The sequence below is a fragment of the Sporosarcina sp. P2 genome (assembly GCF_002743255.1).
Classification (GTDB): Bacteria; Bacillota; Bacilli; order Bacillales_A; family Planococcaceae; genus Sporosarcina.
In genome coordinates this window covers 57,672-173,014 of the sequence record NZ_PDYY01000004.1, presented here as the reverse complement: position 1 = coordinate 173,014, position 115,343 = coordinate 57,672, and the positions used below count along the sequence as shown (strand labels likewise).

Here is a 115,343-nt window from a genome sequence, read left to right as displayed (position 1 = left end):
GATTATCGCCAAAGGCACTCCGATTGATTTAAAACAGCAATACTCTGCTGATCGCTTATTCATTACGACAACCGATCACACTGCACTGCGTACTCATTTTCTACATGATCATGTGCTATTTCAAGAAGAAACTGGTGGATACACAATCGACTTACCGAATACAACAGCAGCTATTCCTATGTTACATAAATACCAATCGCTTATTACGTCTTTTGAAGTACGAAAATCTAGTTTGGATGATGTCTTTATCCGTATTCATGATCGAGAGGGTGTGTAGACGATGCTAGTTTTCGCTAAAAGAAATGTACTGCTCTATTTTCGGGATAAGTCTGCAGTGTTTTTCTCATTGCTAGCTGTGTTCATCTTGATTGCACTCTATGTATTCTTTCTTGGTGATCTAATCGCGGATGGAGTGCCAGACTTTCCAGCAAAGCATTGGCTGTTGCTGTCTTGGATTATTGCGGGAGTCGTCACGGTTACGAGTGTGACGACTACATTAGGCGCATTCAGTGTGATGGTAAACGACCAAGCAACCAATGCCTATAAAGATTTCCGTGTCACGCCAATTAAACAATCCGTATTACTCGGTGGCTATATCATTAGCTCACTCTCCATAGGATTCCTGATGTGCATTATGACTCTTCTTGTAGCAAATGCTATGCTTTTTGCCACTGGGGAGCCGGTACTTTCATTTACACAAATCATTCAATCAGTAAGCGTCATATTTCTAGCCGTTTTGACTGCTGGTTCAATGATCTCTCTACTCGTCATTTTCTTTAAAACCTCCCCTGCATTCGCTGCGGCTAGTACAGTAATTGGTACATTGATCGGTTTTCTTACAGGTATCTACATTCCAATCGGCACTTTACCTGCCTACTTACAAAGTATGATACACATCTTCCCCATCTCACATATCGCTACTTTGCTTCGCCAAATTCTCATGGACGCTCCTATGGCTGAAGCATTCGCTCAAGCACCCGTTGAAGTGAAAGAAAGCTTTCAGTTGAATATGGGCGTATTTTTCAAAGTAAATGGATGGCAAATCTCTCCATTCGTCAGTGTCGTGTATCTCCTACTAATCACCATCATTTTCTTTATACTTTCAGTTAGTGTGATGAAGTATAGTAGAAGATAAGTATTAAACCATTAAATGGCATCCAATCCATAAACGATTTAGAATATTTATGCTATGATACGCATAACCAATATCACTCTAGTAAAAGAGGTGAATGAATGGATTTCATTGCTTGGACGATTATTGCTTGTGAAATAGGCTTTTGGGTCGTTATTCTTGCTGGCCTCATTACACGATATGTATTTAATAAAAAACGGCTCGGCTTATTTTTTCTAGCGTTAACACCAGTCATCGATTTACTATTGCTAGTCGTCACGGCGACTGATCTTTATAACGGCGCTATTGCCACTCAAGTTCATGCCATTGCGGCGATTTATCTCGGGGTATCGATCGCATTCGGAAAAAGTATGATTCGCTGGGCGGATGAATGTTTTCTTTACTACGTCAAGAAGCAAGGCACAAAACCTGCGAAGAAAACAGGATATGCGCATGCACGCCATTCCGTGAAAGGTGCGTTGCAACATGTACTAGCGTTTATCATCGGTGGCGGATTCTTGGTTGCAATGATTTACCTAATTGGAAATGCCAACAAAACGGAAGCTTTATCTCAAATGTTGAAGCTTTGGATGCTCATTGTAGGCCTTGATATCGTGATCTCACTCTCCTACTTCATTTGGCCACGGGCTGAAAAACTTCATCGGCATAGGTAACATGCTGTTCTTATGGAGATACGGGTTCGGTACATGGAAGTTTTTTTAAAATGCATGGCATCTAGGGACTCAATTCGTACATGAGTGGGTGTCCCTATTTTTGTTTTTGAATTAACGTTACAGTCAACTATCCATAGTAAATCGCCTTATGATAGGCAGACGAGTTTTCAACAGCGCATAAATTTATGTACTCCTGCTAATTATGTTGTCAAATGCATGTTCATTGATGAATGGAATGGTTTCCTAGAAAAGAGGATGCAAATTATAAAGAATCTTAATTTGAGGATTTTCCAACTAATATACGAGGGGGATGTATATGACAAAGCAAAAAAGTGTTAAAGGATTATTAATTTATCTTTTAGTTAGTATCATTGCAATGTTTTTCCTTTATCTAATTGGACTATCGATATTATTGACAAATCCGACCGAATTAAAGCAATTGAGTGAAATGATGGGGATTTCGGGACCACCTGAAATTTTAGCCTTACTCGCCATAATCCCTAATTTCATCATAATAATAGTAGTTCTTGTAATTGGATTTTTCACAGCTCATAAAGTTGGTTTGAAATCTGTAGTTATTCACCCTAACGCTAGAGTAAAGTCAAAGTCAGATTGGATAAATGGTATTAAACTAGCTATAATACTAGGGTCGATTGTAGCTGTCGTTGTGATTGGATTCGATTATCTTTTTCAACCGTTCTTACCAGATAGCTTAATCGAAACATTACAACCGTATACTGCATTACACTTTATATCGGCTTTACTCTACGGAGGGGTTGTTGAAGAACTAATAATGCGTTTCGGTGTAATGAGCTTGTTGGTTTTTATTTTTTGGAAATTATTTAATCGAAAATCGAAAAAACCTACTAATTGGATCTTTATCCTTGCCATATTCATTAGCGCATTAATATTTGCATTAGGTCACTATAGCGCAACCTCACATATGACAGAAATGACCGCATTCATTTGGTTCCGAATGATTCTACTAAATGGTATAGGTGGCTTATTCTTTGGTTGGATTTATTGGAAGCACAATCTAGAGCTTGCAATGCTTGGACATATGTTTGCACATATTGTTATGAATTTAATAATGTTAGTTATCTCATTTTCATAATAAGACGAGAAATGACACGACATTAAAATAAAAGCCTAATCCTCATTTCTCTATTTAATAAGTAGAGGGTGGAGGGTTAGGCTTTTTACAATCATTTTTGTATTTAGAACGTTTTAGTGCTTACGCTTTACTTCGATTCTATAGCCATCAGGGTCAGTCACAAAGAAGTAAGAAGGTGTTCCACCTGCAAGTCCTTTCAATTCACCTGTTTCATAAGAAGAAGCTTTACAAATTTCATGCATTTTTTCTAGATCATTTACTGTTACGCCTAAATGACTAAAACCATTTCCAATAACATACGGTTCTGCATCATAATTATACGTAAGTTCTATTTGTACGGAAGAACCTGGTGAATTTAGGTAGATTAAATCAAATTTATGCTCAGGGAATTCTCTGCGACTGGCTACTTCAAAATCAAAAAGCTCCGTATAAAAATCTAAAGTAGCATCAATGTCTCTAACACGTAAACAAATTTCAACAAGCACTTGGTTCATTACTATCATCCTCCATCATTTTATTGAACTCATTTTAACATAGATACTATATTACTACACTTGATACGATACATCATTCGGCAAAAAGCAACCCCGTAATGGTTCTAGAAGTCATCACGGGCGTTACGCAATTCGATAAAGTCCTCCAAGGTGTCCACTTGCAGAAAGACGTTAATTTCCTTCTCCTTGCCGATCGTTGACGGGAGCGTTGGCTGTCCTTTCGCACGCAATTCCTGGACTTCTTCCAATGATTTGGAGATTTTTTTATTATCGGGATGCATTTCGTATGCAAAACGTAAATTAGTTTCGGTATACTCGTGACCGGGATAAACATGTACATCATCATCCAAGCGCTTAAATTTCTGCAAAGTTTCATATTGAGCTTCGTAATCGCCGGTGAAAACCCGACCGCATCCTGCTGAAAACAAGGCATCCCCGCAAAAGAGATGATTTCCCATTAAAAAACTGATATGGCCATGCGTATGACCTCCTGATTCGTAGACTTGGAAAGTTTGGCTCAACAAATTAAAGGAGTCCCCTTCCTTTACAACACTATTCACCAAGTCTTTCGTTTCTTTCGGTCCATAAACAACACTTTCCGGATGACTCTCTAGAATCTCCCGTACCCCGCCGGTATGATCATCATGCGTATGAGTTAAAAGAATGGCCGCCAAACGAAGCTGCTTTTCTTCAAGGTAATCAAGGACACCTTTCGCTTCTCCTGGATCCACCACAACTGCCTCAGTTTCTTCTTGAATGCACCATATATAATTATCAGAATAGGCTTTAATTGGATGAATAATCACTTTAGGATTCCTCCCCTTTTTAACTAGTTAATTTGCGGTTTAAAGACTTTTTCCCCTTCCACCGACATGTTTTATTTTATCCCGTTATCATAACATAGAGATTATTAATATACATGAAGGAGACAATCTCCTCTGTCTGTAATTCAATCCTTAATTCTGTAATTTCGAAAAAAAGTTTTGTTAATCATTATGCGAAGAGAGCCAAAACAAACGGCTCTCTTCGCATAATCTACTTCAATTATTTTTCTGATAGTACTGCCGTTGCAACTCTCGCACTTGCTCCGCATACTCTTCTATCGGCCCAACTACTTCTACAGCAGGCACCATTTCTTGAATTGGATAACTGTTCACAGGAGCAGGCGTCGTGATACCCATTTCTTTCTTCCACTGCGTTAACTGTTTCGATGAACTAGCATACACAATCCGTCCCAAACCGACTAACCCATGGGCTGATGCACACATCGGGCAATGTTCACCTGACGTAAACACTGTCGCTTTCGCTCTGTCATCTGCGTCCATATGGTCTGCGGCCCAACGTGCTAAAGCGAATTCCGGATGTTGCGTTGGATCGCCTCCACTTGTACGATTATGATCTTCAGCTAACACTTCACCACTCGCTGAAACCAACACCGAACCAAATGGCTGATCTCCTTTATGTAGCGCAATTTCCGCTAATTCGACAGATCGTTGTAAGTGCTTCATTTCACTTTCTTGTAACATGAATGAATCCCTCCTTATTCTTCACTTCCCTTTATAGCACTTCTCTTAACATACATACACCATTATGTTTCCAATTCTACCATCTACTTCTCTACTAGGTACCAATAATCATATCCTACTTTCTTAGTTTAGATAGAAGGTAGACGGGTACAAATAAGCACAACGCAAAGAGGATGTGATGGTATGAAAGCAGTAACATTTCAAGGAAAGAAGTCCATGGTCACTAAAGAAGTCAAAGCTCCAAGTATCCAAGAAAATAGTGATGTAATCGTACGCATTACGACGAGTGGTATTTGTGGATCAGATTTGCATTTATACCATGGCGGAATTGTGCCTGAGCAAGATTATGTAGTAGGCCATGAGCCAATGGGAATTGTCGAAGAGGTAGGTTCGGAAGTGAAAACATTGAAGAAAGGCGACCGGGTCGTCATTCCGTTTAATATAGGGTGCGGTAGAATGTTTCTTCTGCCAACACGAAATGGAAAGTCAGTGTGATGAATCCAATCCACATAGAGAAGTTGGTGGACTATTCGGATTTGCTGAGCCAAATGGAAACTACCCAGGTGGCCAAGCGGAATATTTACGTGTTCCATACGCAGACTTCACCTCATTTAAAGTTCCAGAAGACAGTGAGCTGGATGACGAGCATCTCGCCTTGCTATCTGATGTTATTCCTACAGCTTATTGGAGTGTCCTTCATAGCGGATTGAAAAAAGGCGATACCGCAATTATTTTAGGCTCCGGTCCTATTGGATTAATGGCGCAAAAATTTGCCTGGATGCAAGGTGCAAAACGAGTCATTTCGGTAGACCATGTCGATTATCGTTTGAAGCATGCGGAAAAGACTAATAAAGTAGAAACCTATAATTTCAAAGATCATGACGATATCGGTAAATTATTGCATGAAGAAACGAAAGGCGGCGCAGACGTCGTCATTGATTACGTAGGTATGGATGGAACGGTGCAACCAGGTGAAACATTTGGATCAAGTGGGGATAACCAATTCGGAACAATTAGCCCGATTATCACGGCTTCACAAGTGGTACGGAAGTTCGGGACAGTGCAATTAACGGGTGTTTATGCGACAGATGCCAACAACTTCCCTTTGGGTGATTTCTTCACACACAACATTTCCTTGAAAATGAGACAAGCACCTGTCATTCACTTAATGCCAGAACTATTTAAAAAAATTGAAGCAAAAGAATTTGATCCGACAGATATTATTACACACAAAGTAAAATTAGAAGACGCAGCAGACGCTTATTCCATTTTTGATAAGAAAGAAGACGGTTGTATTAAAGTACTTATCCAACCGTAAAACATAAAAACGCGATGGTTTGTTCATCGCGTTTTTTGTGCAAACTATGAAATGCTATTCTCACAACACTAGTGAATTATATACTGTACAATGAAAGTATGATGTTCATTACTAGCTTTATCTACTGTTTTACAGAGAATATTTCTTCCTCTCCTGCTCTTTCAGTAAATAACGCTGTATTTTTCCACTTTGAGTTTTGGGTAATTCATCTACAAACTCGATTTCCTTTGGATATTGATGTTTGGATAACTTCTCTTTCACAAAGGAGATGAGTTCTTCTTTAAGTTCGTCAGTAGATGCGAAGCTTTTATTGAGGACAATAAATGCTTTAACAGTTTCGCCTTTCGTTACATCTGGCTTGCCAATTGCCGCCGTCTCCAAAACCGCAGGATGCTCCATTAGACAGGATTCAACTTCAGTGGGCCCTATTCGGTAACCAGCGCTTGAGATAACATCGTCTGCACGACCTTGAAACCAAAGATATCCATCTATATCCTCTGAAGCAAGATCTCCGGATAAAAACCAACTACCACGCATCTTTTCAGCTAATTTTTCATCCGCGTTCCAATAACCTCCAAACGCTGTATTACCATCTGATGTGTCTACAGCAATTTGACCTACTTCTCCTTTAGTTACGGGGTCTCCATATTCATCAATCAAGCCAATAGTATAGCCAGGTAGTGGAAGACCCATTGACCCTGGTTTTACTTTCATGGTCGAAATATGGTAGTTGTTCACAATCATGCCCATTTCTGTTGCGCCATAATGGTCATAGATTGGTCTCCCTAAATTTTTTTCAAAAAACCTCACTACTTCAGTATTCAAAGGTTCTCCTGCACTACTCATTTTCTTTATTTTGAGATCATATTTTTTAATTATTTCTGACCCCAATGCCATCATCATGCGGAATGCTGTCGGTGCATAAGCAAAACTAGTCACTTGATATTCACTTAAAAGCTTATATATCTTTTTAGGATCAAACGGACCTTTGTAGAAAACAATTTTAGCTCCCTGACTTAACGGACCTATAGTTGAAGCGATTAATCCGTACGCCCAACCCAAATCAGCCCCACCGTAAAACACATCTTCTTCTTCCAAATTCAAAGCGAATTTCCAGTATGGATGAAGACTGTATACCACTTTATGTTTTGTAATAGCCCCTTTTGGCATTCCAGTCGTTCCTGAAGTATATTGAATGATTGCAGGGGAATTTCCCAACGTTCGTTCCATTGTGAATTCACTGGAAAAAGAGTTTACAAATTCCCAGAAACTTTTGCCGTCGTTTGTTTGACCATCAGTGAGGAGTAAATCAATTGATAGTTCTTTACCTTCCAGTTTAGTTGACTGTTCACTGTTTGTCAGAAGTAAACGCACACCTGCATCTTTCAACCGATAGACGAGGGCATCTGGACCGAAGGCTGTGAATAGTGGAACAAAAATAGCACCTACTTTAAAAGTTGCTAAAATCGTTACAAGCAATTCCATATCTTTTCCAAGCAACCCTGCTACACGATCACCTCTTGTGACCCCCATTGACTGAAGCGCGTTAGCCATTTTATCGGATTTCTCTTTCAATTGACAATACGTCCATGTTTCTTTATTCCCCAGTTCATCTTCCCAATAAATTGCTACCCTTTTAGGATCTTTTGCCCAGCGATCGCATATTTCATTCGCAATATTCATCACGCCATTTGGATCACCTTCATACTGCGTCTCTGCATCTTCCCATGAAAACATATGCATCATCTCTTCATAATTCATCGCTTATCTCTCCCATTAGGTAACCAGTTATTATTCGTTTTGATTAAATTTCAGGAAACGATTGAATATTATTAATATGAAACAGTTAGTCATATAATTGAAAATGCCACTCTCCTTCATTCAAAGCCCCATATTCTTCGCAATAATCACTTTCATAATTTCATTGGTCCCAGCATAAATCGAGCCGACCGCTACATCCCGGTACCTTCTGGCGATCTCGTATTCTTCCATATACCCGTAGCCGCCATGAAATTGCATACATTGTATCGCCACTTCTTGCGCCAAATCACTAGTCCACCATTTAGCCATCGATACTTCATCCACGACATGTTGTCCTTGCATATGCTCTGTAATTAATCGGTCAACAAATGTTTGGCCAATGGTTGCCTTCGTTTGCATCTCCGCCATTTTAAATTGCGTATTTTGGAAGTCGCCGATCCTCTTACCGAATGCCTGTCGCTCTTTGACATACGCCAAAGTGATATCAATCATTTGTTGCACGGAAGCTAAACTTTGAATGGAGCACATCAAGCGTTCTTGTTGCAATTTCTCCATCAAATAGTAGAATCCTTTGCCTTCCTCGCCAAGAAGATTTTCCGCAGGAACCGATACATCTTCAAAAATCAATTCACTCGTATCATTCGCATGCTGCCCTACTTTATTCAGTTTTTTCCCTTTTGTAAACCCGGGCATTCCTTCTTCCACTATGATCAAGCTAATGCCTTTATGAGCAGGCGATGCAGTAGGATCTGTTTTACAGACGACAATAACAAGATCGGCAGAAAAGCCATTTGTTATGAAGGTCTTTTCCCCATTAATAATATAACGGTCTCCCTTTTTCACTGCAGTTGTCCGAACTGCTGCGAGGTCGGAACCTGTGCCTGGTTCCGTCATAGCAATTGCACTAATCATCTCTCCTGTCACGGCTTTCGTGAGCCAACGTTCTTTCTGTTCGTCCGAACCAAAGGATTGTATATAAGGAATAACGATATCATTATGAAGTCCAATTCCGCCGATTCCGCTTGCCACTTTTTCAAACTCTTCACTAATAACTACAGCATAGCCGAAATCAGCGCCTAAACCGCCATACTTTTCTTCAACTGAAGGTGCAATCAATCCTTGCGCCGCAGCTTTTCTCCAGAATGACCTAGGCACTTGCTTTTCTTTCTCCCACTCATTTATATAAGGAACGGCTTCCTTCTTTAAAAATTTCTGCACCGCTTTTCTGAGCTGTTCATGTTCTTCCGTCATAAATGGTCTCTTCATGCATCCGCCACTCCTTTACTTCCCATTAAGAAAGCATCTATTTTTATACGTGAGGATTAACAGGTCTATTGGAGACCAGTGCTTCACGAATACGATATTTCAACACTTTTCCTGAGGCATTTCTAGGTATTTCTTGCTCTTCGATAAATTCGACTGGTACTTTATAATCCGCTAGATGTTCTTTACAAAATGCTTTCAATTCTGCGTAGTCGAGCTTCTCATCTTTCTTCGCTACAATAATCGCAACTACTTTCTCTCCCCAAACCGGATCCGGCAAGCCGACTACTGTCGCATCTAATAGCTGAGGATGCCTGTACAGCGCTTGTTCAACTTCTGTTGAGTAGACATTCTCTCCTCCAGAAACGATCATATCTTTCTTTCTGTCTACTAATGTAACGAAACCATCTTCGTCAATTGTCGCCAAATCCCCGGTATAGAGCCAACCGTTTCGTATAGCTTTCGCAGTTTCCTCCGGCTTATTATAATAGCCCTTCATGACCATCTCGCTTTGAATAATAAATTCACCCACTTCACCGGGAGAAATATCTTCTCCATGATCATCCACAACGCGAATTTCCGTATTCAGCGAAGCTTTTCCTCCAGTGCCAATTTTATCTTTATGATCTGCTGGCATGAGAAAAGCTCCGCCACCTGGTCCCCCTTCTGTCTGACCACACATATTGTAAAACTGATCTGTACGGAAGAGTTTCATAATCTGTTCTAACAACGCGACAGGCATCGGTGCTGCGCCATACCCGCATCGCGTAACAGAAGAGAGATCATATTGCTGTTTGTCTGGAACTTGCAACAAGAAATTGTACATCGTCGGTACACCAAAGAACAAGCTGATTTTATATTGATCGATAGCCTGTAAGACTTTTTGAGGTTCGAAGTTTTGATGTACGACTTGCGTGCAACCTAAATAAATTCCTGGCACGAGAAATAAATTTAATTGTGCGGAATGAAACAACGGTGCCGCATGGAACAATACGTCTTCGGGATGTATTTTGAGGATTAAGGCGGTGTTAAAAGCTACGTGAAGTACGCGGTGATGATCAAATAACGCGCCTTTCGGATAGCCAGTAGTCCCCGATGTATATAATATTTCAGCATCATCCGCTTCATCGACAGAAATATCGGGATCATCCGTATTATCTTGTAGTAAATCTTCGTAAGTGATTTGGTTGCTTATAGCGGTAGCACCCGTCGTGACTTTTACATCTATTTTGCTATTTTCCGCTGTTGCTTTATCAATCAACGAAGCATACTCTTCGTCAAACAACACGACACTTGTATCACTATCATCCAAAATATACGACACTTCAGTAGCTGTTAAGCGGAAATTTACCGGAACCGTAATGGCTCCTGCTTTCAAAATCGCATAGTAGACGATAATAAAGGTATCTGAGTTTTTCATCATGAGTGCTACTTTGTCACCTTTTTTCACACCATGTTGAATCAGTCCGTGTGATAGTTTATTCACCTCTTGATTCAACTCGCGATACGTAAATGTTCGATCTTCATAAATAATTGCTGTTTTTTCAGGTATTCTACGTGCGTTACGGGAAAGTGATAGGCCGATATCCATTAGAATTGTCCCCTTTCTCTCACTAAACTTATTGAAATACAGTTTCTATTTTCCTGACGCGATACATTCTCTTTCAATACCAGTTGCAACATCATACGGATCGAGTTCTTATTCATACTCACCGAGTACCGCAGCTGTATGCTCACCTAACAAAGGTGCTGCGCTTAGAATTTTGCCTGGTGTTCTCGACAACTTAATAGGCGTTGCGATATGCGTCACTGGCCCAATTTCCGGATGCTCCACTTCCTGAATCATCCCACGGGCCTTGACTTGTGGATCATCTAGTACTTCATCGAACGACAGAACAGGCGTTACACAAGCCGCCACCTGATCGAATATTTCCATCCATTGCGCGCTCGTCTTGTGCAATAAAATCTCTTGAATTTCTTCCTTCATCTGCAATTGAACGTCTACAGGATCATGCAATTTCGCTACAAAATCTTCTTTTCCAATGACTCTGCAAAACTCACTCCAAAACTTTAATTCAAATGCGCCAACAGCCAACCATTTATGGTCTTTCGTTTCGTACACAGCATAAGAAGCACGCTTGCCACTTAAATCTAATTCACCTCTTTGCGGCAGTTGTCCTGTTGCCAGAAAACTAGGAAAGACTGTTGGCATCCAAGAAAGCACGCCATCCATCATCGAAATATCGACCATTTGCCCTTTTCCGGTCTTCTGTCTTTCGAACAAGGCAAGCATAATCCCCATTGCTGCCGGGTAAGCACCCCCCCCAATATCTGCAATTTGCGTAGCAGGGATTTGCGGCGCGCCGTGTCGTTCACCCATCATATCCAGTAGTCCCGTATAACCAATGTAATTTAGATCATGACCGGGCAAGCTAGCGTATGGACCGTCTTGTCCGTAACCTGTGATTGCACAGTAGACAAGCCCTGGATTGATCTTGTTCAAAATTTCATAGTCCAATCCGAGCCGCTTCATTACGCCCGGCCGAAATGATTCAATCACAACATCCGAGTCTTTCACCAGCTGCTTAAACCGTTGCTTGTCTTCCACATCTTTTAAATTTAGACAAATGCTCTTTTTGCCGCGGTTCAACGAATGGAAAAACGCACTATCTTTCCCTATCTTAGGCGATTCTGCCCGCGCATAGTCTCCGGTATGAGGCTCTTCAACTTTGATCACTTCTGCACCAAAATCTGCAAGAAGCATCGAACAGTAAGGACCCGGTAACAAGCGCGATAAATCCAGTACCCGAATAGAATCTAATGGCAATGAAATCTCTCCTCTTCACGTGTCTTCATTCATGATCAGCAATTAATCTAATCGTTCCAAAATCGTCGCATTTGCCATGCCATGACCTTCACACATTGTCTGCAGTCCGTAACGGCCGCCTGTTCTTTCCAGTTCACTCATCATCGTAATCATCAAGCGTCCGCCACTTGCTCCGAGTGGGTGACCAAGAGCAATGGCCCCACCGTTAGGATTCAACTTCTTCGGATCTGCACCTGTTTCTTTCAACCAAGCAATCGTCACAACCGAAAATGCTTCATTGACTTCAAAAATATCTATATCATCAAGGGTTAGTCCTGCTTTCTCCAACGCTTTTTGTGTCGCTGGTATGGGCCCTGTCAGCATGAGAGTCGGATCGGAACCAACCACTACGCGGGTAAGTACTTTAAACCGTGGCTTCAAACCAAGTTCTTCAGCCTTTTCACGTGACATTAGCAAAATGGCATTTGCCCCGTCACTGATTTGACTGGAGTTTCCAGCCGTCACATCGCCATTTTTCCTAAAAGGAGTTTTCAACATACTCAACTTCTCCATCGTGGTATCTTCCCTTGGCCCTTCATCATCCTTCACTGTCATGTTCGTACCGTCAGGAAGTGTTACCTCAATCGGCATGATTTCTTTTTCAAACCTACCTTCCTTTCTAGCAGTTACCGCCTTCTCATTGCTTTCTAGCGAATAGCGATCCATTTCCTCTCTTGATATTTCCCATTGATCCGCAATTCTTTCCGCTGACTCACCTTGGTGGACCATTTCATATTTCGATGTGAGTTCTTCACTAAACATCACGTCTAGTCGGCTGCTCCCCATCGGCACTCGCGACATGCTCTCGACACCTCCTGCAACGACAACGTCCATATCTCCACTAATAATAGCCTGCGCTGCAAAATGCAGGGCTTGCTGGCTAGATCCACATTGTCTATCCACGGTCGTCCCCGGTACTTCGATCGGATATCCTGCCTGCAAAGCTGCGACTCTCGCGATGTCAAAAGATTGTTCCCCTACTTGCGATACGCATCCGAAGATGACATCCTCTACTAGCCCCGCATCAATTCCCGCTCGTTTGATAACTTCCGCCAGCGGCTTGGCTGCTAAATCTTCCGCCCGTATCGCACTCAATACACCATTCCGTTTTCCTACCGGTGTTCTGACCCATTCCACAATTACAGCTTCTCTCATATAAACCCTTCTTTCTTATTTTTATTTGTAAGCCCTTACATTTAATCGATAGTTATTTCCAGCCTTTATTTAGGCTGCATACGGACTGCTCCATCCAGACGTATGACTTCCCCGTTCAGCATCGTATTTTCGCAAATGCTTGTAACCAATTGCGCGTATTCCTCAGGGTAGCCGAGCCGCGAAGGGAAAGGCACCATCGCGCCGAGAGATTCCTTAGCCTTCTCTGGCAATGAAGCAAACATCGGAGTTTCAAACAAGCCCGGTGCGATGGTCATCACGCGAATGCCTTCAGAAGCCAAATCTCTCGCAATCGGCAACGTCATACTCACGATACCGCCTTTTGATGCGGCATACGCCACTTGACCAATCTGTCCGTCAAACGCCGCAACAGATGCCGTATTCACAATGATGCCTTTTTCGCCTTTATCATTCGGTTCATTTTTCGTCATATGCTCGACAGCGAGACGAATCGTATTAAACGTCCCGATCAGATTGATCTGAATGACCTTGCTGAAGTTTTCCAGGTCATGCGCACCTTTTCTGCCGCTGTATGTTTTTTCCGCCACACCAACGCCCGCACAATTAACAACTGTATTGATTTTGCCAAAAGTGCTCACCGCATGATCTAAAGCTATCTGAACACTTTCCGTGCTCGTAACATCTGTCTTGACGAATGATGCAGAATCTCCAAGCTCCTTTACCAATTCATTCCCACGATCTACTTGCAAATCCAAAATCGTTACCCGTCCTCCCGCTGCTATAATCTCTCTTGCCGTAGCTTCTCCGAGTCCTGAAGCGCCTCCTGTAATAACTGCTGATACGTGATTCATTTTCATAATTGCTCCGCTCCCTTTCTTATCAAAATAATATATAGTCCTACAATAGGATTTTTAATAAATAATCCGCAATGGAATTAGCCAACTCTTGTATACTTTTACTACCTTTTGGAGAATACCAAATTACCGCATTGTTCATGGCACCTAGAATAATATAATTCACAATCTTAATATCTACTTGTACAAAACTTCCGTCCTGAATGCCTTGTTGAATCAGTTGATTCATACAATCACTGTATTGATTTCTAAGGTGTAAGATTTCTTGTAAATGCGCCCCTTCAAACACTTGATCTGGTTTAGCACCTAGTAAGAAATCCGTTCTTTCTGTAATGACATATTCCATGTGGACGATCATAGCCTTCCGCAGCTTCGCCACAGATGAGAGTTCTTCCGCCAACACATTTTGGAGTTGCTCCATGCTTTGTTCCAGAAGTATTTTATGACTTTCATACACAAGTGATTCTTTATCTTTAAAATAATAGTAAACAGAACCCTTTGTCATGAGTAACTTCGCTGCAATATCTTCCATCGTAGTGGCATGATATCCCTTCTCCGCAATTACACTCATTGCGGATTCTCGGATCTCTTCCTTTTTCTTTTCAACTTTCTTCTCTCGTAATGACATGGCGTTCTCACTTCCTTCATTCGCAAGCTTCTATTCATATACTTAGTATGAATCTTCAGACTTTGAATGTCAAGTCAAATTTTAACGGTAGGGTATTTTCCTGTGGGTACTAGGTTCCGATGCTATTCTGAATTGTTTCCAAGTTGTATCGGGACCTGGTACCTCATTATTTATCAGAGTAGTCAACTAACGTAGTTTTTCATTGTGATAGTTGTGATAAGATGTCTTTAGATACATCTTTCCCCAATAAAGTGAGCTAGTAGATTGGTATATAACGTAGTGAATTTTTATAAGTAATGAAGGAAGCAGAACATTCAAATGGTGGAATGAGACACGATTTATTAATGGAGTAGGATAGAAAAAAGTGAATGAAAGAGGTGGGCATGATGCAAGGATACATTGCTGTTACAACGATTACCCTATTAATCATATTGGTGATCATTAGGTCAATTCAATTAAAAAAATTTGGTATTAACGTATTAAAATTTGGCAAAATGGATAAAAAAGATTTCATCATACCACCCTTTGCGTTGCTCTTATTCTATGTAATCATTTCAAACGTCTTCCATTTACCAACGCTAGGAACAAAGCTATTTACCAATGAATTCATCGGCTGGATAGGCGTGGTCTTATGCTTCGGCGGGCTTTTGCTATTCGTTTATAGCTTAATTTCATTTGGAAAAAGCTTTAGAGTAGGCATTGATGAAGAAAATCCAGGTTCTTTGATTACTACTGGCGCTTTTTCCATCAGTCGAAATCCAATATATACTGCTTTTGGGATGGTCTTATTGGGTGAGTTCCTCATTTATCCTAATTGGATCGTATTAGTGTATTTGATCTTAGGTTTTTGGTTGTTTAATCGACAAGTACGACTCGAAGAACAATCGTTAGTAAAAATCCACGGAGAAGCGTATACAAAGTATTGCCAAAATGTTCGTCGATACATATAACTAGTACCACGAAAAGGGCGTGCAAAATGAATCATTTTCAAAAACGTACGGTATATATTTCAATTGTCGCAATTGCTTTCTTCTTAGCATTGTCCTTGCTGACACAGCATTGGGGTTTCTTTTTATGGAGTGTATTACCTGTTTTTATCGTATTGATGACTGCATTTTCCAAAAAAAACGACAAAAGAGGTAATGGGAAATGAATGGTATATTCTGTCATCTTATGCACTTTCTAAAAATGCCGTTACTGGCCTGAATTGGAGCTTATTCATATGAAAAATGTCAAACTTATTTTCAAATCAGTTGCCTTAGCAATGGGTGTCAGTACACTAGTTTTAAGTATTTTAGGTGATTTATCTGTAGACAGTGCCATCACACTATTGTCTATCGGTGTTGCTTGCTTAGCAATTGTGCAACTACAAGACAAAGAAAAGTAGGATACCAGGTCCCAATACTAAGTGGTTAACTTACTATTGCAATGTAGATCAGAAAATAAACAATTTTTATTCACACAAAAACACGATGAATAATTCATCGTGTGGATGTGAACTCAAAGTCCCATATTTTTGGCGATACATTTTAATTACCAGGTTCTAATACAATTCTAAATTGTTCTGGAATTGTATGTGGACTTGGTACCTTTACTAAACAGCCGTATCCGTTCCCCTATTTCATCGCGTACACGCTGAAATTCCGCCCAAATTTCTTCTTCCGTTCCAATTGCTTTTGCCGGATCATCAAAACCCCAGTGTTCACGAAGGATCGAAGGTGGAGTAACAGGGCATTTGTCGGCTGCGTCTCCACAAAGCGTTACTACTAGATCAGCTTGGTGAAGAATTTCGGAATCTATTACATCGGACGTTTGCTTAGAGATATCTATCCCTATCTCTTTCATCGCACGTATTGCTTGTGGATTGACCCCATGTGCTTCGATGCCAGCACTTTGGATATTCCATTCCTCGCCGAGAATTTCTCTCCCCCAGCCTTCTGCCATCTGACTGCGGCATGAGTTTCCTGTACAAAGAAAGTATAATGTTTTTTTCATCTTGTATTCTCCTTTTTTATTTCATTTAAATAATCAATAACCACAGGTATAATCCGATCAATGTAATAAACAGTGTAGGAATCGTTAAAATGACCCCTATTTTAAAATAGGTTCCCCAGCTAATTTTGACACCTTTCTGCGAAAGTACATGCAGCCACAGTAAAGTTGCCAATGATCCAATGGGCGTGATTTTAGGTCCAAGATCAGATCCAATGACATTTGCATAGATCAGTGCTTCCCGAATTGTGCCTGTAGTGTTTGTATCTGCAATGGCAAGCGCATCAATCATGACCGTCGGCATATTATTCATAATTGATGATAAAAAAGCAGCTATGAAGCCCATGGAAATAGTAGCAACAAACAATCCCTGATCCGCTGCCATTTGAATAACATCTGCCAATACACTTGTCAAGCCCGCATTCTTTAATCCATACACGACTACATACATACCTATTGAGAAAAATACAATTGCCCAAGGAGCTCCTTTCAACACTTGTTTTGTTTGCACAGCGGTACTTCTATTTGCCATAACTAAGAAAAATATCGCTACGATACCAGCAATGATGGAGACAGGTATATGTAAATACTCACTCGCAAAATAACCGGTCACCAATATGCTCAGTATTATCCATGATAGCCTAAACATTTTGACATCCTTTATCGCTTCTTTAGGCTCTTTTAAATCCAATACATTATAGCGACCGGGAATACTTTTACGGAAGAATATATACAGGACGGTGATACTCGCAACCAAAGCAAACAAGTTAGGGACAATCATCCTAGATGCATATTCAACGAAACCGATCCCAAAAAAGTCTGCTGAAACAATATTGACCAAATTACTCACAACGAAAGGCAATGATGTTGTATCCGCAATGAATCCACTAGCAATAATAAATGGAAAGATCATCTTTTCACTGAACTTCAAGTTTCTCACCATTGCAAGCACGATAGGTGTCAGAATCAACGCTGCTCCATCATTTGCAAATAATGCAGCCACAACAGCGCCAAGTACACTTACATAAATAAACATCCGTATTCCGCTGCCTTTGGCAAAACGCGCCATATGTAAAGCTGCCCATTCAAAAAATCCTATTTCATCCAGTATGAGTGAAATAATGATGATAGCAATGAATGCCAACGTAGCATTCCATACAATACCTGTAACATCTATTACATCTTGAACATCCACAACGCCAAATAATAAAGCGAATAAAGCGCCGATGCAAGCTGTCCATCCAATTGACAGATTTTTCGGTTGCCAAATCACAAAGATTAACGTGATAACGAATATGGCAATCGCAATCATAGTTGTAGCCATTCCTATGTCCTCCCTAGTTGCATGAAATTCGTAAACCTTGTTTCTTCAATTCATGAATGGATTCATCTTGTTCCGGCAATTGGTCGAGTATACTTTTAATCAGCATGTATTCCTCATGTTCACAATTGATTGAGTAAAAAATCCATTGACCTCTTCGTTCCTCTTTTACTAGTTCAATATCTCTCAACTTACGTAAATGTTGGCTAATGGCGGGCTGGCTCATCTTAAAAATTTCTACGAATTCGCACACACAACATTCATGTGATGAAAGTAGTTTCATCATCGTTAATCTCGTTTTATCACTTAATAACTTTAAAATCTGCGAGGCTCGTTGTATGTCAACCGTCTCTTTTACATTCATAATATATGCTCCTTTCCAAAAGTAGTATATAATAATATACTTATATACACAATAGCATTAACCCTATTTTTTTATATATTATCTTCCTGATCATGATTTTACTCACAGATCCTTCCACTTATATAGCAGGAACGATTTCTAGAATTATGCATGTTGAAATAGTTATGGCGCCACGTCCATTTCATTCAACTTCACTGACTGCTTTTTGGACAAGCAAAAAAACATTACAATTTAAATGACTCCAAGATAAAAAACCTAGATGCAAATTCAATCAAAAAACCCGGATAAAAATCCGGGTTATTTTTCATCATCAACGAACCGACCATGATCCGGCACTGCCAATTCTTCAAAGTCAGCCGCCAGCCTATTCAATCCTTCTATAAGTTCCGTACCCGACACCGGGCTGCCATGTCCGGTACCAGCGACTACGGGTCTGAGATTGGCCAACGTTTGTACCGATGCCTTCGACGCTTTCCAATCCGTCGTCAAATAAACGGGAGGACCATGGATTTCTTGCTTCTGTGTCAGCACTTTATAGAGCGAATCTTGCTGCACCGTCACAAACGCATCACCTGCCAGTAGCAAACGGTCTTGCTCTCGGAATAATGAAATATGACCTGGTGCATGTCCCGGTGTATGAATCCACCGCCAGCCCGATAACATCGGTATAGTACCGTCTTCCGGCAGCGAATGAAGATATTCGGAAATATCGATGGCTTCGATAGGAAAAGTACCGGACATTTTCGCAACTGCACCACCTTCTACCGAGCTATCAGGCTTAGGATAGTCTTTCTCTCCACTCAGAAATGGCATTTCTAAAGGATGGGCGTAAACCGGCACGGGCTGCTTCTCCAAGATATCGATAATGCCACCGATATGGTCGAAATGACCGTGCGTCAGAATAATTTCTTTCAACTTACAATCCTTGCCGAACAACTCTTCCGCCTTCTCGAGTATGGTACCACCCGAAGCCGGCATTCCGGCGTCAATCAGAATCCATTCATTCGGATTTGCTTGATTCCGTATGAAAAAAACATTGACGATTTGCACCGTATAGCAGTAAATCCCCTCAGCAATCTCTTTCACATCTCCGCTATTGAACGAGGTAACCGGTAGTATTCTGTCTGTCGACGAACTCCTTTTCATTAGTAAACCCTCCTTGAAATGATGACACTTATCTACTAGCATTCCCAGTTTTGAGAGATGTAATCCTCTTTTGTGGTGCCAGGTCCCAACACAGTTTAGATCAAACTAAAACCCACTAGAACTGGCTAGTGGGTTTTCTATATTTATTGATAACTAGTAAACTTTAATTACTTAAAATTCTCATAAAACGATTCCGGCACTACTTGCAAATCAATTCCCCAGAATAGAGGTAATAGGAAGTAGGCAGCCAATACAATCAGTATGAGTACAAACACATTAATGATAAATCCGACTCGTACCATTTCTCTCAAGCGGAGCTTATTCGTTGCGAAAATGATAGCGTTAGGAGGTGTGCCGACCGGTAACATGAAAGCACAGTTTGCAGCCATTGCAGCGGGTACCATCAAAGCAAATGGATGGATATGCATGGATAGTGCAAGCGCTGCCAATACAGGGAGAATCATGGTTGCTGTTGCCGTATTCGATGTGAACTCCGTCAATGCTAGTACGAGTAAAGAAGAGGCAGCAATTATAGCGAACATATGGAATCCTTCCAAAGCTGTCAATTGCGAACCAATCCATTCAGAAAGTCCCGTTTCTCGAAAACCCGCTGCAATGGCAAGTCCTCCTCCAAATAATAGCAAAACTCCCCATGGAATTTCTTTTGAATCTTCCCATGCTAGAATGCGTTTGCCGATTTTCTTGGAAGTAGGAATAGCAAACAGCAATGCCGCTGCCACTACCGCTATCATGCCGTCTTTTAAACCTGGGAGGATGTTCATCCAAAGAAATTCACGCGTAATCCACATAAACGCTGCAAAAGCGAAGACTGCACTCACCGCTTTTTCTTCGAATGATGTTTTCCCTAAAGCTTTTCGTTCTTCGGTGATCACTTCTTTTCCGCCTGGAAGACCTTTGATATTCATCTTAAACGCAAAGCGTCCAAGATAAATCCACGTAGAAAACAACAGCACTATGACAATTGGTACTGCGACGAGCATCCAGCCCGCAAAGGAAATCTCGACATCGAATAATTCTTTAACTTGTGCCGCTAGAATAATATTGGGCGGTGTCCCTATAAGCGTACCGAGCCCACCAATCGTTCCTGCATAACCAATTCCGAAAATAAGTGCTTTTTCAAACTTCGGCAATTCCTTTTCTTCCGGAGTGCCTTTTAACGCAGCAGCTACCTGGGCTGTAATCGCCAATCCCATAGGAATCATCATCATAACCGCAGCAGTATTTGAAACCCACATAGACAGGAATGCTGTAGCCGTCATGAAGCCGAGCAAGATACGTTGAGTCCCTGTACCGATGAATGCAATAATGGCCAGTGCCAGCCGTTTATGCAAGTTCCATTTCTCCATCGCTGTAGCAATGAAAAACCCGCCTAAAAACAAGTAAATAATATCATTGCCGTAGGAAGATGTAACTACATCGGCTTCCATAGCCCCTGTCACCGGTAATAGAAAAATGGGAAGCAGCGATGTGACTGGAATAGGAATCGCTTCCGTAATCCACCATGTCGCTACCCACAGCGTTACAGCCAGTACCGATTTGGCTTCCGAATTCATCCCTTCAGGAGATAAAAAGAACATCATGATGATAAATAAAAGCGGACCCAGAATTAGACCTACCAATTGGACGGTAGAATAGGAAGAACTTTTACCCGAGTTCTGATTAGGGGGTTGAGGTGAAATCTGTTCCTCTTTTGCAGTTACATGATGATTTGCTGCCGTTAGTTTTTTCTTATAAGAAAAGAAATTAAGTAAATCTTTTGCCTGGTCATGTGAACGCCATAATTTCTGCCAGGTATTTGATGCCATATCCTTCATTGTCATCCCTCCGAAAACGCTTTCTTATTTGTTTAACTATAAGAGGGACTATTCAGATTTTATATATTACGTAATCAAACAAATACTTTTGTAACTAAAATAAGCAACTCAAGCAGTTGCGAATTTCTGTCGCCAAACTGCCTGAATGCTTATTCGTACAACCTGTATATTACTTATTTAGCAACGACTGAAGGATATCTACTTTTTCAGGCAACAGTTGGTAATTTGTTAATGGACGCCCTGTTGACTGATACACTATATCGCTATCGATTAGTTTATGATCAACGAGATAATGTAAATACTTTCGCGTGGATACACTTGACACTCCAACGTCTTCTGCAAGTTCTGCTGTAGAAAATATAGTTCCTTGCCTTTCGATGATCTGCTCAGCAATACGTGTGAATGTCGTTTTCGTCAGACCTTTTGGCAATTCCAATGTGTTACTAGTTTTTCTATCCACGGTATGAAGTAAATGATCAATTTCATCCTGGCTGATTTTTTCATGCTGATTCATCAAATGAAGTTGCTTTTTAAATTGCAATAAAGCATTTTGAAAGCGTTCAAAAGTAAATGGTTTTATAAGGTAATCAACAGCCCCATATCGAAGCGCTTGTTGCACAGACTCTTTATCATTGGCAGCTGTAATTAGAATAACATCTAGCGAGTCGCCCTCTTTTCGAAGCTCCTTTAATAGATCAAGTCCGGTCGGTCCTTTCATATAGACATCGAGTAAAATGAGATCCACTTTTGACAACTCAAGAAATTTCCGAGCTTCAGCTACATTTTTTGCAAAACCGGCAACCGAGAAACCTGGAATACTTTCCAAATAAATTCCATTGAATTTCGCAACCATTGGATCATCTTCAATGATTAATACTTGAATCATAATGCTTCACCTTTGTATGGAACACTTACACTAAATTGTGTCCCTTTTCCTTTCGTAGAAGATACAGACCAAATACCACCCAATTCATCCAATGCGATTTTAGCCAGGTACAGCCCATAACCGCGGCCTTCACCTTTTGAAGACATTCCCTGTTCAAATACTTCTTCGATATTCTCTACAAGGATTCCAGGTCCATTATCGTGTACGCTGAATTCTAATCGAGACTCTTCATAATTAAGTGTCACTTGTAACTCCCCATCGGCTTGATCACTCACTGCATCACAAGCATTATCTAGTAAGTTTCCTAGTATCGTGATGATCTTATCCATATGCTCAACCTTTTTTAAAGGAGGTAGCGGATGATCCCCATTGAATTTAATTTTTATCCCCGATTCGCGTAATTCTCTTAACTTCCCCATTAAATAGCCTGCAATGACGGGATCTTTGACTAGTCTTGAAACAAGGCCTGTTTCTGTTTGGTAAGCATCTGAAATATAGGCGGTATACTCTTTTAACTCATCATAAGATTTCGTGTGAACCATCGCCATGATGATATGCAGTTTATTCATAAACTCATGCGTCTGGTACCTCAGCGTTTCAGCGTATACTCTAGCCCCGGATAGCTGTTCCACTAGCGAAGTTAATTCGGATTTATCGCGGAATATAGCAAGTGCTCCGACTACGTGATGGTTAGAAATGACAGGTACTTGGGTGACGACGACATCCAGTCCATTTAATTTATACTCTTGGTCATACTGAGGTTTCTTATGTTCAAGCATCTGCTGAAGCGGTAGCGAAGGAACAAAAGATTGAATAGGCTTTCCAATAGGATTTCCTTCCATGTCCGCATTCCGAAAAAGCGTGATGGCTGCTTGATTCGCTAAGACAATTTCTGCCTTGTCATTAATGGCAACAATACCATCGCTGACCGCTTCAAGCATCGACTCCCTTTCGCGAAGTTGTTGAGCGATTTCCCTCGGTTCAAGTCCAAATAAAGTACGCTTCACTTTTCTTGCCAATAAAACGGCACCAAATAAGCCAATCAGTAAACCAAAGCCAATCCCGATAAAGCTCGCATTCATACTGGCTAAAACACTAGTACGAACATTATCCATCATAATACCAACAGCAACCACACCAATAATTTGACCTTCAGACGTGATCGGTACAAACGCTCTCATTGACTTACCTAATGTTCCTGTAGCCATGGACGTGTACTGCTCTCCCTTAAATGCCTTGTCTTCGTCACCGCCTACAAAATATTGGCCGATGCGCTCAGTTACTGGATGGGATTGGCGGATACGTTCATTATTGATTACTACGATATATTCAACTTGTGTGTCGTTTTGTACAGATTTAGTGAACGCCTGGATATCTTCAATTGGTCCTTTTCCTGTCAAGCCATCAATCACCGACTGTGCATGACTGATAGTAATGGCTATATTCATCGCTTTTTCCGATTGAGATTTCCTAGCTTGATCGGCTGCATTGCTACCAATTAAATAACCGGCTACTGAAAGAGAAACTAGAACAACCAAACACACCAAAGCCGTCAACCATACTTGCATACTAATGGGTTTTTTATTTTGTTTTTTCATTTTTTCACCTATGTATTATTCAAATTAAGTTCAACTATAGTAATCATATAGCAAAAAGAGAAGCGTGTGTAGCGCTTCTCTTAAGTAATCAATAAAACTATTCTGAATTGTTCTCAAGTTGTGTCGGGACCTGGTACCTCAAAATTCCCGATTCCACAAAGGCAAAAACCATTTAACTCCGCGCCGGTTAACAGGAAGAATCTTCATATCGGCCAGAAGATGGCTAATATAACCGGCAAGCCCTGCAGCGAGTAAGCCGTCAATCGGCCACTGCGCATATAAATGCTTCAATATATACGCATAGAAAACAATGCCAAGTATAGAATGCGTATAGGATCTATGCGGTAAGAACGAGGCAATGAGTATATAGCCGCCAGCAAGTAAAATGCCTAGCGACTGGTCAAGGACAAAACCGAGAAGCATGACAAGAATACCGGTAATGGTGAGCATTCGGCGCTGTGTGATGAGACGCGACACAATCAGCAACAGAAGTCCGATGCCTCCATACACATAAATTTCTTGACTCAGTCCTTCTGTAAATACCTGATAGATGAGAGTCAGCAAAATGACGATGCCAGCAGTTTCCATGAGCCATTTGCTGACTTTCTTACTAAGTGTGATACTGTTGCTCGCGAGCCCGTTCGTGTCCAGATCGGGAACTACTCCAGATATTCCGCCAACCACCGCGCCAATCAAAGCAGTCTGGATATCCGGCTGCACAGCGTATCCCGCAATGGCGCCGACAGCTGTGCCGATAACTAAATGTGAAGTGCCTTTCATATGTAAACCTCTCTAGCTGTATAGTGTACGGTCGAATTCAGAACGTATATTCGTTCCGTCTTTTCTAGTATAATGATTGATAGCTGAAATGGGAAATATTCTGTGACCGCAGACATAACGTAGCACTTGTTAACTGAGTTATGTTACAGCAAGTCTCCCGACGAAAAAAACGACTGGAAACAAGCCCAGTCGTTTCAAATTCAATTAGAAGAAATACAACCCGATACTACTAATAGCTCCATTCAGAACTGTCAATGATTCGTGTGAGGATTAGGTACCTTCATTTGTTTTTCTGTCGCGTTCTAGACTACAGACTCGGAATGGTGTGAACCAAACTCCAAGAATCCGTATCCATCAATTCATCCATTTTCACTTCAACGTCTCCGCCTAAATAAAGCGTATCGCCTTGTATAGCGATAACCATTGCCTGTAGAGGTGGAACACTGTCGTGACATTGGTATATATCGCCTATTTTAGGTATATGCGCTTCAGGTGTCTGGATTTCCAACTGTTGGTTTCCTTGTTCAGTTATATAATTGACATCTGGAATTTCCAGATCAATAATATTCGCGCCCTCTTGTAGCCCCGGGATCATCACCCAATACTCATTATGTTTAATTCCATTGGATTTATTACTGATAACGCCGTTTCGTTCAATAGAAGACACCATTTCAATCGCGTGTAGATAGTGATAATCTAATGAATCGGGCTGTGGATTGATGATTAAAATATAATCGCCTACTTTAGCCTTCTCGTCTTTATGCAATGTATAGCGTTTATGATTCACTACAAAACTGTCCATATGTTTTGGTTTATACAAATTAATTTCTCTAGCAGTTGCCAGCTGTTGTTCAAAATCTTCTAATCGGACTAAGTGAACCGACTGCTTAAAAAAAGCTTTCACTGAGTAGACTTGATGTAGCTTGTTTTGGTAATAAACAAATTGGCCTTTTCTAACATTTAAAAGATTCAATGGAATTCACACCTTATTAAGTATTTTCTGACGGCAACTATCTCTTCCTGCAGAATATAAACACATCATAACAACAATTACAGGTTTACGATATTAAATCGTTTCATTACTAACACATTTTCCCAATGATTGTGTTGGCTGGATACAAAAAACTCCAAGCAATGAATGCTGAGAGTTTTCCATGTATGAATATGAAAATTACGTGCTAGGTGTCAGTACATTTCAACATAGTTCTCGAGCCGTGCTAACACCTAATGTATCTTATTCATCTGTTTGTTTTTGCTTTTTTTCCAAATACGCTGTACGGATTTTTTCAAGTTGCTTCTTTTTATCAAATTGCACTGGCTTGTTCTTCTCATGATACTTTGCCACAGCCGCCTTACCTTTGCTATCCAATTGATACTTCCCCATCTTATTCACCTACTATTCTTGTCGTCTTTAAAGATCATCTATTCAATACCTATACGATACTTTAATTTACCAAAGTAGACCTTCTTGCTTTATTAGTATACCCCAAATCTTACGTATATAACTAAAAAATCATGATTGTATATAAATGAAGAGTATGTGGTCTTGGCACCTACTTTACTACTGGCTCCATCACCGTCAACGTTCGATTCACCGTATCCATTTGAACACTCGCCCCAATAGGAATCGTCGCTTTATAGTAGCTATGTGCGCTGGCCAAGTTCGTCAATAAAGGTTTGCCAAGTGGAACGAAAAATTCATTGATCAAATCTACGTAACTTTTCCCGTATGCCGATTCACAGTTCGTACATTGTCCCATTATAATCCCTGCACAATCATCAAATTTTCCTGCCATTGCTAAGTGGTTTACGTAGCGATACACCGTATTGATCGGTTCATGTGTTTCTTCCAAAAGAAGAATTCTGCCTTCCGTATTGATTTCATAGGAGGTGCCTAACGTACCTACGAACGACGTGAGATTCCCCCCTACAATCGGTCCTGTAACGTTTCCTGGAACTAATCCAATCAGTGGAACTCCAGGTGGATTCATAATTTGCCAAGGTGCCCTGACATTTGATGTCGCTGTAAAGAATTGGTTGAAATTATACGAAGGTGTTCCTGAATTAAAGTCTAACAATAACAAACTTTGAAAACTGATGAGGTCGGCATATTCAAATAAGACATTTAATAAAACCGTGATGTCGCTGTATCCCGAAACAATTTTCGGGTTTTGTTTAATGACGTTAAAATCAAGGAATGGTAAGATACCTGCCACCCCAACACCACCGCGAGTAGGTAAAATCCATTTCACTTCCGGATTTTTAAACATCTTCATTAAATCCGAAGCCCTTTGCCGAGGAGTCGCCGCAAGAAACCCATTAGCGGAATACACATGATCACCCACCACGACTTTATATCCCATACTTTGCAACATCCGGATCCCTTCCGTAATGCGAGTGGCCGCGAGCGGACTTCCAAGCGTAACAATGCCTATCGTGTCGCCTCTTTTTAGTTGTTGCGGTTTTGTAGCCATGAACTAGTAGCTCCTCTCCCCTTATAAGTAGCACAAACTTCTACTTTTGTAATAGCATATGTTTGTGGAGCTTTTTTGGGGACAGAGCGGGTTGCGAACGGTACCAGGTCCCCACACAATTCTAGTTCAATTCTGAATCGTGTGGGGACCTGGTACCGAAACACAAAAACTCCGCCAGTTTGCATAAACCCGCGGAGTCTTTTAACTCAAGCATATGGATAGTTTTGCACACAAATATCTGTGAAATCAGTTACCTGCGATATCTAAACACCATGTGAAATTTTCCCAAGCCGAATACCAGCCCGTGAAAAGCTCGTGTGAATCATCCCAACGAACTTCAAATTTCCTCTGACCGTCTACCTCTACCAAATACAGCGCCAACGTAGGGTCTTCCTTAGCCACCGCTAACCTCATACCGTTTTGCAGTTCTTCTTCAGTGAACGGCACATCTGACACCGATCGCAACTGTGCTTGCTCGAATACTTGCTTGTTACTGATTCTATAATTCATAAAAACCCTCCACGTAAACTTTTATTCATTATGTACACCCGTACTTCTCCAGTAATTTATAAGAGTACAGAAGTATATTTTATACGTATTTACTAGCGAAATCAAAATTGAAGGACAAACGGCAAACAAAAAGTACCAGGTCCGCACACAACTTCAGTTCAATTCAGAATAGTTTTGAGTTGTGTGGGGACCTGGTACCCTATAAATTCATTCCTTCTTGAACATACTTTACTAATATGTTAAGGTAATTCGGTGAGCGATTTTCTGAATTCGTTAAGAGGCACCGGTCAGTGCTTAACTATCAATTTTGGAATCGTTTAAAAATAAGATTTTTCTTTCATTACATACAGGAGGTACTTATGCTGAAGTTTGAAAATGTTTCAAAAATGTACGATGGTGGATTTCAAGCTGTGAAATCTGTCAACTTCGAGATTGCTGAAGGCGAATTACTTGTTCTGATAGGACCTAGTGGATCAGGTAAGTCGACTACAATGAAAATGATTAACCGGATTATTCCACACACAAGTGGAAAAATTTCTATCAACGGCAAAGATATCAAATCTTACAACGCCGCTGAACTCCGCAGAAATATTGGTTATGTCATTCAGCAAATCGGCCTTTTTCCTCACTATACGATTGAAAAAAACATTTCTATTGTACCGCAACTTAAAAACTGGGATGAAAAAGAAATTAAAACACGTGTCCAAGAACTACTTGAATTAGTGGGACTGGATCCGGAAATTTATGCTACACGTTATCCGAAGGAATTATCAGGTGGACAACAACAACGTGTCGGAATTGCGAGAGCGCTTGCAGCAAATCCAGATATTATTTTAATGGATGAACCGTTCAGTGCACTGGATCCCCTTACACGTGAACAGTTGCAAGAAGAATTAATTAAGCTACACAAAAAGTTAAAGAAGACCATTGTCTTTGTTACACACGACATGGATGAAGCGTTAAAAATGGGCGACCGTATTGCCATTATGAAAGATGGGAATTTACTTCAGTTAGACACTCCAGAGAAATTACTACACGAACCCGCACACGGCTTTGTCGAAGAGTTTATGGGTAAGCATCGAATTATCCAAAATCCTGAATTGATGCCTGTTACTGAGATCATGGCAGAGAAGGTTGTCACGACCCGTTCTAGCATTTCTCCAGAACGAGCCATTTCACTTATACGTCAACGAAAAATAACGGATCTTCTCGTCGTAGATGATCATAAGAAGCTACTGGGTATTGTTTCTGCTTATGATTTGATTAAAAATGTGGACGGCATCCAAACCATTGATGAAGTGATGAAACCTGCAGTACCTTATTTAGTGGATACGGCGACGGCAAAAGATGCAATTATTATGATGGACACTTCACCGTTCGGCATGATCCCTATTGTCGATGAACATCATATACTTGTAGGACTCGTCAACCGCGGCTCCTTACTCTCTGCGATGTCTAGTCAATGGACAGATAAGGGGGACGATCTACATGAATAATTTAAATATATGGCAACAACTTGTAGAACAAACCAAATTGCGATGGCCGGAAGTGCTCGAAGCGACATCCGTCCATATTCAACTCGTATTTTTCTCGATGATCCTCGCAGTGCTCATTGCTGTAACGCTCGGAATTCTCATTACACGCGTACCTAAATTGAAAACTGGGGTACTTGGTGCGGCAGGTATTATGCAAACCATCCCTAGTTTAGCTGTACTTGGTTTTATGATTCCCATTTTCGGAATTGGCGTGAAAACCGCAATTGCTGCGTTATTCCTTTACTCGTTACTGCCTATTATGCGAAACACATACACAGGGATTAAAGACGTGGATCCCGCCACAATCGAAGCCGCGAGAGGTATGGGTATGACGAGCAGGCAAATTTTGTTTAAAGTTGAATTGCCTCTTGCAGTCCCTATTATTATGGCCGGCATTCGAACAGCTGCAGTGATTAACGTCGGTAACGCGACTCTCGCTGCATTCATCGGAGCAGGTGGACTCGGCGATTTCATTTTCCTCGGAATTACACGTGGAATAGACGGATTGATTTTACTTGGAGCCATTCCAGCGGCGATCCTTGCAATTGCCCTTGAAACGTTCTTTAGCGCGGTTGAACGTTGGACGACGCCGGAAGGATTGAAATAATGTTGAAAAACAAACTTACACTATTGCTCGTCACGATCTTACTGGCTAGCCTACTTTCAGGCTGTATATTCAATGAAAAAGATTCACTTAGACTCGGTTCTCGAAATAATACGGAAAGTATTATTTTGTCTAATATAATGGGACAGTTAATTGAGGATCGGTTAGGTCTAGATATTCTTTACAAAGAAAACTTGGGCGGCTCGTCTGTCGTCTGGAACGCCATGACAAATGACCATATAGATGTCATCCCTGACTATACGGGGACCATTGTGGTGACATATTATCACGAAGAACCTGGGACAGCCGAAGAAACATTAGCAGCGACCAAACGACTTGTCGCCGGTGACAATATCACCGCACTCGGTACGTTCGGATTCAATAATACGTATACACTGGCACTAGATGAGGCGAAAGCTGAAGAGTTAGGCCTTGTGACGTTTAGTGATTTCGCTAAAGTATCGAAGGACTTTACACTAGGCGCCGTGTTCGAATTTATTGACCGACCAGATGGATTACCTGGTTTCCAAACGGAATATGACATCGCGTTTAAAGATGTCAAAGGAATGGATCACGGCATGATGTATCGTGCGATTGGTGCAAATGAAGTAGATGTCATTAACTCCTACACGACGGATGGACAGCTGGCCATTGCGAATCTACGTGTATTGGAAGATGATAAATCGTATTTCCCTCCCTATCATGCACTGCCGTTAGTACGAGATGAAACGCTCAAAGAATACCCCGAACTTGAAGAAGTACTCGGCCTTCTCGAAGGTAAAATCGATGAAAAAGCCATGCAAGTCATGAATGGAAAAGTCGACAATGACGGCATGATGGTTGAACTCGTCGCTAAGGAATTCTTGGTGGATAGTGGGTTAATTGAAGAAAAGTGAATGGAGACAGCGCACCCTCTTGTGTAGACGAGGGTGCGCTGTTTTTTCATAGGTGGTGCCAGGTACACACACAACTTTAGTTCAATTCAGAATAGTTTCCGAGTTGTGTCGGGACCTGGTACCAGCAAAAGGTCCCGAAACAATCAGGAATTGTTCCGGGACCTCGTATAGTTACTTAGTTTTTTTCACACGTTTCACCAATCCATATAGCTCTTTCCCCGAACTGTCCACACGTTGAATCAGTCCAATATCTTTCGCGTAGTATTCGAACACTGTTTTATTGTCCCATGGCATATAGTTCTCCATTACTAGCACGTCACGGTACTCTATTTTACGAACTGTTTTCACTGCATTCGTTTCTGTAATCCAAATATTCCCGTAGTTGACCGGTCCGATATCGTTTGCACTGTGGATCTGAGTGACAACAAAAGGAGACGGAATATATTGATCGTAGTGGAACCAGTCGTCGTAAGCTTCTGCGTAGGACCAAGAGTTTTGCATATAGCCTAAACGAGGAATCTTTTCATGTTTCGTCTCGTTGTGTATACGCCAATAAGCCATGCCGTTCTCTTCTTTTCTGTCATATTCATAGCGATAGTTGCTAGATCCGTCTGTGTAGTAATACGTATAATTCGGATCCGGCATAATATTCATCACCCTCGTTGTAAGGGCACGCGCAAGAAATGCTGAAAAATGAGAACGTGTAATGAGCTGATTCGGTTTGAATGTCCCGTTAGGATATCCAGTGGCGATATTGTTCGACGACACTCTCAAAATATCTATGTGAAACTCAGAATGGGGAGGGACATCGCTGTACCGTGGACTTTCTTCTCCCTGTTTATGCACCTTCAAATTAAATGCTTTACTCATCAACCTTGCCATAAATGCGCGAGAAATACTGGATTCCGGTTTGAAATTGACCGCATTTGAGAACAGTCCGGCATTATACGCAGCCGCTATTTCATTGTAATAGGGATGAGATTTTGGTACATCCTTATAGTTAGGATCCCGCAAATTCGTCCTCGGCAGATCCAGTGCCTGAACTAGCATTGCGGCAATATGCTTCTTTGCAATCGGTTCATTTGGCTTAAATTTCCCGTCCGGATAACCGCTTATAATGCTGCGGTCTGCCAAGTAATTCACTTCGACATATAGCGACGACGTATTCTTATGCATATCTTTAAAACTTGCAGCTTGTACATTCTGCATCGTCCCTGTTACAGCCATGAGAAAAACCACACACACCACAACCCATTTTTTCAACAATAGAAGGCCTCCGTAAACTCATATTTTTGCACACTATCTATATGTATGAATATCGCGAGGTTCATATGAAAAATACTAAAGGTACCAGGTCCAGACACAACTTCGGTTCAATTCTGAATTGTTTCCGATTTGTGTTAGGACCTGGTACCTTCTTTAAAATACTAAAGGTACCTTCTTTACCAGATTAACGGCCTCAACGCAGTCGAGCGGTCGATATATAGGAAGGCGTCGTAGCGTTCGCTGATGCGGGACGGGACGAAGTTGCCGTGGGCTTCAAACTCGGGATGGTAGACCACACCGATTGCGCGGTGGCCGATCCATTCGTCAAACTGCTTTCGGTTCTCATCATTGAACAACAGCATTTTGTCATGTGCGCCCGCTGCGTGCAGTTGGCCTTCCCATGTATTAAAACGTGCAGGCGGTATGACCATTTCTTCCGGAGTTTCTCCCCAACTGCTTCCTGCAATGACCGTCCCTTCATATGTGCCGAAACCAATCGCGTACGTATTGTCCCTACCATACTGCTTGCGGATCAGCTGGCCAACGTTTGTCAATCCATGGTCTGTCATTGAAGTCGCCGATGCGTCACCGATATGGGTGTTATGTTCCCACACAATAATTTTGGCGTCTTTGCCGTAATAATTTTGTACTTCCTTAATTGCTTCTGCCATGTGGGTATCGCGAATATTCCATGACAGTGCATCATCTTGAAGCATTGCCCGGTAATAGGCTTCTGCATTTTTCGCTACCAGAGCGTTCATTGTCAGGTTCAAGTCTTGCTCATGCGCGCGGGGATAGTGCTCTTCATTCGTTCGGATGGATTCCAGTAGGCTCGTTACTTCTGTTATGCATTGATCAGTGAAGTGGGCAGATGACAAGGCATAGTGTTCGGGCATCCGATTATACGGTTCAAAACAGGAGAATGCTTTTTTGGCAAGTTCTAGATCGGCACCGTAAGATGAATGGCTTTCCAGGAAGTTCATAACTTCATCGATAGAATCGTATAAGCTGTACAGGTCGATACCGTACATGCCGACTGAGGAGTCTGAACCACGTTGCCCGTTTTCATTAGCCAGCCACGTGACAAATGCTTCAATTTCTTCATTCGCCCACATCCATGCCGGCCATCTGCTGAATGAACGCGACAGCAACTCGTTGAGGGATGTCTCATCATTGTATCCTTTGACATAGCTGTTTATTCTCTGTACAGACGGCCAGTCGCCTTCCACAGCAATGGCAGCGAAACCCTTTTCCTGTATGAGACGTTTTGAGAATTCGGCGCGCAATCGATAGAAATCTGAAGTTCCATGCGTCGCTTCACCAATCATCACAATCTGTGCATCTCCTATATCTTTCAGAAGCCGGTCAAATGCAGACGGGTCATCCAGCGAAATCGCCTGCTCTTTAATAGAGGCTACTAATTTTCTGGACATGCACTAACCTCCTTCATGATGATTTAAACATCCACGTATGTTACTTACGCAGATACCTGCCTTTTAAAGTAGTAAGTTGACTTAGGTCCATGAAGATTACTCGCCATTTTTCATTTGGGTTTCATTCAATTGCTGCTTGATCAAATCCAACTGCCCCTTATGTTGCTGAATCGTATCTAACTCACTGTTAAATTGCTTTGCATTCCTAAACGCGTTTTCAGCGCGCTCGATTGCATTAAACGCATGCTCGATTGCCATCTCTTCTGGATGAGACATCGCTTGTTTCACTGCACGGTCTGCTTTCTCTACCGAATTACCAAAAAACGTGCCCGGATGATCCTTTTTCCAACTCGGGCCAGAATCCTTTGCCATATCCTTCGCCTCCCACAAGTAAAATAAATGATAACGAGCTTAGTATTGCAATTTATAGCGGAAGTATACGGATAGTAATAAGTACCAGGTCCGCACAAAACTTTAGTCCAATTCAGAATTGTTTCTGAATTGTTTAGGGACCTGGTACCGATGCATACATATTCAAGTACAGGAAACACTACTGACTAGAAAAGAGGTGATATAAACTGAAACGGATCTGGCTTATTTCTTTCATTGCTTGTATAGGAATACTTTACCTAGTTCTTTTCACTAATCATTGGGGAGCAGATACGAATCTAGTAAGCACTGCCTCCGCATCTAAAACTAGCAAAGACAGACTGACGACAGAATTAGAATCATTCAGCGAGGCGCATCATATCCCCGCGGTTGATGCAAAGATCGACAGAGTTTGGAAAGCCATCCCCGGCTACAATGGACTGGAAGTGGATCTGGAAGCCAGTTACAGAAAAATGAAAGCGACTGGCAAATTGGATGAATCAAAAGTCGTTTACAAAGAAACTTCCCCCTCTGTTCATTTGAAAGATCTAGGCCCCCACCCCATTTTCAAAGGAAATCCGGATAAACCGATGGTGTCTTTTTTAATTAATGTTGCCTGGGGTAATGAATATATTCCTGAAATTTTGGATGTACTGAAGAAGCATAAAATCCAAGCCTCCTTCTTTTTCGACGGCAGCTGGGTAAGTAAAAATCCCGATTTAGCTAAATTGATTTATAAGGAGGGGCATGAAATTGGAAACCACGCATACAGCCATCCCGATTTACAGCAGAAATCAGAAGCTGAAACAATGGAAGAGTTAAAAAAGACAAATGATGTCATCATAAAAACACTTGGGATTACATCGCCCAAATGGTTCGGTCCGCCAAGCGGCAGTTTTAATCAGCAAACGGTGGAAACCGCAAGCCGGCTAGGAATGCATACGGTTTTATGGACGGTAGATACAGTCGACTGGAAAAAGCCGGCGACTAATGAAATGGTGAACAGGGTAGTATCTCAAGTGGAGAACGGCTCGATGGTTTTAATGCACCCGACTAAACCTGTAGCTGAAGGAATGGAAGATATGATTAAACAAATCACGAAGAAAGGTTTTCGTCTGGGTACCGTCAGTGAACTGATGAGTGAAAAACGTGTGAACGGAACAGCATGGGATGATGAATGAAGTGCCTGCGCAAAACAAAAAACTCTCCTAACCGCACATAGCCGGTCGGGAGAGTTTTTTATGTACTCCAAAGGCAGGAATCGAACCTGCGACCGATCGGTTAACAGCCGATTGCTCTACCGCTGAACTATTTTGGAAAGAGAGTTCATTTGCGCTATTTAGTATGGACAGGAATCTGACATATATACATAGTTCGTTCATTAAAGGACCAGGTCCCTGCACGAGAGACATTCATGAAAGTTTAAACATTCACGTTTGTTTCTCACACAGGTACCTCACTAAAAATCTTACCAAAGAATTGTTATATACAGTCAAAGAAATAGAAAATGTCTCGAAGAATCGGTCATATGATTCTTCGTGGCATTTTCATTTATAAGAAACAATGTGTTATTTGACGCTTACAATGGAAGATATAGCTTCACCTCTATTTGTGATTCCGAATAATTTCTCTTCTTTTTATAAGACCAACTACCATTTTATCAACTTGAATACTACTCCCATTTTCCCCTTTAAGGTTTCGGGTCCAAATTCCACTTGCTGTGATAATGAATAGTCTATAATTAATTACTTTTATATCATCAGGTACATCATTACTATTCGGCATGGTGATTTCGTTCTAGCCAACTAACGAGCATTTCTTAAAACAATTCTATTCATTTCTCATACGACATTTACTTACTGTACTGCATACTCTTAAGTAATTCCCTGTTCCTCTCCTTAAACATATCATTATGAGTAGAAACAACACCGCGGTTGCTGGCATCAGGTGCGATATACAATTTCGCCCGATTGACCGCAGTTGCCGCATCTGTAAAGGCTCCTGCAATGAGACGCAATTTTCCATCGTGTTCCAAAATATCACCTGCTGCAAATAAACCTTCCACAGAGGTTTCTCCCATCGAATTACCTGCTACTGTAATATCAGAGGCCATTCTAATTGGAATCGTACTGTTTTCAATTAATTCTCTTTCTCTTTCAAATCCATGATTAATAATCACTTCATCTACATCTACATATATCTTTTCTTCTTGATCTTCATCACGTAAAACGACTTGCCGTATCGTTTCATGGTCAGAAGAAGCAACTAACTTTTCAATCGTTGTATTTAATATGCATTGTACCGTGCTATTTTGCAATTTAGATACTTCTGCTTCATGTCCTTTTAATTGATCTTTGCGATAAGTCAAGTATACTTTATCGGCAATTGACTCCAATTCATTAGCCCAATCAATCGCTGAATTTCCACCACCTGAAATCAATACTCGTTTTCCTTTAAATTGTGCTAATGACTTCACCGTGTAATGTAGATTAGTCACCTCAAAACGTTCTGCTCCATCAATTTCTAAACGTGTGGGTTTCAATATTCCACCACCAATCGCCAATATGATGACTTTAGAATAATGTTCTTCGCCGATTTGTGTATGGACAGTAAAAATACCGTCCCCCCCTTTTGAAATGGAAGTTACTTTTGTATTGAGTACAATCTCCGGTTGAAATGTTTTTGCCTGTCCCACGAGATGTTCAACTAATTGATGAGCGGGAGAAGGGACAATACCTCCTACATCCCAAACCATTTTTTCAGGATAGACATTTAATTTGCCTCCAAGAAATGAATGATACTCGATTAATTTAACCTTCATTTCACGACAACCGCAATAAAATGTAGAGAAAAGCCCAGCGGGTCCACCACCGATCACGGTCACATCAAAAATCTCATTAGAATTCATTTGAAAAACTCCTTTCCTTATATTTTTCTACCTTTGCCATACGGTATACATAAAGGTGTGCCAAATAATGGATCTTTGTCAATTTCGCAACTCAATGAAAATACGTCCTTGACCATTTGAGGTGTAATAACATCTTCCGGCTTGCCTTGTGCATAAATGTTTTTATCACAAATCGCTACAATATGATGGGCGTAACGACATGCCAAGTTTAGATCATGAAGGACCATCACAACCGTTCTATTTTCTATTTCATTTAACTCAAAAAGAAGATCTAAAATTTCGATTTGATGGGCTAAATCTAAATACGTCGTAGGCTCATCTAATAAAATTATGTCCGTTTTTTGAGCAAGTGTCATAGCAATCCAAGCACGCTGTCTTTGACCACCTGACAAGGAATCTACTGTCCTTTGTGCAAAGTCCTTCATGTTCGTTAATTCCAACACCCGATCTACTATCACTTCATCTTCATTAGACCATTGTTTTAACCAACTCTGATGGGGATATCTTCCTTGCTTTACTAGTTGCAATACCGTCAGACCTTCTGGTGCAAGAGGGGTCTGAGGAAGAATGGCCAGTTTTTTTGCGACTTCTTTAGTAGAGTATCTGCTCAATTGCTCTCCGTCTAAAACAATCCCGCCAGCTTGTGGTTTGATAAGACGTGCTAGGGATCGTAATAATGTAGATTTTCCACAGCCATTTGCCCCAACAAAAACCGTGATTTCTCCCTCAGGTATCGTCAACTGTAATTCCTCAATAATTTTTGTATCATTATAACCTAATGTTAAGGAATTCGCTTCTAACATAATTATTTTCTCTACTCCTTTCTATCGCATTAACTATTTCGATTTCTAAACAATAGATATATGAAAAATGGTGCCCCGATTGCCGCCGTAAATACCCCTGCTGGAATATCCAATGGCAAAAATGCAGTTCTAGCTACTAGATCAGCTAATACTACAATCATTCCACCAATCAATGCGGATACAGGGATTAACGCAGCAAACGAACGTCCGATCAGCATCCTGCCAATGTGTGGAGCGATTAATCCGACAAATTCTATACCGCCCGCAAATGCAGCAGCAGAACCCGCTAGCGCTACACTGATAAGTAAGAGTGTAAAGCGTCTGGATTGAACTTTTACCCCAAGACCGACTGCAATGTCATCCCCTAATTCTTTTGCACTGACAGAACGCGCTAGAATTCCTGTTAACGGAATAAATATGAGTATAAAAGGAAGCATCGAATATACATGGTCCCAATTAGAACCATATAAGCTTCCGGTTAACCAAAGATATGCTTTTGTTGTGACTGCTGTATCACTTAAGACAATCATCATCATGACAATTGCTTTCATCGCTGCTGCCACCCCAATGCCAATTAATACGAGACGAATGGGTGTGACGCCATTATTCCATGCCAATAGATAAATGGCAGATGCAACAAGTAACGCACCTAAAATTGCCGCCAATGGCATAAAAGTCGCGCTTATTGTTCCTAAGAAAACTACGATAAAAACAATTGCTCCGGCTGAAGCACCTGCCGTTATGCCGATGATGTCAGGTGATGCCAATGGATTTCTAATAATCGCCTGTAAAATAGCCCCCGCAACGCCTAATGCTGCACCTACCATAAAGGCAAGCAATACTCTAGGAAGTCTTAATTGGTTGAGTATAAAATCAGGCTCTACCACACCGATAAGATCCTTTACTATGGTCCAGGGGCTGATGAAACTACTCCCTATGGAAAGGCTTATGATAAGAATCGCTATAGATAAAAAGCTTAATATAATAATTGTGCCAATTGTTTGCGTATGGACTTGAAATGAAAAACTTTCTGATTTGTTTTTAAGCGTCATATGCTTACCCATTCTTCACCAACCCTTTCCGAGCAATGTAGATGAAAAATGGTGTTCCGATAAATGCAGTCATAACCCCAATGGGCATTTCCTGTGGAGCAATGATAAATCTTCCAGCCACATCCGCTAGAAGAAGCAAACTTGCGCCTATTAACGCACTCAAAATAATGATCCAACGATAATCAGGCCCTACAATTCCTTTCACTAAGTGAGGAACAATCAAGCCAATAAATCCAATAGAACCAGCTACTGCGACAGAACTTCCTGCTAATACGATTACAACAGCACCGATCATTACTTTCAGCAACACTGTTCGTTGGCCTAAGCTTTTAGCAACATCCTCACCCGACAGCAAAATGGTAACCGGTTTACCGAGGAATAACGCAATGAGTAAAGCGACCAGCATATATGGTAAAACGGGCATTATCATATCTAGACTTCTACCAGAAACGGAACCAGCCAACCAAAACAATATGCTTTGTATTCTCTGTTCATCAATAACGAGCAATCCTTGCGTAAATGAAATGAAAAGAGCAGAGATAGCAGCGCCAGCCAAAATAATTTTAATGGGAGACAATCCATCTTTCCCCAATGAACCGAGGAAGTAAACAGAAATACCTGCAATAGCTGCTCCTAAAAAAGCAATCCACATATACGACTGTAAGGAATCGACGGAAAAGAAGGTGGCTGAGAGAACGATAAAAAATAACGCACCTGCATTAACACCAAGAATATCCGGTGCGGCCAGTGGATTTCTAGTCATCGCCTGCATAAGTGCACCAGCAACAGCTAAATTGGCTCCTATAAAGGTTGCAATAATCGCCCTAGTCAATCTGGAGGTTGTAACAATAATGTGATCTGTATTCGTTGCATCAAAATGAATGAGTGCTTCTACAGTGGTGCGTAAAGGAATTGAATTTTGCCCTAATGAGATACTTAACATAAATGACAAACTGACAATTATAATAGAAACAATCAAAACAACTAGTTTAAAAGGTGTATGAGATGATAATTTTCTCATATAATACCTACTTTCTTTACTCTGATAAAGAGAGAAAGGGATGGGAGTTTCCCCACCCCTTTCTTTTTTATTTTTCTAATCCAAATCGATCATACATATCATCCAACATAAGATTTGCTGACTTGACTCCACCACCAAGATTCCAAACAATTTCATCGACCTCATACACATGGCCTGCTTTAACAGCGTCAAGATTCTTCCATAATGGATGACTTGTCCACTCTTCATAATTCTTTACTACCGCTGGATCATTTTTATCCATGAAGATATAAAACACATCCGCATTCATTTCCGTAATACTTTCTTTATCTGTTAATTTGATAATGTCTTGACCTTCATCTTTCATGTTTTTTGGTCCTTTAAATCCAAGTTCAGCTAAAATGGATCCTGCAAAACCTGTATAATAAATCCGCGAATGATCGGCTCTGAAATTTAATACAGAAACATGTTCCGGCGCCTTATCACCCAGTTTCTCCTTTAGTTTTTCTTTAAAATCAAGTACTCGATGATCCCAATCTTCTATAACTTCTTTTGCTTTATCTTCTTCATTTAACGCTCGCCCCATTAGATCCACTGTTTCTTTAAAAGCAAATACTGTTTCATGCGCTACAGTAGGCGCAATTGCTGAAAGTTGCTCATATACTTCTTCGTGACGAATTTTGGAAGCGATGATTAAGTCCGGTTTCAACTTCGAGATTTCCTCTAAGTTTGGCTGCGTTTCTTGTCCTACTATTTGTATACCATCTAAATCATCTTTCAAATATTGATACACAGGTTGTTCTGCCCATGACTCAACGATACCTACAGGCTTCACGCCAAGTGCAACTGCCGCATCATTCGCTCCTTGATAAAGTGTCACAATCCGCTTTGGCATTCCTTTAATTTCCGTAGTTCCCATCGCATGTGTGATGGTCCTGCTTTCTTCAGTAGCTGTTCCTGATGATTCCTTATCTCCCTTAACGGGTTTGGGTTCCGTATTAGAGTTCCCACACCCTGCTACCAATACAACTAGTGATAATAATGCTACAAATAAAAACAGTACTTTCTTGCTAACCCAATTTGAAACCAAATCTAACCACTTCTTTCTTTATGTATTAAGCTCTTCACCGATAATGAAAATCATTATCATTTAGAAACTGTATTTTACATTATAGCTTCCCTTTCTTTATATTGCTAGTCTTTTTTAGATTTTTTAGCAATATTATTTAAAATTCAATATAGAAAAAGAGCATCCAACTGGATACTCTACAAAATAATTTCAGAACCTACTACCCAATTACTTAACTTTCAAATAAAAGTACCTATGCTTGAAACCAACATGAATGTTTAAACAATCATGTTGGTTTCAAGCACAGGTACCATTTTTCAAAACGTAGCATCAGACAGTATCTCTACATAATTAAGATTTCTTATAGACCTGGCACTCAATACATTTACTTAAAATTTTTAGCTGGTCCTATTTCCTGGGTATATGCATCATATAAAAAGCTGTCTTCACTTTCATGAGCCCACACACTGTATCGCACTTCTTCTCCATTTTCAAAGAGGACCGTCGCGATATACTCTCCCGGCTGTTCGATCATAATATAGGTGAAATTGTATTGATTTCTTACAATCATTACGTCATCAGAGATTTTCTCTCCGTCTTTCCTGGCGAGGGCTACATTTTTTACGGGCTTATATTTCGTATTGAGCGCTACCTCTGCCGGGAGGGAATCATCCGTCTTTTCTAACGTCAAACGTAGTTCGCTGCCCTCTTTTTTCACATGAACATAATACTTTTGATACTTCATATTAAATTCTGCGTCTCTTCCCCAAATGACAACTCCTCCTGTTCCTTCTTTGACGGGAAATAATTGAACTTGGCTTAGCGTGTCGTTTTTCCCTTTCACTTGTACTGCACGAAATACGCTCGGATTCACTTGATCATCGATAACCGCTTCGATCGTACCCCATCCAAAGTCGCCCGCTTTTACTGTCACAGCATTCCTCATCATTACCTGCTCCGCCGCCACAAGCATTTTTGAAGCTTGCCCTCTCGTAATCGACGCGTTCGGGCTGAATGTTGTAAGAGAGGTACCTGAAGTAATGCCGAGTTTGTAAATAACGAGTACGTCATTTGTAATGCCGACTTCTCCTTTAAATGGGTTTTTCACATTCACATCACAAGGTAAATCGAATGCTTTCACAAGAATCGCAGCCATATTTTTACGCTTAATCGGCTCATCCGGTTTATAACTACCGTCTGGATACCCACCAATAATTCCTTCTTCCGCCATTTTCGTAATCGCTTTATAAAAACCATAAGATGTTGATACATCTTTAAACTTTTTGCCATTTACATTCGATGTATCCAGACCGATCATCTTCGCGATAATCGCTGCAGCTTGTCCTCGCGTAATCGAATTCCCCGGTTTGAACGTATCGTCAGGATAACCTCCTATGATGTTACGTGCAGCCAACTCATTCACCGCATCCGCAAAATGCTTGGACGGCGGCACATCAGAAAACACTTGCTTATTGGCTGCAGCCGCTGACACCGGTAAACTGCAAGCTAGTAACAATGCAGCAACTACTGCAAATAACTTCTTCATTTCTTCCATCCTCTCTATACAGCCCCATTTTCTAAGCAGCGTTTAGACGGAGAATTACTAAAATAGTTTCAACATAAAAGGGGAAGTTTTATTAAATGTACCTATCAAACTTTCATGATGGTTTTAACATTCACGTTGCTTTCTCACACAGGTACCTTATCGATCTATATCTTCCACCGGTCACACTGTGCATACTTCTAAATGTTTTTTGTCTTCACTATGAATGTATATCAAATAGAATCATATGTAGCGCTGCTATTACTGATATACTTATAGTAACGATTGTTAAGGTTATACTACTTATTCGTACAAGTGAGGGATGATAGTGAGAAAAGCTTGGAAGTTAGCAGACTTTAGTAAATTGAGTGGTATGGAGATTCCACTATATATCTTGATGTTTTTTGCCATTCCAATAAGCTTGACCTTTCATAGCAAATTACCGATTTTATTTATTTTCTATATAGTATTTGCGATAGCCTTGTTTTTAACCATATGGTATCGCAAACATAAAAAGAAAAGTACTTATCCAAAATATTACGGGATATCACTCTCGTTCTTTCTAACAGCCTCCATTGCCGCTTTTTATTCTTTACTTACTCCGAATGTAAACGCAGCTGGATACGGCTATGTGATAGGTTTCTTTGCTTATCTGTCTGCGGTATATATTTTACTAATATACCTTTCAAACTTCCTATACTTCCTTGTACTTAAGCGAGTGTTTCCTTCAGAAAAAGCACACAGTGAAGATGAAGTCGAGGAATTGAGCTTGAAAGAACTCTCAAAAACTATGGACTTGGATAGACAAAAACAGTATTTGAATATCACCATTGTGAACAGCTTATTATCTGTCATCCTCATAGCATATTTCACTTTATTGGGTATGAAGAAGTGGATGTCCAAAGCAGAGTTTGAAGAATCAAAGGCCTTAAAAAGTTTATATACTTGGCTAGAAAACCAAGATTCCATCACCTTATTTAATGGAGTCAGTTTATTATCAGTAGTTATCACGATCTATGCACTAACATTTTCTGCTCAAATTAAAATTTTTGATGAAGCTAAGAAAGAGTATACGAAGGAATCAAAACAGGACGGCACGTAAAGGTACCAGGTCCTCACACAACTCCAGTCCAATTCAGAATTGTTTACGATTTGTGTGGGGACCTGGTACTTTCTTTAACCTTCAACTAGATATAATACTCTTTTCTTCTTAAACCACGCGAAAATAATCGCACCAATCAATACGAATCCAAGATAACCCATTACCGGATAAACAGTGCCCACGAGTGTTACGAAACCGATGAAGCTTGCGGCATACGCTACTAAACCAAATAGGATAATGCTCCCTTTAAAGCGCGCTGTGTCAGGTTTGACAAAGCGTACGGTGAATGCGTACAACATGCCTACTGCAGTATTATAAATCATTCCCAATAAAATAATGGACATGAGTGCACCAACTACCGGGCTTATATTATTCGCCAAGAACAGCATCGGCATCGGTACCGCGGCGATTTCTTTCAACTGTGTCAACATCGATATATTGATGAGAAGAAGGAGAAGACCCAGACCCAGACCTCCGATAATTCCACCCCACGCGGCAACTTTTTCGTCCTTGACTGTTCCTCCCATGACTGTAAGCATCGCAACACCAGCCGCGATATTATAGGAAACATACAAGAGTCCACCTACTAGCCAATGTGGGGCCCCTTGGTTTGTACCGGTAACCGCCGCTTGAATTTCAGCGGCCGAGAAATCATAGTTGATAACTGAATACACCGTGATTACCATAACGAGCAAGAGTAAAAATGGTGTGAATGCCCCAATGAGCGTGATGACTCTTTGAACACTTAACGTCACTGTCGCGATGGTTAAAATAGCCATTATAATACTTCCGATATATCCGGGAATATGTAATTGCTGTTCGAATATTGCACCGGCACCTGAAAACATGACGACGGTGACACCGAATAGGAAAAATGTGATAACGAAATCCACAACAATACCTAAATAACGTCCACAAATATGGTAAATGACATTCTGATGGGACGTGGTTTGCAAACGGCTACCTAATTGGGTTAAATTCATGCCGATGAATGCAAATAATACTGCTGCGACAAGAGTTCCAACTATGCCTATTGTGCCAAAACTAGTGAAAAACTGCAGAATTTCTTGTCCAGATGCAAATCCTGCGCCGACGATCACACCGATGAAAGCTGCACCGATTTGAAAACTCTTTTTCATCCCTCTTCCTCGCCTTCTAGTATAAGTTTTTAGGTTCTATGTAAATTAATTTTTCAGATTATAGAAAGCCTAGTGGGTGAACATGGTCGCCCACTTGACTCATTATGCATTATAATTCATTTCTTTCACCGTGAATTTATTCATTGCTTCAAGATTCGGTTCATATCCAATGCCATATGAAGTGGGTACTGTAATATACCCATTTTCCACAACGACTTCTGGTGTAATGATATCTTCCTCCCAATAGCGGGATGATCCTGCTGTGTCACCTGGCAGAATGAAATTGGGCAGTGTCGTAAGCGCTACGTTATGTGCGCGTCCAATTCCTGACTCAAGCATGCCTCCACACCAAACGGGAATACCGTGTCCCATGCAGTAATCATGGATTTTCTTCGCTTCAGTCAATCCCCCGACACGACCAATTTTAATATTGATGATTTTACAGCTCCCAAGCTCCAACGCTTTTCGTGTATCTTCAAGAGAGTGGATACTCTCATCCAAACAAATGGGAGTTTGGATTTCTTTTTGCAAAGTGGCATGGTCGATGATATCGTCCGAAGCAAGCGGTTGCTCGATCATCGTTAAATTAAATTCATCCAACTGTTTAAGCAGTTCCACATCTTCAAGTGTATAGGCCGAGTTGGCATCCGCCATTAGCGGTACGTTAGGGAAGTTTGTGCGAAGTTCACGTATCACGTCAACGTCATATCCTGGTTTGATCTTTACTTTGATACGTTTATAGCCTTCCTCAACAAAACCGCGGACTGTCTCTACTAATTTAGCTATATCTTCATGAATCCCAATACTAATTCCGACCTCTATTTTCTCCATTTCTCCACCTAACGCCTGTGCTAATGTCATTTTGTTACGCTTTGCATAAAGATCCCAAACCGCTCCCTCTACAGTGGATTTCGCCATATTATTTTTACGAATTGCTTTGAAAAGTGAACTCACTTCATCTGGGTGATTGATTTCCCTCCCAATCACTAAAGGGATTAAAAAGTCCTCCAACATATGTAGATTAGTTTCGATTGTTTCTTCACTGTACCAAGGTGAATGGAATGCGACTGACTCCCCCCATCCCGTGTTTCCATACTCATCTATCGCTTCAAGCAATAAAAAATCTTTCTCTTGAAACGTACCAAAGCTTGTAGTGAAAGGGTTTTTCATCATCATTTTCATTTTTCGGATATTAATCTCTTTTATAATCATTCGAATTCTCCTCATGTTTTATATGTAGTGGAATCATTGTTCTTTTTATGAATTGATAGTAATGAACGTCCGTGTCGGATTTCTTCAACCCTACTAGCGCATAACCTGCGCCAAATAGTGATTGAAAGACAGCTCGGATTTTCATTCGCCAATCCAATGCAAGTTCAGGCTCATCCTTTTTAATGAATTGAATGTTTTTCGGTATCGGTACTTCCATGCCCTCGCTACTTGAAGAGATTTCCTCTAGATTTACTTCCATCATCGGATTGCCTTTTTCAGATTGTCCGACATCAAACGGTCGGTCGTAGTTGGCTAGTTGGGGTGTCCACCCATCTTCCACCCGTTCACTAGAAATCCACCACTCGACCTGAAGCCGGTCTGATGGTAATCCTTTATTCAAACCATCTTCCATTTCGCCATAGCAATTTTCCAGATATGTAGTGCTGATACCGTGCAGCTTCGTCAGGTTTAAATAGGCATTACGGCTTTCCAACGGATCAAATGTCCACGTCATTAAGTCATAGCCGATTTCTTTGGCCAGTTTACGCTGCTCATCCTTTAGCATCTTGCCAATCCCTAATAATTGATAATTCGGATGGACGCCAAGCATATGCGAACATAAATACGTTTTCCCATTTGCAAACCCCGGAAAACTATATGAAAATCCAACAATCTCCTGTTGATCGAAAGCACCAATCACTAACCCACCATTTTTTGACGCCGTATAGGTTTGATGTGTTGGAACAGTATTCTCTCCCCAAATTTGTTTTTCAAGTCCTTGAACCATTCGCATGTCTTCGTTCGATTCTAATTTGCGAATCGATAAATTAGTCTTCATAAACTCACGTCCTTTGTTCTAGCTGCTCAAATGTGCGGTTCACTGCTCGGGCGAGTATTTCGATTCCCGTCAGTATACTGTCATGATTGAACGTCATATTCGGATGATGAAGTCCCGGCGATAGATCACACCCAAGTCCAAGCATCGTCGCTTTGATGGCCGGTCGTTTCAGTGTGTAATAATGAAAATCTTCTCCACCCGGCGTGACTATAGAAGGCACGAGAGACTGCTCTCCCACTGTTTCCTTAATTGCTTGTGCCATTATTTCTACTGCGGTTTCATCCACCTGTGCAGCGGCTATTTCTGATTTGATTTCAAAATCGATCTGCACTTCAAACATCTCAGCAACAGTAGAAATCTTTTGTTCCACTTGACTCATTAGCTTCTCCATGACCTCATTTGTTTGGGCTCGAATGTCTAAGCTGAACACCGCGTTACCGGGAATAATGTTTGCCGATTCCCCACCCGCTTGAAACATCGTCATTTTTGCGGAATGCGGAACCATTGGATTGACGTGAATAGCATGGATTGCCTGAACGGGTTGCGCCATTACTTCAATCGCATTTTGACCAAGATGTGGCCTCGCACCATGTGTATCCGTTCCTGTAATCGATCCCGTTACCATTTTTGCAGAACCGTGCAAAATAGCGGGCGTCGAATAGCCATCCCCGAGTTCTTGAATAGGACGAAGATGCACACCATACAAATAATCTACATCGTCCACAACGCCTTTTTCCACAAATGATAATGCACCGGTTCCTTTTTCCTCGGCAGGTTGGAAAATCACTTTTAAACGACCCACTTTTGGAATCCCAAGTCTCTTCAGAACGAGTAACGTCCCAACCGCCATCGTCATATGTGCGTCATGTCCACATGAATGATTGGCTTGATACACCCCGTCGACTTCTTGCCATAATGCATCAATGTCCGAACGAAGCGCAACGCAATGCTTGCCAGTACCGACCGTCACAACTAGCCCCGTCGAATCCTCAAATGTCGTCACTTGGAACCCTTCATTCTCTAGTAACTGCTGTAAATACTTCGTCGTCTCTACTTCCTGCCAACTGATTTCGGGATGTTCATGCAAATGAGTAAACACCTCTTCAATCAATGGTTGCACTTCTTTCAACGCTGCTTCCATCTTCAATCCACCCCTTCCACGAATAAAAAATCACTCGCTATTGATTGATAGGAATTTTGCCTTTTCTCAAAACTGTCTTTTTCCTTCACCGATAAACCAGCCACAATCGCATTCATGAATGAAAACAAAGAAGCAGTTGCGTCGAGTGTCGACTTATTTGGTGAATAAATTGGAAATAATATATGACTATATGTATGGATCGGAGCTAGTGTCGAATCTGTAATCCCAATAATAAATGCATCCTGTTCATGCGCCAATCGTGCAATTTGAATCGTTTCTTTTAAATAACGATGAAACGAGATGACAATCACTACGGAGTTGCAATTCATTTGACTCAACGTTTGAATGACATCTTCCGTTTCGGGCCGCAACAACTGCACGTTACTTCTCACTAAACCGATTGTATAGGAAAGCCAATTAGCCGCTGTATAGGACGATCGAAGGCCAAGTACATAGACAGTTTCGGCGTTCGAAAGGCGTTCAATCGCCTCTTCATAGTCAGCCTCCTGAATCTGTTTCATCGTCTCCGTAATGGTTACACGATCCTTCTCCATAACTTGCTCGAAGAAATGCGGTTTTTGTTCGAGCACAAGCTTAGATTGCTGATAGGTCGTCAAGCTGCTTTGTTGAAACAACAATTTCTCTCGAATTTCCTTTTGTAATTCTGCATAACCGGAAAATCCCAAACTATGACTGAAGCGGATAACCGTCGTTTCACTGACATCAATCTTTGCCCCGATTTCTTGCGCTGAAGACATCGCAACGATTTTTGGGTAATCGATAACATACTGCCCTACTTTCTTTTGGCTTTTCGATAGAGTATTGTAGCGTTCTTGGATAAGCTCTTTAAGTTTCAATCACTTTCTCTCCTTTTGAAGCCGAGACATCTTTAATATCGCAAATGAAGTTTATACTTCATTTTTATCATTTACTAACTTACCATATGTATTGACAGAATACAATGCATAATCTGAATTATGAGCAGGAGCTATTTGATGATGTTACGCATGGCCACACGCCCAATCTGTTCGGTGATATGTACACGAATTTTGCGGCAGCAATAAACAATCGGCACGATTATAAATAGCCCCCTACGAATGCGTAGAGGGCATGTTGTAAAGCTTATTCATTACTTACCGATTTGGGCGTTTAAGTAATCCATTATCGTTCGGGACTAACAGGAGCGTGATTTTCAGTTTTCCACCAACTGACTCCATACCTCTTACTAGGTTTGCGCTTACGTTAAATACTTCTAGATTGCGCTCTACCATCTGTTAACAAGTAGTCTTGAATTATTTAAAGACTACGATTCGCAATCTGTCTTAATTCTAAAAATGCATCTATCAAATGATTGGTTAACTTCTGCGCATGATCTGCTTCATCAGCACTGGAGGAGATATTAATAGAAATCGTTTGATCTAATAAAATATAAGCGAGTCCAAAACCGCCTTCAACGACTGGGCCGAATATCCGATACTTTACATTGTCATAAGCCATACCACTTGTCGAAATAAAATCATGACGCAGTGTCAAATAGCCAGGATCGCTAAAGAGTGCTGGTGTATCCGTCATACCGATGTCTACCCCGTGTAACTTATACATTTGCTCCAGACCGTACATATGTCTTTCAACACCGAATCCTTTACGGCACGTTATGATTCGATTTGTATGAGCCGCGCTCGCCTTTTGCATTAAGGCATACAACACTTCATTACTCTCTGCACCGTTTTCTAGCGCTTTCACCAAGTTCAGCTTCTCCATACTGGTCGCTCTCGCACATTCTGTTCTTCCCTCATAAAATGCACGGACTGAAACAGGTTCATACACACTTCTACATACGCCAAACGTTCTGTACTGTGCAATTTGTAAGGCCATATGAAAAAAAGCGTCCGGACTAATATTCATTTTTTTGATTTCATCTGAACCAAAGCCGTTGAAGGTTCTCGTTTTAATAAAAAACTCTTTTTTAACATTCGCATGATCTTTTTCGAATCTCATTAACGACTTCTCAATCTCCGCAGATAATTCCCATTGCTGTTTTTCCATTCGAGTGGGTTCAGTCGTATAGATGGTTTCAGGCTCTTCACTTTCCAGGCCTTCATTTACATAGCTTATGACGGCAAATATCGTCGTACCATCAACCGAAGAATGCTCGATGCTATAACCCAATTCACCTTTTTTAGTGAGGATGACTTGGATGGTTTTATCAAAGAATTTGTTCGTTCCATTTAACATTAAGTTCTCAATCGCTTCTTCGGAATTACTACTTTCTTCATCCATAGAAATGACAATTAGCGAATCCGCTATCGTTTGTAGAGTATCCGCATTCACTTTAGATACGGTGAGTTGATCATATATCTTCGCAGCTTCGTCTCTTTTCGCAGTTGTAAAAATTCCTACGTTAGCGCCTTCACTTTGCTCTTCTTGAAAGGCTCTTTCAATAGCATTTGCGATTTCACTGCTTTGATAAATTTCACCTTCACTATTGGTTACGTTCACTTTATAAACATTTCTTTTATATAAAATCATGACATAGTTATTTCTTTTCTCGAATGCCGCTAGTCTAAATTCATCTCTTTCTACTCTCGGAATACGAATGGACTTAAAAAATTTCTTATATTGACTCATATCTTGGGGCACACCATTTTGTATGACGGGCGCCACCTCGCCATCAATTATTAAATGATATAATTCCGTGACTAAACGGCTAACCCTTCCGGTAAGTTCCGCACGCGTATATCGATTTTCATGCTTTTTATTATCTAATAAAATATTGAAATGCATGCCCGTTGGCAAAGGGTCGCGGAAATTTAAATACATATCATCCCATAAAGGCTTTAGCCAACTACCTTCCATTTTGGCATCCCATTCGCATAATTTTTTTTGAAGTTTTTCTGCATCTCCATCCATTTTGAAGAAATGGTTAACTACCTTCGTAGTTTCTTTAAATTGTTCATCGTTTACAAGAGGTTCAACCCATTCAAGAAGTTTCTCCTTTGTACTCGTTACTGGCGGTATGGGTAAAGATGGTAATTTATTTTCGTAAGCAAATGTCTTTTTTATAATAATTAGTCCCTTCATGATTCATTTCCAAGCGATTATCATTTTTCACGCTAAAAAGAAGATCGGATTTCCAATCTTCTTTTTAAGCCATTTATTTGTTGTGGTTTTTGCATTCAATAAAATCATTAGATCGAAATCAAATTTCAATCGCGATATGTATGGATAATAAGTGTAACCAGTTGGTTTGGCAACTTCAAATAGTATACCATTTTTCTGTTCACGGTGAAACCTTGAACAAAGCTTCACAAAAGGTACCAGGTCCACACACAACTCTAGTTCAATTCAGAATTGTTTCTAAATTGTGTGGGGACCTGGTACCTACTCAACCCGAAACCAGCTCCGTCCCCACTTTTCAATCTCCTCCCAAAACTCTTTTTTCTTCTCTTTCTTTTCTCTTTCTTCCTTTGTCATTTTCTTCTGCTTCTTCAGCTCTTTTATTTCTTCATCAATTAACGACAAATCAAATTTCTTCGCAGTCAATTCGCTGGATGATTTTGAAACAACCTGCGCAAAAATGGGCGGTGCGGTAACGCTACTCGTGGAGGTTAAATAATGGTCGGCGTCTGTTTGATCATATCCGAGCCAGACCGCACCGACAATATCCGGTGTATAGCCAACGAACCAATGATCTTTTGAACCGTCCACTCCTTCAAACGGGAGCTGTGTGGTGCCCGTCTTCCCCGCCACGTCCATATCGGAAATTTGTGCTTTTTTCGCAGTACCTTCCGCAACAGCCCCTTGCAGCATATAGGTCATTTGCTGGGCAACTTCCGCATCTGTCACCTGCACAGACTCTCCCCGCCACTTCCCGAGCACTTTTCCTTCCGAATCTTTAATTTCTGTGATCGCATGAGCTTCCTCCATCACACCATCATTCGCAAACGCAGAAAACGCTTGTGCCATCCGCAAAGGAGAAGTGCCTTTGACCAGTCCTCCCAAGGCTAATCCAAGTGCACGGTCATTTTTTTCTAATGGAATTCCAAACCGTTCAACAGCACGAACTCCATTTTTGATGCCGATCTGATCTAACAGCCAAACGGGAGGGATGTTATACGATTGTGCGAGTGCATCGTACATGGTCACGTTCCCTCTATATTTCTGATCAAAGTTTTTCGGAGAATACCCATCCATATCGATAGGTTCATCCACAAGCAAATCCGACATATGGTACCCTTGCTCAAGTGCCGGAGTATAGACGGCAAGCGGCTTTAACGCAGATCCAGGTTGCCGGATGAGGTCAGTCGCATTATTGAAGCTTCCATGCGTATATTCTCCTCTACCACCGACTAACGCCAGGATCCCGCCTGTTTTAGGGTTCAAGAAAACAGAGGCACTCTGCAAAAGTTGATCCGGAGTGCTCTTCGGAAAATATCTATCATCCCCATACACTTCTTCCAGCGCATTCTGGACCGTCGGATTGATTTCTGTCGTAATATGCAAACCGCCGGATAGCACTTCATTTCTCGTTAAATCGTACATATTGACCGCCTCGTCCACTACACGGTCGATATAATAGGGATATTTCGCTTTATAATCTGGCACTGTCGAATCAGCCAGTTCTATTTTCTGTCCTATCGCTTCATCGTATTCTTGCTGACTACTATACTGTTCACGTAGCATCAACGACAACACCACATTGCGCCGTTTCACCGACTTTTCCATATTTTTTGTTGGCGCTAAATGCGACGGTGCTTTAATGATGCCTGCGATTGTCGCAGATTCGCTTAACGTCAATTCGCTGACATCCTTACCGAAATAGGTCTGCGCCGCACGTTGAACACCCCACGCCCCGTCGCCGAAATAGATTTGGTTAAGATAACGTTCCATGATCTCCTCTTTCGAATACACTCGTTCAATCTTCTTTGCGAGGATCAGTTCTTTAAATTTACGCGAGTACGTACGCTCCTGCGTCAAAAACGCATTTTTAGCAAGTTGCTGCGTAATCGTACTGCCCCCTGCCACGATTTTGCCTTTGAACGCGTTCTCGAGTAAGGCGCGTCCCATTCTTAAATAATTAATGCCGTGATGCTTGTAGAATCGTTGATCTTCCACGGAAATGACAGCTTCGATCAGCGTATTCGGAATCTGGTCGATCGATACACCTTCAATATTCGAATTCGAAACCTTACTGATGATTTCTCCGTTCGGATCGTAAATAACCGTCGATCTGGGTGCGGGTCCTTCAAGTTTACTTACATCGCTGAATGTGATGAAGACATTCAGTACAAGTAGTGTGCAAAGAACGGCAAGCAGTACACTGATGGATACGAAACGAATGATCTTCTTCTTCAGGCTAATTTTCTTTATTGGCGTTTTTTTACGCTGTTGTTCTTTATATTCGGATCTTTTCATATAGGATTCACCTGCTTTATTGCTGAGGATTTTTATTGGTAGTATACAGCATAGTATAGACGATGGAGGTGTTTGAAGGTTGCGGATTTTGTCTTTTGGGGGATTTTGGTAGGAGTGTGCGTAAAAAAGATAGTGCTCAGAAGTTGGTCTTCTTGATAATATCTTAATAAAAATACCTGTGCACGAAACTTTCATGATTGTTTACACATTCACGGTTGTTTCGAACACAGGTACCTTCACTTAAAATCAGTAATATCCATTGCACCGATCGTGCCCGTTACATATCGGGATTTATGTCAAAAATAGAGCGTACAGACACATTCACTATGCCATACATTTCTTTTACATGGATCGTTCTCCCTCTATCCATGCCTGACGTCGCGTCACCCGGCTGGCCAATCATCCAATAGACGTCATTTTCAAATTCCATATCAATTGTGCCTACGCTTTTCGCTGTAATATGGAATATGCCCGTACCCGGCTCCCGCTCAACCCTTGCAATAGCTTCAGCGTTTTCAGTGAGTATCGTGTGCTTCCCTATATTATTCGCGGCTTTTTTGTCATAGGTATAATATCCATCGTACGACGACGCTACATCATAAGTAAGCGAAGGCTGTTCTTGCAACACCTCAGTGTCATAATAAAATGACCCATCTTTCGGTATCTTTGCCTCAATTGCGAACCGTACATCTTTTCCATTCGCAAAACGCACAGTCGCAATGTAGTCACCTGGCTTGTCGATCACAATATACTTGCGAGTAGGGTATTGGTACGTCCCGAATGTAGCATCACCGGACACCAATGCACCGCCCACTGTATAAATGCTGACACTAGTAATCTTTTCTGCTGTAGGCATGTCGAAGATCGCGGCAGTCGGCAAATAATCATTCGTTTTCTCAAGCGTCAGCCGCAATTCTCCATTCACTTTTTTCACTTGTACGTAATACTTTATAATTTCTTGCTGCGAGCCTTTCCATCCGTGTAAAGCGAGAGTGCCCTTTCCTTCATTCAGCGGAATCAATTGAACCCGCCCGTCTGTTGATGGGTCTTTTCCATACGTGTAGATTGCTTGAAACAACTCATTTTTATTACCAAGATCTTGATAGATGCCGCCCGATTCTGAACGAACACTTATCCTATCGAACCCTAGTTCATCCGCCCGCACCGTAACCATCGCCGGCTTCGATTTCTCGGTTTTCGTCAATAATACAGCTGCTTGACTGCGCGTAATCTGCGCATTGATGCTGAATCTATCAGGAGACGTACCTGAAGTAATTCCAAGACGGTACAGGATGAGTACATTCGTACCATGCGATTGATATTCCACTACATCCTTGAACGGATTTTTCGTCTCATAGAAATAATATCGCGGCAAATCGAATGCTTTCACGATAATCGAAGCAAACTGCCCCCGTTTCACCGGATCATTTGGACCGTAACGGCCGTCTTGATAGCCACCAATCACATTCGCTTCAGCCAGCGCTGCAATCGCAGGGTAATGGCCATTTTTCGTTGAGACATCTGTAAACTCAGGATTTTTGACGTTCGCCGTATCCAATTTTAGCATCTTCGCAATAATGGAAGCGGCCTGTCCTCTCGTAATCGGATTCCCCGGCTTGAACGTACCATCCGGATAACCGCCAATAATATCGCGTGCCGCCAAGTCGTTCACCGCTTTCGCGTATGGCTGCTTCGACGAGACATCCTTGAACGGCTGACTGCTTGCCGCTCCCGCCGATAAAGGCAGACCACAAGCCAACACGATTGCACTCAGTAACGCCATCATCATCTTTTTCATTTCACATCTTCCTTCCCCTCTATGTAACACCGTACAGACGCAGGAATCCGGAAATAGTTTCAAAGATTTTATTGTCGTTTTGATAAAGGAACTTGTGTATAAAACCTTCACGTTTGTTTCACGTACAGGTGTAACGCGTGTTTCTCAACCACACACCGCTTCCTTCTTCTCTTTTCAATTAAAACAAGGGATATCACACAAGAGTTCCCCCTCATGCGATATCCCTTATATTCTCCTTCACTGCCCATTCTTCTATATCATCAATAATTAAGTTCATAAATTTGTGAAGCGGAAACATGAATCAAACCATTCAGATCACGGACCTTTATTTCCATCCCAGTGATCATACCTGACACCCCATCGCCCACTTGACCCGTAAAATAAACGGGATTTTCAAACTTCACTTCAACTATGCCGGCTTTCTTAGCTGTAACATGAAAAATATTCGTTCCGGGATCTCTTGTAATCTTTGCAATGTTTTCTGCATTTTTCGTAACGATAGTGTGCTTCCCGATATTCCGTGCTGCTTCCTTATCATAATACCCATTCTTTTCAAACAGCTCTTCCACGTTGAATGTATAAGACGGCCGCTCTCTCAGCACGTCCATGTCGTAATGAAAATAAGCATGCTCCGGCTCTTTCACATGAATCGCATAGCGGATTTCTTCACCGCTCCCCAATTGAGCAACGGCATAATAGTTGCCCGGCTGGCGAATCGTTATACAAGTCTTTTGATCCTCTTTGCATATATGGAGAGCTGCGTCACCCTCTAGCAATTTACCCGTTGCTGAATACAGTCTGACTTTCTTGATTTTCTCAGCTTTAGACAATTCCAGCGGTGCCCCTGTCGGCAAGTAATCATCTGTTTGCTCAATCGATAGTTTCAGTCCGTCAACTGTTTTTTTTACATGTACATAATATTTCCGGTAGATCTCCTCATCTTCATTCATCGGCGAGTCTCCGTTATATCCGCTGACATTCAGTGTCGCAGTTCCTTCTTTCAGTGCTATAAGTTGCAGTCTACCCGGTCCATACGCTGTGTCGCGAGCGACAATCGACTCGTACACGTCCTGATCCTCTTTCCAAATCACTGAATATATTCCGTCCATCCCAAGCTCTTCCGGTTTAAATGAAACCATCGCAGGTTTTTCATCTTCTGTTGCATTCATCATCTTAGCTGCTTGTCCCCTCGTCACCGGCTGATTCACACCAAAACGGTCCGGCGAAATGCCGCCCGCAATTCCAAACTGGTGAAGTATCAAAATGCTGGCACTGTGAGACTGGTTGCCCGCGACGTCTTTAAAAGGATTTTTCATTCCGTAGAAATCATAACGCGGCAAATCGAATGCTTTTACAAGAATAGAAGCGAGCTGACCCCGTTTCACTGGATCATTCGGACCAAACCGGCCATCTTCATAACCGCCAATGACATTTGCCTGCGCCAGTGCGGCAATTGCCTGATAAGAACCGTTTGTTTTTGCCACATCCTTGAAATGCGGATCTTTCACGTTTGAAGTGTCTATACCTGTCAGTTTCACAATAATTGCAGCAGCCTGTCCGCGTGTCACTGGATTGCCGGGCTTAAATGTTCCATCTGGATAGCCGCCAATGACATGCCGTTCCGCTAGTTCATTCACCGCTTGTGCAAAATGCTTGCTCGCAGCTACATCAGAAAATATTTGTTCTCCTGCGGCACTACCAGCAACCGGAGAACTGCACGCCAGCACCAATGCGCCAAACATCGTTATAATTTTCTTCTTCAAATTTTCTAACCTCCCCATCATGGATCTGTATGTCGATTTGTCGTACAGACGGAGAAATCAGGTAAAAGTTTCAATTTTTTCGGAGGTCTTTTAAAAAAAACTAAAAGGTACCTGTGCAAGAAACTTTCATGATGGTTTACACATTCATATTTGTTTCTCACACAGGTACCTAATTTTAAAATGAACGTCTAGTTACATTTTTGAATAGACGTCCTTCATTTTATTTTCGAATTCAATATACTTCGTTTCATACCCTTCAAGATGTTCGCCGCTTGTCTCAAACATCTCAACTACTTCTGCTGCGGCCGTCTTTAGTTCTTCGAAGTCTTCAGTCATGCCAAGTTCTTCAATTTCTTTGTGGAAATATCCGATATACGTAATTGTCGAATTAGCAAGAAATTGTTCAGCATGCGCAAATTTCTCTCGATAGTCAGATCCCTCTTTCATGCTATTTACGGAGTCTTCAACGAAATTTTTTACGCTTGAATATTCCGAGAAGAATGCTTCTTCAAGGTCGTCGGTTTCTTCATTGAATTCGTTGACCATTGGTGGACGTTCCATTACTTCGACTTTTGACTCATTGTCTTGTGCCGGCTCGACATTTTGCACTGGTGAATCGACTTGCTTCGTTTCTTCGTCATCCGTTCCACAACTCGCTAACAATAGCCCAAGGATAACAAACGAACCCAATGCACTATTCATCTTTTTCAATTCAAACTCCCCTTCCATTTTTACTTTATCCTAACATATTTCTGGAAATTAAAAATACCTGCGCGTGAAACTCTCATGATTGTTTACACATTCACGGTTGTTTCCCACACAGGCATCTTATTTTAATAGAATCTGGTATTCCGAATTTATTGAAGAAACGGCGCCATTAATACTTTTCCTGTTCCGCGGTAGACATTTACCAATCCTTCGCCTGAAGCCGCCGAACCCATAAGTGTTTTTCCAGAGCGCTCGACAGTAAATTCTAAACCGCCTGACCAAGCAATCGCCATATTCCCATCGATTTTCAACTCATCATTTTCTAACTCGATTTCTATAAGTTCCTCTCTCGATACGGAAGATTCCAGTGCAATCGTTCCTTGCCCGGAAAGTCCAAGATTGAAAAGACCTTCCCCACCGAGTGCAGCAGAAGAAAGATTTGAGCGCATCACAGCCTTATGTTTTAATCCTGAATCACAAGCTAAAAAGAGTCCGTCTTCAATGACGAGTGACTGATCCCACTCGTCAACATCCAGTAGCAAAATATGCTTGTACGTTGGTTCTAAAACAAGTGTACCGGTTCCCGTGTACTCAGGTTTGATGGCCGATTCTTTGGTCACTTTGCCCCTAATCGCTTTTCCAATAAAGTCTCCTACTCCCTTAAGTCCAGTCGTCGCTCTCACATCTCCGGCCATCCATTGCATGGCTCCTGCCTGAATCGTAATGTTTGACTGACTGACATCGCAAACTAGCTGTCTTCTTCTTACATTCATTTCAGAAGCATAATATGCCGATTGGGCCGTAGCATGATTGATACTTAGTTCTCTTTGAAACTCTACTACTTTAAAAGGGCCTAGCTCCTCCCTGACTTTTACATTCTCGTTGTCTTCAAAATTTTTGATCGTAAACAGAATAATCGCCCGCTTTCTGATTTTCTAATTTGTTTGCAAGGTTATGTTAATTATAACATGATTAAGAGTAGTAAAATTCTCGCAAATGGTACCAGGTCCTCACACAACTCTAGTTCAATTCAGAATTGTTTCTAAATTGCGTTGGGACCTGGCACCCAATCAGCCAGCATTATTTATCTAAATTAGCGATTGCGTAATCAGCTTCTGCTTGTGTGAATTTCTCACCGTACGTAGAAGTCAGCTGGTCTCTAACCGCTTCCGGTGACATGCTCATAGTATCCTGATACGTTTTTGCCTTCTCTAACGCATTTTTATTAAAATCAGCTTGCAAATTATCGATTGCATACTGTGCTTCTTCCGCTGTAAACTTCTCACCGTTTTCAGAGACAAGTTGTTCAAGTATTCCTTGCTTTGACATATGCATAGTTTCCGAATACGTTTCGGCTTTTTTCAGTGCATTTGCTTTCCAATCAAATTCAAGATTATTCATTGCATACTCAGCAGCTTCAGCAGAGTATTTTTCACCATACTCTGAAGTCAATTGTTCAGAAATAGCCTTTTTAGACATGTTCATTGTTTTTGCATACGTTTCAGCTTTATTCAAAGCTGTTTTGAATTCTTTAGGTACATTGTCTTCTACTGGTTTTTCTTTCACTTCAGGTTCTACTTTTTCGGTCTCTGCTTCTGCCTTTTCCGGCTTATCCTCCGCCGATGCCGTAACAGCTGGTTGATTTTCTTCCACGTCAGCACTCTCTGTGTCTTCATCATCGCTATTGACTGCCGCTATAATAATAATTGCAAGCAACCAAACCCACCACTTTTTATAAAATGGTTTTTTCTTTTTTTGCTGTTTCTCCATTTCCTGTCTCCCCTTTACGTCATGTAGTAGTAATATACAATCGGTGCCAATTTGGCACCTAAACTATATTTCCCCGTACAGACGTCAATTTCTTTAAAAAGTTTCAAACTTTTTAAAGATACCCGATTTGCTCATTCGTACCCACTCAAAAAACCATGCAGCGAATAAAATACATTCGCTGCACGGCTATAGTACATTCTATCAGTCAGTATGTTTTTCTTTGTTTTTAAGTATATGGCCCATGAAATTCAACATCGTCATAGCTGCTACCCGGGTCGTGGCACCAGTAGGATCATATTGAGGAGCAACTTCAACTAGGTCGAAACAAACGACGTTTCCTTTTTCAGCGATGCCAATTAAAATGTCATTTAGGAAATCGAATGAGAAACCTCCAGGTGAAGGAGATCCTGTACCCGTAGCCAATGATATATCAAAGCAATCAATATCGATCGTCACATAGTACTTATCGGCTTTTGGAATTTTATTAAGTATACCTTCTACACCCAACTTAGCGGAATCGCGTGCTGAGATTAGCTCGCTACCGTAAGCTTTTGCCGCGTCAAAATCTTCTTTTCGACTACTCCCTAATCCGCGCAAACCGATTTGTACCATATCTTTAATATGATCCATCTCAGACATTCTACGCATAGGGCTACCGTTTCCTAAAGTTTGCCCACCTGGTGCATCTGACCAGTCTAAATGTGCATCTAATTGAATGACGGTGATATCTCCTTCATCCTTTAATGCGCGTGCAACAGGAATGGAAATCGAATGGTCTCCTCCCATAATTGCAGGAATGGCACCTTTTTCTCGAATTTTTGCTACAGCATATTCAATTGCAGTAAATGCTTGCTCTATATCTCCATGGATGACATCCGCATCTCCTGCATCCACGATTTTTACATCTCCGCCTAAAAATACTTCATCCCGCTCAGGATCGTAAAACCCTGCATTGCCACGTGCGTAATGCGTGGACACTTCTCGAATTCTTCTAGGTCCAAATCGACAGCCGCTTAAAAAGCCAACGCCCGTATCATACGGAACCCCTAAAACTGCGATGTCTGCATCAATTTCTTCCCAGTCCGTGCAGATTGGATACTTAGCAAAAGAACAAATTCCTGTGATTGGCATATTAATTTTTTCCATTCGTTATTCCTCCATTACTAGTTTAATTTCCTAAAAGGTTTGCAAGAAATACAAATATAGGTACTCCGACAATATCTGTTAAAACTGTCCCCGCAACCGGGATAATGATAAACGCTTTCCTTGAAAAGACGCCATATTTCGTACATATCGCATTCATTACAACCAATCCATTTGGCGTGGCTCCTAATCCATGTCCAATAAATCCTGCTGACATCACAGCCGCGTCATAGTTCTTCCCAAGCAATCTATATAGGATGAATACTGCAACTGCCATTGTCGCTAGTGTTTGCAAAACGAGAATTACTGCTAAAGGAAGAGCCAGATCGTACAGTTCCCATAATTTCAGTTTCATCATGGCCATTACTAAAAACATGTTCAATGAAACATTTGAAATCATATCCATTGCCGTGTCTGTCATAGGCACCCATGACGTTCGCTCATTGATTGAGCGGAAAATAATACCTAGGAAAAGACTAAATATATGGCCTGGGATAGAGAAACCAGTCACTTCTGTAATCCACTGTGCTGTTGGCAAACCGATGGACAATATTACAAAGATTAAAGAACCTTCTATGAGCACATTTTGCCAAGTAATCGCCGTCTTCTTCTCTTCAATCTCACTTGCAAGCGCATTCAAATCATCCGTGTCAGTTTGGATTTTCAAATTCTTTCTAGTGATCAGCCAATTGCCGACAGGTCCTCCGATTAACGAGCCTGCTATGAGTCCATAGGTTGAAGCAGCCATTCCAATCGTAAGTGCATTTGATTCACCGAATGACTCAATTAATGGAGCCAGTGAGGCTGCCATGCCATGACCGCCCTGCATAGATGCTTGTCCTGCCATTAATGCAGAAAGTGGATTAATGCCTGTCAGCCATGCCGCGCCGACACTAATACCGTTTTGCAAAATAGCCAAAAACCAACAAACCAACATGTAAATCAAAAGCAATTTACCGCCTTTTTTCAAAATCGACACGCCGGTAGACAAGCCAATAGTTACAAAGAAAACATACATGAATAAATCGTAGAGTGTATTATCGTATTGAAACTCAAAAAGCCCTAATTCATAAGCTCCCCACATTAATAGTGAAAATCCAAAACCGCCAATTACAGGCCCTGGAATTGAATACTTCCAAAGAATTTCATATTTCTTTACGATCCATGTCCCCAAGATTAGTAACACTGCCCCGATAGCAGTAAACGTAATCATATCGACATCCAGGATTAGCATTCCATTCTCACTTCTACTCGATGACATAGCAGTTCCTCCTTTCCATTTGTCGCTAAACATCGCTATTTGCTCAGGAGCCAAAGATAATTCCATAAAAGATGAAATCAAATGAATTAGAACTTTCCAAACACTCCATCTAGTTGAAATTGTATATCACTAGATATATAATGTCTAATATCGGATTATTATGAATTGATAACTTATAGTTATAAAGAAGAGGTGTTAAAATGGACATTCGCTCTTTAAAGCATTTTCATACCATCGCAGAATGCGGACAATTTACAAGGGCTGCAATACAATTACATATTTCACAGCCAGCTTTGAGCAATACAATCAAATCATTAGAAAAGGAGCTCGGATGTACATTATTTGAAAGAAGCACGAAAAGTTTGAAGTTGACCGAACCGGGAGAAATTTTATATAAACATGCGGGGAATGTATTGGAGTTATTCGATAAGATTTACAAAGAGATGGAGGACGCACGAAATGTAGGTAAAGGCAAAATCAATCTAGGAATGATTGAATCATACCGGTATTTCATTTCCCATATGATCGGAATTTTCAAGAGCAAAAATCCTGCTGTCTCGATGAAAGTACGGGAATTAGGACCGAAGGATATTGTAAAAAATTTAGAGAGCTTTGACATTCATTTAGGTATCACATCTATAGCTAATGATCACAACAACTTCAAATATATACCTATCTTCCAGGAAAATTACGTATTACTAACACCTCCGGATCATCGATTTAAAAACCTGAACAGTATTGAAATTATCGATTTGAAAAACGAAACGTTTATTCATAGTCTGGAAGGTTTTAAAATCAGAGAAACATTTATCAAAGCATGTGAGCGTGTAGGCTTTTCACCGTCAGTAGAATTCGAAACAGAAAGTTTAGAAACTGCATGTAGCCTTGTGGAGAATGGACTGGGTATATCGGTTGTACCTGAAAGCTTTCTCGCCTTAAATCCATCGAAAAGAAGAAACGTAGTCTTCATAAAAGACTTCGCTTCCAAGAGAACGGTGTATCTAGTCTATCAGCCTGAACGCTATCTCCCCCCTCCTATTCAAGACTTTATTGATATTACTCTTCAGTTTTCGAATGAGATTATTGTTCGTAAGTGATGGATTATTGGGAATGCGTCATCTATTATAGCGGTTCGGCCTGGCAGCTACATGTTATCGCGTGAATTTTCATGAAAAATACCTGTGCGTGAAACTTTCATGATTGTTTACACATTCACGTTTGTTTCTCACACAGGTACCTTATTTGAATTCTCGCCTTATGTTCTCAAGTAGTTTATTCTGCTTCAAAATCAATATCTATATCTTTCACTTTCAGTTTCAATTTAAGTTTTTTATCTTTTAGAACATAAAGGCTACCTAAAAACAGGGCTACAGCTAATGATTCTTTAGGGTTTTTCCTTATTGCATCTCCTAATGCTCTACCTACTTCTACACCTGCTATAGTCATCTTATCCACTGGAATAGCTTTGATTATTTCGGACATTTTATGCACCTACCTTAATTTAAATATACTTTTATACGACCCTGAATTGTAGTGCGTTATTCTAATAGGTCAATTGCTTTTATAAAGGTACCAGGTCCTCACACCACTCTAATTCAATTCAGATTTGTTTCCAAGTTGTGTGTGACCTGGTACCCTATTTACATGAATAATCCATTATGAAATTAGTGTAAGGAACATCTACGAAAAGTTAACTTTAAAGTTAACTTCCCAATTTTCATCACCACAACTCCGAACCTCTTCACACAGATTTTCTCACTCCAACAACATCTGAATTTTCATCTCTTTTTTCTTATCTTTAAGCACTTCTTCGCACTATAGACGTAGGTTATTGTATATAGTTTCATTTTATTTTTAAGAAATAAAAAAACGATAAAGCAACTGATTTCCATAGTTTCTCTGTCGTTTTGTTTAATAGGTATCTTATTTATTTAACGCGTCTCCGTAAGGATACTTGCAACATTCATTCAGAAATACTATATGCGCCCTATTATCTATTTAGAAAGACAATGTATCCTTTTCTAGAAAACTCTCTATATGAAGTATGAGGAGTACTAAATAGATACTCCTACAACGCTTTACTCTAGGGGGACCACCATATGAAATTATTAATTAACGAAGAACCAATTCCATTATTACCTTCATTGGCAATGAAAGTTGGATTAAATGCTGCGCTATTCTTGCAACAACTTCACTACCGTTTGAACATCTCAAAAAACATCCGTGACGGTCATAAATGGGTGTTTAATACGTATGACGACTGGATGGAAGAATTTCCGTTTTGGTCGCTAAACACGATTAAACGGATAACGTACGACTTAGAACAAAAAGGTTATCTGATTTCCACTTCCAAGCACAATAAGATGAAAATCGACAACACAAAATGGTACCGAATCGATTATGAAAAGCTGCCATTTTCGTGTACGCCAAATGAGATACTGGCAGACCCAAAAGTGGACACTCCACCACCCCAACATGAGACGCCTATCAACTCACAATTAGACGCTGTGCAAACCCACTCTGGTACGAAGGCGTATCCCACTATGGGACGGCCTATAACCAAAGAACTTAAGAATCTAAAGAATAAAACCTTTGTCGAGAAGAATCTCGACGTCGCACATTCTGTGATCCAGTACCTAAATGACAAAACCGGAAAACATTTTAAAGCAGAGTCCGCTGCTACCCGTAAATTCATCAACGGTCGAATCAAAGAAGGCTACACACAGGAAGACTTTATTCGTGTCATTGATCTAAAGGCCAAGCAGTGGTTGAACCACCGTGAATTTAATGCGTTCCTTAGACCATCGACTTTGTTTAACGCAACGAATTTTGAAAACTATATCAATGAACTAGGCGTGGCCAAGAAACCGGATATAGAAATATACATACCACCGGTTCTTGATTTTAGTAGTGGTGAGAGGTAAGTAATAGTTCGAATAGTAATGGAGCTATCAAGTTCACACAGAACTTTGTGAAAGGTACCTATTTCAAAACGTGGCTTAAAGATTTTTTCGATATCCTTTAAGGATACCTTTTTGAACTCTCCTTTTAAGAGGGTTAATGAAATTTTCCATCTGTAAATATTTTTAAACAAGTATAAAAACTATTCAAGTGAATACAATGATTAATATGAACTTCAGTTTAAGTTACTTGCAGTTTAGTTTCAGTTCATTTATACTAGGAGGTGAAGAGGTGATGATAATGTTGACAACATTTGAAAAAAGAGAATTTGTTAAAAGAACACCTGAATTAACAAAACGAATTTTCGAAAATGAGGACGATAGTTTATTATTCTTCAAAGTAATAGTAAATTACTTAGACAAAACTAACATAAACAACCTTCACTTAAGTAAGTTGAATGAGTCAATCCTAGATAGCACAGAAGAAATGGAAAAGTATCTATCAAAAACATTGGAGATTATGGCAGAAATTGCTGCCGAGGACACAAATTTCTCCCCTGCTTATACTACGGGACAAATTGCAAAGTATTTTGGAGTTTCGATTACCACCATCAATAACTGGATTAAAGAAGGACGATTCGTGGGCGTTGAAAGAACCGAGAAAAACTCACAAGCACGAATCAGTGCAAATACTTTGTGGAAATCCAGAACAGGTAAAATGTACACTGTTGATGATATCGTGAAAGAATGGGAAGAAGAACAAGAAGAAAATCTATATGATTCGAATGAACGTTTATTCCTGGTTGAACAGATGGCTCTTTACGAAGAAAAGTACGAGGGGAATTTCGAGAGTACATTGGGTTCTATGGATGACTTATCATCCGAAGAACAAACTGATGCTGCTACTTGGTCATATTTCATAAGAAAGTTCGATGCGTTAAATGTCAACAGGAATTCCAAAGACTAACTATAAATTGCTTGAAAATGAATTTGATGAAATTACGGAAATCAGAGACGGCGCTAATGGTCTACCCTCGAAACCGGGTGCTGTTCGAAAAACTATTGTATTTTCCGACTTAACAAAAATTTCTTGTCAAGAGATAATAAAAGATGGATTTATTGAGTACTACAACTATGATTTCTATTCCTCTACTGGTTCTATTGTTGTAAAATTTCACTCTGAGCCACATGAAGAAAGTAAAGAACATCAAACAAGTACCGAACCTTTTCACTTACACGTCAAAAGGGATGAACAAGACCAAAAAGCATCCATAAGGTTACCCAACGGTAGAATTAGAGAACTATGGACTATAATAGAAACAATTCTAGTGAGTAAACATTTGAAATATGCTCATGTAACCTCTCCTACTGTTAAATCAAAAAGCAGAAAAGGGCGAAGGAACGGAAGATTATAAAGTTAACAGGTTCGCACATAACTTTAGTTCAATTCAGAGTTGTTTCTAATTCGTGTCCGGACCTGGTATCTTATTTCAGATTTTCATGAAAGCTTAAACATTCATGTTGGTTTCTCACACAGCGTTTAATGTGAAATAAGTCAAGTACCATGTTTAAGCTATTTTTAGGCACACGAAACCAAAGCTTCAGAATAATATTTTTTGAAACTCAACAATCACAGAAAACTCTATGAGGGCATCTTTCCCTAGCGGGAAAGGTCTTGCTTTTCATTCCACAGGGATACATCCTATTAAATCCAAACTCTTTTCTTTCACGTTTTATCCGTATTTGTGGAACAACACCCATAACGCCGTGCAACGGGGTCCACACTGGCCCCAGGTACCAATTTTCTATTTGATCTACGCTCCGGGAAGACGCCTTTTTTAGTGCTTTTCTAACGACACCAATGCCATAACTTCATTTTTTATACACTGGCAAATTGACTAAAGAAAACTGCTTGTTTAGATTTATTTCGTAACTTTCCAGCGATGACCTTTTGTAAAATATAATCAGCACAAGTGCTTTGATAAAGCGTTTGATGTTTCCTCCTCGCATAGGCAAGGCGCACTATTCAATTGCCAATTGCGATATACGCTTGACCTGTCAACTTTCCTTGTTCTTTCATCTTCCAATAGCGTGCATTCATGTCGAGATTATGAAGGGCCGTACATTTGCCGGCTTGATAGACAATGCCACGGAATGGTGCCCGCCCCTGCTTTGAAATTGCGAAGTGGGTAGCTGTTTTTCCACCGGACTGCTTCACAACTGGATTGGTACCAGCCATCTTAATCAACTGTCCAGCATTCGTAAACGCCTCTAAATCCCCCATCTCAGCCGTCAATTCAGCAGCGAGTGTTACTCCAATTCCTGGAACACTTAATAGAATACCACCATCAGTTTCTAGCAGCAACTCTTCAATTAATTAAAGGTACCTGTGCATGAAACTTTCATGATTGTTTAAACATTCACGTTTGTTTCTCACACAGGTACCTTATTTTACGTCTCTTTCTTATTATTCATAAAAGCATCCTATAAGATAGACCTTTTAAAGGGTCTATCTTATAGGTACAGTTTAATTTCTTGATCAGAAAGCTCTTCTCTTTATGCAATTACAATGTTCAGGATAGTGTATGGATTGTGCGATACACCTCCAATTACGTATATACAGAATTATATAGGTGAAAGTAAATGGTATAATAAATGGGATATAAATATAGTATTGTTAAATATTTTAAGGGAGAGGAGATTTTAATGAATTACCCTTTCAGTTATTTTCTAAAAGATGGGACAATCGGATTTTACCGCTCTGCCCAAATATTAAATATTATCATTTATGACCGATCTCAAGGATCCCCTGTTTTCCATAACATTTATACGCTTGTAACATTGCAAGAGAGAGCAGGGACTCCATTAAATTTAATACGATACGGGACCCAGAAACCACTTTCGATTGATAAACAACGCTCACTCATGATTACCTATCAGGATGTTGAAGTGGATACGATCCTAGAGCTATATCACTCACTAGCAAAGAGAGGTGTTTGGCATCAGCCACAATCCGACACACCGCTCTCTTTAGAAAAACTGACAGCCCTATCTCCAGTTTTTGTTTCTCGTAATCCCATTCCACCTATTCACTCGGGAATTAAAAACCCATTTCGTCACTGTCAATACTTATTTGAATTTTATGCTAGCAAAAAGACAGTTTTTGAATCATTCTCTGAGAGTCAGCAACAAAAGATTACGGAATGGGTCATGAAACATTTGCCCATTGATTTACAGCGACTGACAGATAGATGGGGTAATATTATTTTTCAGCTTCCTGTTACTTTATTGAAAGTAGAGGAAAGAGGATCCTCTAAATCCAATACGAAGAAAAACATAGAGATTGCTTGGCATCCAAAGATTGGTGACAACGTGCCGGAAATTTCCATTGTTACTGTTGCCTCTTACGATCAAACAATTCATGGATATGGTGAATCCATTGGTACACATCCTCTGCATGAGATTGAGATGGGAAGTACAGAAGGTCTTATTTCCACTACAGTCAAGCGGAATTCCGACAACCTTATCTTATATGAGGACACTGCTTCATTAATGAAACAACTCACTTTCAATATGAACATAGCTTCTTCTAAAAAACGAAAGGTCCAAGTGGAGATAGGAAAAAAAGGAATGTTAAAAGACTATTATATCGACTTGCATCATGTAGAGAGTCCAACAGTTATTGGCAATCAATTAAAATGGAAAGAAAGAGTTGCCAAGCGCCAACATGAAGAATCGGTAAAAAAACTTGAGCTTGAAAAATCATTTATCCAATATGGTTCTAATGGAAAGAAGGATCGCGATAAGGCGTTATCTGATATTCGAAGCCTCATCCAGACCTATGGGGGAAATGGTGTGTACCTTTGGGATCCATTTTGTGATGGCAATGATATATTGAACACTTTGTATTTTAATAACTCATACGGTGTCCCGTTAAAAGTTATTACCTCTTTCTCCAAAGGAAGGATAAAAATGCTTACTGATGAACAAGGAAACTATAGTGGAACATTTGAAGAAAGAAGGCAAGAAATAATAGATCAATTGGTAACCAAAAGTAATCATGAAGGAGTTCAGCTTGAGATTCGCTGTCAATATGCTGAGCATGGATGGAAATTTCATGATCGTTTTCTTCTGTTTCCTGGCAACCCACCCGCTGTTTGGTCGTTGGGCACTTCACTGAATAGTATAGGTTCATCTCATTCTATTTTATTGAAAGTGGAACACGCCCAACCAGTTATCAATGCTTTTATTGACTTATGGGATGAACTAAAGGAGGTAGTCATATGGCCGCCGAAGCCCGATATTTAAAGGAAAAACAAAAGGAATGGAGTTTTTTTCAATATCATAATGAAAAATGGATAAGGGTATTTGAAGAGATAGACGTTGAATTGAAATCACAGAATGTATTAGTCAAAATGAGTCAATGGGAAAAGTGGTCAGATGGCTTTCTCCTATTTTACAAAAATAGTATTGCTAAGGAGGTTAGTGGAAAAAAAGAAGGTAATTCAATATTAAGAGTCCGTTATCACTCTACAAAGGAAACATTTCGTACATTCCACCTATTGGAACAAGATAATAAAATAAAAGAATATGAGACCGAGGCTGATAAGCTACTCTCCTCTATCGACTTCCTCGAAAAAAGAGAACGTGTGATATGGAAAGAATGGCTTTTAACAGGATGGTTACCTCACATTAATTTCATAAATATACCAGAAGAAAAAAAGGGGAATTATAGGGCGCATGCCTTGCGTCTTGTGATAGGAGCTTTATATAGTATCATGACAAGCAATCGCAATCATGAACTACAAATGAAGCGAATTGTTGAAATTTCAGTATTAATGGCTGCTTTAGAAATACCTAGTTGGATTTGGTCAGAGTTCTTATGTCGAATGGAGGGATTGAAAGCTCGGCTACATACTATTTTTAGCAATATTAATGTCGAAAACCAGCCTCTCTTCAAGGCAAATCTGAACTGGAACAAGAGTGAAATGGATTCGTATGAAGAATCTATCTATCAAAAACTTAATTCAGCATTTGAAAATGATGAAATATTACAAGTTGCTAGAATGGATATTCAGTTAAGTGAAGTGAGAGCAGGTCTACCGGGGTGGGCTAATTACTTGGTGGCAATCTATTTTGTAGTTGAACCCAAAAGAATAGCCCAACTTATCACACCTGAGAAAAACCCATTCATTTTTAAGTCCATCTGTTCAAATCCGCTTTATCAACACGATTTAAAACTACTAATTGACTTGGCAAATGAGGCAGGGATATGGGGACGAATTGAAATAACGAAACATATACTCATACTTTATAGTGATAGAAATAATAGATTATCATACAGGTTGTTACTTTTACTATACTTGAAAAGGTGCTTTGAGTTATTGATTCAGATGAAACGTCCCGATGTATTAGTCTTACTCATAGATCAAATGATTCCATGGCGGATGGAAGGCGAACATGGGAATATAAAGTGGTTAGGTTCCTGTCTGGGAGAAGTATTACAAGAGACGGCCAGCCCATCACTAATTAAAGAGATGTTCGGGATATGGAAAACACCATATCTTCAAGATCATACTCTGGAAAAAATACTTTTTGAAATTAGACTTTGCCTAAAGGAAGATGACAAACATCGATGCCTTCTAAGTCAATGGGACGAAGGAATAATAAATCTATGGCTTCATCCTGTTCTACAAATGCATTTCATGAAAGATGGAAATTCGACAACTATATATACTTACTTGGAAAATGCCGTTTTGCCAATTCTGATTGAGCGTTATTCCAACCAAGGAAACTTGATTGAAATAATAGAGAAACTAACTGATCGTTGGTTCCGTATAGAATCAGAATGGTTTGTTGAATATGGCATGGAAGGTAAGCGAAGGAATGGTTTGTTAGCCGCTCTTTTAGTAGTCGTTTTTGTTGCCGCCAACTTGGATACTGATCGTTTGGGTAAATCCACACGTATTAAAGAAGCATTTGAAAATATACTGAACATTATAAGGGACAAACGGAATTGGGAAGTGGATAGGGAATCGGGAATTTTACGAATGCCTCCTGTAATGGATGAAATGAGAAGGGCAATTGATCTTATTTAAAATAAATTATAGATACATGTTTACTAGTATCGCATTAAAATATTAATAAAAGTACCTGTGCGTGAAACATTTATGAATGTTTAAAGATTCACGTTTGTTTCTCACACAGGTACCATGTTTTTAAAGTTCTGTTTTTCGCCTCAATGTATAATCTGCAACCGTTGCCAACGCATTCTTCCCATAAAAAGGAGAGTTCTCGATCCATTCAAAGAACTCCTTTACGATGGGCTTTGAATACTTTTTACGCATCCTCCGACGTTTCCCTGGCTGCAACTGTCGAAATTGCCGCTCCAACTTATGCAGCCCATTGCAGTACTCCACACCGATGTGTCTGTTTTTCGAGTTGGCTTTAGCCAATATTTGAGACACTCGCCTAGTCACAAACGGTGCCAGGTCCTCACACAACTCTAGTTCAATTCAGAATTGTTTCTAAATTGCGTGGGGACCTGGCACCTAATCAATATTGATCTATATTCTTTTTTCTACCTATTAAAGAAATTCTCTTAACCCCGTTATAAACGGAGCCAATAGAGTCATATGATCTGCAGCACTCTCCACGAAAGCTCTATATTTATTTTTAAAAGTTGCTTTTCCCAATGATTCTTCCATCTCGTCAATTCCAGATAATAAAATACATCTCTTATTTATTTCAATTTGACCACATGCTGTTCTTAAATCTTCGAATAGTTTTCTGAAATCGGCTACATTTATGATTTCCATATTGGAAGATGAATTCTCTATTTCACCATTTTCCATGCTACCAACTAATCCAGCGACATTGGAAACGGCTCCATCATAAATAATCTTACCTTCTACCCTGCAATTAACTATTTTACCGCCACTCATTTTCCCTACCAATCCACCAATACTAACAAAATCCTTTTCTTGATTAGCCAACTCAAGTCTCCCCTATTCTAATCAATTATTTTGCACAATTTATTTAATTTTCTCTTTTTCCAGTTTCATTGCTAATTCTTAACAACGGACACCTACTATTTGAAGAAGTATATTAAAGACCTAATGCGCTGCTTCTAATAAGGCGCCTGTCTGTTAAACTAAATAAAAATTTCGGGTGTTTAGTGAAAAGTACCTGTGCGTGAAACTTTCATGATTGTTTCTCACACAGGTACCACTTTTTAGAATGGCTATGATTAAAACACTACTGGACTGCTTCATATACTTCCGATCTACTTTAGTGGACGGTACTTATGTTAGAAAATATTCTGAATCCAATATGGCAAAGTTATCGTTTACTTAGCTGGAGTATAATAGCTAAACTGGCGCTAAACCTTTCTGGAGGTTAGTGGAGTCAGGGTTCTATTATGTCGATAGGCTTCTCCTACTCAATGTAGAACAGAAATCTAAACATTTCCCTTGGCGGAAAAACTTCATGAAATTTTTCTGGGCTAGACTTATTATCAAAAACATGTTTCACACTAAATTGTATCACTGGCAACCCGATTAACTTAATTGTTTTAATAGAACGTTTTGTAAGTAATCTATTTTGGCACGTTTTGCCACAATAAGTTCTCCATGCTCGTTATAAGATTTCTCATTTTTCTCTACTTGGTTCCAATAATAAAACTTATATCCTACGTGATCCACTAAAGTTAGTAATGCATCCTCAAAAAATTCTAAGTCCTCATCTTCTTCATTTGTTGAAGAAAGAATTAATTCTATAGCCTTCAGAATCATCTTCTTTTTATCAATGATCTCACTCTCAATGGTAATTTTTATATTTTCTGTATCATTATCAATTAAACCAGATCTTAACTCTATCTTTTCCATTCCATTTACTCCCAACTTTTGTGTAATATGTCGGATATAGTGGCAATGCGACATTAAAAACTTGAATGAAAGGTAACTGTGCTAGAAACTTTCATGATTGTTTAAACATTCACGTTTGTTTCTCACACAGGTACCATTTTAAATTCCAAGACAAACCTTTCAAAAAGCTTAAGGTTGTCCTTATTCTCACTATCTTTGTCCGCTTTATAAAGAGCAATGAAACAAATTGCTAAGTAATGTCCGCATTATTGTCCGCATTGTCCTTATTTTGTCCGCATTATTTTCATCCTTATGGCAATAATAAAGGAGAAGCACAAATCCATGTCCTTATTATGTCCTCATTTTTTTAATACATATCGTGTACCAGGACCACGACCAATGGTATAGACCCCATCAGAAGATAATTCTTTTATAAGTCGCTGAACCTGCCTGGCATTTAAACCCGTTAGTTGTCGTATTTCCTTGTTGCTAAGGTTTCTTTCTTTTAATATTGATAAAACACGAATTTTAATAGCTTCTTTATCTAAAACCTGCTGTCTTTCATAGCCCATATTGTCTTCCATCAATTCATAAGCCCTACGCGACAAAGTATAGTACCTTCCCCTGCCTGTTCCGATTGGATCTAATAATTTAAAATCACTAGCCATAGTACTTAATAGTTCTCGGGATTGTTCTGTACTCCTCTGAGCAACTTCGGCAGCTATTAATACAGTTACCTGTGCATGAAAATTTCATGATTGTTTAAACATTCACGTTTGTTTCTCACACAGGTACCTTAGTTTTTAGATTCATTCATCTAATAAATATTATTTATCTTCTCCTAAAAAGTCATCGTATAAATTTTCTATACCACTAACTTTCCTATTAACGTCATCATACAATTTAACAATAGGATTTTTTTTGGTGAAGTTATTCAATTTGATATTAATAAACAGATTATTCATTTTATTTTCAATTTCTTTGCTTGTAATGAATGCAATACAATTAGCAACTCCTTGTTTAGTAACAATTATAGCGACGTAACATTCTTTTTCCCAAGAATATCTATCTTCCTCGTAATAGAATCTAGTTTGATATGCCCCTACTACAACTGTCATACCTTTTACAACTTCAGCGTGAAAATTATTAACAACTTTTTCTGCATCGATTGGGAACTGAATAGCTTGAAAACTTTCTTCTTTAGAATTTAATAGCTTCCATTCATAATCTGAAAATCTTTCACTTACTTTTTCTATCACTTGTAAGTCTCTGTTATTCATTCAAACTACTCCTTTGCTTTAACTGCCATAATAATTCATCAATTTTACCTACAATATAATGTTTATTATCAGAGGTAATACTCTTAAATTTTACAATATCAGATTCAAAACCAATTGAACTTAGCTTGAATTTATTCAACAAGTTAAACACAGATTTTATTTCAGAGGTATAAGCTTTTAAATCAACATCAGATTGCTCATCCTTCAAATCATTATATATATTTTTTATTACTATACAACTAGAATATAAATCTTTAACTGTGTTTTCAGTTAGGCAGACTTTAATATTCGTAAGTGAATGGACCAGCTTTTCCTCTGCATTATTTTCAAGATAGTTCTTATTTATTTCAAATCTAGTATAATCAGAGCGTTTAAAGTTTTTAAATAAGATAAAAACTAGACTTAAACTAGAAAGAGTAAATAGATATCCTGAAATATCTAAAGAACTTTTGATATTTTCATTTTCCAAAAGAAAATTTAAGTCCAGAAAATTAAAGCCTATTACAATTGATAAAATGAAAGGAGTCACAAAAAAAGTGATGAATAAGAACCTCATATTATTTTTTCGTTTTTTTATCACTAAATCACCCACCAGATAGTTCCTATTATTTATATAGAATAGGCTTAATTACTCTTTTCCACCTATTATTTGACTCTTTTGCTAAACTTCGAAAGCTAAACGTTCGATAGTGATTTCACCTCAACTCATCACTCAAAGGAACAATAACCTCATTCAACACACTAATCCAATCACGCTTCATTTCCGGTCCATACTTCAATGGCTTGGCACCGGGATTTTCAGCTTAAATTAAAGGTACCTGTGCGTTAAACTTTCATGATTATTTAAACATTCACGTTTGTTTCTCACACAGGTATCATATTTTAAATCATGTCCTATTTCATGCTTTAATACTTTTTCTTTTCCGTGGATTGTCCATTTCCAACAAGGCCTTTGATTAAGTTATTATCCAACTTATCGACTTTGTACTTAATTCCGGTTGATTCAAACCAACTATCCAAAAATAAGATTAAACTTTCTTTATCCTTTACCGCTTCTTCAGGTAAACCATTATAACCTTGAATTTCTTCGGTCAGCACACCCGTTTTGAAAACAAATATCGTCTTTTCCCACTCTTCTTTAAATACAAACAGAACAAACTTTGCTTTTTCAGGTACAATCTTTCCATTGTAAGTATTTGTGATCTTACTAACATTACATGAATTATTCCGCATCTCTTTTGAAGCTTTCGGAGTCCTTTTATAAGTATGTATGTATAGTTTCTTCTTAGATGTCTTTACTTCTAGGACTACGCTCTTACCTATAAGTGGTGATATATCAGGTCTAGTATATGAATATCTGTCAGCTATTATTTTCTTCGCCTTAAATGCATCTAGTATTAACGGGCTCCCGTACTTTGCCAACTGAACTTTATGTTCATTTTCAATTATTAAGCAAATTTCTTCAATGACTAAAGGGGACAATGATTTATTTTCCAAGACAACTGAAAAGTTGTTGCCATCGCGAATAGAAAAAGATTCAGATACAGAGAGAAACTTAATTCTGTTTGAAATAAATGTGAGATAAAAAGTATAGATTGTGATGAATAGAATACAGATATTGGCGGCGAATGTTACCCATTCACGAATAATTGTAAATGAAACCCCAGTGATGTTTTCACCCCCATTTCGTCTTCCATTATAATTATACCAACGTTTACAATTTCAACTTAGACAAACATTATAAAAAGCTTACGGTTGTCCTTATTCTCACTATCTTTGTCCGCTTTATAAAGAACAATGAATCAAATTGCTAAGTAATGTCCGCATTATTTTCATCCTTGTAGCAATAATAAAGGAGAATCACAAACTCAGGTCCTTAATAGTCCATTACTTGTGCTTCACAAAGAGATATTATCATATCATCACCACATTAATATATTCACCACCTCACCTCAACTCATCCCCCAAAGGAACAATAACCTCATTCAACACATGAATCCAATCACGCTTCATTTCCGGTCCGTACTTCAACGGCTTCGCACCCGGATTCTCAGCTTTATACTTATCGAATTCCTTGCTGTCTAGAATCCCTCTGATATTTGGTATGATGTCTGATCCGACGGTGTACTGAATGGCGGATAGATGTAGTTGATCTTCTTTCACAAACCATGTATTCGATTGATTTTCTATCGCTTCGTCATATGCCGATGTGAAATAACGTCGCTTGACTGCGAAAATGTCTTCATCTTCGTCCACTTCCTTGGCGTCAATCGCATTTAGAATATCCGTATAAACATTTTTCACGACATCCGACTTATTTAATTTTTGAAGCGCCTTTTCGATTTCTTCCCGGATGTCCGGGCTGTTTGCTGCGTAGGTTTCCAGTAAGCGGTCGATATAGGTCGAGTCGATGTCATACAACTTAATGGCGTTATCTCCATAGAACTCGATTCCTGAAAAGTCGGGATCGTCATCGGGATTTCCTTGTTCCCTTTCATCTGTCAGTGAACCCTTTACGGTATTGTAGATTCCGACATAATCCTCCAGCACTTTCACTTGATCTTGAAGTGCTTGTGATTTCTCCATGTCATCATTGTAGTCATCGTACGTAACTAGCGCTTCATAGGCATTGTTTAACTCTTGGAATGCTTTGACGAACTCAATGCGCTCTTCAATCGGTGAATGCTCGTCGATACTTTCAGGATTCGGTACTGACGCAGTAAAGGACGAATGGGCTTTCTTGAAGCGTTTCTTCGAGTCTTTGTACGATGGATACACCAGGTTGGTTTCTTCTTGTGCTCGCGAGTACAGCTTAGTTGCCTCGTTCACATTGTATTCCATCGTCGCAGGCTTTCTAAATGTTACAATCAAGCCTTTCTTTTTCCCTGGATACGTACGGTTCGTCCGAGAAAATGCTTGAATCAGATTCGCGTAACTTAGATTACGATCGACAAATAACGTTTGGACCGTAGGCGCATCGAATCCCGTTAACAGGCGATCGACAACAATGACTAAATCGACTTGCTTCCCCAACTGTTTAAATTCGGCTCTTTTACGCGCCAGTCGGTTGTTGATATCGCCATTGTAGCGGTTAATATCTTCTATTGACCAGGACGTTCCATAATACTCGTTGTAATCCTTGATGATCTCTTTCATCTCGTCTTGATTCTCTTTGGAGTCTTCTTCATTTTCCTGCAATGAATACGTGATGGCCACTCGCGGGAAACCAGGATCGTCAATGGTACGACCTGTCCGAATCGGATGGCCGGCGAATTCCTTCGTCAGCCAATCCGGGTCACTCGTCATATCCTTGATCGCATGGTAATATCGCTTCGCCATCGCAATCGAGCTGGTCGTTAAGATGGCAGACTTCTGGGGCTTCCCATTTTCAAAATCAAATTTCGTGTAGGCATTATCGGGACGGAATATCTTATGCAGGACTTTTTGAATATGCTCGTCCTGTTCATAAGAAGAAGGTTCAATATACGTTTCCCTTTCGATTCCGGTCATTTTGTCGATTTCATCATTTACTTCATTGTCGCTTAGCGCTGCGTATTTCTCTTTTGCGCGCAATTGAGCAAAGATATAGTTGGTCAACGAGACAGGTTCAATCGTATCTTCATGTTCAACCTGGAAACCCAATACCGCTCCATCATCGAGTGCATTTTTAATCGTGTACGTGTGCAGCACTTCACCGTACTGGTCACGTGTTGTACGCGCCAACCGACCTTTTGCTTGTTTCTTATTCTCTTCAAAGATCGGTGTGCCCGTAAAGCCGAACCATGTAGAGTTAGGGAAGAATTCCTTGATCGCTTCCATCCCTTCGGCGCTTAAAGCACGGTGACATTCATCAACAATGAACACGATATGTTGGCCCATCAGTTTCTTGAAACGTTGCGACCCTTTTTGTTCTTCTTGTTTTTCCGCATAACGTAAAGCAGCTTCCAACTTTTGACGCGTCGTTATAATCACCGTATTAGAATTAGCACTAGATAGCAGCGTATCACTCAACTCTTTAGAGCTTCCTGTCCCGACAATTAAACTATTCGACTTCGCCGTTCCAGAAGATATACCAGTATTAAATTCAGAAGCAAACTTCGTAAATTCGCTCGTCGTTTGATTGTCCAAGTCTTTCCGGTCAATCAACATCACGGTGCGATCCACACCTGCTTTTCTCGCTAATAACTTGGTCGATACAAAACTCGTTAAGGTTTTTCCCGACCCTGTCGCGTGCCAGACATAGCCTGATTGGTGTTTCATCGCCGACGTGAACAACGCCTCAATCGCATGAATTTGATACGAATGTAGTACCATCAAGGCTTTATTATCCTGATCTTCACTGACAATCGTATAATTCGCAATCAATCGATGCGCATCCGGTATATTGAGGACTTGCTTGACGAACTCATATAGATTGTCTACTTTTCGATTATCTGTTGTACGCCAGCTAAAGAGGAATTTTTTGTGCATATCTTTCGGCATAGCATTCGCAAAGTAGCGAGTCGTTTGCTCATTTGAAATAACAAACAATTGCAAGGTAGAAAAAATATTATTTCGGAACGCTCCTTCTTCCGCATACTTCTTGATTTGATTATAGGCTTGAAAGTAACCGTCTTTCGCAGTGACTTGTTTCAATTCAATTTGAACGATAGGCAAGCCGTTAATTAACAACGTTACATCAAATCGACGATCACGGTCCTCTACACTCGTTTTCTTCTTCGCAATCTGATGAACCACTTCATATGTAGAGATTCCCCCTCCTATATCTTGATTGGAGTACAGAACCAACGACATGGCCCCGATCGAAACATCTTCACGTTCAATCGTAATACGGGCAATGCCATTCTCTCCCTTCAGCCACTTCGCTGCTTCAAATGGAGTTTTGGTTTTTAACAGTAATTCTGTTTTGATCGTATCGAATTCGGGATCGGTTAATGGCGTCTCACCGATTTCCGCTAAGTTATTTTGAATAATCTTTTGCCGTAAGTTCTTCCATAGATCATCTTCTGACTTGAGGTCTGGACGATAATTCCATTGGTTATGTCCTTCACCCAGGACTTCAATCAAACGACGTTCGACTTCTTCTTCATCGTTATGAGGTGTTTTCGTCATGCGTTGTCCTCCTTTCTATTCGCTTAGACAAACATCTTCTGTAGGAAAGCTTTTTTGGTTTGTTGTAGAGCTTCTAGTTCTTGTTTAGAAAGAGTAATAATATTATCTAACTTTATGAAGAACTCTCCAATTTCTTTCTGTTCTTCAATACTTGGCAAAAAGATTTCTTGATTTCTCACTAATTCAGAATTTAAGTTAACCTGACTACCAGGTTGTCCGTATTTAACCCATTTCGGACGAAACATCTCTAACCACTGAAACATAAATTCACGCTCAAATTTTGGTTTCAGAAAAATTAAGAAACCATCATGTACACCTGTTTTAATATAGTTGACCACAGGTTTTCCAACCGTTGCAGCTATACTAAGTAGTAGATGTGGTTCAGTTAGTACACGTGTTTTCTCTTGTCCTGCTTTCGATATATGCTGTTCGAGATAATGTATACGCCCATCTTGTTCAGTCACATCAGAAATTCGTAACCATCCAATTCCAGACTCTTTATCAAACCATTTAGAATTTTGAATAGGACGAGGACTAGCGCCACGTACAATATTGGCTAGATCACCTATCTTCTTTTGCTCCCAAACCTTAGAGTATCCTGGAAAACGAAGTTCTGGCACACATTCCCCTTCTTGTGGAAACATTTTTTGCAAGAATCCTTGTTTTGTTTGTCTGAGGATGGTTAGTTCTTGCTCTTGAAGAGCGATAGTTTCATCTAACTGCCTGAAAAACTCTCCTATTTTTATTTGTTCATCTCGTGAAGGTATTAGAGCTTTTATTTGTACTAATGTTGGAAATTGTACTCTCTGTCTTTCAATTAACGAACCTGTCGCATAAGATTTATACTTCTTTATCGCTAAAGGTGACTTTAGCCAAACACTAAAGTATTTGCTATCGTGGTTTACAATGTTTTTCATAGTGATGTAATATCCTGATACCGCGACCTTTTTACCTGTTAGATTTAAATCTACCGCACCTAGAGTCATATTCATTGGATTATAAATAAATTCATTTTCTGAAACAGCTTTAAACTGATCTTCTTTTTTCACTAAGAACTCCCTATTGTAGCGCGCAGTTTTTGGCGTTAGTCCTTTTTCAACAGTAAGACTCCACAATTCCAAATTTTCTACTTTAGGATTAACATATTCTGAAGTTTGTTCAAACACTTCTCCTAATTTTTGATTCTTCCACTCATCAGTAAAACCTCGAAATCTAATTTCAGGGAATAAATTATTCTTCATTATTAAACACCTCTAATGCACCTTTAATCCAATCCTCATTCTTTAAATCAAAATGAAGTGTAGAAATCATCTCATGTAAGCTATATTTAAGTTCTGATTTTTCATTTCTAATATCACTGATAGTTGAACCAATTAATGCCATGTCTATCGGTTCTTCTACTTCAAAAGTATTAACATATCTAGGTATATTCAAATTAAATTCATTTTCTTTAATTTCTTCAAACGCTGCAAGATATGCATACTTCTCAATGTTTTCTCTTTTGTTATACGCATCAACAATCTTATTAATATTTTCATTGATGAGTTTATTTTGATTCTTACCTTTTACAAACTCTTTACTCGCATCAATAAATAATACATCACGAGTAGTACGGTTCTTCTTCAAAATTAGGACCGTTGTTGGGATATTTGTTCCAAAAAACATATTCGCTGGCATGCCAATAACCGCATCAATATTGCCGTCTTCTAATAACTTCTTACGAATAATACCTTCTGCAGCGCCACGGAATAACACGCCATGAGGAAGAACGATTGCCATGGTTCCTGAATCCTTCAAGTGATACAGTCCATGTAATAAAAAAGCGAAATCTGCTTTTGATTTAGGTGCTAGTCTTCCATATCGATTAAAACGAGAGTCGTCCATGAACGTATCATCAGCAGACCATTTAGCTGAATATGGCGGGTTCATTAATACTGAATCAAATGTATAAGGTTCTTCTGTTGGCCAGTCTTTGTTCAACGTATCTCCATTACTTAAACGCATATCTTCCTTGTCTACACCATGCAAGATCAAGTTCATCTTTGCAAGGTTATACGTGGTCGTGTTTAACTCTTGTCCATGATATTTGACGCTTTCCGGATGGTTGATATAATTTCGGACATTCAACATCAAGGAACCGGATCCCATCGTCGGGTCATATACGCTAAATAACTTTTTATCTTCTTGACCGATTGCCGCAATACGCGCCATCATGACCGATACTTCATGTGGTGTATAGAACTCTCCTGCTTTCTTTCCCGCTTCTGAAGCAAACTGACTGATTAAAAACTCATAAGCATCTCCAATTACATCTCCACCATGCCCTAGTAGATTAATCGGATTAAGTTTCTTAATCACTTCTGTAATCGTAATATTGCGCTGCTGTGGATCTGATCCCAATTTTTTAGACGTTAAATCCACATCATCGAACAAGCCATTGAATTGATCATATTTTGTAGACAAGTCGATAAATGCTTTGTTCAAGTCATTTAACTGGAACGTGTTTTGTTTCGCCTGATCTGTTAAGACATTGAACAAATAATCTGGTTCGATATCGTAACCTAATGTATCCACCAGTGTTTCAATCAAGTCATCTTTTACGTCTACATCGGCTAATAACTCTCTATATAGTTGTGTTTGTTTATCTGCTGTATCGTATTCTTCCAATGATTCATCAGCAAGCTCGACTACTTTTTCTAATAACCGGTCGGATAAGTATTTATAGAATATCAATCCTAATAGATAGTTCTTATATTCTGATGCGTCCATTTTGCTGCGCAAGTTGTCAGCAGCACTAAATAATGTCGTGTTTAATTCAGCCATGTTATGTTCCTCGCTTTTCTTTTATAAAATGTACATTGCTATTGATCTTTCACTCCATGCACCTAAACGATCTTCACTTACTAATCCTTCTATTTAGACATACTAAAACATCTATTATAGGTGCATCTGTTCTTATCATATCATATCTACTAATTGTACATAAAACTACATGGTACGGTTTAAAACAAGGGCCAAATATATGAATCAAGCGTGATGCTTGTTCCATTTTTCATTAAAAATTGCCCTTAATGTAGTTTCCTCTCCTACTATCCATATAGAAAATACAACGGAGCCTTCTGTTACAATCTTTCCTATTACCACATGACGTTCCCAACCAAATTAGCTGTTCATTAAGATTAGCAAAACTACTCTTTTACATATTTTATAAATTCCGACATACATCGCTCATCTATCCTGTATAGTTAAACTAAACTCAATAACCCACACACCTAATAAAATACAAACTGGAGGCGATACACAATGAAAAAAATCATACTAACAACCGAAAGCGGTGCCGATCTACCGGACTTCCTAGCAAAGAAACACAATATCCATGTAGTACCCATGCACGTCATCATGGACGGTCAAGACTATTTAGACGGTCATCTACCTGTACAAGATATATTTGATTTTTACGACCGCACCAAAAAAACACCGTCCACCGCGGCCACGAACACTCATGAGTACCAAGAGTTTTTCAAAAAAATTCGAACGGAATTTCCTGATAGTACAATCATTCATGTAGGGTATACATCAAAGGCGTCTGTTTCCTATCAAAATGCGTTAACAGCTGCGGAAGATTTCGAGGATATTTATTTAATCGACGCATTAAACGTTACAGGCGGATTAACAGCAGTGATTATGTATGCGGTGGCTCTGCTGGAGGAAGAACCCGAAATGGATCCTGTCCACTTGCTAGAAAAAATCGAAGAAAAGGTTCCAAAAGCGAGACTTGCCTTCCTTCCGGGTAGCTTAGACTTTTTACGAGCTGGCGGACGAGTTAGCAATATGGCGTATCTTGGCGGTGCTTTGTTAAAAATTAAACCATGTATTGAATTAGTGGAAGGAAAGCTTGTTTCAACTAAAAAGTATCGTGGGAAAATGAGCAAAGTGGCTGAAAGTTTACTACTTGATTATTTACAGCAATACGACATTGAAAGACAACAAATTTATTTTATATACTCTATCGGACTTAGTGAAACTATTAAAGAACGGGTCAATGAAATTGCACTGGAAAAAGGATTCGAAAATAGTCTGTGGATTGAAGCTGGCGCTATGATTTCGTCACATTCTGGTCCTGGAGGATTTGGGATTGCGGGGATAGAGGTTTAACGTCAAAAAAGTATCTTGCCCTCACACAATCTTAGTCTGGTTCAGAATTATTTCTGATTTGTGTTGGGATTGGGTACCTTATTTACTGATTCTTTTACTCTATATTGATGAGGATACTTGGTCCGTATACAACTCAGGCTTAATTCATGATTACATTCATTTTTTTTGAAGACCTAGTAACCTATTGCAAGTAATGGCGGACAGCAGCACTATAGCGCGGTTCGCTTACACTTTAGCGCGATTGTGACAGCAAATGGCGCGGTGCAACATAACATTCGCGCGGTCATGATCACTTTTAGCGCGGTCACCAGCCAGTTTAGGGCGATGTACCCCTTTTTTGGCGCGGTCCTCCTCTCTTCTCCTATCTCTTTCCCCCGAATCCTTTCCACCACCGCAAACTAGAACCGTCCCTACAAAAATATCTCCACCAAAAAACCCACCAGCAAGTAAATTACTGGTGGGTTACCCATATACATTAATATGGAGACGGTGGGAGTCGAACCCACGTCCAAAGGCTCTGCTACTTCAGCGTCTACGCGTGTAGATTGATCATTTGGTTTCGCGCAAGCATTATGCCATCAATCAGGGCTTCCTGTGCGCTATTCCGGGAATCTCTTATGACAGCCTCAGAATGCAGATGTCATCGTAGCTCACTATAAGTGAACCTTACGCCTCCACATGAGCGATGGAAACGGAAGGTAGATTCAACAGCTTATGCTGCGAATGCTAGGTTGTTGTTTGTTTTGCCAGTTATTATTAACTGTCGTTTCTGACGGAGACGATCCCTCCGACGCGCGGCTCAAGCCCAGACCACCCCTGTCGAATCCGTAACGTCCCCGAAGGAAAGTCCGGAACCCAGGCCCGTTTCACTTAAAACGGCGGGTCGTACTTGATACTTCATCTAGTATACAATAAATCGGCAGGATTATCAATCTTGTTGATTGGCTTTGAAAGCTCGTTGCATATCGCGCTTATGCTCTTTTTCTTTCAAGTCTTGGCGCTTATCATAGAGTTTCTTCCCTTTACCTACGCCAATCAATACTTTGGCAAAGCCGTTTTTAATATACATTTTCAACGGGATGATCGAATAACCTTGTTCTTTCATCGTGCCTGCGAGTGAAGCAATCTGTTTTTTATGCAACAGTAATTTTCGCACGCGAACCGGATCATGGTTATGGATATTCCCTTGTTCATAGGGGCTGATATGCATATTCGACAGCCATGCTTCATTGTTACGGATTAATATAAACGCATCGCGCAACTGGACTTTCCCTTTGCGGATTGATTTAATTTCCGTTCCTTTTAGTACGATTCCTGCTTCAATCGTTTCTTCAATTGCGTAATCAAAGTTCGCCTTTTTATTGACGGCGAGTACTTTTCCAGTTCCTTTGGCCATGCAAATTCCTCCCTGACAGAAGACCGGAGACATGCTCCAGTCTTATTTTTTCTTTGGACGTTTCTTAGATTTCTTTGGCATACCTTCATAAAACTTCTTCTTTGGCTTTTCGTACTTTTTATTGCGCTTGTCGCTGGAACTTTTCGCTCCGCCACCCGCACTCGGTTTAGTACTAGTACCTTGACTTCTTCCTCTACCTGCACCTTGGCCACGGCTCTTGCCTCTGCCAGCTTGGATGACTTTTGGTGTCTCTTTACGAGAGCCTCTGAAGTTTTCTTTCATTCCAACGATTTCGAAGTCCACTGCTTGCTCTTCTGGCTTAACAGATGTCACACGCACTTTTACTTCGTCCCCGATACGGTATTGTTTCGCTGTACGTTCCCCGATCATCATCATTTGACGATCATCGAAACGATAATAGTCGTCGTTCATGTTCTTGACATGCACAAGTCCTTCGATCGTATTCGCAAGCTCCACAAAGATGCCGAAGTTCGTAACAGACGAAATGACGCCTTCAAACTCTTCCCCAACTTTATCGACCATAAACTGTGCTTTCTTCAGTGCGTCCGTATCACGCTCTGCATCTACTGCACGACGTTCACGTTCAGACGTGTGCCGAGCGATTTCAGGTAGTTCAGCAGACCAATGGGCAACCGTTTGTGCCGAGACGTCTTTATTGAATAAATACGTGCGAATGAGACGGTGAACGATTAAGTCCGGATATCTTCTGATCGGTGCGGTAAAGTGCGTGTAGAACTCCGTCGCCAAACCGAAGTGACCGATACTGTCTTGGAAGTACTTCGCTTGTTGCATCGAACGCAATAGCATCGTCGAGATTAGAGATTCTTCTGGCAGTCCTTCAATGGATTCCACAATTTCTTGCAATGCGCCTGAATCTACTTGTTTACCCGTTCCTTTGACGACGATTCCGAATGTCGTAAGAAACTCGAAGAAGCGTTGTAATTTCTCTTCTTTTGGATCTTCGTGGATTCGGTATAAGAAAGGTACTTTCATCCGATCTAAGTGCTCTGCAACGGTTTCATTGGCAGCTAACATGAACTCTTCGATCAAACGTTCAGAAACTGTACGCTCAATAATGATCACGTCTGTCGGCCAGCCATCTTCATCTACGAGAATTTTGGATTCTTTGAAATCGAAATCGATGGCGCCACGGTTTTTACGCTTTTGACGGAAATTACTAGCCAGTTTCGCCATATCGTTTAGCATCGGTACGATTTCTTCGTATTTCTTCGATAGTTCTTCATCTTGATGATCGATTATTTGGTAAACATCATCATATGTCATACGATAACTCGAGTTGATGACACTTGGATAAATATCATGGTCAATGACTTTACCATTGGCATCGACTTTCATTTCGCATGTCAGTGTCAAGCGGTCTTCTCCTGGATTGATGGAACAAATACCGTTAGACAAACGATGCGGTAACATCGGAATGACGCGGTCCGTAAGATAGACACTCGTGCCACGGTCTGCTGCTTCTACGTCCATTGGAGAGTTCTCCGTGACATAGTAGCTAACGTCTGAGATATGCACAAATAGACGATAGGATCCGTTGTCTTCTTTGAAGACTGAAATCGCATCATCCAAGTCTTTTGCATCGGCACCGTCAATAGTCATCGTCAATTCTTTACGTAAATCTCTACGGCCTTCGAAGTCTTCCGGCTGAACTGTCGTCGGTACACTTTTCGCGTGTTCCATTACGTCTTCAGGGAATTCGATCGCTATGCCGTGCTTATGAATGATCGATAGGATGTCTACACCTGGGTCATTTTTATGCCCGAGAATCTGTGTGATCATGCCCGTTGCATTGTTTTCATCGCTCGGCCAGTTGGTGATTTCTGCGATCACTTTTTGACCGTCTACCGCTTCCAATGAATGACCTGTTTCAATATACAAATCCATCGGCAATTTCTTGTCATCCGGCAAGACGAAACCATATCCTTCATGTGCTTGATACGTTCCGACAACTTGCGTAGTTTTACGCTCGACGACTTTCGTGATGACGCCTTCGCGACGATCTCCGAATGAGCTGTCGGATACGCGTACGAAGACGATATCGCCATTCATCGCGCCGTTTACTTCATGAGGTGGGATGAAGACATCATCGCCCTCCACTTCTTCTGGTACGACAAAGCCGAAGCCTTTTGCATGACCGATGAATTTTCCGCGAAGAAGATTCATTTGTTCAGGTAAGCCGTAGCGGTTATTGCGTGAACGTACGATTTTTCCGTTCTGTTCTAATTGTACGAGCATTTTCACTAGATCTTTAAAGTCGTCCGCCTGTTCTAAGTTGAGTGCTTCTGAAATCTCGTGGACAGTGGACGGCATATAGGATTTCTCTTTTAATAAAGACAAAACCCGTTCTTGTAACTCTTTTATATTTGGTTCCAAACAATCATCTCCTCCTTTTTTCCTTTAGTTATATCTTCCCCTAATTTCACTCTTGCCAATCAAGGGATTCTAAAAAATGTAGTACGTTTTCGTGAAGTTGTGCTTTTTCGGGACCTAGTGTAATGACATGTCCTGATTCTTCGTACCATTGTAGTTCTTTTTCTGTGGATTGTGCTTCGTCGTAAATAATTTGTGCAGAGTTCGGATCAATTACATCGTCGTGACGCGATTGAACCACGAGTAATGGTGTATAGATGCAGTCGACTTGATCGCGCACGTCTTGGACCATGGATTGTAAACCGTCAAGGCCCGGCATCGACTTCGTTTTCAAATCGTCCATTTCTAATTTGATTTGCTCGTCTGATTGACCTGCGAATTTTTTGTAATCTCGTGCATATTTCAGCACGCCTGACCACATCAAGTCAGTCGTCTTCATCGTCATCGGTGCACACATCGTCACGATGCCTTTTAGCGGAAATTGCGCTGCGAGTCTCAATGAAAATACACCACCGAGTGATAGTCCCGCCACAGCAATCTCATCATATCCTGCCTCTTTTAGCTGATTATATGCATCGACTACATCTTCCCACCACTGATCAGGATTCGTCTGGATCAATTCTTCAGGCGGCACGCCATGACCGCGGTAATGCGGTGCCAATGAAGTATAATTATGTTTTTCAAGGAAGCGGCCGAGCATCCGCACGTCCGCGGATGTTCCTGTAAACCCATGCAACAGTAATACCGCACGTTTTCCATGTTGAAAGAAAAATGGTTTCGGTTGGGCAATTCGCATGTTTTTCGTTCCTTTCTACGAAAAGCGCCTGACCGTTCAAACATGGTCAGGCGCTTGCATTTTATATTTTCATGATCGCAATGGTTAGGACAAAAAATAAGACGGATAAGACGATTGTCGCTCTTTGTAGAACGAGATCTAATCCACGTGCTTTTTGTTTTCCGAAAAGTTGCTCTGCGCCTCCGGAGATGGCCCCTGACAGTCCCGCACTCTTACCGGATTGCAATAAAACGACTACTATTAATGCTATAGCTACGACTATCAGCGATGCTGTGAAAACTGCATGCATGTTTTTCCACCTCCAAAAATAGCAAGTTACAACATTTCTATTCTACCAAAGCAAGTCCCTCGGCACAACCTTTTGTTACGAATTGCGCCGATTGACTGGTACTAGTTACAATTATTTATTCAAATTATAGAATGTATCTTTGCCCAGGTACTGTGCTGTTTCAAACAATTGATCTTCGATACGAAGCAATTGATTGTACTTCGCGACACGATCCGAACGAGAAGGTGCACCTGTTTTAATTTGGCCAGCGTTTGTCGCAACTGCGATGTCCGCAATCGTCACGTCTTCTGATTCACCTGAACGGTGAGAGATGACTGCTGTATAGCCCGCACGTTTCGCCATTTCAATCGCATCGAATGTTTCAGTCAATGTACCGATTTGGTTCACTTTGATCAGGATCGAGTTACCGATGCCTTCTTTGATTCCGCGTGATAGTTTCTCTGTGTTTGTAACGAAAAGATCGTCACCCACTAATTGCACTTTGTTACCAAGACGCTCTGTCAATAGCTTGTGGCCATCCCAGTCGTTCTCGTCCAAGCCGTCTTCAATAGATACGATTGGGTACTTGTCGCAAAGCTCTTCATACCAAGCAACCATCTCTTCAGATGTTTTACGAATATCTTCACCTGCAAGGTAGTAGTTGTTTTGGTCTTTATCGTAGAACTCAGAAGAAGCTACGTCCATAGCAAGCAAAATATCTTCGCCAGCTTTGTAACCTGCTTTTTCAATTGCTTCGATAATTGTAGAAAGTGCTTCTTCGTTAGAAGCCAGGTTCGGAGCAAATCCGCCTTCGTCTCCAACTGCTGTGTTCAAGCCTTTGCCATGAAGAACAGATTTTAGGCTGTGGAAAATTTCCGTACCCATGCGAAGTGCATGACGGAAAGATTCTGCGCCAACTGGCATAATCATGAATTCCTGGATGTCGACGTTGTTATCTGCGTGCTCTCCACCGTTTAAGATATTCATCATCGGTACTGGCAATTGCTTCGCGTTGAAGCCGCCAAGGTACTGGTACAACGGAACGTCTAAGTAGTCTGCTGCTGCGTGTGCAACCGCCATAGATACACCAAGAATGGCGTTAGCACCGAGTTTGCCTTTATTCTCTGTACCATCAAGTTCGATTAATGCTCTGTCGATGACAACTTGATCCAATACGGAATAGTTTTCTTCGAATTCAGAAGAGATGACTTCATTGACGTGATCTACGGCTTTCAATACACCTTTACCGTTATAACGATTTTCGTCGCCGTCACGTAATTCTACCGCTTCATACTCCCCAGTAGATGCACCAGATGGTACGATGGCACGTCCAAAGGCACCGCTTTCTGTGAATACTTCTACTTCTACAGTTGGATTGCCTCGTGAATCCAATACTTCTCTAGCTTGAATGTGGGTAATGATTGGCATGAAAATCTCTCCTTAGAATAATGGTTTTCCGGTCATTTCAACCGGTTGTGGAATTCCTAACATTTTCAATAGCGTCGGTGCCAAGTCTGCAAGAATACCGTCTGTGCGCAGTACGACATCTGGATTCGTGACAATGACAGGTACAGGATTTGTCGTGTGCGCTGTCATAGGTTGTCCACCGATTGTCGTTACTTCATCCGCATTGCCGTGATCCGCTGTGATGATAGCAGATCCGCCTTTTGCCGATAAAGCGTCAATGATTCGGCCTAAACAAGTATCGACCGTTTCAATCGCTTTTACAGTGGGCTCTAGCATTCCGCTATGGCCGACCATATCCGGATTCGCAAAGTTTAGGATAATAGCATCTTGTCGTTCCGCTTCGATTTCGGCAACTAACGCATCCGTCACTTCGTATGCGCTCATTTCCGGTTTCAAATCATACGTCGCGACTTTCGGCGAATTGATTAGAATTCGAGTTTCTCCTTCAAACTTCTCTTCGCGTCCGCCACTCATAAAGAACGTCACATGTGGATACTTTTCCGTTTCCGCAATCCGCAACTGACGCTTGCCTTGGTCTTCAAGCACTTCACCGATTGTTTTGGTTAAATTGACATTATGGAATACAATGTCCGCTACTACATCATCATTATAATGCGTAAAGCCAACAAAATGTAAGTCCGTAAATTTTTTCACGCCTCGATCAAAGCCATCAAAGTCAGGTTGCGTGAGAGCACGTGACAATTGAATCGCACGGTCTGGACGGAAATTGAAGAAGATCACCGCATCTCCATTGTCAATCGTCGCCACCGGTTTGCCGTCTTGTTGAATGACAAACGGCTCGACAAACTCATCATGTATTTCTTCGGCATAAGAAGCTCGGATTCCTTCTTCTGCTGAATCACAATGTGGTCCGATTCCATACACCATAGCGTCATACGTTTTCTGCACCCGTTCCCATCGCTTGTCGCGGTCCATCGCAAAATATCTGCCGGACACAGTCGCAATCTGACCGACACCGACTTCTTCCATCACGTCTTCCGTACGTTTAATATACGGAAGAGCCGTCGTTGGTCCTACGTCACGGCCATCGAGGAATGCATGCAAGTAGACACGCTCTACACCGTGTTCTTTCGCCATCTTCAATAAAGCGAATAAATGCTCATAATGACTATGAACGCCACCGTCAGACAATAGGCCCATTACGTGAAGCGCAGAGCCTTTCATTTTGACATGCTCCATCGTTTCAAGCAATGCCGCGTTGGCAAAGAATTCGCCTTCACGAATCGACTTATTGATACGCGTCAAGCTTTGATAGACGATACGTCCAGCACCAATGTTCAAGTGCCCCACTTCAGAGTTCCCCATTTGTCCTTCTGGTAACCCTACTGCTTCTCCACATGCCGTCAATGTTGCGTGTGGGTAGTTCTCCCACAGCAAGTCAAAGTTTGGAATGTTGGCGTGCGCTACCGCATTGCCGTACGTTTCATCTCGTAAGCCGAAACCGTCCAAGATAATTAACGCGACCGGTTTATTCGCCATGAGTCCCAGCCTCCACTAATTTAACGAATGCGGTCGGATCAAGACTTGCTCCTCCTACTAATGCACCGTCGATATGATCTTTGCTTAGCAATTCAGCAATATTTTCTGGTTTTACACTACCACCATATTGAATGCGGACTGCATTCGCCACGTCTGATGAGTAGAGTGTTTCGATCTTATGACGGATCGCTGCACATACTTCATTGGCATCTTCAGCTGTTGCTGTTTTGCCTGTGCCGATCGCCCAGATAGGTTCATACGCAATGACGGACTGTTTCGCTTGTTCCGCTGTGACACCGAAAAACGCTTTTTCCACTTGCGCAGAGACGATTGAAACCGTTTCAAGTGCTTCGCGCTGATCCAATGTTTCGCCTACACAGATGATCGGAACCAAATGATGGTTGAACGCTGCGAGTACTTTTTGATTCACTGTATCGTCTGTTTCATTGAAGTATTGACGACGTTCAGAATGTCCAAGAATGACATACTGTACCCCTAAGTCTTCAAGCATAGCCGGGCTAATTTCGCCAGTGAATGCCCCTTCGTCTGTATCATGCATCGTTTGAGCGCCTACTTTGATCGCAGTCGTTTCAAAACGTTGCAGTAAATTGTTCAGATACAATGCCGGTGGGCAAATGACTGCTTCGACTTGATCTGACGCCGTGAGTTGTTCTTTAATATGTTCCGCAAACTCTGCAGCTTCCCTAGATAATTTAAACATTTTCCAGTTGCCCGCAATGATTCGTTTTCGCAAAAGAATTCCTCCTTATTCTCGATCCTGTAATACAGCTACTCCTGGCAACTCTTTGCCTTCCATGAATTCGAGTGAAGCACCGCCACCAGTGGATACGTGATCCATTTGATCGGCTACTTCAAACTTCTCAACAGCCGCCGCAGAGTCGCCTCCACCAATTACCGTATACGCAGACGTTTCCGCCATTGCGTCCGCCACGGTTTTCGTTCCGTTTGCGAACGGTTCCATTTCGAACACACCCATCGGCCCGTTCCAAATGACGAACCGTGAGTCTTTAATGACTTGCTCATAGCGCTTTGCAGTTTCCGGCCCGATATCAAGACCCATCCAGCCTTCTGTAATGGCATCGACTGAAACCGTTTTAGTTTCTGCATCCGCAGCAAACGTATTCGCTACGACTGCATCTGTCGGCAAGTATAGAGTGACTGCCTTTCGCTTCGCCTTTTCAATGAAAGACTTCGCCAACTCTACTTTATCTTCTTCTACAAGAGAATCTCCAGTTTCATGACCTTGTGCGCGTGTGAATGTATACGACAATCCACCACCAATCAACAAGTTATCGACTTTATCCAACAAATTATCGATAACGCCGATTTTGTCTTTTACTTTCGCGCCACCTATAATCGCTGTGAAAGGACGATCGGGATGAGACAATGCTTTTCCGAGAACGTCTAATTCTTTCTCGAGTAAGAAGCCAAGAACGCCAGGTATGTATTCTGCAATTCCAGCGGTAGAAGCATGTGCGCGGTGCGCTGTTCCAAATGCGTCATTCACAAAGACGTCGGCAAGTTTTGCAAATTGCTTGGATAGTTCAGCATCATTCTTCTCTTCGCCTGGATTAAAGCGAACGTTTTCAAGCAAAATCACGTCGCCATCTTTCATTTCTGCAATCGCTTTCTCCACTTCTTCACCGATCGATGAATCGAGTTTCTTCACTGTTTTACCTAGAAGCTCAGACAATTTATCGCCAGCAGGTGTCAAACGCATATCTTCTTGCACTTCACCTTTAGGCCGTCCTAGGTGGCTAGCTAAAATAACTTTTGCCCCCGCGTTTGTCATGTATTCAATTGTTGGTAGTGCCGCTCGAATGCGCGTATCATCCGTTACCTTTCCATCTTCCATCGGTACGTTGAAATCTACGCGACAAAATACGCGCTGACCGTCCAATGTAATATCCCTGATTGTCTTTTTCATGTTCATTCAATAAGTCCTCCTCGGCTTAAATACAAAAAGAGGAACGGGGTTCTCCGTTCCTCTCACCCATATTTATTCATTATAATCGGTTAGTTGTGGAATGGCTACGATTTATAACAGAATTCATGGTTTTCTCTACTTATAGACCTTGTTCGTTCATATATCGTGCTAAATCGATACAACGAGCGGAGTAACCGGACTCATTATCGTACCAAGAAATGACTTTCACCATATTGCCTTCCATGACCATTGTAGACAAACCGTCTACTGTGGAAGATGCAGTGTTTCCATTGTAATCAACAGATACGAGTGGCAAATCACTGAAATATAGAAGTCCTTGTAATTCACCTTCGGACGCTTTCTTCAATGCACTATTCACATCTTCTACTGTTACTTCTTTTTCTAGTTCTGTCACAAAGTCAACAAGTGAAACATTCGGAGTCGGCACACGCACTGCCATTCCATCTAGTTTTCCTTTCAATTCAGGAATAACTTTCGTTACAGCGGAAGCTGCACCCGTTGAAGTCGGAATCATCGACACACCAGCCGCACGCGCACGTCGGTAGTCGGAGTGTGGAAGATCAAGAATTTTCTGGTCGTTCGTATACGAGTGAATGGTCGTCATCATACCGCGCTTAATACCGAATGAATCGTTCAACACTTTCACAATAGGCGCTAAACAGTTCGTCGTACAAGACGCGTTCGATACGATGTTGTCATTCGCCGCATCATACGTTCCTTCATTAACACCCATCACAAGTGTAGTCATTTCACCTTGCGCTGGAGCCGACAAGATGACTTTCTTCGCGCCTGCATCCAAGTGTTTTTGCAAACCTTCTTTTGAACGGAAAACACCTGTACAATCGATAACGATATCTATCCCAAGGTCTTTCCAAGGTAGATTTGCAGGATCTTTTTCTGCAAACACACTAATCTTTTTGTCATTTACACGAATGGAAGATTCATCTGATTGCACGTCTGCATCGAAAATACCGTGTACTGAATCATATTTCAATAAATGAGCCAACATGGCTGCGTCCGTCAAATCATTGATTGCCACTACTTCCATATCCTTAGTTGCAAATGCTTCTCGAAGCACCAATCGGCCAATTCGTCCAAATCCGTTAATCGCTATTTTCACTGTCATAATAAATCGCCTCCATATAAGGTAGTTATATTCTTTCGCCTTCTAGGCATTGTATCTACGGTTCACATCAGTGACAGCATATTTTGTGCTGCACCTTCGTCTGTCACTAAAATGGTTTGGGACGGTGCACTCGCTAAATACGACAGCAGTGCTTCCGCTTTACTCGCCCCGCCGGCTACTGTGAGCACGAGCGGAACGTCTTTCAATTGCTCCATCTGAATCCCAACTGTACGAATACGATGGACAATTTCACCTTGCTGATTAAAATAAAAGCCGAATGCTTCTCCCTTAGCCTGTCGATCCCGTAGAATCTGCTGCTCCTCTTCAGGAGAGTTTCGCAATACAGCCATTTTCGTCGCATTCCCAACACCATGGATCACGCAATCGGTGCGACTATATAACTCCAGCATCTCTTTCGCAGCGGGCTCATGCTGGAATACCGCATGTGCTTCTTCACTAAGAGTATCTGGATAATAAAACGCTTTATACGTTGCATGACACGCTTCTGCAAACGAAGCAGCGATCATATTCGCCTGTAACCCGATTTCTTCTCCCACGCCACCTCTTGCTGCGATAAATTGCACATCCGGCAACTCATCTTGCTGCATAAACGATGGAATCGCAGCTACTGAACTGCCACCAGTTACTGCGACAATTTCATTACCTGTAATACGCGAGCGGAATTGTTTCGCCGCTTGCATACCGAGTAGTTTTTTCGTCAGAGGTGAGTCATCGGAATTCCCTTCCACTACATGTACTTTTAGAATGCCAAGGCGCTCCGCCAACTCATTCGCAAGTTGTCGTCTGCCCGATCTTTCCTCCATCGTATCATGCAATGCAAAGAGCACTTCTATACCTTTTTCCGTAGTTGACACGCCTTCTTTCGCAATATGCACCAATTCCTGCTCTTTCAATAAATCGAGCATCGTACGCGTTTCCCTCTCCGAAATACCAGACACGGAGCTAAGCGTTCTTCGGCCAACGGGTCCCGACGCTTTGATTAGTTTCAACATATGATAACGTTGCTCGATCAACAGTGGAAGTTCAGGTATAAGTGCGAGTTGCGCTTCGTAAAATGATAAGTTCACTCACATCACTCTTTTCAAGTGGGTTGTATTTGATCCCTCTGAATCATTAACGTCCCACCTAGTGTAAAAAAATACTATACATGAAGTATAGCATATTCAGAAATGAAACACAACAAGAAAGCGTTTACATTATTCAATTAATTCCAAAATATCGATATAGCCGATATTTCCATAGGCCACCACTTGTCCCTCATGCTCAACGACTGGGATCATCAACATATATTTCTTATGAATTTCGTCATCTTCCTCTATATTAATCCTCTGCCACTCGAGTGGATGATCTTCCGCGACCAAACGAAGCATTTGCTCCGCTTCTTCGCACAGCCCACAATTAGGTTTCGTGTAGAATTGAATTTTCATATGTCGGTCACCTCGTTTTTATTTATGATTACATGAAATTGGTTATTTTTCTAGGGATTTGACTTTTTTGGGGTGGTGGCTGGGTTGGGTTGGGTGGGATGGCGCGGCGGATAGAATGTAGGAATATAAGGTATAGGGCCGCGGGCATTGAGCGGATGCAAGGCTTCATTGAGCGGGTAACGGGAAACTATGAGCGAATGCGAATTGCGATAGAGCGAATAACGTTACGCATAGAGCGCTTGCCGAATCACATAGAGCAGATAGCGTGCTACATTGAGCGGCGCGCACCGCAAATGCCAAAACTAGATGGCGCGGCGATAGAACGTGAGAATATAAAGTGTCGGGTCGCGGCCATAGAGCGGATGCAAGGCTTCATTGAGCGGGTAACACTACGCATAGAGCTCTTGTGGAAATTCATTGAGCGAATAACGCTTCGCATAGAGCACTTGCAGGGGCACATAGAGCGGATAGCTTGCATCATTGAGCGCGCGCCACGGACATAAAAAAAGTGACGATCACTCACGAATCGAGTTATCGTCACTTCCTGCGAAGCAAGCTATTACCAACTTCGGCCTGCTCCGCCACCACCACCGGAACCACCGCCGCCGAAGCCACCAAAGCCTCCGCCGCCACTTCCACCTCCGAAGCCACCACCACCGGGGCCAGGGAAGAATATTGGGCCACCGCTAGATCGACCACGTGGACCACCGCCTCTTCCGCCACCGCCAAAAAAGACGCGGAAGATAATGTAGAGAACGATGATCACTATAACAAATGACGGAATGCCAACGTCTTCTTCACCTTGTTCGGGGTACGCGATTGGCAACTCATCACCTTTAAGTCCGTATTCCGCCGCTATTTCATTATAGAATGCTTTGTATACTTCCGTAATCGCAAGGTCTGGTTGTTCTTGCCTTAAATAGGGCATCGCGAGTTCATCAATATAACGTCCGACTTTCCCGTCAGGAAGTGCTCCTTCCAAACCGTAGCCGGTCGTTAAATAAAACTTGCGCTCAATACCTGCAGCTTCATTTTTTTCTGTGGAAACGACAAGTAATGCGCCATTGTCCATTTCTTTATCGCCTAATTGCAATTCACGAAGCAAGCGTAGGGCATAATCCTCTACAGGTTCACCTTCTAGGGAATACACTGTACGAACAGCAAGTTCTGCTTTCGTAGCCGCTTGCAAGCGAATGCCATACTCTTCTATTTCCGCTTCTTGAGCGGGTGATAAAATATTCGCATCGTCGACTACTACTTCTGTAATCGCATGAACTGTCGCAGAACCAGTAAGGGCCACTAGTAGCGCTACGAGGAACATGCAGACGCGGTTCATCACTTCACGTCATCCCCAAAATCGACTGATGGCGGTTGTTGCGCCCCTTCGACCGCTTTGAAGTATTCTTTTTCATCGAATCCAAAGATCGAAGCCACGATTTTACCTGGGAATCGTTTAACGGTTCTATTGAAAACAGACACGACGTCGTTATAATCTTTACGTGCCACAGCGATACGATTTTCCGTGCCTGCTAATTCATCCATTAGCTGTTGGAAATTTTGGTTCGCTTTTAAATCTGGATAATTTTCCACCACTACCAATAAACGACTTAATGCGCTCGATAGTTCTGAATCTGCCGCTGCTTGTTCTTCAGGACCACGTGCGCCGGCCATTTTACTACGTGCGTTCGCAATGTTTTCAAGCACCTCTTTTTCATGTGAGGCATATCCTTTCACCGTATTCACTAAGTTCGGGATTAAATCTACTCTACGTTGTAATTGCGTTTCAATCTGTGCATACGACTGGTCGACGTCTTCTTCCAAGTTTACTAACTTGTTGTAAGAAGGAACGATCATAATCGCTGCGATGATTACTAACACTATAATGGCTATAAGCGGGCCAGCTAGTTTCTTCATACATCACTACTCCTCTCATCATTTCATTAGTATGTACTTACCCTACTTCTTTCACTCACCAAACTTCCTGTCGCGATATTTTAAAAGTTATTGGTTAGGTCTATGCCCCATTTACTTCCTATATATAAGCATAAACTACATACAATATGATGCATCTAATCAATCATTTATGCTTTTAGATAAAATCGGCAAGAATATTTTTCTAAACTACTTTACAGACAATTTTGAGTAGGCTATACTAATAAAAGTTGCACGAAGGAAACAATATAGTACCAATCATGCATTAGAGTTGCATAAGGGAAACTATTGTTTTATATTATTACCTATAAAAAAACTATACTGCTTCTTAACTAAAATAAAAGTTGTATTCCTTTTATCTGAAAGTTGCACTAGGGAAAGAAAAGAGGAGGAAACTGGATGATACATCCGATAACAGTCAATAATATAAGTGTTTCGTATGACGGCCATGAAGTCGTAAAAGACGTTTCATTCTCATTTGGATCTGGAAGTTTGATTGGTGTTCTCGGGCCGAATGGTGCGGGTAAATCTACATTGATGAAAGCGATGCTTGGCTTAATCCATAAAGATCATGGAGAAGTAAAGATCGGTAGCGAGACGGTGGATTCCATGCGTAAGAAAATTGCCTATGTTCCTCAGCGTTCCAATATTGACTGGAACTTCCCTATCGTTGTAAAAGATACGGTTTTGCTTGGAACCTATCCAAAAATCGGCTTGCTCAGACGTCCACGTAAAGCGGATAAAGAGTGGGCAATGGAATGTTTAAGGCAAGTAGGAATGGAGAGCTTTGCCAATCGCCAAATTGGTGAATTATCAGGCGGGCAGCAACAGCGAGTGTTCCTTGCACGTGCACTAGCCCAAAAGGCGGATTATTTCTTTCTCGATGAGCCTTTCGTGGGGATTGACGTATCGAGTGAAGAAATCATTATTGGGATTTTGCGTGAAATGCAAGCGAATGGCAAAGTGATTTTCGTAGTTCACCACGACTTGTCAAAAGTGAAGAAATATTTTGATGGGCTAATTCTTATTAACAAAGAGTTAATTGATGCAGGTCCAACGAATAAGGTATTCCAATCAAGCAATATGGCGAAAGCATATAACCGTGAATTTATGATCGACGGCTTGGAGGTTTCTATGTAATGGAATTTATTCAAGACTTACTGACGTACGGCTTCTTACAAAAAGCATTGATTACGTCGATCATGGTTGGCATCATTTGTGGGATTATTGGTAGTTTCATCGTCCTTCGGGGCATGGCATTGATGGGCGATGCGATTTCCCACGCAGTTCTACCGGGTGTTGCCATTTCGTATATGCTTGGAATTAGCTATTTCTACGGCGCAGTGTTTACGGGTGTTCTTACAGCATTCAGTATCGGTGCCATATCCCAAAATAGTCGAATCAAGAATGACTCTTCGATTGGCATTGTCTTTTCAGCGTTTTTCGCTCTTGGGATTATTTTAATCACACAAGCTAAAAGTGCGACAGACTTGACGCAAATTTTATTCGGTAACGTGTTGTCTGTTCGCAGTTCCGATATGTGGCTGACATTGATCGTCGGTGCCATTGTGATTTTAGTAGTAGTTCTATTCTTTAAAGAACTACTCGTTTCTAGTTTCGACGAGACGATGGCTGCGGCTTACGGTTTAAAAACACGTTTGATTCACTACGCGATTATGTTTTTACTCACACTGGTTACAGTCGCTTCCCTACAGACTGTCGGAGTGATCCTCGTTGTATCTTTATTGATTACACCAGCTTCTACAGCGTATCTGTTAACCAATCGACTATCGGTCATGGTCGTATTGGCAGCATTTTTCGGTGCCCTGTCATCCATCACTGGACTGTATTTCAGCTTTTTGTACAATATGCCATCGGGGCCCGTGATTGCCTTGACAGCGACAGCCATCTTCATGTTGGCATTTTTATTCTCACCTAAACAAGGAATTGTCGTTGGTATGTTCCGCAAGAAGTTTAAACGTAAATCGATTACAGGCGCAACCAACTAAGCGTTTAACCGTCCCGACAGAAAAAAATTAGTATTTATAAAGGAGTAGAATGTAACACATGAAAAACTTAGCAAAATGGCTAACACTGTCATTGCTCGCTGTATTTCTGTTAGCCGCATGTGGGAATGAAAAAGGTACGAACGCTGGTGACAAAGCAGCGGAAACAGACGACAAGCTTAAAGTCGTTACATCATTTACCATCATTGCGGATATGGCACGCGAAATCGGCGGGGACTACGTGGAGGTATATAACTTAGTACCAACTGGAACGGACCCTCATGAATATGAGCCTTTGCCAAATGATATTAAAGCCGCAACAGATGCAGACGTATTATTCTACAACGGTTTAAATCTTGAAGGCGGAAAAAAAGGCTGGTTCTTCAAAATGATGGATTCCGTTGGTCAGAAAGACGAAAACATCTATAGCTTAACCGAGGAAGTAGAACCTAAGTATATCGGTGGAAAAGGCGGCACTGACGAGGAAATCAACCCACACGCGTTTATCGATCCAGCTGTTGGTGTGAAAATGGCAGAAGCTATGCGCGATGCATTGATTGAAAGACACCCAACAGAAAGTGAAAAAATTCGAGAGCAAGGCGATGCATACGTACAACGTCTACAAGAATTAGATGATGAATTTGCTGAGCGCATTTCTACGATACCTGAAGAAAATCGTGTGCTCGTAACAAGTGAACGTGCTTTCCAATACTTGAGTGACCACTATGGCTTAAAAGAAGCGTTTATCTGGGAAATCGATACGGAAGAGAATGGTTCTCCTAAACAAATCAAAGAGCTCATTCACTATATCCAAGAACATAACGTGCCTGTATTATTCGTGGAATCTAACGTAGATACACGCCCGATGGAAACTGTTTCTGCAGAGACTGGTGTTCCAATTGCTGAAAAGCCCATCTACTCTGACGAAATTGGTAACCCTGGTGACGCAATCGATACGTATATAAAATACTTGAACTACAATATGAATCTCATCCACGATGAGTTAAGCAAAGAACGATAAATAGCATGATTTATCAACTTGAGACGAATAGGAAGCCACACTGCCCTGTTAACGGGTTCGGAACACGGGGAGAAAATAGTAAATAACATACTGATTGGGGACATAATTCGCATATGAATTGTTGTCCCTGTTTTTGTTATATCAACGTTTAGAGGATTTTTATAGACGAAAAGCAAGGCTGAAGCAACAGCGGAAGGAATTTTAGGAGTTGAAACGTGGAATGTTTGCGGCAGCCGATTTGGATAGGAGAGGGTGCGTTTTCTGCCCCCCTTTTTTCCATCGCTTTGTTTATTTAGGACCACCGATATCGTTATGTATGATGGTAATTGGCTTACCTTTTTTCTTTTTATAACTCGAATCACTATACATTTGAATTTCGTGTTTAACTTGGAAAACGTGACCAGCCATACGCATAGATCGTTTATCAATAAAGTAAGCCGTTTTCATATTCTCACTTATAATTACAGTTGCGAATGCAGAGAGAGGTGCAGTGTATGGAAGTGGAATAGCCAATAATGAACCTAGTGCTGCAATTCCGCCTTTAGCTAATATGTCATTAGCCTTTGTGCTTCTTTTTTTGGTATCGACGTAAATCCAACTTGAAGCTTCAGCTTTACTGGTAACTAACTGAATACCATTGCTGTCCTTTGTCAAATTGACTGGCGCTAAAGATAAGCTAAACATCATTAGTGCGGCAGTACCTGTAAGTAAAAATTTTCTCTTAAGCAATTTCATTTCTTCATCCCCTTAATATATTAGTATTGTAATCAAATTGTTTACTATATTATTTTACTACACTATTCAGAAAAACAAAGAGGCTTAAAGGATTAACAACTAAATACCAGTCTTTAGTTGTAGTTATTAGTAGTCTGATAGTAATAATTGAACCTCAGGGTTATCTTTTTACCACTGGCATGAACTTCACTTAATGTTTTTTATTGATACTAAACAAATCTAAGGAGAATCAGAAATGAAAAAAATGCTTCTTAGTCTACTTACCGTTTTAGTTATTCTACCTTCACAAACACACCCTGAGAATAAAATTGAAGAGTTGCCACCTTGTTCAGCAATACTTAAACCCACAAAAAACGTACCTAAAAATGCCAGAGGAGTAGCACTGATTTATACTATTGAAAGAAAGTTTACTGAAGAACGAACAAGTCTAAGTGTTCATGCTGATTAACCTGTTATTTACGTTGGTAATTGGACTTTCCTCCCCAGCAACCGAACCCGTTACTCCCCCTGTGGCTTCCTATTTTGTTTGTCTAAAAGCATTGAACATATAAGCCCTAACTTATATGATATAGATACTTATAATGAAAGGAGTATTTTATGAATCCTAAACAAATGGAACGTTACTTAAAAACCATTGGAGATCAATCTCGATTACAATTACTGAAAGCATTGGAGCAAAAACCTTTGTGCATTTGTGATTTGAATACTCTACTAGACGTATCACAACCGGCAATCAGTCAGCATATGCACAGACTAAAAAGTGATGAGATTGTGCTGAATGAACGACGTGGACGCTGGGTATATTGGTCACTTAATCGTTCCCATCCCCACTACTTCTTATTACTGGAATTATTGAAATTATTGCCGGTTCCTACTATTGAATGTAGCAAGGAGGAGAACCCATGCAAATAATACTGGCTTCCTTCATATTTCTTCTTACACTGATCTTGGTTATTTGGCAACCACGCAACCTATCCATCGGCTGGTCTGCCATCGCCGGTGCAGTTCTCGCTCTACTTGCGGGTGTCGTCAGTTTTACTGATGTCATCGACGTAACATCTATCGTATGGAATGCTACATTGACGTTCGTCGCACTGATCATCATTTCACTGATCCTTGATGAAATCGGATTTTTCGAGTGGTCCGCATTACATATGGCGCGCTTTGCCAAAGGCAGCGGCGTGCGCATGTTTTTACTAGTCATCCTACTTGGTGCCGGTGTATCGGCTTTATTCGCGAATGATGGAGCTGCATTGATACTTACTCCCATTGTCCTAGCGATGGTGCGTGCACTTAATTTCAAAGAGAAAATGATTTTGCCCTTCGTCATGGCGTCGGGATTCATTGCGGATACTACTTCCTTGCCACTTGTCGTCAGTAATCTCGTGAATATCGTCTCCGCCGACTTCTTCGGTATCGGTTTCGCTGAATACGCAAGCCGTATGATTATCCCGAACTTCTTCAGTCTTGGGACAAGTATTCTCGTGTTGTATATGTATTTCCGTAAATCTATACCGAAACGTTTCGATGAAAAGTTGTTGCGTACACCTGCGAACGCGATACGCGACCATAAACTGTTCAGCATTTCATGGGTAGTGCTCGGTTTATTGCTGATCGGCTACTTCATAAGTGAATCATTAGGTTTACCCGTCTCCTTCATCGCCGGTTCCATTGCGATTATATTCTTGCTAATTGCGAGAACGAGCGAGGCAGTGCAAACTAAAACCGTAATAAAAGGTGCTCCATGGGCTATTGTGTTCTTTTCCATCGGGATGTACGTAGTCGTCTATGGATTGCGTAATGCAGGATTGACATCTGTTTTGACAGCGTTGATCGAGTGGACATCGAGCCATGGCTTGTATGCCGCTACGATTGGCATGGGGTTTATTGCGGCAATCCTGTCATCGTTCATGAACAATTTGCCGACTGTGATGATAGATGCGCTAGCGATCCAAGATGCTGCGGTTCCGCCTAATGTGCAGGAAGCGTTGATTTATGCCAATGTAATCGGGTCTGATTTAGGTCCGAAGATGACACCGATCGGTTCGCTGGCCACATTACTGTGGTTGCATGTGCTGTCGTTAAAAGGCATACGGATCTCTTGGGGATATTATTTCAAAGTGGGTATTATATTGACTGTGCCTACTCTCCTCATTACGTTGACAGGGCTATGGTGGTGGCTCTCAGTTTCTTAAATCGGTTGTCAGTTAGACAGGAAAGATACTTGATTAATATAGGCCCCATTCGGTGAGATAACCTCTTTTCTCACTGTGTGGGGCCTATATATATTGATCGAATCCTTATAAGCAATAATTAGATAGTCATTTAGGTGCAACGAGGACAACCGTACTATCTATAATGAATCTTCTGAAATGACTTCTAGAATTTCTGTTATGAAAATTAATTGATATATTCTTCCAGTAAGCGTAGTTCATGTGGTATTTTCACTTCTGGCTATTACTAACGTCAGCATATGTTTTTATAAAAAAGCCTTCTGTTTTTGACCATTCGCAATACAATATATTTTGAAGATTCACATGCCCTAAGTGTTCCATTTCAGCATAAAGCCATGCCTCCGTTTTGCCAATAAAGTCTAAGACTTCCTTCTTGATTTGTCCCTCATCAATTAGTAGTACAGTCGGTTCTTCTTCTCGGTTCTCCAGATTCATATCCTGAACAGCCACGGGTTTATACTTGGCGTATTGATTAATTGAAATATCTCCTCCCGGTTCGATAAATAAGTCCCGTACTTCTCTCAACGAAAAAATGCCTTGCATACGAAGCATCGTTCTCAACTGCTCCATTTCTAATTGGTTTTTTTTCATCAATTTTTTATTGATTTTCCCATCAGCGATCAGCTTGTCCGTTTCCCCTTTAATCAATATTCGTAACGGATTAGATAAGGTGACAATTTTCTCCACGGCATAAATGGCAGTTGCCCACACCACAACCGAAAATAAAAACATTGGGATGGATATCTTTTCGTTATAGAGGCTCTCTTCAAGAACGCCACCGAATACGAGGAGATACACCACATCATAAGGTGTCATTTGACTCAAGTGTTTTTTCCCTAGTAATCTTATGACAACTAGGAGAGCCACCAAGCCAATTACAAGCTTGCTACCATTCAGTAAGTAATCCACCCTAAACACCTCCAAACTTATTCACAATTAAAAAACAGTTTCTATACGAATTAATTGTGAGCTATTTATCCCTGTTTTCATTAGAACCTACAGATAGCATCCCCATTTGCACAGTGAGTTAAACAACGTACGTTTGTTTAGCGCCTGATGTCACATAGTTTATGTACTATTTTGATAGGCAGCGAATCGCCACTAGTTTTTTCTCCTGTAGATAATCGATGCAACGCAAAAAGCCCACTTAATATGGGCTTTCTACTAAAACATTTTTCATGTAAACGTAATTTCACTTGTCAATCGCTTTGCTGGTGGCAAGAGTTGGAACCACACTCACCGATTTATTCGCAAATTGCTTTTCACGAATAAATGAGATGGCGACTGCGGCCAATAATCCCGGTATGGCCAGCGCCATGAAATTCTGCTGGAAGGAAAGACTTAGACCGAGCAATGCACCGCCCACTACCGGACCGATGATGCCGCCCACTCTTCCCACTCCGGACGACCAGCCAATTCCTGTGGAACGGACTTCTGTTGGATAGAACTGTGAAGCAAATGAGTATAAAACAATCTGCGAACCTATGGACGTGGCACCTGCTACAGCTACCAGAATATACAAGATGGCAATAGTCGGCTGGAATCCCATCAAGATCAATGAAAGCGCATTCAAAGAAAAGAACATCGTCAATACGTTTTTCGTTTTCCAGTGGTCTGCGAGCCAACCGCCTATTAACGCTCCAGCAATTCCACCCATATTCAGTACTAAAAGGAATGTCAAGCTGGATCCTAAGCTGTAGCCCGCCTCTGACATTAACTTAGGTAACCACGTTCCGAGGCCGTATGTGATCAGCAGGCAGAGGAAGAAGTTAAACCAGAACAGGAGCGTACTGATTGTCCGTCCGTTTTCGAATAACTTGGATACCGGTATGCCTTTCCTTGACGGAACAGAAATATCGTAGACATCATCATCCTTTTGTATATAGGAAGGATTGACTTTCGCCAGTACCTCACCGATTTTCTTGTTCTCTTGCTTCGCCATCAGAAAACCGAGTGATTCAGGAAGTTGTTTGTACAGCAAAGGTACAGCCAGCAACGGAATGGCACCGACTAAAAACATCGCTTTCCAGCCCGCAGCAGGGATCAGATAGATCGCCAGTCCTGCCGCAAACATTCCGCCAATCCCATAACCACATAACATCAGGGTCACCAATCGATTTTTCATGACTCGCGGTGCATATTCCGTTACCAGCGCAACGGTAACGGGGAATGCGCCGCCGAGCCCGAGCCCCGCGATGAAGCGGTAGATTCCGAATTCTGTCGGGCCGTTCGAAAATGCAATCAATCCTGTAAACGAACTGAAGAGGATGACACAAAAGAGAATGACATTCTTTCGCCCAATCCGGTCAGCGAGAGGCGCAAATATGAAAGCGCCCAGCATCATGCCAATCAATGCATAACTGCCTATCGTTCCTGCCTGTACTGATGTTAAAGACCATTCTTCCATCAATATTGAAACTATTGATCCGTAAACGATTAAATCATATCCATCAAAGATGATGATAAACGCGCACCAAAAAACGAGTAAGCCGTGAAAACGATTAAATTTTGATTCGTCAACAGTTTTTAAGACTTGAATGGGCTTCAACTAATTTCCTCCTTTGGAAAGGCAAACATATTTTTTGTTTGGTACAGCCAAGCTGATTAGGAAAGTGACAAATAACAAAGATCAAAAGGTTTTCTAGCGTCTTTACTTCGATGCGGCCATTTCATGAATTCCGAGGAACTTTAATGCATTCTGTCCGTGTATCAATCTTACATCTTCATCCGAAATACCTTCCAATAGATCGACCACTTTGCCGGACGGTGCTTCGCGCAGCAGGAATGGATAATCGGAACCTGCAATAATTTGTTCTGCGCCGAATTTATCAATCATATACTGCAAATTCACCGGGTCGTACACTAGTGAATCATAATAGAGTTTATTTGCATAATGGCTTGGCGGTTTTTCAGTTTTTCTGATATGCGGCCACACTTCCCAGCCTTTATCCATACGTGGAAGCAGATAAGGGAGTGCTCCCCCACCGTGCGCGAAGCAGATCTTCAGTTTCGGGTATCGGTCCAATAGTCCGCTCATAATAATACTTCCCGCGGCCAGTGCCGTTTCTGACGGCATGCCGACCATATACATGAAATTATGTCTTGGCATTCTCTCGCCGCCGAGTGTCGCCCATGGATGTACAAAAAGCGGTACATTCCATTTCTCCGCTGCCGCGAAGAATGGTTCCAGCGCAGGATCGTCAAGGTTTTGGCCGTTAACATTGGAACCGATTTGAAGTCCTTTTAAGTCCAGTTCATGCACGGCACGATCCATTTCCTGTATGGCAATTTCTACATCCTGCAGCGGCACCGTCCCTAAACCAATAAACCGCTCCGGATACTCCTTGGCGATGGATGCGATAAAATCATTCTGTATTTGTGAAAGTTCCAAACCAGCCTCCGGGCTACTCCAGTAGGCAAGCGTGACCGGAATTGGCGACAGGACTTGAATATCGATCCCTTCGTTATTCATGTCTTCGATTCTCTTTTCAATATCCCATGCCTGATCCGTAATTTTACGGAATGACTTTCCCTGGATAAAGATTTCCGCCCCGCAGTCACAGGTTTTCTCCATTACCGGAAAACGCGGATCACCATATTTCGCTGCCAAATCCGGAAAATCCTCCGGGATGATATGTGTATGAAAATCTACACGCAATGTCTTTTTCACCATTTCGCCCCAACCCCTATTCTTTATACTTATTTATAAAAAATAATGAGGTAGACGTTTGCTTCATCTACCTCATTATTTATTTTCGTATATCTGTTTTACTGGACACGCAACTTACAGAAGCTTTGTTCCGTAAGTGAAGTAACTTTCCGGTGCCTTGCTTCCCCATAGGTCCAAACCAAGAGGTCCAACTTCTGGGTTCCATCCGATCGGCTCCCAATCTGGAGAGAAGATCAAGAATCCGCCAGTCCAGATTTCCACACGGTTTCCAGAAGGCTCGATGACGTAGATGAACTGTGCACCGCTCGTCCCGTGCTTGCCCGGACCCCACTCGATCTTAATACCGTTCTCTGCCATCAAGTTTGCTGCGCGGATTAGCTCATCCGGTGAATCCAAGTAGTATGCCAAGTGATGGAATAGCGCTCCATCTTGATTGGCATTGCGCATTAAAGCAATTTCATGCGCTACGTTCGTTCGACTCAACCATGAACCAAGACGCACGTCTTCCTCGTTCTGAACATAGTAACGGTGGTGAATTCCAAGTAGATCTGTCCACCATTCCTGCTCTTTCGCTACATCGTTTACCATAATATTCACATGGTCAAAGCGGCGCGGGGATACTCCCTTGCCTGTATATTTACTTGGGTGGCTAGGCAATTTTGAAGCAACGTTCGGATCGTCCGTGATGAACTTCTCTTTTTCCCAATACAATTCTGCCGGTAGACCAGAAGGTGAACGGAACTGAAGCGTGTCGCCTTGCGCCTTTTTCTTCCCAGCTTCCACCCAGTTGTGCTTGATTCCCATATCTTTAAACTGCTTTTCAAATGCTTTCAATGCACCTTTATTGCTTACGCGCCAGCCGATTTGCTGAACACCTGACACATCCGCCTGCTGAAGAACTAATGTGTGGTGATCGAAATCCTGCCATGCTCTTAGATACACCCGATCTTCTTCCTGGGCAGAAACCGCAAGGCCCATTACTTCTGTAAAGAACCAGACTGATTTTTCGAGGTCCGTAACGCCCATTTCTACATGGCCTAGATGCGCAATACTTGTTGTATATTTTTCAAGTTCTTTCAATAATGCGTGTTCTTCTACAATTACGTTATTCGAGATACTCATAGTTTCTGTCCCCTGTCTGTTAGTTTTATTTTTTATATGTTACTTCATTCTTACCCTGCTCGGATTTCTGATTTTCACTTACTTAACGGCTGCTCTTTTCTCAGCCATCGTCTGTCCCGCAACGCCCCAGTGCGTGCTCGGCACTTCCGAAACGATAACCCGTACCGCTTCTTTTGGTGCATCCAGTGTGGATGAAACTACTTCCGTGATATTGCGGATCAACTCCGAAACCTTTTCTTCAGGTCTGCCTTCAATCATCTCTACATGTATCAGTGGCATCCGTTACATCCTCCTTCTCACTCAGTTACTATAAACGACACGTCGCCAAGCCCGTCGAACTTTCCAAGCACCGTATCTCCCTCTTCAAGCAAGACGGCACCTGTTAAAGCACCTGATAAAATGACATCACCTTTACGGATCTTCTCGCCTTTACGCGCAAGCATATTAGCGAGCATTGCAATGGCATTCGCAGGGTGGCCGAGTACCGCGGCACCGGCACCTAATTCCTTGATTTCGCCATTAATCGCCAATGTGGCACCGACTACATCCAGTTCAAAATCCGACGGGCATTTCGGCGAAGTGCCAAAAACTACTCGAGAGGTAGACGCATTATCCGCTACAACATCGGGTAACGTAAAATCAAAATTCTCATAACGACTGTCGATAATCTCGAGAGCCGGGATGACCGACTTGGTCTTAGCCAATACCTGAGCACCCGTAATGCCGGGTCCTTCAATATCCTCATCTATAATGAAAGCAATTTCCGCTTCCACTTTCGGATGAATCAAATCGCTCAGAGAAACCTTGCCGCCATTGTCGATGACCATATAATCAAAGACATATCCGTAAATTGGTTCATCGACGTTCATCTGGTCCATTTTCGCTTTGCTGGTCAATCCCATTTTAGGGCCTACTATTTTCCGTCCTTCAGCTAATTTCCGAGAAACGATCTTCTCTTGGACTTGGTACCCTTCTTCCACTGTCAAATCTTTCTTCAGTTCGGCGGTCACTTTTTTCACTTCACGCTTTTCTTCTTCGCCTGCCACTAGATAATCGGCAATCTCCTGATACACTGTTGTACTCACGATACCCTCTCCTTTTATACAGCAACTTCCGCTCTCCGTTTGGATAACTCCGCGGCTACGTCCATGATCATATCTTCCTGACCGCCAACTACTTCGCGCTTGCCAAGTTCAATTAAAATGCTGCGGGAATCGATCCCGAATCGTTCGGCTGCTTTTTGTGCATGAAGATAGAAGCTTGAATATACACCCGCATAACCGAGAACCAGACTGCCGCGTGTGATCTCCTGCGGTGTTTCCAGAATCGGTGCTACTAAATCTTCTGCAACGTCCATGATCTTATACAAATCAATGCCAGTATGAATATTCATCTTATCGAGCACCGCAACCGCCACTTCGGTTTGTGTATTCCCAGCTCCAGCACCGAGGCAGCGGATACTGCCGTCGATCCGTGTAGCGCCCGCTTCCATTGCAGCAAGCGTGTTCGCCATTGCTAGCGAAAGATTATTATGTGCGTGGAAACCGATATTTGCGGTCAGATGTTCTTTCAGCAATGCAATGCGCTCTTTAACCTGGTGAGGCAACAGTGCTCCTGCTGAATCCACAACATATACAGTATCCGCCCCGTAGCTCTCCATCAGTTTTGCTTGTTCCAGCAATTTCTTTGGAGATGCCATATGAGACATCATCAGGAAGCCAACTGTTTCTAAACCTAGCTCTTTCGCATACGCGATATGCTGCGCAGAGACATCCGCCTCTGTGACATGTGTCGCAACACGTGCCATTTTTACACCCAGCCCGGCTGCTTCCTTCAATTGTGGCATGGTCCCAATACCCGGTATGAGAAGTACCGCAATCTTTGCCTGCTTCACCTCGGCTACGGCAGCTTCGATCAGTTCCATTTCATTTGTCAATGACAATCCATACTGCATGGAAGAACCGCCAAGCCCGTCCCCATGAGAAACTTCTATATACGGCACGTTCGCATCATCCAAACCTTTAGCGATAGATTTTACTTGATCTACTGTGAATTGATGACGAACCGCATGGCTTCCGTCACGTAATGCAACTTCTGTCAGTATTATGTCTCGTTTACTGTTCATCTTCCCATTCCCTTCTTTTATTTCTATCGAATATCAATCAGACCGGTATATGGGCTACTTTATGCTTTGCCCACTCTTCCGCCATCTTCACAGAAGATGCTGTCATAATATCCAAATTACCGGAGTATGTAGGTAAGTAATCCCCTACCCCCTCTACCTCGACGAATACGGTAATATCTTTCCCGTCAAAAATCGGTTCCTGTCTGAGTCGATAGCCCGGTACATATGATTGGACTTCTTTTTCCATTTCACGGATTGAAGCAGTAATTTCTTCTGTCTTCGCTTCCTCTTCCACCTGTATATGAATCGTGTTCCGCATGAGGATCGGCGGTTCTGCGGGATTTAGCAGAATGATTGCTTTTCCTCTTTTGGCTCCACCCACTTCGAGAATGCCACGGGTTGTTGTTTGGGTAAATTCATCGATATTTGCCCGTGTACCCGGTCCCGCACTTTTACTGGAAATAGTGGAGACAATCTCTCCGTATTCCACTGCTTGTACTTGATGAACGGCATGGATGATCGGAATCGTCGCCTGGCCACCGCAAGTGATCAGGTTGATATTGTCCGCGTCCAAATGTTCATCTAGATTAACCGGTGGGACAACGATCGGGCCGATTGCCGCAGGAGTCATATCAATGACTTTTTTGCCTGCTTTTCGCAGCACTTCATCATGATAGATATGTGCTTTGGCAGAAGTTGCATCAAAAATGATATCAGCAAGCTCAGGCCGTTCTAGGAAGCCGTCAATACCAGTAGTGATGACTTCATAACCGTGCTCCGCTGCTTTCTTCAATCCATCCGACTCAGCATCTATGCCAATCATCGTTGTGAGTTCCAAAATAGGGGATCTGCTCAATTTCAACATGAGATCTGTCCCTATATTTCCGGATCCAAGAATCGCTACTTTCACTTTTTTCATCGTATACCCCTCTCATGGAAACTAATTTATACTGATCATGTGCATTTAAAAATGCACGCTCACCTCGCCAAGATGCGCAAATTTTGCTGTAAAGGTATCGCCCTCTTTTGCTTCAACAGCTGCTGAAAGAGCTCCTGACAATATCACTTCACCCGCGTTCAATGAAATATCGAAGTCCGCGAGTCTGTTCGCAAGCCACGCAACACATTGAGCTGGATTTCCGAGCGCGGCTGCCCCCACTCCTGTATTTACCAGTTGACCGTTCTTTGTCAGCACCATACCAAGCAGTTCCATGTCGACATCTTCGACTTTCACCGGCTTACCGCCAAGAGCATAGAAAGCAGAAGATGCGTTATCAGCGATTGTGTCCGGTAATTTTATCTTCCAGTCCTTCACCCGGCTGTCTACTACTTCAATAGAAGGAAGTATATAATCGGTAGCCTGCAGGACATCCAGCGTCGTGACATTCGGACCTTTTAAATCTTTCTTGAGAACAAAGGCAATTTCCCCTTCTACTTTAGGCAAGAGTACTTTATCCTTTGGCACGAGTCCGCCGTTTTCAATGACCATACTGTCGAGCAGATGACCGTAATCCGGTTCATCTACCCCGAGCAGGTTCTGCATGGCCTTTGATGTCAACCCGATTTTCTTACCGATAATCGTTTGACCGTCAGCCGTTTTCTTTTTGATGTTTTCCAGTTGAATATAGTAAGCTTCTTCCACTGTCAGTTCCGGATCAGCCTCTGTTAAAGGAGGAATCCCGACTAATGTGTTCTCCGCTTCTAGCAAAGATTCCGCATATTTTTTTTGTTTCATAGCCACTTCCGTTGCCATAATCACTTCCCCGCCTTTACAGTTTTATTGTTATGTTTGACAACTCGGAATAGAAATCGATACTATGCATGCCGCCTGTACGCCCCACGCCGCTGTGCTTCATCCCCCCAAAAGGTGTGCGAAGGTCACGAAGGAACCATGTGTTTACCCAAATAATACCTGCTTCAATTTGATGTGCCACACGGTGTCCGCGTTTTAGGTTCGTTGTCCAGATCGAAGCACTCAGCCCGTAATGTGTATCATTTGCCTGTTCAATGACTTCTTCCTCTGTGTCAAACGGAACGACCGTTACGACAGGTCCGAAGATTTCTTCTCTGATACAGCGAGAATCATTTTTGAGGCCGGTAATAATCGTCGGCTCCAGGAAATATCCTTTGTCGATTCCTTCAGGTCTTTTACCGCCTATCACGAATTCTCCGCCCTCTTCCCGAGCAATATCGATATAGCTGTTTACACGGTCGTAGTGTTCTTTACTCACCAGTGCGCCTACATTTGTATCTGCATCAAACGGCTGTCCGACTTTTAATTCTTTCGCTTTGGCTGTGAACTTTTCCAGGAACTCGTCATACGCCGACCGTTCGACGTAAATTCGTGATCCGCATAGGCAAACTTCACCTTGGTTTATAAAGCTGGACTTGACTGTTGTTGCGACCACCTCATCTATATCTGCGTCAGCAAAAATGATATTCGGGTTTTTACCGCCCAATTCATAGGAAAGCTTCTTCAATGAATCAGCGCCCGCCTTCATGATGGCGGATCCCGTACTCGGCTCCCCGATGAATGAAATCGCATCCACGTCAGGGTGCTCTGAAATCGCGCCGCCCGCTGAACCTGGTCCGAATCCATGAACCAAGTTCACGACCCCGTCCGGAACGCCCGCTTCTTTAATGATTTCCATGAGTACAGTGGCTGTCATCGGTGTCCATTCAGCCGGTTTTACGACGGCTGTGTTCCCCATACCGATACAAGGAGCTAGTTTCCAAGTAAGCAAGAGTAATGGCAGATTCCAAGGCTTAATCAGCCCCACCACACCGACAGGACGGCGCAGTGTATAATGCAGAGCTTCACTGTTCTGCTGGTAAGCGTCCGTTCCGACTGATGTAATATAGTCAGCGAAGAAATGGAAGTTGTATGCCGCTCTCGGGATATCAACAGAGTTGGCTAGGGAAAATGGTTTCCCTGTGTCCAATGCTTCCAGGCGCGCTAGTTCTTCCTGTCTTTCTAGGATCAGATCACCGATTTTGCGAAGCATTTTAGAACGTTCTTCCAACGTGACATTTTTCCACGGCCCGTTAAGTGCTTTTCTAGCAGCCTTTACCGCAGCATCCACTTCTACCTTACCGCCTTCTGCCACGATTGCCTGTACTTCTTCAGTTGCCGGATTAATATTTTCAAAGCTCTTATTTTTATCGATTTCGATATATTTTCCGTCGATAAAGTGACGGCTGTCGATTGCTTGTACTTTTATTTTTGTGATCATAACTTTATTCATCTCCTGTATTTTATAATAATATTAATAAGCCGCTGCCTCGATGATGAAACCTCATTCACTTAGCCTGCTTCACTTTTTTCACATGTAAAGGGTGTATCTGCCATTTTGATTGAGCCTGATGGACAACTGTCATAAGCATCCTCTAAATCTTCAACTAACTCTTCAGGCACCGGTGTATGACCTTGGTTGTCATCCAGAATGGCAAATGAAGTCCCTTCGTCATCGTAATCAAACAAATCAGGTGCCGCTATTCCACATGCACTACACGCAATACAAGTATCCTGATCAACGACTGTATATTTTACGATATCGCATCCTCCTCATGTCACTTCACTTTGCGTTCGGGTTGAGTATTCTGTCCTTCAAATTACGGAATCTATAAACGATTGGATTGTTAAATTGTTAAATACTTATCAGTATACAGAGCATTATGTTTACTAATTAGCTGACGCTGATTGCTTTTTCTGCCTTTTCCGTCTTTTGTTCCGTTTCTGACATCAAACTGGTACTGTGCGGAGCCTGCACCTTTGCCTCCGGGTCTATGTGAACCTTTGCATGGCTGATCGCAATCGGTGCTTCGCCAAACCCAGTTGCAATGAGTTTCACTTTCCCTTCATATGTGCAAATATCCCCAACTGCATAAATTCCTTCTATAGTAGTTTCCATTTTCGAATTGACGACTATGGAATTCTTTTCAATTTCCAACCCCCATTGACCGATAGGGCCCAATGAAGATACAAAACCAAAGTTTACAAGTACATCATCCACTTCTATCACCTTACTAATCTCGCCTTTTGCTTCTTTGATTGTCACTTTTTCTATTCTTTCGCTGCCTTCTAGCTTCGCCGGTACGTACGGCGTCAAGATTTCTACTTTGGATTGTTTCAGTAGCTCTACGCTGTGTTCGTGTGCACGGAACTTATCTCTTCTATGAATGAGGGAAACTTTGCTCGCGATTGGCTCTAACATCAAAGCCCAATCTACAGCTGAATCTCCACCGCCAAATAAGATGACATCTTTCCCTGCAAAGTCACTCATATTCGTAACATAGTAATGAAGATTTCCTTCCGCAAATTCCTCTTCCCTCTCTATATTCATCTTTCTCGGCTGAAAGGCTCCGTTGCCTGCAGTGATGATGACGGTGCGAGAGTAATGTGTCGATTGGCTAGTTGTCAATTTGAAATGACCATCTGCTTGTTTCTCTACATGTTCGACAACTTCATTTAAACAAACTGTCGTTTCAAATTGTTTCATTTGCTCCGTGAGATTGTCTACAAGATCTTGGGCTTTCACTTTAGGGAACCCCGCGATATCATAAATATATTTCTCAGGGTACAAGGCAGCTAATTGTCCACCCAACTGCGGAAGACTTTCGATGACTTTTACTGTCATTTGGCGCATACCCGCGTAAAATGCTGTAAACATGCCGACTGGACCGCCGCCGATAATTGTTACATCTACTATCTCAGACTGTTCAACCATGGCTGTTCCTCTCCTAGCTAGGTAAAATTTAGAACTACACGACAAACCCTTATAAAATAAGACTGATTTTCCCGTGAGGACGTAGGCTATCATGCTTTAAGGTAACTTTTTTGTCTTGGATCATGATTTTATCGTCTTTCACAATCAGCTTGTAGTCATTAACGCCAACAAAACAATCCAGCACTTCACGCTTTGTCCGATATGTCGAGAAATTGCAGCGCACATGAAGAGAATCGCCTTCCTGACCTTTAATCCGTACATTATTCACATTACGTATCGTAGTAGAATGCGGATATTCTACATGTGCTTCTTTTTTTAACAGACGTTCCGCTCTTTCTTTCAGACGTGAACGAGTATCATTGATATAGAAAATCGACTTTGCAGGATCAGCTTCCGGATTGCCAAGCGGTGGCACAACGTACGTACCGTCATCCGTAAACAGCTCAGACCATTCCACCAGTTTCCACTCATCAAGAAGCTCTGATTCGTAGTATAGAAATTCCTTAATCTGCTGGATGCTTATAGTAACCTTTGTGCTCAGAAGCGTCTCTGTCATGATAAAACCTCCTCTTTCACATTTTCTTTTGTCATAATTTCATTCCATCTTCTCCAGAAACTTCTCATTTGCTCTTCGTCCGTAGCTTGCGCCTGTTCACGGTT

Annotated in this window: 110 protein-coding genes, 1 tRNA gene, 1 other RNA gene and 1 pseudogene (2 of these 113 cut by a window edge); 26 read left to right on the top strand and 87 right to left on the bottom strand. The window is 41.2% G+C overall.

Annotated features, from left to right (window positions below; translation table 11 throughout):
• The 4 genes from CSV67_RS06295 to CSV67_RS06280 all read left to right on the top strand — a co-directional run.
• On the top strand, positions 1-277 hold the 3' end of the coding sequence (locus CSV67_RS06295; protein ID WP_099630752.1) for an ABC transporter ATP-binding protein. It extends 635 nt beyond the left edge of the window; only the last 277 of its 912 coding nucleotides appear in the window; its start codon lies off the left edge, out of view; its stop codon occupies positions 275-277.
• Positions 278-280: 3 nt separating this feature from the next.
• The gene (locus tag CSV67_RS06290) at positions 281-1,135 is read left to right on the top strand and encodes an ABC transporter permease (RefSeq protein ID WP_099630751.1); all 855 of its coding nucleotides are present in this window, start codon (positions 281-283) and stop codon (positions 1,133-1,135) included.
• 98 nt (positions 1,136-1,233) lie between these two features.
• Complete coding sequence (locus CSV67_RS06285) at positions 1,234-1,785, top strand: hypothetical protein (protein ID WP_099630750.1); 552 nt, start codon at positions 1,234-1,236, stop codon at positions 1,783-1,785.
• A 316-nt stretch (positions 1,786-2,101) separates the two neighbouring features.
• Positions 2,102-2,899, top strand: coding sequence for a CPBP family intramembrane glutamic endopeptidase (locus tag CSV67_RS06280; protein WP_158232894.1), 798 nt, complete (start codon positions 2,102-2,104; stop codon positions 2,897-2,899).
• Between the two features lie 113 nt (positions 2,900-3,012).
• Here the strand turns inward: CSV67_RS06280 and gloA are convergent, their stop codons facing one another.
• From gloA to CSV67_RS06265, 3 genes are all read right to left on the bottom strand, one after another.
• Positions 3,013-3,393 carry a lactoylglutathione lyase gene (gloA, locus tag CSV67_RS06275; protein WP_099630748.1) on the bottom strand — a complete coding sequence of 127 codons (381 nt, stop codon included), beginning with the start codon at positions 3,391-3,393 and terminating at the stop codon, positions 3,013-3,015.
• Positions 3,394-3,497: 104 nt separating this feature from the next.
• Positions 3,498-4,199 carry a hydroxyacylglutathione hydrolase gene (gloB, locus tag CSV67_RS06270; protein ID WP_099630747.1) on the bottom strand — a complete coding sequence of 234 codons (702 nt, stop codon included), beginning with the start codon at positions 4,197-4,199 and terminating at the stop codon, positions 3,498-3,500.
• A gap of 234 nt (positions 4,200-4,433) precedes the next feature.
• The gene (locus tag CSV67_RS06265; RefSeq protein WP_099630746.1) at positions 4,434-4,919 is read right to left on the bottom strand and encodes a nucleoside deaminase; all 486 of its coding nucleotides are present in this window, start codon (positions 4,917-4,919) and stop codon (positions 4,434-4,436) included.
• 183 nt (positions 4,920-5,102) lie between these two features.
• On the opposite strand from CSV67_RS06265, the pseudogene CSV67_RS06260 reads away from it, so the two are divergent.
• Positions 5,103-6,237: pseudogene (locus CSV67_RS06260) on the top strand (alcohol dehydrogenase catalytic domain-containing protein).
• 129 nt (positions 6,238-6,366) lie between these two features.
• Here the strand turns inward: CSV67_RS06260 and CSV67_RS06255 are convergent.
• From CSV67_RS06255 to CSV67_RS06225, 7 genes are all read right to left on the bottom strand, one after another.
• The gene (locus CSV67_RS06255; RefSeq protein ID WP_099630745.1) at positions 6,367-7,998 is read right to left on the bottom strand and encodes an acetate--CoA ligase; all 1,632 of its coding nucleotides are present in this window, start codon (positions 7,996-7,998) and stop codon (positions 6,367-6,369) included.
• A 120-nt stretch (positions 7,999-8,118) separates the two neighbouring features.
• Positions 8,119-9,264 carry an acyl-CoA dehydrogenase family protein gene (locus CSV67_RS06250; RefSeq protein WP_099630744.1) on the bottom strand — a complete coding sequence of 382 codons (1,146 nt, stop codon included), beginning with the start codon at positions 9,262-9,264 and terminating at the stop codon, positions 8,119-8,121.
• A 43-nt stretch (positions 9,265-9,307) separates the two neighbouring features.
• Entirely contained in the window at positions 9,308-10,852 is a 1,545-nt protein-coding gene (locus CSV67_RS06245; protein WP_099630743.1) for a class I adenylate-forming enzyme family protein, read from the bottom strand.
• 108 nt (positions 10,853-10,960) lie between these two features.
• Positions 10,961-12,088 carry a CaiB/BaiF CoA transferase family protein gene (locus CSV67_RS06240; protein WP_199173140.1) on the bottom strand — a complete coding sequence of 376 codons (1,128 nt, stop codon included), beginning with the start codon at positions 12,086-12,088 and terminating at the stop codon, positions 10,961-10,963.
• 42 nt (positions 12,089-12,130) lie between these two features.
• Entirely contained in the window at positions 12,131-13,282 is a 1,152-nt protein-coding gene (locus tag CSV67_RS06235) for a thiolase family protein (protein WP_099630741.1), read from the bottom strand.
• 65 nt (positions 13,283-13,347) lie between these two features.
• A complete protein-coding gene (locus CSV67_RS06230) occupies positions 13,348-14,118 on the bottom strand; it encodes a 3-hydroxyacyl-CoA dehydrogenase (RefSeq protein WP_099630740.1) in 771 nt (256 codons plus the stop codon).
• A 40-nt stretch (positions 14,119-14,158) separates the two neighbouring features.
• Positions 14,159-14,743, bottom strand: a complete 585-nt coding sequence (locus CSV67_RS06225; protein ID WP_099630739.1) for a TetR/AcrR family transcriptional regulator — start codon at positions 14,741-14,743, stop codon at positions 14,159-14,161.
• 368 nt (positions 14,744-15,111) lie between these two features.
• Between CSV67_RS06225 and CSV67_RS06220 the strand changes: the two genes are divergently transcribed.
• From CSV67_RS06220 to CSV67_RS16655, 3 genes are all read left to right on the top strand, one after another.
• The gene (locus CSV67_RS06220) at positions 15,112-15,693 is read left to right on the top strand and encodes a methyltransferase family protein (protein ID WP_233192567.1); all 582 of its coding nucleotides are present in this window, start codon (positions 15,112-15,114) and stop codon (positions 15,691-15,693) included.
• Positions 15,694-15,719: 26 nt separating this feature from the next.
• Positions 15,720-15,896 carry a hypothetical protein gene (locus CSV67_RS16795; RefSeq protein WP_199173139.1) on the top strand — a complete coding sequence of 59 codons (177 nt, stop codon included), beginning with the start codon at positions 15,720-15,722 and terminating at the stop codon, positions 15,894-15,896.
• A 69-nt stretch (positions 15,897-15,965) separates the two neighbouring features.
• Positions 15,966-16,130 carry a hypothetical protein gene (locus tag CSV67_RS16655; protein ID WP_158232893.1) on the top strand — a complete coding sequence of 55 codons (165 nt, stop codon included), beginning with the start codon at positions 15,966-15,968 and terminating at the stop codon, positions 16,128-16,130.
• A gap of 167 nt (positions 16,131-16,297) precedes the next feature.
• On the opposite strand, the gene arsC is transcribed toward CSV67_RS16655, so the two are convergent.
• The 12 genes from arsC to CSV67_RS06160 all read right to left on the bottom strand — a co-directional run bounded on the left by arsC (position 16,298) and on the right by CSV67_RS06160 (position 27,649).
• Complete coding sequence (gene arsC, locus CSV67_RS06215) at positions 16,298-16,738, bottom strand: arsenate reductase (thioredoxin) (RefSeq protein WP_099630737.1); 441 nt, start codon at positions 16,736-16,738, stop codon at positions 16,298-16,300.
• 25 nt (positions 16,739-16,763) lie between these two features.
• The gene (locus tag CSV67_RS06210; protein WP_099630736.1) at positions 16,764-18,059 is read right to left on the bottom strand and encodes an arsenic transporter; all 1,296 of its coding nucleotides are present in this window, start codon (positions 18,057-18,059) and stop codon (positions 16,764-16,766) included.
• Positions 18,060-18,072: 13 nt separating this feature from the next.
• Positions 18,073-18,420, bottom strand: a complete 348-nt coding sequence (locus CSV67_RS06205; protein ID WP_099630735.1) for an ArsR/SmtB family transcription factor — start codon at positions 18,418-18,420, stop codon at positions 18,073-18,075.
• Positions 18,421-18,717: 297 nt separating this feature from the next.
• Positions 18,718-19,566, bottom strand: a complete 849-nt coding sequence (locus CSV67_RS06200) for an MBL fold metallo-hydrolase (protein WP_099630734.1) — start codon at positions 19,564-19,566, stop codon at positions 18,718-18,720.
• Between the two features lie 167 nt (positions 19,567-19,733).
• Positions 19,734-21,401 carry an SLC13 family permease gene (locus CSV67_RS06195; RefSeq protein WP_099630733.1) on the bottom strand — a complete coding sequence of 556 codons (1,668 nt, stop codon included), beginning with the start codon at positions 21,399-21,401 and terminating at the stop codon, positions 19,734-19,736.
• Positions 21,402-21,570: 169 nt separating this feature from the next.
• Positions 21,571-22,287, bottom strand: a complete 717-nt coding sequence (locus CSV67_RS06190) for a response regulator (RefSeq protein ID WP_099630732.1) — start codon at positions 22,285-22,287, stop codon at positions 21,571-21,573.
• Positions 22,284-23,885, bottom strand: a complete 1,602-nt coding sequence (gene dcuS / locus CSV67_RS06185) for a DcuS/MalK family sensor histidine kinase (RefSeq protein WP_099630731.1) — start codon at positions 23,883-23,885, stop codon at positions 22,284-22,286. The genes CSV67_RS06190 and dcuS overlap by 4 nt, the downstream gene beginning before the upstream one ends.
• A gap of 138 nt (positions 23,886-24,023) precedes the next feature.
• Complete coding sequence (locus tag CSV67_RS06180; RefSeq protein ID WP_099630730.1) at positions 24,024-24,665, bottom strand: metal-dependent hydrolase; 642 nt, start codon at positions 24,663-24,665, stop codon at positions 24,024-24,026.
• 307 nt (positions 24,666-24,972) lie between these two features.
• Positions 24,973-25,638, bottom strand: a complete 666-nt coding sequence (locus CSV67_RS06175; RefSeq protein ID WP_099630729.1) for a hypothetical protein — start codon at positions 25,636-25,638, stop codon at positions 24,973-24,975.
• 261 nt (positions 25,639-25,899) lie between these two features.
• Positions 25,900-26,049, bottom strand: a complete 150-nt coding sequence (locus CSV67_RS16790; RefSeq protein WP_099630728.1) for a hypothetical protein — start codon at positions 26,047-26,049, stop codon at positions 25,900-25,902.
• Positions 26,050-26,218: 169 nt separating this feature from the next.
• Positions 26,219-27,139, bottom strand: coding sequence for a S66 peptidase family protein (locus tag CSV67_RS06165; protein WP_099630727.1), 921 nt, complete (start codon positions 27,137-27,139; stop codon positions 26,219-26,221).
• A 246-nt stretch (positions 27,140-27,385) separates the two neighbouring features.
• Positions 27,386-27,649, bottom strand: coding sequence for a hypothetical protein (locus CSV67_RS06160; protein ID WP_099630726.1), 264 nt, complete (start codon positions 27,647-27,649; stop codon positions 27,386-27,388).
• A gap of 359 nt (positions 27,650-28,008) precedes the next feature.
• Between CSV67_RS06160 and CSV67_RS06155 the strand changes: the two genes are divergently transcribed.
• Genes CSV67_RS06155 through CSV67_RS06145 form a run of 3 tightly spaced genes read left to right on the top strand, consistent with a single transcriptional unit; the run spans position 28,009 to position 30,684 of the window.
• The gene (locus CSV67_RS06155; protein WP_099630725.1) at positions 28,009-29,145 is read left to right on the top strand and encodes a betaine/proline/choline family ABC transporter ATP-binding protein; all 1,137 of its coding nucleotides are present in this window, start codon (positions 28,009-28,011) and stop codon (positions 29,143-29,145) included.
• On the top strand, positions 29,138-29,791 hold the full coding sequence (locus CSV67_RS06150; RefSeq protein WP_099630724.1) for an ABC transporter permease: 654 nt from the start codon (positions 29,138-29,140) through the stop codon (positions 29,789-29,791). The genes CSV67_RS06155 and CSV67_RS06150 overlap by 8 nt, the downstream gene beginning before the upstream one ends.
• Positions 29,791-30,684: a glycine betaine ABC transporter substrate-binding protein gene (locus tag CSV67_RS06145; protein WP_099630723.1), complete on the top strand. Its 894-nt coding sequence runs from the start codon at positions 29,791-29,793 to the stop codon at positions 30,682-30,684. The genes CSV67_RS06150 and CSV67_RS06145 overlap by 1 nt, the downstream gene beginning before the upstream one ends.
• A 171-nt stretch (positions 30,685-30,855) precedes the next feature.
• On the opposite strand, the gene CSV67_RS06140 is transcribed toward CSV67_RS06145, so the two are convergent.
• The 3 genes from CSV67_RS06140 to CSV67_RS06130 all read right to left on the bottom strand — a co-directional run bounded on the left by CSV67_RS06140 (position 30,856) and on the right by CSV67_RS06130 (position 33,755).
• Positions 30,856-31,950: an S-layer homology domain-containing protein gene (locus CSV67_RS06140; protein WP_099630722.1), complete on the bottom strand. Its 1,095-nt coding sequence runs from the start codon at positions 31,948-31,950 to the stop codon at positions 30,856-30,858.
• Between the two features lie 176 nt (positions 31,951-32,126).
• Positions 32,127-33,383 carry an erythromycin esterase family protein gene (locus tag CSV67_RS06135; RefSeq protein WP_099630721.1) on the bottom strand — a complete coding sequence of 419 codons (1,257 nt, stop codon included), beginning with the start codon at positions 33,381-33,383 and terminating at the stop codon, positions 32,127-32,129.
• A 96-nt stretch (positions 33,384-33,479) separates the two neighbouring features.
• A complete protein-coding gene (locus tag CSV67_RS06130) occupies positions 33,480-33,755 on the bottom strand; it encodes a DUF2564 family protein (protein ID WP_099630720.1) in 276 nt (91 codons plus the stop codon).
• A gap of 470 nt (positions 33,756-34,225) precedes the next feature.
• Between CSV67_RS06130 and CSV67_RS06125 the strand changes: the two genes are divergently transcribed.
• Entirely contained in the window at positions 34,226-34,933 is a 708-nt protein-coding gene (locus CSV67_RS06125; RefSeq protein ID WP_233192566.1) for a polysaccharide deacetylase family protein, read from the top strand.
• A 65-nt stretch (positions 34,934-34,998) separates the two neighbouring features.
• Here CSV67_RS06125 and CSV67_RS06120 read toward each other — a convergent pair.
• The 7 genes from CSV67_RS06120 to CSV67_RS06085 all read right to left on the bottom strand — a co-directional run bounded on the left by CSV67_RS06120 (position 34,999) and on the right by CSV67_RS06085 (position 42,130).
• Positions 34,999-35,070: transfer RNA gene (locus CSV67_RS06120), tRNA-Asn, on the bottom strand.
• 534 nt (positions 35,071-35,604) lie between these two features.
• Positions 35,605-36,660: an NAD(P)/FAD-dependent oxidoreductase gene (locus CSV67_RS06110; protein WP_099630717.1), complete on the bottom strand. Its 1,056-nt coding sequence runs from the start codon at positions 36,658-36,660 to the stop codon at positions 35,605-35,607.
• Positions 36,661-36,677: 17 nt separating this feature from the next.
• On the bottom strand, positions 36,678-37,463 hold the full coding sequence (locus CSV67_RS06105) for an ABC transporter ATP-binding protein (RefSeq protein WP_369803144.1): 786 nt from the start codon (positions 37,461-37,463) through the stop codon (positions 36,678-36,680).
• Positions 37,464-37,492: 29 nt separating this feature from the next.
• The gene (locus CSV67_RS06100; protein ID WP_099630715.1) at positions 37,493-38,527 is read right to left on the bottom strand and encodes a FecCD family ABC transporter permease; all 1,035 of its coding nucleotides are present in this window, start codon (positions 38,525-38,527) and stop codon (positions 37,493-37,495) included.
• Positions 38,520-39,536, bottom strand: coding sequence for a FecCD family ABC transporter permease (locus CSV67_RS06095; protein WP_099630714.1), 1,017 nt, complete (start codon positions 39,534-39,536; stop codon positions 38,520-38,522). Before CSV67_RS06095 ends, CSV67_RS06100 begins: the two co-directional genes overlap by 8 nt.
• A 67-nt stretch (positions 39,537-39,603) precedes the next feature.
• Positions 39,604-40,605 carry an ABC transporter substrate-binding protein gene (locus tag CSV67_RS06090; protein WP_099630713.1) on the bottom strand — a complete coding sequence of 334 codons (1,002 nt, stop codon included), beginning with the start codon at positions 40,603-40,605 and terminating at the stop codon, positions 39,604-39,606.
• 364 nt (positions 40,606-40,969) lie between these two features.
• The gene (locus CSV67_RS06085; protein WP_158232892.1) at positions 40,970-42,130 is read right to left on the bottom strand and encodes an S-layer homology domain-containing protein; all 1,161 of its coding nucleotides are present in this window, start codon (positions 42,128-42,130) and stop codon (positions 40,970-40,972) included.
• Positions 42,131-42,455: 325 nt separating this feature from the next.
• On the opposite strand from CSV67_RS06085, the gene CSV67_RS06080 reads away from it, so the two are divergent.
• On the top strand, positions 42,456-43,229 hold the full coding sequence (locus CSV67_RS06080; protein WP_099630711.1) for a hypothetical protein: 774 nt from the start codon (positions 42,456-42,458) through the stop codon (positions 43,227-43,229).
• Between the two features lie 74 nt (positions 43,230-43,303).
• Here the strand turns inward: CSV67_RS06080 and CSV67_RS06075 are convergent, their stop codons facing one another.
• The 14 genes from CSV67_RS06075 to CSV67_RS06010 all read right to left on the bottom strand — a co-directional run bounded on the left by CSV67_RS06075 (position 43,304) and on the right by CSV67_RS06010 (position 61,417).
• Complete coding sequence (locus CSV67_RS06075) at positions 43,304-44,368, bottom strand: YkvI family membrane protein (protein WP_099630710.1); 1,065 nt, start codon at positions 44,366-44,368, stop codon at positions 43,304-43,306.
• A gap of 102 nt (positions 44,369-44,470) precedes the next feature.
• Complete coding sequence (menC, locus tag CSV67_RS06070; RefSeq protein WP_099630709.1) at positions 44,471-45,580, bottom strand: o-succinylbenzoate synthase; 1,110 nt, start codon at positions 45,578-45,580, stop codon at positions 44,471-44,473.
• Complete coding sequence (locus CSV67_RS06065; RefSeq protein WP_099630708.1) at positions 45,561-46,418, bottom strand: GNAT family N-acetyltransferase; 858 nt, start codon at positions 46,416-46,418, stop codon at positions 45,561-45,563. Before CSV67_RS06065 ends, menC begins: the two co-directional genes overlap by 20 nt.
• 4 nt (positions 46,419-46,422) lie before the next feature.
• Complete coding sequence (locus tag CSV67_RS06060) at positions 46,423-47,559, bottom strand: M20 peptidase aminoacylase family protein (RefSeq protein ID WP_099630707.1); 1,137 nt, start codon at positions 47,557-47,559, stop codon at positions 46,423-46,425.
• A 2-nt stretch (positions 47,560-47,561) separates the two neighbouring features.
• On the bottom strand, positions 47,562-48,416 hold the full coding sequence (locus CSV67_RS06055) for a MurR/RpiR family transcriptional regulator (RefSeq protein WP_099630706.1): 855 nt from the start codon (positions 48,414-48,416) through the stop codon (positions 47,562-47,564).
• Positions 48,417-48,855: 439 nt separating this feature from the next.
• Complete coding sequence (locus CSV67_RS06050) at positions 48,856-50,640, bottom strand: choline/carnitine O-acyltransferase (protein ID WP_099630705.1); 1,785 nt, start codon at positions 50,638-50,640, stop codon at positions 48,856-48,858.
• A gap of 300 nt (positions 50,641-50,940) precedes the next feature.
• Positions 50,941-52,974 (bottom strand): transglycosylase domain-containing protein, encoded by a 2,034-nt coding sequence (locus CSV67_RS06045; protein WP_099630704.1) that lies wholly within the window; start codon positions 52,972-52,974, stop codon positions 50,941-50,943.
• 277 nt (positions 52,975-53,251) lie between these two features.
• Positions 53,252-54,772, bottom strand: coding sequence for an S-layer homology domain-containing protein (locus tag CSV67_RS06040; protein ID WP_099630703.1), 1,521 nt, complete (start codon positions 54,770-54,772; stop codon positions 53,252-53,254).
• A gap of 260 nt (positions 54,773-55,032) precedes the next feature.
• Positions 55,033-56,535 (bottom strand): S-layer homology domain-containing protein, encoded by a 1,503-nt coding sequence (locus CSV67_RS06035; protein ID WP_158232891.1) that lies wholly within the window; start codon positions 56,533-56,535, stop codon positions 55,033-55,035.
• 192 nt (positions 56,536-56,727) lie between these two features.
• Complete coding sequence (locus CSV67_RS06030) at positions 56,728-57,246, bottom strand: hypothetical protein (protein ID WP_143560690.1); 519 nt, start codon at positions 57,244-57,246, stop codon at positions 56,728-56,730.
• A gap of 146 nt (positions 57,247-57,392) precedes the next feature.
• Positions 57,393-58,016, bottom strand: coding sequence for an AIM24 family protein (locus CSV67_RS06025; RefSeq protein ID WP_233189611.1), 624 nt, complete (start codon positions 58,014-58,016; stop codon positions 57,393-57,395).
• Positions 58,017-58,323: 307 nt separating this feature from the next.
• Positions 58,324-59,013: an Ltp family lipoprotein gene (locus CSV67_RS06020; RefSeq protein WP_099630699.1), complete on the bottom strand. Its 690-nt coding sequence runs from the start codon at positions 59,011-59,013 to the stop codon at positions 58,324-58,326.
• Between the two features lie 201 nt (positions 59,014-59,214).
• Positions 59,215-60,159, bottom strand: coding sequence for an agmatinase (gene speB / locus CSV67_RS06015; RefSeq protein WP_099630698.1), 945 nt, complete (start codon positions 60,157-60,159; stop codon positions 59,215-59,217).
• A gap of 22 nt (positions 60,160-60,181) precedes the next feature.
• Positions 60,182-61,417, bottom strand: a complete 1,236-nt coding sequence (locus tag CSV67_RS06010; protein ID WP_099630697.1) for a sodium/glutamate symporter — start codon at positions 61,415-61,417, stop codon at positions 60,182-60,184.
• 200 nt (positions 61,418-61,617) lie between these two features.
• Here CSV67_RS06010 and CSV67_RS06005 point away from each other — a divergent pair, with 200 nt between their 5' ends.
• Positions 61,618-62,514: a LysR family transcriptional regulator gene (locus tag CSV67_RS06005; protein ID WP_099630696.1), complete on the top strand. Its 897-nt coding sequence runs from the start codon at positions 61,618-61,620 to the stop codon at positions 62,512-62,514.
• A 175-nt stretch (positions 62,515-62,689) separates the two neighbouring features.
• Here the strand turns inward: CSV67_RS06005 and CSV67_RS06000 are convergent, their stop codons facing one another.
• Positions 62,690-62,899, bottom strand: coding sequence for a hypothetical protein (locus CSV67_RS06000; protein WP_099630695.1), 210 nt, complete (start codon positions 62,897-62,899; stop codon positions 62,690-62,692).
• A gap of 617 nt (positions 62,900-63,516) precedes the next feature.
• Between CSV67_RS06000 and CSV67_RS05995 the strand changes: the two genes are divergently transcribed.
• From CSV67_RS05995 to CSV67_RS05985, 3 genes are all read left to right on the top strand, one after another.
• Positions 63,517-64,341, top strand: coding sequence for a conserved phage C-terminal domain-containing protein (locus tag CSV67_RS05995; RefSeq protein ID WP_099630694.1), 825 nt, complete (start codon positions 63,517-63,519; stop codon positions 64,339-64,341).
• 271 nt (positions 64,342-64,612) lie between these two features.
• The gene (locus CSV67_RS05990) at positions 64,613-65,284 is read left to right on the top strand and encodes a MerR family transcriptional regulator (RefSeq protein ID WP_099630693.1); all 672 of its coding nucleotides are present in this window, start codon (positions 64,613-64,615) and stop codon (positions 65,282-65,284) included.
• Positions 65,259-65,732 carry a toxin-antitoxin system TumE family protein gene (locus tag CSV67_RS05985; protein ID WP_099630692.1) on the top strand — a complete coding sequence of 158 codons (474 nt, stop codon included), beginning with the start codon at positions 65,259-65,261 and terminating at the stop codon, positions 65,730-65,732. Before CSV67_RS05990 ends, CSV67_RS05985 begins: the two co-directional genes overlap by 26 nt.
• A 611-nt stretch (positions 65,733-66,343) precedes the next feature.
• On the opposite strand, the gene CSV67_RS05980 is transcribed toward CSV67_RS05985, so the two are convergent.
• A complete protein-coding gene (locus tag CSV67_RS05980; protein ID WP_158232890.1) occupies positions 66,344-66,682 on the bottom strand; it encodes a transposase in 339 nt (112 codons plus the stop codon).
• Positions 66,683-66,972: 290 nt separating this feature from the next.
• Here CSV67_RS05980 and CSV67_RS05975 point away from each other — a divergent pair, with 290 nt between their 5' ends.
• Both CSV67_RS05975 and CSV67_RS05970 read left to right on the top strand, forming a co-directional pair.
• Positions 66,973-68,625 carry a VPA1262 family N-terminal domain-containing protein gene (locus CSV67_RS05975; protein WP_158232889.1) on the top strand — a complete coding sequence of 551 codons (1,653 nt, stop codon included), beginning with the start codon at positions 66,973-66,975 and terminating at the stop codon, positions 68,623-68,625.
• Complete coding sequence (locus CSV67_RS05970) at positions 68,601-70,415, top strand: hypothetical protein (RefSeq protein WP_099630689.1); 1,815 nt, start codon at positions 68,601-68,603, stop codon at positions 70,413-70,415. Before CSV67_RS05975 ends, CSV67_RS05970 begins: the two co-directional genes overlap by 25 nt.
• Before the next feature lie 120 nt (positions 70,416-70,535).
• Here CSV67_RS05970 and CSV67_RS05965 read toward each other — a convergent pair whose 3' ends face one another.
• From CSV67_RS05965 to CSV67_RS05920, 10 genes are all read right to left on the bottom strand, one after another.
• Positions 70,536-70,772, bottom strand: coding sequence for an IS66 family transposase (locus tag CSV67_RS05965; protein ID WP_158232888.1), 237 nt, complete (start codon positions 70,770-70,772; stop codon positions 70,536-70,538).
• A 132-nt stretch (positions 70,773-70,904) separates the two neighbouring features.
• The gene (locus CSV67_RS05960) at positions 70,905-71,312 is read right to left on the bottom strand and encodes a GLUG motif-containing protein (RefSeq protein ID WP_099630687.1); all 408 of its coding nucleotides are present in this window, start codon (positions 71,310-71,312) and stop codon (positions 70,905-70,907) included.
• A 564-nt stretch (positions 71,313-71,876) separates the two neighbouring features.
• Positions 71,877-72,203, bottom strand: coding sequence for a hypothetical protein (locus tag CSV67_RS05955; protein WP_099630686.1), 327 nt, complete (start codon positions 72,201-72,203; stop codon positions 71,877-71,879).
• 338 nt (positions 72,204-72,541) lie between these two features.
• On the bottom strand, positions 72,542-72,850 hold the full coding sequence (locus tag CSV67_RS05950; RefSeq protein WP_099630685.1) for a hypothetical protein: 309 nt from the start codon (positions 72,848-72,850) through the stop codon (positions 72,542-72,544).
• A 159-nt stretch (positions 72,851-73,009) separates the two neighbouring features.
• Positions 73,010-73,462, bottom strand: coding sequence for a hypothetical protein (locus tag CSV67_RS05945; RefSeq protein WP_099630684.1), 453 nt, complete (start codon positions 73,460-73,462; stop codon positions 73,010-73,012).
• Entirely contained in the window at positions 73,455-74,042 is a 588-nt protein-coding gene (locus CSV67_RS05940) for a hypothetical protein (RefSeq protein ID WP_099630683.1), read from the bottom strand. The genes CSV67_RS05945 and CSV67_RS05940 overlap by 8 nt, the downstream gene beginning before the upstream one ends.
• Positions 74,043-74,368: 326 nt before the next feature.
• Positions 74,369-74,959 (bottom strand): hypothetical protein, encoded by a 591-nt coding sequence (locus CSV67_RS05935; protein WP_143560689.1) that lies wholly within the window; start codon positions 74,957-74,959, stop codon positions 74,369-74,371.
• Between the two features lie 450 nt (positions 74,960-75,409).
• Entirely contained in the window at positions 75,410-78,574 is a 3,165-nt protein-coding gene (locus CSV67_RS05930) for a type I restriction endonuclease subunit R (protein ID WP_099630681.1), read from the bottom strand.
• Positions 78,575-78,597: 23 nt separating this feature from the next.
• Positions 78,598-79,815 (bottom strand): restriction endonuclease subunit S, encoded by a 1,218-nt coding sequence (locus CSV67_RS16530; RefSeq protein ID WP_143560688.1) that lies wholly within the window; start codon positions 79,813-79,815, stop codon positions 78,598-78,600.
• On the bottom strand, positions 79,805-81,397 hold the full coding sequence (locus tag CSV67_RS05920; protein ID WP_099630680.1) for a type I restriction-modification system subunit M: 1,593 nt from the start codon (positions 81,395-81,397) through the stop codon (positions 79,805-79,807). The genes CSV67_RS16530 and CSV67_RS05920 overlap by 11 nt, the downstream gene beginning before the upstream one ends.
• 480 nt (positions 81,398-81,877) lie before the next feature.
• Between CSV67_RS05920 and CSV67_RS05915 the strand changes: the two genes are divergently transcribed.
• Positions 81,878-82,729 carry a DegV family protein gene (locus tag CSV67_RS05915; protein WP_099630679.1) on the top strand — a complete coding sequence of 284 codons (852 nt, stop codon included), beginning with the start codon at positions 81,878-81,880 and terminating at the stop codon, positions 82,727-82,729.
• Between the two features lie 478 nt (positions 82,730-83,207).
• On the opposite strand, the gene ssrA is transcribed toward CSV67_RS05915, so the two are convergent.
• The 14 genes from ssrA to CSV67_RS05840 all read right to left on the bottom strand — a co-directional run bounded on the left by ssrA (position 83,208) and on the right by CSV67_RS05840 (position 97,025).
• Positions 83,208-83,567, bottom strand: a transfer-messenger RNA (tmRNA) gene (gene ssrA / locus CSV67_RS05910).
• 90 nt (positions 83,568-83,657) lie between these two features.
• On the bottom strand, positions 83,658-84,125 hold the full coding sequence (gene smpB / locus CSV67_RS05905; RefSeq protein ID WP_099627435.1) for an SsrA-binding protein SmpB: 468 nt from the start codon (positions 84,123-84,125) through the stop codon (positions 83,658-83,660).
• 42 nt (positions 84,126-84,167) lie between these two features.
• The gene (gene rnr, locus CSV67_RS05900; protein WP_233192572.1) at positions 84,168-86,477 is read right to left on the bottom strand and encodes a ribonuclease R; all 2,310 of its coding nucleotides are present in this window, start codon (positions 86,475-86,477) and stop codon (positions 84,168-84,170) included.
• A gap of 109 nt (positions 86,478-86,586) precedes the next feature.
• Positions 86,587-87,333: an alpha/beta hydrolase gene (locus tag CSV67_RS05895; RefSeq protein WP_099630677.1), complete on the bottom strand. Its 747-nt coding sequence runs from the start codon at positions 87,331-87,333 to the stop codon at positions 86,587-86,589.
• Between the two features lie 61 nt (positions 87,334-87,394).
• Complete coding sequence (gene secG, locus CSV67_RS05890) at positions 87,395-87,622, bottom strand: preprotein translocase subunit SecG (RefSeq protein WP_029054061.1); 228 nt, start codon at positions 87,620-87,622, stop codon at positions 87,395-87,397.
• Positions 87,623-87,733: 111 nt separating this feature from the next.
• Positions 87,734-89,029, bottom strand: a complete 1,296-nt coding sequence (gene eno / locus CSV67_RS05885) for a phosphopyruvate hydratase (RefSeq protein ID WP_099630676.1) — start codon at positions 89,027-89,029, stop codon at positions 87,734-87,736.
• A 12-nt stretch (positions 89,030-89,041) separates the two neighbouring features.
• Positions 89,042-90,568 (bottom strand): 2,3-bisphosphoglycerate-independent phosphoglycerate mutase, encoded by a 1,527-nt coding sequence (gpmI, locus tag CSV67_RS05880; protein ID WP_099630675.1) that lies wholly within the window; start codon positions 90,566-90,568, stop codon positions 89,042-89,044.
• Positions 90,558-91,322 carry a triose-phosphate isomerase gene (gene tpiA / locus CSV67_RS05875; protein ID WP_099630674.1) on the bottom strand — a complete coding sequence of 255 codons (765 nt, stop codon included), beginning with the start codon at positions 91,320-91,322 and terminating at the stop codon, positions 90,558-90,560. Before tpiA ends, gpmI begins: the two co-directional genes overlap by 11 nt.
• 12 nt (positions 91,323-91,334) lie before the next feature.
• Entirely contained in the window at positions 91,335-92,522 is a 1,188-nt protein-coding gene (locus CSV67_RS05870; RefSeq protein ID WP_099630673.1) for a phosphoglycerate kinase, read from the bottom strand.
• 133 nt (positions 92,523-92,655) lie between these two features.
• Complete coding sequence (gap, locus tag CSV67_RS05865; RefSeq protein ID WP_099630672.1) at positions 92,656-93,663, bottom strand: type I glyceraldehyde-3-phosphate dehydrogenase; 1,008 nt, start codon at positions 93,661-93,663, stop codon at positions 92,656-92,658.
• Positions 93,664-93,725: 62 nt separating this feature from the next.
• Positions 93,726-94,751 (bottom strand): sugar-binding transcriptional regulator, encoded by a 1,026-nt coding sequence (locus CSV67_RS05860; protein WP_099630671.1) that lies wholly within the window; start codon positions 94,749-94,751, stop codon positions 93,726-93,728.
• A 129-nt stretch (positions 94,752-94,880) separates the two neighbouring features.
• On the bottom strand, positions 94,881-95,111 hold the full coding sequence (locus CSV67_RS05855) for a glutaredoxin family protein (protein WP_099630670.1): 231 nt from the start codon (positions 95,109-95,111) through the stop codon (positions 94,881-94,883).
• Between the two features lie 559 nt (positions 95,112-95,670).
• Positions 95,671-96,447 carry a TPM domain-containing protein gene (locus tag CSV67_RS05845; protein WP_099630668.1) on the bottom strand — a complete coding sequence of 259 codons (777 nt, stop codon included), beginning with the start codon at positions 96,445-96,447 and terminating at the stop codon, positions 95,671-95,673.
• Entirely contained in the window at positions 96,447-97,025 is a 579-nt protein-coding gene (locus tag CSV67_RS05840) for a LemA family protein (RefSeq protein ID WP_099630667.1), read from the bottom strand. The genes CSV67_RS05845 and CSV67_RS05840 overlap by 1 nt, the downstream gene beginning before the upstream one ends.
• Positions 97,026-97,442: 417 nt before the next feature.
• Here CSV67_RS05840 and CSV67_RS05835 point away from each other — a divergent pair, with 417 nt between their 5' ends.
• From CSV67_RS05835 to CSV67_RS05825, 3 genes are read left to right on the top strand one after another with little or no spacing between them, the layout of a single operon-like run.
• Positions 97,443-98,183: a metal ABC transporter ATP-binding protein gene (locus tag CSV67_RS05835; protein WP_099630666.1), complete on the top strand. Its 741-nt coding sequence runs from the start codon at positions 97,443-97,445 to the stop codon at positions 98,181-98,183.
• Positions 98,183-99,052 carry a metal ABC transporter permease gene (locus tag CSV67_RS05830; RefSeq protein ID WP_099630665.1) on the top strand — a complete coding sequence of 290 codons (870 nt, stop codon included), beginning with the start codon at positions 98,183-98,185 and terminating at the stop codon, positions 99,050-99,052. Before CSV67_RS05835 ends, CSV67_RS05830 begins: the two co-directional genes overlap by 1 nt.
• 58 nt (positions 99,053-99,110) lie before the next feature.
• A complete protein-coding gene (locus tag CSV67_RS05825) occupies positions 99,111-100,070 on the top strand; it encodes a metal ABC transporter solute-binding protein, Zn/Mn family (protein ID WP_099630664.1) in 960 nt (319 codons plus the stop codon).
• A gap of 288 nt (positions 100,071-100,358) precedes the next feature.
• Here the strand turns inward: CSV67_RS05825 and CSV67_RS05820 are convergent, their stop codons facing one another.
• The gene (locus CSV67_RS05820) at positions 100,359-100,805 is read right to left on the bottom strand and encodes a hypothetical protein (protein ID WP_099630663.1); all 447 of its coding nucleotides are present in this window, start codon (positions 100,803-100,805) and stop codon (positions 100,359-100,361) included.
• Positions 100,806-101,040: 235 nt separating this feature from the next.
• On the opposite strand from CSV67_RS05820, the gene CSV67_RS05815 reads away from it, so the two are divergent.
• The 3 genes from CSV67_RS05815 (at position 101,041) to CSV67_RS05805 (ending at position 103,000) form a co-directional block, all read left to right on the top strand.
• Entirely contained in the window at positions 101,041-101,253 is a 213-nt protein-coding gene (locus tag CSV67_RS05815) for a YoqH family protein (protein ID WP_099630662.1), read from the top strand.
• A 164-nt stretch (positions 101,254-101,417) separates the two neighbouring features.
• The gene (locus CSV67_RS05810) at positions 101,418-101,717 is read left to right on the top strand and encodes an ArsR/SmtB family transcription factor (protein ID WP_233192565.1); all 300 of its coding nucleotides are present in this window, start codon (positions 101,418-101,420) and stop codon (positions 101,715-101,717) included.
• Complete coding sequence (locus CSV67_RS05805; RefSeq protein WP_099630660.1) at positions 101,708-103,000, top strand: arsenic transporter; 1,293 nt, start codon at positions 101,708-101,710, stop codon at positions 102,998-103,000. Before CSV67_RS05810 ends, CSV67_RS05805 begins: the two co-directional genes overlap by 10 nt.
• Before the next feature lie 249 nt (positions 103,001-103,249).
• On the opposite strand, the gene CSV67_RS05800 is transcribed toward CSV67_RS05805, so the two are convergent.
• The 14 genes from CSV67_RS05800 to CSV67_RS05735 all read right to left on the bottom strand — a co-directional run.
• Entirely contained in the window at positions 103,250-103,948 is a 699-nt protein-coding gene (locus tag CSV67_RS05800; RefSeq protein WP_099630659.1) for a DUF421 domain-containing protein, read from the bottom strand.
• Between the two features lie 283 nt (positions 103,949-104,231).
• Positions 104,232-105,587 carry an MFS transporter gene (locus tag CSV67_RS05795; protein ID WP_099630658.1) on the bottom strand — a complete coding sequence of 452 codons (1,356 nt, stop codon included), beginning with the start codon at positions 105,585-105,587 and terminating at the stop codon, positions 104,232-104,234.
• 102 nt (positions 105,588-105,689) lie between these two features.
• Positions 105,690-106,712 carry an amidohydrolase family protein gene (locus tag CSV67_RS05790; RefSeq protein WP_099630657.1) on the bottom strand — a complete coding sequence of 341 codons (1,023 nt, stop codon included), beginning with the start codon at positions 106,710-106,712 and terminating at the stop codon, positions 105,690-105,692.
• Between the two features lie 111 nt (positions 106,713-106,823).
• On the bottom strand, positions 106,824-107,831 hold the full coding sequence (locus CSV67_RS05785) for a VOC family protein (RefSeq protein ID WP_099630656.1): 1,008 nt from the start codon (positions 107,829-107,831) through the stop codon (positions 106,824-106,826).
• Positions 107,832-107,909: 78 nt separating this feature from the next.
• Positions 107,910-108,110: a 4-oxalocrotonate tautomerase gene (locus CSV67_RS05780; RefSeq protein WP_029054081.1), complete on the bottom strand. Its 201-nt coding sequence runs from the start codon at positions 108,108-108,110 to the stop codon at positions 107,910-107,912.
• A 17-nt stretch (positions 108,111-108,127) separates the two neighbouring features.
• Positions 108,128-108,916: a 2-keto-4-pentenoate hydratase gene (locus CSV67_RS05775; RefSeq protein ID WP_099630655.1), complete on the bottom strand. Its 789-nt coding sequence runs from the start codon at positions 108,914-108,916 to the stop codon at positions 108,128-108,130.
• 14 nt (positions 108,917-108,930) lie between these two features.
• Complete coding sequence (gene dmpG, locus CSV67_RS05770; protein ID WP_099630654.1) at positions 108,931-109,956, bottom strand: 4-hydroxy-2-oxovalerate aldolase; 1,026 nt, start codon at positions 109,954-109,956, stop codon at positions 108,931-108,933.
• A gap of 37 nt (positions 109,957-109,993) precedes the next feature.
• Positions 109,994-110,875: an acetaldehyde dehydrogenase (acetylating) gene (locus CSV67_RS05765; RefSeq protein ID WP_099630653.1), complete on the bottom strand. Its 882-nt coding sequence runs from the start codon at positions 110,873-110,875 to the stop codon at positions 109,994-109,996.
• 45 nt (positions 110,876-110,920) lie between these two features.
• A complete protein-coding gene (locus CSV67_RS05760) occupies positions 110,921-111,709 on the bottom strand; it encodes a 2-keto-4-pentenoate hydratase (protein WP_099630652.1) in 789 nt (262 codons plus the stop codon).
• A 16-nt stretch (positions 111,710-111,725) separates the two neighbouring features.
• Positions 111,726-113,189, bottom strand: coding sequence for an aldehyde dehydrogenase (locus tag CSV67_RS05755; protein ID WP_369803143.1), 1,464 nt, complete (start codon positions 113,187-113,189; stop codon positions 111,726-111,728).
• A 71-nt stretch (positions 113,190-113,260) separates the two neighbouring features.
• The gene (locus tag CSV67_RS05750; protein WP_099630650.1) at positions 113,261-113,509 is read right to left on the bottom strand and encodes a ferredoxin; all 249 of its coding nucleotides are present in this window, start codon (positions 113,507-113,509) and stop codon (positions 113,261-113,263) included.
• A 133-nt stretch (positions 113,510-113,642) separates the two neighbouring features.
• Entirely contained in the window at positions 113,643-114,683 is a 1,041-nt protein-coding gene (locus tag CSV67_RS05745; RefSeq protein WP_099630649.1) for an NAD(P)/FAD-dependent oxidoreductase, read from the bottom strand.
• Between the two features lie 49 nt (positions 114,684-114,732).
• Entirely contained in the window at positions 114,733-115,239 is a 507-nt protein-coding gene (locus tag CSV67_RS05740) for an aromatic-ring-hydroxylating dioxygenase subunit beta (RefSeq protein ID WP_099630648.1), read from the bottom strand.
• A protein-coding gene (locus CSV67_RS05735) for an aromatic ring-hydroxylating oxygenase subunit alpha (RefSeq protein ID WP_099630647.1) crosses the window boundary here: on the bottom strand, positions 115,236-115,343 show its 3' portion. 1,164 nt of this gene lie beyond the right edge of the window; the window shows 108 of its 1,272 coding nt (coding positions 1,165-1,272); its start codon lies off the right edge, out of view; it ends in the stop codon at positions 115,236-115,238. The genes CSV67_RS05740 and CSV67_RS05735 overlap by 4 nt, the downstream gene beginning before the upstream one ends.

Excerpts from the sequence above, each read along its gene's own strand:
- CSV67_RS05745 (WP_099630649.1), bottom strand. The coding sequence starts at position 114,683 with ATGGTTGAACAGTCTGAGATAGTAGATGTAACAATTATCGGCGGCGGT.
- CSV67_RS06225 (WP_099630739.1), bottom strand. The coding sequence starts at position 14,743 with ATGTCATTACGAGAGAAGAAAGTTGAAAAGAAAAAGGAAGAGATCCGA.
- CSV67_RS06135 (WP_099630721.1), bottom strand. The coding sequence starts at position 33,383 with ATGTCCAGAAAATTAGTAGCCTCTATTAAAGAGCAGGCGATTTCGCTG.
- CSV67_RS05810 (WP_233192565.1), top strand. The coding sequence starts at position 101,418 with ATGGAACGTTACTTAAAAACCATTGGAGATCAATCTCGATTACAATTA.
- CSV67_RS16655 (WP_158232893.1), top strand. The coding sequence starts at position 15,966 with ATGAAAAATGTCAAACTTATTTTCAAATCAGTTGCCTTAGCAATGGGT.
- gpmI (WP_099630675.1), bottom strand. The coding sequence starts at position 90,568 with ATGGCGAATAAACCGGTCGCGTTAATTATCTTGGACGGTTTCGGCTTA.
- CSV67_RS05785 (WP_099630656.1), bottom strand. The coding sequence starts at position 107,831 with ATGAGTATCTCGAATAACGTAATTGTAGAAGAACACGCATTATTGAAA.
- CSV67_RS05955 (WP_099630686.1), bottom strand. The coding sequence starts at position 72,203 with ATGGAAAAGATAGAGTTAAGATCTGGTTTAATTGATAATGATACAGAA.
- CSV67_RS06065 (WP_099630708.1), bottom strand. The coding sequence starts at position 46,418 with ATGAAGACTAATTTATCGATTCGCAAATTAGAATCGAACGAAGACATG.
- CSV67_RS16795 (WP_199173139.1), top strand. The coding sequence starts at position 15,720 with ATGAATCATTTTCAAAAACGTACGGTATATATTTCAATTGTCGCAATT.
- CSV67_RS05930 (WP_099630681.1), bottom strand. The coding sequence starts at position 78,574 with ATGACGAAAACACCTCATAACGATGAAGAAGAAGTCGAACGTCGTTTG.
- speB (WP_099630698.1), bottom strand. The coding sequence starts at position 60,159 with ATGGAAAAAATTAATATGCCAATCACAGGAATTTGTTCTTTTGCTAAG.
- CSV67_RS06075 (WP_099630710.1), bottom strand. The coding sequence starts at position 44,368 with ATGAAAAAGAGTTTTCAAATCGGTGCAGCTTTCATCGGTGTGATCGTC.
- CSV67_RS05790 (WP_099630657.1), bottom strand. The coding sequence starts at position 106,712 with ATGGTGAAAAAGACATTGCGTGTAGATTTTCATACACATATCATCCCG.
- rnr (WP_233192572.1), bottom strand. The coding sequence starts at position 86,477 with ATGCCGTCCACTGTCCACGAGATTTCAGAAGCACTCAACTTAGAACAG.
- CSV67_RS06205 (WP_099630735.1), bottom strand. The coding sequence starts at position 18,420 with ATGAATGTAAAAGAGACGGTTGACATACAACGAGCCTCGCAGATTTTA.
- CSV67_RS05840 (WP_099630667.1), bottom strand. The coding sequence starts at position 97,025 with ATGAAGAAACTAGCTGGCCCGCTTATAGCCATTATAGTGTTAGTAATC.
- CSV67_RS05755 (WP_369803143.1), bottom strand. The coding sequence starts at position 113,189 with ATGATCACAAAAATAAAAGTACAAGCAATCGACAGCCGTCACTTTATC.
- CSV67_RS06145 (WP_099630723.1), top strand. The coding sequence starts at position 29,791 with ATGTTGAAAAACAAACTTACACTATTGCTCGTCACGATCTTACTGGCT.
- CSV67_RS06105 (WP_369803144.1), bottom strand. The coding sequence starts at position 37,463 with ATGTTAGAAGCGAATTCCTTAACATTAGGTTATAATGATACAAAAATT.
- CSV67_RS06160 (WP_099630726.1), bottom strand. The coding sequence starts at position 27,649 with ATGAATTATAGAATCAGTAACAAGCAAGTATTCGAGCAAGCACAGTTG.
- CSV67_RS06245 (WP_099630743.1), bottom strand. The coding sequence starts at position 10,852 with ATGGATATCGGCCTATCACTTTCCCGTAACGCACGTAGAATACCTGAA.
- CSV67_RS06045 (WP_099630704.1), bottom strand. The coding sequence starts at position 52,974 with ATGAAAAGATCCGAATATAAAGAACAACAGCGTAAAAAAACGCCAATA.
- eno (WP_099630676.1), bottom strand. The coding sequence starts at position 89,029 with ATGCCAATCATTACCCACATTCAAGCTAGAGAAGTATTGGATTCACGA.
- arsC (WP_099630737.1), bottom strand. The coding sequence starts at position 16,738 with ATGAAAAAAACATTATACTTTCTTTGTACAGGAAACTCATGCCGCAGT.
- CSV67_RS06095 (WP_099630714.1), bottom strand. The coding sequence starts at position 39,536 with ATGAGAAAATTATCATCTCATACACCTTTTAAACTAGTTGTTTTGATT.
- CSV67_RS06010 (WP_099630697.1), bottom strand. The coding sequence starts at position 61,417 with ATGTCATCGAGTAGAAGTGAGAATGGAATGCTAATCCTGGATGTCGAT.
- CSV67_RS06250 (WP_099630744.1), bottom strand. The coding sequence starts at position 9,264 with ATGAAGAGACCATTTATGACGGAAGAACATGAACAGCTCAGAAAAGCG.
- CSV67_RS05820 (WP_099630663.1), bottom strand. The coding sequence starts at position 100,805 with ATGAAATTGCTTAAGAGAAAATTTTTACTTACAGGTACTGCCGCACTA.
- CSV67_RS06000 (WP_099630695.1), bottom strand. The coding sequence starts at position 62,899 with ATGTCCGAAATAATCAAAGCTATTCCAGTGGATAAGATGACTATAGCA.
- gloA (WP_099630748.1), bottom strand. The coding sequence starts at position 3,393 with ATGAACCAAGTGCTTGTTGAAATTTGTTTACGTGTTAGAGACATTGAT.
- CSV67_RS05920 (WP_099630680.1), bottom strand. The coding sequence starts at position 81,397 with ATGGCTGAATTAAACACGACATTATTTAGTGCTGCTGACAACTTGCGC.
- dcuS (WP_099630731.1), bottom strand. The coding sequence starts at position 23,885 with ATGAAAAAACAAAATAAAAAACCCATTAGTATGCAAGTATGGTTGACG.
- CSV67_RS05805 (WP_099630660.1), top strand. The coding sequence starts at position 101,708 with ATGCAAATAATACTGGCTTCCTTCATATTTCTTCTTACACTGATCTTG.
- CSV67_RS06130 (WP_099630720.1), bottom strand. The coding sequence starts at position 33,755 with ATGGCAAAGGATTCTGGCCCGAGTTGGAAAAAGGATCATCCGGGCACG.
- CSV67_RS16530 (WP_143560688.1), bottom strand. The coding sequence starts at position 79,815 with ATGAAGAATAATTTATTCCCTGAAATTAGATTTCGAGGTTTTACTGAT.
- menC (WP_099630709.1), bottom strand. The coding sequence starts at position 45,580 with ATGATTATAAAAGAGATTAATATCCGAAAAATGAAAATGATGATGAAA.
- CSV67_RS05985 (WP_099630692.1), top strand. The coding sequence starts at position 65,259 with ATGTCAACAGGAATTCCAAAGACTAACTATAAATTGCTTGAAAATGAA.
- dmpG (WP_099630654.1), bottom strand. The coding sequence starts at position 109,956 with ATGAACAGTAAACGAGACATAATACTGACAGAAGTTGCATTACGTGAC.
- CSV67_RS06285 (WP_099630750.1), top strand. The coding sequence starts at position 1,234 with ATGGATTTCATTGCTTGGACGATTATTGCTTGTGAAATAGGCTTTTGG.
- CSV67_RS06100 (WP_099630715.1), bottom strand. The coding sequence starts at position 38,527 with ATGGGTAAGCATATGACGCTTAAAAACAAATCAGAAAGTTTTTCATTT.
- CSV67_RS05855 (WP_099630670.1), bottom strand. The coding sequence starts at position 95,111 with ATGAAAATTCAATTCTACACGAAACCTAATTGTGGGCTGTGCGAAGAA.
- CSV67_RS05740 (WP_099630648.1), bottom strand. The coding sequence starts at position 115,239 with ATGACAGAGACGCTTCTGAGCACAAAGGTTACTATAAGCATCCAGCAG.
- CSV67_RS06235 (WP_099630741.1), bottom strand. The coding sequence starts at position 13,282 with ATGAGAGAAGCTGTAATTGTGGAATGGGTCAGAACACCGGTAGGAAAA.
- CSV67_RS06220 (WP_233192567.1), top strand. The coding sequence starts at position 15,112 with ATGAAAGAGGTGGGCATGATGCAAGGATACATTGCTGTTACAACGATT.
- CSV67_RS06280 (WP_158232894.1), top strand. The coding sequence starts at position 2,102 with ATGACAAAGCAAAAAAGTGTTAAAGGATTATTAATTTATCTTTTAGTT.
- CSV67_RS06290 (WP_099630751.1), top strand. The coding sequence starts at position 281 with ATGCTAGTTTTCGCTAAAAGAAATGTACTGCTCTATTTTCGGGATAAG.
- CSV67_RS06200 (WP_099630734.1), bottom strand. The coding sequence starts at position 19,566 with ATGAAAAGGAGTTCGTCGACAGACAGAATACTACCGGTTACCTCGTTC.
- CSV67_RS06110 (WP_099630717.1), bottom strand. The coding sequence starts at position 36,660 with ATGAATTCTAATGAGATTTTTGATGTGACCGTGATCGGTGGTGGACCC.
- CSV67_RS05995 (WP_099630694.1), top strand. The coding sequence starts at position 63,517 with ATGAAATTATTAATTAACGAAGAACCAATTCCATTATTACCTTCATTG.
- CSV67_RS06190 (WP_099630732.1), bottom strand. The coding sequence starts at position 22,287 with ATGATTCAAGTATTAATCATTGAAGATGATCCAATGGTTGCGAAATTC.
- CSV67_RS05825 (WP_099630664.1), top strand. The coding sequence starts at position 99,111 with ATGAAAAACTTAGCAAAATGGCTAACACTGTCATTGCTCGCTGTATTT.
- CSV67_RS06020 (WP_099630699.1), bottom strand. The coding sequence starts at position 59,013 with ATGGAGAAACAGCAAAAAAAGAAAAAACCATTTTATAAAAAGTGGTGG.
- CSV67_RS06165 (WP_099630727.1), bottom strand. The coding sequence starts at position 27,139 with ATGGCTACAAAACCGCAACAACTAAAAAGAGGCGACACGATAGGCATT.
- CSV67_RS05780 (WP_029054081.1), bottom strand. The coding sequence starts at position 108,110 with ATGCCACTGATACATGTAGAGATGATTGAAGGCAGACCTGAAGAAAAG.
- CSV67_RS05950 (WP_099630685.1), bottom strand. The coding sequence starts at position 72,850 with ATGGCTAGTGATTTTAAATTATTAGATCCAATCGGAACAGGCAGGGGA.
- CSV67_RS06085 (WP_158232892.1), bottom strand. The coding sequence starts at position 42,130 with ATGAAGAAGTTATTTGCAGTAGTTGCTGCATTGTTACTAGCTTGCAGT.
- CSV67_RS06155 (WP_099630725.1), top strand. The coding sequence starts at position 28,009 with ATGCTGAAGTTTGAAAATGTTTCAAAAATGTACGATGGTGGATTTCAA.
- CSV67_RS06025 (WP_233189611.1), bottom strand. The coding sequence starts at position 58,016 with ATGAATGTAAGAAGAAGACAGCTAGTTTGCGATGTCAGTCAGTCAAAC.
- CSV67_RS05990 (WP_099630693.1), top strand. The coding sequence starts at position 64,613 with ATGATAATGTTGACAACATTTGAAAAAAGAGAATTTGTTAAAAGAACA.
- gap (WP_099630672.1), bottom strand. The coding sequence starts at position 93,663 with ATGACAGTGAAAATAGCGATTAACGGATTTGGACGAATTGGCCGATTG.
- CSV67_RS05760 (WP_099630652.1), bottom strand. The coding sequence starts at position 111,709 with ATGGCAACGGAAGTGGCTATGAAACAAAAAAAATATGCGGAATCTTTG.
- CSV67_RS06040 (WP_099630703.1), bottom strand. The coding sequence starts at position 54,772 with ATGAAAAAGATGATGATGGCGTTACTGAGTGCAATCGTGTTGGCTTGT.
- CSV67_RS05830 (WP_099630665.1), top strand. The coding sequence starts at position 98,183 with ATGGAATTTATTCAAGACTTACTGACGTACGGCTTCTTACAAAAAGCA.
- CSV67_RS05945 (WP_099630684.1), bottom strand. The coding sequence starts at position 73,462 with ATGAATAACAGAGACTTACAAGTGATAGAAAAAGTAAGTGAAAGATTT.
- CSV67_RS05765 (WP_099630653.1), bottom strand. The coding sequence starts at position 110,875 with ATGAAAAAAGTGAAAGTAGCGATTCTTGGATCCGGAAATATAGGGACA.
- CSV67_RS05970 (WP_099630689.1), top strand. The coding sequence starts at position 68,601 with ATGGCCGCCGAAGCCCGATATTTAAAGGAAAAACAAAAGGAATGGAGT.
- CSV67_RS06125 (WP_233192566.1), top strand. The coding sequence starts at position 34,226 with ATGAAAGCGACTGGCAAATTGGATGAATCAAAAGTCGTTTACAAAGAA.
- CSV67_RS05915 (WP_099630679.1), top strand. The coding sequence starts at position 81,878 with ATGAAAAAAATCATACTAACAACCGAAAGCGGTGCCGATCTACCGGAC.
- CSV67_RS05870 (WP_099630673.1), bottom strand. The coding sequence starts at position 92,522 with ATGAACATGAAAAAGACAATCAGGGATATTACATTGGACGGTCAGCGC.
- CSV67_RS05845 (WP_099630668.1), bottom strand. The coding sequence starts at position 96,447 with ATGAACCGCGTCTGCATGTTCCTCGTAGCGCTACTAGTGGCCCTTACT.
- smpB (WP_099627435.1), bottom strand. The coding sequence starts at position 84,125 with ATGGCCAAAGGAACTGGAAAAGTACTCGCCGTCAATAAAAAGGCGAAC.
- CSV67_RS05815 (WP_099630662.1), top strand. The coding sequence starts at position 101,041 with ATGAAAAAAATGCTTCTTAGTCTACTTACCGTTTTAGTTATTCTACCT.
- CSV67_RS06210 (WP_099630736.1), bottom strand. The coding sequence starts at position 18,059 with ATGGCTACAACTATGATTGCGATTGCCATATTCGTTATCACGTTAATC.
- CSV67_RS06195 (WP_099630733.1), bottom strand. The coding sequence starts at position 21,401 with ATGAAGGATATGGCATCAAATACCTGGCAGAAATTATGGCGTTCACAT.
- CSV67_RS05835 (WP_099630666.1), top strand. The coding sequence starts at position 97,443 with ATGATACATCCGATAACAGTCAATAATATAAGTGTTTCGTATGACGGC.
- CSV67_RS06060 (WP_099630707.1), bottom strand. The coding sequence starts at position 47,559 with ATGGAAGCAGCGTTGAAAGAAGTGCAACCATTGATTGAAGAGGTGTTT.
- CSV67_RS06050 (WP_099630705.1), bottom strand. The coding sequence starts at position 50,640 with ATGAAGGGACTAATTATTATAAAAAAGACATTTGCTTACGAAAATAAA.
- CSV67_RS06180 (WP_099630730.1), bottom strand. The coding sequence starts at position 24,665 with ATGAAAGGCACTTCACATTTAGTTATCGGCACAGCTGTCGGCGCCATT.
- CSV67_RS06255 (WP_099630745.1), bottom strand. The coding sequence starts at position 7,998 with ATGAATTATGAAGAGATGATGCATATGTTTTCATGGGAAGATGCAGAG.
- CSV67_RS06150 (WP_099630724.1), top strand. The coding sequence starts at position 29,138 with ATGAATAATTTAAATATATGGCAACAACTTGTAGAACAAACCAAATTG.
- CSV67_RS05895 (WP_099630677.1), bottom strand. The coding sequence starts at position 87,333 with ATGCGAATTGCCCAACCGAAACCATTTTTCTTTCAACATGGAAAACGT.
- CSV67_RS06005 (WP_099630696.1), top strand. The coding sequence starts at position 61,618 with ATGGACATTCGCTCTTTAAAGCATTTTCATACCATCGCAGAATGCGGA.
- CSV67_RS05975 (WP_158232889.1), top strand. The coding sequence starts at position 66,973 with ATGGGATATAAATATAGTATTGTTAAATATTTTAAGGGAGAGGAGATT.
- CSV67_RS06230 (WP_099630740.1), bottom strand. The coding sequence starts at position 14,118 with ATGAAAATGAATCACGTATCAGCAGTTATTACAGGAGGCGCTTCAGGA.
- secG (WP_029054061.1), bottom strand. The coding sequence starts at position 87,622 with ATGCATGCAGTTTTCACAGCATCGCTGATAGTCGTAGCTATAGCATTA.
- CSV67_RS06265 (WP_099630746.1), bottom strand. The coding sequence starts at position 4,919 with ATGTTACAAGAAAGTGAAATGAAGCACTTACAACGATCTGTCGAATTA.
- CSV67_RS16790 (WP_099630728.1), bottom strand. The coding sequence starts at position 26,049 with ATGGGGAAGTATCAATTGGATAGCAAAGGTAAGGCGGCTGTGGCAAAG.